Origin of the sequence: Nonomuraea purpurea, assembly GCF_042650645.1 — a bacterium.
Classification (GTDB): Bacteria; Actinomycetota; Actinomycetes; order Streptosporangiales; family Streptosporangiaceae; genus Nonomuraea; species Nonomuraea purpurea.
In genome coordinates this window covers 57,672-157,992 of the sequence record NZ_JBHSBI010000028.1, presented here as the reverse complement: position 1 = coordinate 157,992, position 100,321 = coordinate 57,672, and the positions used below count along the sequence as shown (strand labels likewise).

General features: G+C 70.3%; 97 protein-coding genes (1 of these 97 running past the window's edge). 52 read left to right on the top strand and 45 right to left on the bottom strand.

Annotation, left to right across the window (positions count from 1 at the left end):
* Nucleotides 1-212: 212 nt before the first annotated feature.
* The 4 genes from ACFOY2_RS40745 to ACFOY2_RS40730 form a co-directional block, all read right to left on the bottom strand.
* Entirely contained in the window at nucleotides 213-815 is a 603-nt protein-coding gene (locus ACFOY2_RS40745) for a GNAT family N-acetyltransferase (protein WP_379533467.1), read from the bottom strand.
* A 203-nt stretch (nucleotides 816-1,018) separates the two neighbouring features.
* Entirely contained in the window at nucleotides 1,019-1,768 is a 750-nt protein-coding gene (locus ACFOY2_RS40740; protein ID WP_357811023.1) for a GntR family transcriptional regulator, read from the bottom strand.
* Nucleotides 1,769-2,994: 1,226 nt separating this feature from the next.
* Nucleotides 2,995-3,468 carry a Zn-ribbon domain-containing OB-fold protein gene (locus tag ACFOY2_RS40735; protein WP_379533466.1) on the bottom strand — a complete coding sequence of 158 codons (474 nt, stop codon included), beginning with the start codon at nucleotides 3,466-3,468 and terminating at the stop codon, nucleotides 2,995-2,997.
* The gene (locus tag ACFOY2_RS40730) at nucleotides 3,468-4,640 is read right to left on the bottom strand and encodes a thiolase C-terminal domain-containing protein (protein ID WP_379533465.1); all 1,173 of its coding nucleotides are present in this window, start codon (nucleotides 4,638-4,640) and stop codon (nucleotides 3,468-3,470) included. The genes ACFOY2_RS40735 and ACFOY2_RS40730 overlap by 1 nt, the downstream gene beginning before the upstream one ends.
* A 367-nt stretch (nucleotides 4,641-5,007) precedes the next feature.
* Here ACFOY2_RS40730 and ACFOY2_RS40725 point away from each other — a divergent pair, with 367 nt between their 5' ends.
* The 5 genes from ACFOY2_RS40725 (at nucleotide 5,008) to ACFOY2_RS40705 (ending at nucleotide 9,612) form a co-directional block, all read left to right on the top strand.
* A complete protein-coding gene (locus ACFOY2_RS40725) occupies nucleotides 5,008-5,529 on the top strand; it encodes a flavin reductase family protein (protein WP_379533464.1) in 522 nt (173 codons plus the stop codon).
* The gene (locus tag ACFOY2_RS40720) at nucleotides 5,516-6,667 is read left to right on the top strand and encodes an acyl-CoA dehydrogenase family protein (protein WP_379533463.1); all 1,152 of its coding nucleotides are present in this window, start codon (nucleotides 5,516-5,518) and stop codon (nucleotides 6,665-6,667) included. Before ACFOY2_RS40725 ends, ACFOY2_RS40720 begins: the two co-directional genes overlap by 14 nt.
* Nucleotides 6,668-6,681: 14 nt before the next feature.
* A complete protein-coding gene (locus ACFOY2_RS40715; RefSeq protein ID WP_379533462.1) occupies nucleotides 6,682-7,455 on the top strand; it encodes an SDR family oxidoreductase in 774 nt (257 codons plus the stop codon).
* Nucleotides 7,456-7,518: 63 nt separating this feature from the next.
* The gene (locus ACFOY2_RS40710; protein ID WP_379533461.1) at nucleotides 7,519-8,814 is read left to right on the top strand and encodes a DUF2252 domain-containing protein; all 1,296 of its coding nucleotides are present in this window, start codon (nucleotides 7,519-7,521) and stop codon (nucleotides 8,812-8,814) included.
* A 51-nt stretch (nucleotides 8,815-8,865) separates the two neighbouring features.
* Nucleotides 8,866-9,612 carry an SDR family oxidoreductase gene (locus ACFOY2_RS40705; RefSeq protein ID WP_379533460.1) on the top strand — a complete coding sequence of 249 codons (747 nt, stop codon included), beginning with the start codon at nucleotides 8,866-8,868 and terminating at the stop codon, nucleotides 9,610-9,612.
* On the opposite strand, the gene ACFOY2_RS40700 is transcribed toward ACFOY2_RS40705, so the two are convergent.
* The 3 genes from ACFOY2_RS40700 to ACFOY2_RS40690 form a co-directional block, all read right to left on the bottom strand.
* Nucleotides 9,602-10,423: an ATP-grasp domain-containing protein gene (locus ACFOY2_RS40700; RefSeq protein WP_379533459.1), complete on the bottom strand. Its 822-nt coding sequence runs from the start codon at nucleotides 10,421-10,423 to the stop codon at nucleotides 9,602-9,604. The genes ACFOY2_RS40705 and ACFOY2_RS40700 overlap by 11 nt on opposite strands.
* A 107-nt stretch (nucleotides 10,424-10,530) precedes the next feature.
* The gene (locus tag ACFOY2_RS40695; RefSeq protein ID WP_379533458.1) at nucleotides 10,531-10,794 is read right to left on the bottom strand and encodes a hypothetical protein; all 264 of its coding nucleotides are present in this window, start codon (nucleotides 10,792-10,794) and stop codon (nucleotides 10,531-10,533) included.
* A 42-nt stretch (nucleotides 10,795-10,836) separates the two neighbouring features.
* Nucleotides 10,837-11,124 carry a hypothetical protein gene (locus ACFOY2_RS40690; RefSeq protein ID WP_379533457.1) on the bottom strand — a complete coding sequence of 96 codons (288 nt, stop codon included), beginning with the start codon at nucleotides 11,122-11,124 and terminating at the stop codon, nucleotides 10,837-10,839.
* A 205-nt stretch (nucleotides 11,125-11,329) separates the two neighbouring features.
* Here ACFOY2_RS40690 and ACFOY2_RS40685 point away from each other — a divergent pair, with 205 nt between their 5' ends.
* Nucleotides 11,330-11,980 carry an NIPSNAP family protein gene (locus tag ACFOY2_RS40685; RefSeq protein ID WP_379533456.1) on the top strand — a complete coding sequence of 217 codons (651 nt, stop codon included), beginning with the start codon at nucleotides 11,330-11,332 and terminating at the stop codon, nucleotides 11,978-11,980.
* Here ACFOY2_RS40685 and ACFOY2_RS40680 read toward each other — a convergent pair.
* Complete coding sequence (locus tag ACFOY2_RS40680; protein WP_379533455.1) at nucleotides 11,922-12,737, bottom strand: SDR family oxidoreductase; 816 nt, start codon at nucleotides 12,735-12,737, stop codon at nucleotides 11,922-11,924. The two genes, ACFOY2_RS40685 and ACFOY2_RS40680, sit on opposite strands and share 59 nt — an antisense overlap.
* A gap of 46 nt (nucleotides 12,738-12,783) precedes the next feature.
* On the opposite strand from ACFOY2_RS40680, the gene ACFOY2_RS40675 reads away from it, so the two are divergent.
* Genes ACFOY2_RS40675 through ACFOY2_RS40660 form a run of 4 tightly spaced genes read left to right on the top strand, consistent with a single transcriptional unit; the run spans nucleotide 12,784 to nucleotide 16,087 of the window.
* Nucleotides 12,784-13,512, top strand: coding sequence for an enoyl-CoA hydratase family protein (locus tag ACFOY2_RS40675; RefSeq protein ID WP_379533454.1), 729 nt, complete (start codon nucleotides 12,784-12,786; stop codon nucleotides 13,510-13,512).
* Complete coding sequence (locus ACFOY2_RS40670) at nucleotides 13,509-14,309, top strand: CoA transferase subunit A (protein WP_379533453.1); 801 nt, start codon at nucleotides 13,509-13,511, stop codon at nucleotides 14,307-14,309. Before ACFOY2_RS40675 ends, ACFOY2_RS40670 begins: the two co-directional genes overlap by 4 nt.
* Before the next feature lie 33 nt (nucleotides 14,310-14,342).
* Nucleotides 14,343-15,062 carry a CoA-transferase subunit beta gene (locus ACFOY2_RS40665; RefSeq protein WP_379533452.1) on the top strand — a complete coding sequence of 240 codons (720 nt, stop codon included), beginning with the start codon at nucleotides 14,343-14,345 and terminating at the stop codon, nucleotides 15,060-15,062.
* Entirely contained in the window at nucleotides 15,059-16,087 is a 1,029-nt protein-coding gene (locus tag ACFOY2_RS40660; RefSeq protein ID WP_379533451.1) for an NAD(P)H-dependent flavin oxidoreductase, read from the top strand. The genes ACFOY2_RS40665 and ACFOY2_RS40660 overlap by 4 nt, the downstream gene beginning before the upstream one ends.
* Here the strand turns inward: ACFOY2_RS40660 and ACFOY2_RS40655 are convergent.
* The 3 genes from ACFOY2_RS40655 to ACFOY2_RS40645 all read right to left on the bottom strand — a co-directional run bounded on the left by ACFOY2_RS40655 (nucleotide 16,074) and on the right by ACFOY2_RS40645 (nucleotide 19,458).
* Nucleotides 16,074-16,745 (bottom strand): pentapeptide repeat-containing protein, encoded by a 672-nt coding sequence (locus ACFOY2_RS40655; RefSeq protein ID WP_379533450.1) that lies wholly within the window; start codon nucleotides 16,743-16,745, stop codon nucleotides 16,074-16,076. The genes ACFOY2_RS40660 and ACFOY2_RS40655 overlap by 14 nt on opposite strands.
* A complete protein-coding gene (locus tag ACFOY2_RS40650) occupies nucleotides 16,742-18,226 on the bottom strand; it encodes a glycoside hydrolase family 3 protein (protein WP_379533449.1) in 1,485 nt (494 codons plus the stop codon). Before ACFOY2_RS40650 ends, ACFOY2_RS40655 begins: the two co-directional genes overlap by 4 nt.
* A 65-nt stretch (nucleotides 18,227-18,291) precedes the next feature.
* Nucleotides 18,292-19,458, bottom strand: coding sequence for an acetyl-CoA C-acetyltransferase (locus ACFOY2_RS40645; protein ID WP_379533448.1), 1,167 nt, complete (start codon nucleotides 19,456-19,458; stop codon nucleotides 18,292-18,294).
* Nucleotides 19,459-19,556: 98 nt separating this feature from the next.
* Here ACFOY2_RS40645 and ACFOY2_RS40640 point away from each other — a divergent pair, with 98 nt between their 5' ends.
* The gene (locus tag ACFOY2_RS40640; RefSeq protein WP_379533447.1) at nucleotides 19,557-20,222 is read left to right on the top strand and encodes a TetR/AcrR family transcriptional regulator; all 666 of its coding nucleotides are present in this window, start codon (nucleotides 19,557-19,559) and stop codon (nucleotides 20,220-20,222) included.
* Entirely contained in the window at nucleotides 20,219-20,899 is a 681-nt protein-coding gene (locus tag ACFOY2_RS40635; RefSeq protein WP_379533446.1) for a DNA alkylation repair protein, read from the top strand. The genes ACFOY2_RS40640 and ACFOY2_RS40635 overlap by 4 nt, the downstream gene beginning before the upstream one ends.
* Here ACFOY2_RS40635 and ACFOY2_RS40630 read toward each other — a convergent pair.
* Complete coding sequence (locus ACFOY2_RS40630) at nucleotides 20,892-21,755, bottom strand: LysR family transcriptional regulator (protein WP_379533445.1); 864 nt, start codon at nucleotides 21,753-21,755, stop codon at nucleotides 20,892-20,894. The two genes, ACFOY2_RS40635 and ACFOY2_RS40630, sit on opposite strands and share 8 nt — an antisense overlap.
* Before the next feature lie 62 nt (nucleotides 21,756-21,817).
* Between ACFOY2_RS40630 and metE the strand changes: the two genes are divergently transcribed.
* Nucleotides 21,818-23,974, top strand: coding sequence for a 5-methyltetrahydropteroyltriglutamate--homocysteine S-methyltransferase (metE, locus tag ACFOY2_RS40625; protein WP_379533444.1), 2,157 nt, complete (start codon nucleotides 21,818-21,820; stop codon nucleotides 23,972-23,974).
* On the opposite strand, the gene ACFOY2_RS40620 is transcribed toward metE, so the two are convergent.
* From ACFOY2_RS40620 to ACFOY2_RS40590, 7 genes are read right to left on the bottom strand one after another with little or no spacing between them, the layout of a single operon-like run.
* Nucleotides 23,955-24,506 carry a GNAT family N-acetyltransferase gene (locus ACFOY2_RS40620; RefSeq protein WP_379533443.1) on the bottom strand — a complete coding sequence of 184 codons (552 nt, stop codon included), beginning with the start codon at nucleotides 24,504-24,506 and terminating at the stop codon, nucleotides 23,955-23,957. The two genes, metE and ACFOY2_RS40620, sit on opposite strands and share 20 nt — an antisense overlap.
* Nucleotides 24,507-24,549: 43 nt before the next feature.
* The gene (locus ACFOY2_RS40615; RefSeq protein WP_379533442.1) at nucleotides 24,550-25,395 is read right to left on the bottom strand and encodes a phosphotransferase family protein; all 846 of its coding nucleotides are present in this window, start codon (nucleotides 25,393-25,395) and stop codon (nucleotides 24,550-24,552) included.
* 37 nt (nucleotides 25,396-25,432) lie between these two features.
* Entirely contained in the window at nucleotides 25,433-26,353 is a 921-nt protein-coding gene (locus ACFOY2_RS40610) for a carbohydrate ABC transporter permease (RefSeq protein WP_379533441.1), read from the bottom strand.
* Nucleotides 26,353-27,264, bottom strand: coding sequence for a carbohydrate ABC transporter permease (locus ACFOY2_RS40605; protein WP_379533440.1), 912 nt, complete (start codon nucleotides 27,262-27,264; stop codon nucleotides 26,353-26,355). Before ACFOY2_RS40605 ends, ACFOY2_RS40610 begins: the two co-directional genes overlap by 1 nt.
* Nucleotides 27,264-28,676, bottom strand: coding sequence for an N-acetylglucosamine/diacetylchitobiose ABC transporter substrate-binding protein (gene ngcE / locus ACFOY2_RS40600; protein WP_379533439.1), 1,413 nt, complete (start codon nucleotides 28,674-28,676; stop codon nucleotides 27,264-27,266). The genes ACFOY2_RS40605 and ngcE overlap by 1 nt, the downstream gene beginning before the upstream one ends.
* Nucleotides 28,677-28,695: 19 nt before the next feature.
* Complete coding sequence (locus ACFOY2_RS40595) at nucleotides 28,696-29,430, bottom strand: sugar isomerase domain-containing protein (protein ID WP_379533438.1); 735 nt, start codon at nucleotides 29,428-29,430, stop codon at nucleotides 28,696-28,698.
* The gene (locus ACFOY2_RS40590) at nucleotides 29,431-30,300 is read right to left on the bottom strand and encodes a MurR/RpiR family transcriptional regulator (RefSeq protein WP_379533437.1); all 870 of its coding nucleotides are present in this window, start codon (nucleotides 30,298-30,300) and stop codon (nucleotides 29,431-29,433) included. It abuts the gene before it with no gap.
* Between the two features lie 79 nt (nucleotides 30,301-30,379).
* Between ACFOY2_RS40590 and ACFOY2_RS40585 the strand changes: the two genes are divergently transcribed.
* On the top strand, nucleotides 30,380-31,423 hold the full coding sequence (locus ACFOY2_RS40585) for an N-acetylglucosamine kinase (RefSeq protein ID WP_379533436.1): 1,044 nt from the start codon (nucleotides 30,380-30,382) through the stop codon (nucleotides 31,421-31,423).
* A 31-nt stretch (nucleotides 31,424-31,454) separates the two neighbouring features.
* On the opposite strand, the gene ACFOY2_RS40580 is transcribed toward ACFOY2_RS40585, so the two are convergent.
* Nucleotides 31,455-32,747, bottom strand: coding sequence for an inositol monophosphatase family protein (locus tag ACFOY2_RS40580; RefSeq protein WP_379533435.1), 1,293 nt, complete (start codon nucleotides 32,745-32,747; stop codon nucleotides 31,455-31,457).
* Nucleotides 32,748-32,834: 87 nt separating this feature from the next.
* Nucleotides 32,835-33,905 (bottom strand): thiolase C-terminal domain-containing protein, encoded by a 1,071-nt coding sequence (locus ACFOY2_RS40575; RefSeq protein ID WP_379533434.1) that lies wholly within the window; start codon nucleotides 33,903-33,905, stop codon nucleotides 32,835-32,837.
* A 216-nt stretch (nucleotides 33,906-34,121) separates the two neighbouring features.
* Between ACFOY2_RS40575 and ACFOY2_RS40570 the strand changes: the two genes are divergently transcribed.
* The gene (locus tag ACFOY2_RS40570; RefSeq protein WP_379533433.1) at nucleotides 34,122-34,970 is read left to right on the top strand and encodes a LysR family transcriptional regulator; all 849 of its coding nucleotides are present in this window, start codon (nucleotides 34,122-34,124) and stop codon (nucleotides 34,968-34,970) included.
* A gap of 15 nt (nucleotides 34,971-34,985) precedes the next feature.
* Complete coding sequence (locus ACFOY2_RS40565; protein WP_379533432.1) at nucleotides 34,986-35,606, top strand: MerR family transcriptional regulator; 621 nt, start codon at nucleotides 34,986-34,988, stop codon at nucleotides 35,604-35,606.
* Here the strand turns inward: ACFOY2_RS40565 and ACFOY2_RS40560 are convergent.
* Complete coding sequence (locus tag ACFOY2_RS40560) at nucleotides 35,603-36,490, bottom strand: hypothetical protein (RefSeq protein ID WP_379533431.1); 888 nt, start codon at nucleotides 36,488-36,490, stop codon at nucleotides 35,603-35,605. The genes ACFOY2_RS40565 and ACFOY2_RS40560 overlap by 4 nt on opposite strands.
* A gap of 63 nt (nucleotides 36,491-36,553) precedes the next feature.
* Here ACFOY2_RS40560 and ACFOY2_RS40555 point away from each other — a divergent pair, with 63 nt between their 5' ends.
* The gene (locus tag ACFOY2_RS40555; RefSeq protein WP_379533430.1) at nucleotides 36,554-36,967 is read left to right on the top strand and encodes a TIGR03668 family PPOX class F420-dependent oxidoreductase; all 414 of its coding nucleotides are present in this window, start codon (nucleotides 36,554-36,556) and stop codon (nucleotides 36,965-36,967) included.
* Here ACFOY2_RS40555 and ACFOY2_RS40550 read toward each other — a convergent pair.
* Nucleotides 36,957-37,631 carry a ThuA domain-containing protein gene (locus ACFOY2_RS40550; protein WP_379533429.1) on the bottom strand — a complete coding sequence of 225 codons (675 nt, stop codon included), beginning with the start codon at nucleotides 37,629-37,631 and terminating at the stop codon, nucleotides 36,957-36,959. The genes ACFOY2_RS40555 and ACFOY2_RS40550 overlap by 11 nt on opposite strands.
* A 23-nt stretch (nucleotides 37,632-37,654) precedes the next feature.
* Here ACFOY2_RS40550 and ACFOY2_RS40545 point away from each other — a divergent pair, with 23 nt between their 5' ends.
* From ACFOY2_RS40545 to ACFOY2_RS40510, 8 genes are all read left to right on the top strand, one after another.
* Entirely contained in the window at nucleotides 37,655-38,590 is a 936-nt protein-coding gene (locus tag ACFOY2_RS40545) for an RNA polymerase sigma-70 factor (protein ID WP_379533428.1), read from the top strand.
* Nucleotides 38,591-38,598: 8 nt separating this feature from the next.
* The gene (locus ACFOY2_RS40540; protein WP_379533427.1) at nucleotides 38,599-39,357 is read left to right on the top strand and encodes an SDR family oxidoreductase; all 759 of its coding nucleotides are present in this window, start codon (nucleotides 38,599-38,601) and stop codon (nucleotides 39,355-39,357) included.
* Between the two features lie 91 nt (nucleotides 39,358-39,448).
* A complete protein-coding gene (locus ACFOY2_RS40535; protein ID WP_379533426.1) occupies nucleotides 39,449-41,098 on the top strand; it encodes an FAD-dependent oxidoreductase in 1,650 nt (549 codons plus the stop codon).
* Nucleotides 41,095-42,528, top strand: coding sequence for an ATP-binding protein (locus ACFOY2_RS40530; protein ID WP_379533425.1), 1,434 nt, complete (start codon nucleotides 41,095-41,097; stop codon nucleotides 42,526-42,528). The genes ACFOY2_RS40535 and ACFOY2_RS40530 overlap by 4 nt, the downstream gene beginning before the upstream one ends.
* An 83-nt stretch (nucleotides 42,529-42,611) precedes the next feature.
* Complete coding sequence (locus ACFOY2_RS40525) at nucleotides 42,612-44,156, top strand: AbgT family transporter (protein ID WP_379533424.1); 1,545 nt, start codon at nucleotides 42,612-42,614, stop codon at nucleotides 44,154-44,156.
* An 11-nt stretch (nucleotides 44,157-44,167) separates the two neighbouring features.
* Nucleotides 44,168-45,301, top strand: coding sequence for a M20 family metallopeptidase (locus ACFOY2_RS40520; protein ID WP_379533423.1), 1,134 nt, complete (start codon nucleotides 44,168-44,170; stop codon nucleotides 45,299-45,301).
* Between the two features lie 112 nt (nucleotides 45,302-45,413).
* On the top strand, nucleotides 45,414-46,487 hold the full coding sequence (locus ACFOY2_RS40515) for an LLM class flavin-dependent oxidoreductase (protein ID WP_379533422.1): 1,074 nt from the start codon (nucleotides 45,414-45,416) through the stop codon (nucleotides 46,485-46,487).
* The gene (locus ACFOY2_RS40510; RefSeq protein ID WP_379533421.1) at nucleotides 46,484-47,980 is read left to right on the top strand and encodes an AMP-binding protein; all 1,497 of its coding nucleotides are present in this window, start codon (nucleotides 46,484-46,486) and stop codon (nucleotides 47,978-47,980) included. Before ACFOY2_RS40515 ends, ACFOY2_RS40510 begins: the two co-directional genes overlap by 4 nt.
* Nucleotides 47,981-48,167: 187 nt before the next feature.
* On the opposite strand, the gene ACFOY2_RS40505 is transcribed toward ACFOY2_RS40510, so the two are convergent.
* The gene (locus ACFOY2_RS40505; RefSeq protein WP_379533420.1) at nucleotides 48,168-49,442 is read right to left on the bottom strand and encodes an AAA family ATPase; all 1,275 of its coding nucleotides are present in this window, start codon (nucleotides 49,440-49,442) and stop codon (nucleotides 48,168-48,170) included.
* 274 nt (nucleotides 49,443-49,716) lie between these two features.
* On the bottom strand, nucleotides 49,717-51,081 hold the full coding sequence (locus ACFOY2_RS40500) for a cellulase family glycosylhydrolase (RefSeq protein WP_379533419.1): 1,365 nt from the start codon (nucleotides 51,079-51,081) through the stop codon (nucleotides 49,717-49,719).
* Nucleotides 51,082-51,460: 379 nt separating this feature from the next.
* Between ACFOY2_RS40500 and ACFOY2_RS40495 the strand changes: the two genes are divergently transcribed.
* Genes ACFOY2_RS40495 through ACFOY2_RS40465 form a run of 7 tightly spaced genes read left to right on the top strand, consistent with a single transcriptional unit; the run spans nucleotide 51,461 to nucleotide 57,192 of the window.
* Nucleotides 51,461-51,907 carry a CU044_2847 family protein gene (locus ACFOY2_RS40495; protein WP_379533418.1) on the top strand — a complete coding sequence of 149 codons (447 nt, stop codon included), beginning with the start codon at nucleotides 51,461-51,463 and terminating at the stop codon, nucleotides 51,905-51,907.
* Nucleotides 51,900-52,250 carry a trypsin-like peptidase domain-containing protein gene (locus tag ACFOY2_RS40490; RefSeq protein WP_379533417.1) on the top strand — a complete coding sequence of 117 codons (351 nt, stop codon included), beginning with the start codon at nucleotides 51,900-51,902 and terminating at the stop codon, nucleotides 52,248-52,250. The genes ACFOY2_RS40495 and ACFOY2_RS40490 overlap by 8 nt, the downstream gene beginning before the upstream one ends.
* A gap of 5 nt (nucleotides 52,251-52,255) precedes the next feature.
* Nucleotides 52,256-54,526 carry an NACHT domain-containing protein gene (locus ACFOY2_RS40485; RefSeq protein WP_379533416.1) on the top strand — a complete coding sequence of 757 codons (2,271 nt, stop codon included), beginning with the start codon at nucleotides 52,256-52,258 and terminating at the stop codon, nucleotides 54,524-54,526.
* Nucleotides 54,523-55,314, top strand: coding sequence for a class I SAM-dependent methyltransferase (locus ACFOY2_RS40480; RefSeq protein ID WP_379533415.1), 792 nt, complete (start codon nucleotides 54,523-54,525; stop codon nucleotides 55,312-55,314). Before ACFOY2_RS40485 ends, ACFOY2_RS40480 begins: the two co-directional genes overlap by 4 nt.
* A gap of 30 nt (nucleotides 55,315-55,344) precedes the next feature.
* Nucleotides 55,345-56,046 carry a hypothetical protein gene (locus ACFOY2_RS40475; RefSeq protein ID WP_379533414.1) on the top strand — a complete coding sequence of 234 codons (702 nt, stop codon included), beginning with the start codon at nucleotides 55,345-55,347 and terminating at the stop codon, nucleotides 56,044-56,046.
* Nucleotides 56,047-56,057: 11 nt separating this feature from the next.
* A complete protein-coding gene (locus ACFOY2_RS40470) occupies nucleotides 56,058-56,399 on the top strand; it encodes a hypothetical protein (RefSeq protein ID WP_379533413.1) in 342 nt (113 codons plus the stop codon).
* A 46-nt stretch (nucleotides 56,400-56,445) separates the two neighbouring features.
* Nucleotides 56,446-57,192, top strand: coding sequence for an SDR family NAD(P)-dependent oxidoreductase (locus ACFOY2_RS40465; RefSeq protein WP_379533412.1), 747 nt, complete (start codon nucleotides 56,446-56,448; stop codon nucleotides 57,190-57,192).
* Between the two features lie 7 nt (nucleotides 57,193-57,199).
* Here the strand turns inward: ACFOY2_RS40465 and ACFOY2_RS40460 are convergent, their stop codons facing one another.
* The 3 genes from ACFOY2_RS40460 to ACFOY2_RS40450 form a co-directional block, all read right to left on the bottom strand.
* The gene (locus tag ACFOY2_RS40460; RefSeq protein ID WP_379533411.1) at nucleotides 57,200-57,619 is read right to left on the bottom strand and encodes a DoxX family protein; all 420 of its coding nucleotides are present in this window, start codon (nucleotides 57,617-57,619) and stop codon (nucleotides 57,200-57,202) included.
* A gap of 440 nt (nucleotides 57,620-58,059) precedes the next feature.
* Nucleotides 58,060-58,455, bottom strand: coding sequence for a sensor histidine kinase (locus ACFOY2_RS40455; protein ID WP_379533410.1), 396 nt, complete (start codon nucleotides 58,453-58,455; stop codon nucleotides 58,060-58,062).
* A gap of 136 nt (nucleotides 58,456-58,591) precedes the next feature.
* On the bottom strand, nucleotides 58,592-59,176 hold the full coding sequence (locus tag ACFOY2_RS40450; RefSeq protein ID WP_379533409.1) for a TetR/AcrR family transcriptional regulator: 585 nt from the start codon (nucleotides 59,174-59,176) through the stop codon (nucleotides 58,592-58,594).
* Between the two features lie 99 nt (nucleotides 59,177-59,275).
* Between ACFOY2_RS40450 and ACFOY2_RS40445 the strand changes: the two genes are divergently transcribed.
* Nucleotides 59,276-60,418 carry a cytochrome P450 gene (locus ACFOY2_RS40445; RefSeq protein WP_379533408.1) on the top strand — a complete coding sequence of 381 codons (1,143 nt, stop codon included), beginning with the start codon at nucleotides 59,276-59,278 and terminating at the stop codon, nucleotides 60,416-60,418.
* Here the strand turns inward: ACFOY2_RS40445 and ACFOY2_RS40440 are convergent.
* Together ACFOY2_RS40440 and ACFOY2_RS40435 are read right to left on the bottom strand one after the other, a co-directional pair.
* On the bottom strand, nucleotides 60,408-61,547 hold the full coding sequence (locus ACFOY2_RS40440; RefSeq protein ID WP_379533407.1) for a phosphatidylinositol-specific phospholipase C1-like protein: 1,140 nt from the start codon (nucleotides 61,545-61,547) through the stop codon (nucleotides 60,408-60,410). The genes ACFOY2_RS40445 and ACFOY2_RS40440 overlap by 11 nt on opposite strands.
* An 86-nt stretch (nucleotides 61,548-61,633) precedes the next feature.
* Nucleotides 61,634-62,542: a cyclase family protein gene (locus tag ACFOY2_RS40435; RefSeq protein WP_379533406.1), complete on the bottom strand. Its 909-nt coding sequence runs from the start codon at nucleotides 62,540-62,542 to the stop codon at nucleotides 61,634-61,636.
* Between the two features lie 29 nt (nucleotides 62,543-62,571).
* Here ACFOY2_RS40435 and ACFOY2_RS40430 point away from each other — a divergent pair, with 29 nt between their 5' ends.
* Nucleotides 62,572-63,720 carry a serine hydrolase domain-containing protein gene (locus ACFOY2_RS40430; protein WP_379533405.1) on the top strand — a complete coding sequence of 383 codons (1,149 nt, stop codon included), beginning with the start codon at nucleotides 62,572-62,574 and terminating at the stop codon, nucleotides 63,718-63,720.
* A 5-nt stretch (nucleotides 63,721-63,725) separates the two neighbouring features.
* Here the strand turns inward: ACFOY2_RS40430 and ACFOY2_RS40425 are convergent, their stop codons facing one another.
* The 3 genes from ACFOY2_RS40425 to ACFOY2_RS40415 form a co-directional block, all read right to left on the bottom strand.
* Entirely contained in the window at nucleotides 63,726-64,463 is a 738-nt protein-coding gene (locus tag ACFOY2_RS40425) for an SDR family NAD(P)-dependent oxidoreductase (protein ID WP_379533471.1), read from the bottom strand.
* Nucleotides 64,463-65,053 (bottom strand): isochorismatase family cysteine hydrolase, encoded by a 591-nt coding sequence (locus ACFOY2_RS40420; protein ID WP_379533404.1) that lies wholly within the window; start codon nucleotides 65,051-65,053, stop codon nucleotides 64,463-64,465. The genes ACFOY2_RS40425 and ACFOY2_RS40420 overlap by 1 nt, the downstream gene beginning before the upstream one ends.
* Nucleotides 65,054-65,131: 78 nt before the next feature.
* Nucleotides 65,132-65,569 carry a glutaredoxin domain-containing protein gene (locus tag ACFOY2_RS40415; protein ID WP_379533403.1) on the bottom strand — a complete coding sequence of 146 codons (438 nt, stop codon included), beginning with the start codon at nucleotides 65,567-65,569 and terminating at the stop codon, nucleotides 65,132-65,134.
* A 204-nt stretch (nucleotides 65,570-65,773) separates the two neighbouring features.
* On the opposite strand from ACFOY2_RS40415, the gene ACFOY2_RS40410 reads away from it, so the two are divergent.
* From ACFOY2_RS40410 to ACFOY2_RS40375, 8 genes are all read left to right on the top strand, one after another.
* Nucleotides 65,774-67,534 carry a serine/threonine-protein kinase gene (locus tag ACFOY2_RS40410; protein WP_379533402.1) on the top strand — a complete coding sequence of 587 codons (1,761 nt, stop codon included), beginning with the start codon at nucleotides 65,774-65,776 and terminating at the stop codon, nucleotides 67,532-67,534.
* A gap of 43 nt (nucleotides 67,535-67,577) precedes the next feature.
* Nucleotides 67,578-67,940, top strand: a complete 363-nt coding sequence (locus ACFOY2_RS40405) for a Zn-ribbon domain-containing OB-fold protein (RefSeq protein WP_379533401.1) — start codon at nucleotides 67,578-67,580, stop codon at nucleotides 67,938-67,940.
* Nucleotides 67,937-68,260, top strand: coding sequence for a VOC family protein (locus tag ACFOY2_RS40400; protein WP_379533400.1), 324 nt, complete (start codon nucleotides 67,937-67,939; stop codon nucleotides 68,258-68,260). The genes ACFOY2_RS40405 and ACFOY2_RS40400 overlap by 4 nt, the downstream gene beginning before the upstream one ends.
* A 13-nt stretch (nucleotides 68,261-68,273) precedes the next feature.
* A complete protein-coding gene (locus ACFOY2_RS40395; RefSeq protein WP_379533399.1) occupies nucleotides 68,274-69,782 on the top strand; it encodes a class I adenylate-forming enzyme family protein in 1,509 nt (502 codons plus the stop codon).
* Nucleotides 69,779-71,887 (top strand): acetate--CoA ligase family protein, encoded by a 2,109-nt coding sequence (locus ACFOY2_RS40390; RefSeq protein ID WP_379533398.1) that lies wholly within the window; start codon nucleotides 69,779-69,781, stop codon nucleotides 71,885-71,887. Before ACFOY2_RS40395 ends, ACFOY2_RS40390 begins: the two co-directional genes overlap by 4 nt.
* On the top strand, nucleotides 71,874-72,623 hold the full coding sequence (locus ACFOY2_RS40385; protein WP_379533397.1) for a glucose 1-dehydrogenase: 750 nt from the start codon (nucleotides 71,874-71,876) through the stop codon (nucleotides 72,621-72,623). The genes ACFOY2_RS40390 and ACFOY2_RS40385 overlap by 14 nt, the downstream gene beginning before the upstream one ends.
* A 264-nt stretch (nucleotides 72,624-72,887) precedes the next feature.
* Nucleotides 72,888-75,236 carry a CHAP domain-containing protein gene (locus ACFOY2_RS40380; RefSeq protein WP_379533396.1) on the top strand — a complete coding sequence of 783 codons (2,349 nt, stop codon included), beginning with the start codon at nucleotides 72,888-72,890 and terminating at the stop codon, nucleotides 75,234-75,236.
* A 340-nt stretch (nucleotides 75,237-75,576) separates the two neighbouring features.
* Nucleotides 75,577-76,044, top strand: coding sequence for a hypothetical protein (locus tag ACFOY2_RS40375; protein ID WP_379533395.1), 468 nt, complete (start codon nucleotides 75,577-75,579; stop codon nucleotides 76,042-76,044).
* Here the strand turns inward: ACFOY2_RS40375 and ACFOY2_RS40370 are convergent.
* Genes ACFOY2_RS40370 through ACFOY2_RS40360 form a run of 3 tightly spaced genes read right to left on the bottom strand, consistent with a single transcriptional unit; the run spans nucleotide 76,022 to nucleotide 79,015 of the window.
* Nucleotides 76,022-76,846, bottom strand: coding sequence for a TIGR03619 family F420-dependent LLM class oxidoreductase (locus ACFOY2_RS40370; protein WP_379533394.1), 825 nt, complete (start codon nucleotides 76,844-76,846; stop codon nucleotides 76,022-76,024). The two genes, ACFOY2_RS40375 and ACFOY2_RS40370, sit on opposite strands and share 23 nt — an antisense overlap.
* Nucleotides 76,843-77,874: an acyl-CoA dehydrogenase family protein gene (locus tag ACFOY2_RS40365; RefSeq protein ID WP_379533393.1), complete on the bottom strand. Its 1,032-nt coding sequence runs from the start codon at nucleotides 77,872-77,874 to the stop codon at nucleotides 76,843-76,845. Before ACFOY2_RS40365 ends, ACFOY2_RS40370 begins: the two co-directional genes overlap by 4 nt.
* Before the next feature lie 37 nt (nucleotides 77,875-77,911).
* Nucleotides 77,912-79,015: an acyl-CoA dehydrogenase family protein gene (locus ACFOY2_RS40360; RefSeq protein WP_379533470.1), complete on the bottom strand. Its 1,104-nt coding sequence runs from the start codon at nucleotides 79,013-79,015 to the stop codon at nucleotides 77,912-77,914.
* Nucleotides 79,016-79,082: 67 nt separating this feature from the next.
* Between ACFOY2_RS40360 and ACFOY2_RS40355 the strand changes: the two genes are divergently transcribed.
* Nucleotides 79,083-80,129 (top strand): helix-turn-helix domain-containing protein, encoded by a 1,047-nt coding sequence (locus tag ACFOY2_RS40355; protein ID WP_379533392.1) that lies wholly within the window; start codon nucleotides 79,083-79,085, stop codon nucleotides 80,127-80,129.
* Here the strand turns inward: ACFOY2_RS40355 and ACFOY2_RS40350 are convergent.
* Together ACFOY2_RS40350 and ACFOY2_RS40345 are read right to left on the bottom strand one after the other, a co-directional pair.
* Nucleotides 80,107-81,072 carry an alpha/beta hydrolase gene (locus ACFOY2_RS40350; RefSeq protein ID WP_379533391.1) on the bottom strand — a complete coding sequence of 322 codons (966 nt, stop codon included), beginning with the start codon at nucleotides 81,070-81,072 and terminating at the stop codon, nucleotides 80,107-80,109. The two genes, ACFOY2_RS40355 and ACFOY2_RS40350, sit on opposite strands and share 23 nt — an antisense overlap.
* 93 nt (nucleotides 81,073-81,165) lie before the next feature.
* Nucleotides 81,166-81,834 (bottom strand): type 1 glutamine amidotransferase domain-containing protein, encoded by a 669-nt coding sequence (locus ACFOY2_RS40345; protein WP_379533390.1) that lies wholly within the window; start codon nucleotides 81,832-81,834, stop codon nucleotides 81,166-81,168.
* 71 nt (nucleotides 81,835-81,905) lie between these two features.
* Between ACFOY2_RS40345 and ACFOY2_RS40340 the strand changes: the two genes are divergently transcribed.
* Together ACFOY2_RS40340 and ACFOY2_RS40335 are read left to right on the top strand one after the other, a co-directional pair.
* Nucleotides 81,906-82,784 (top strand): LysR family transcriptional regulator, encoded by an 879-nt coding sequence (locus ACFOY2_RS40340; RefSeq protein ID WP_379533389.1) that lies wholly within the window; start codon nucleotides 81,906-81,908, stop codon nucleotides 82,782-82,784.
* Between the two features lie 224 nt (nucleotides 82,785-83,008).
* A complete protein-coding gene (locus ACFOY2_RS40335; RefSeq protein ID WP_379533388.1) occupies nucleotides 83,009-83,728 on the top strand; it encodes a dienelactone hydrolase family protein in 720 nt (239 codons plus the stop codon).
* On the opposite strand, the gene ACFOY2_RS40330 is transcribed toward ACFOY2_RS40335, so the two are convergent.
* The 3 genes from ACFOY2_RS40330 to ACFOY2_RS40320 are packed head-to-tail and all read right to left on the bottom strand — an operon-like array spanning nucleotide 83,725 to nucleotide 88,360.
* Complete coding sequence (locus ACFOY2_RS40330) at nucleotides 83,725-84,504, bottom strand: ABC transporter ATP-binding protein (RefSeq protein WP_379533387.1); 780 nt, start codon at nucleotides 84,502-84,504, stop codon at nucleotides 83,725-83,727. The two genes, ACFOY2_RS40335 and ACFOY2_RS40330, sit on opposite strands and share 4 nt — an antisense overlap.
* Nucleotides 84,505-84,506: 2 nt before the next feature.
* Nucleotides 84,507-87,128 carry an ABC transporter permease subunit gene (locus tag ACFOY2_RS40325; protein ID WP_379533386.1) on the bottom strand — a complete coding sequence of 874 codons (2,622 nt, stop codon included), beginning with the start codon at nucleotides 87,126-87,128 and terminating at the stop codon, nucleotides 84,507-84,509.
* Nucleotides 87,125-88,360: an ABC transporter substrate-binding protein gene (locus tag ACFOY2_RS40320; RefSeq protein WP_379533385.1), complete on the bottom strand. Its 1,236-nt coding sequence runs from the start codon at nucleotides 88,358-88,360 to the stop codon at nucleotides 87,125-87,127. The genes ACFOY2_RS40325 and ACFOY2_RS40320 overlap by 4 nt, the downstream gene beginning before the upstream one ends.
* A 130-nt stretch (nucleotides 88,361-88,490) precedes the next feature.
* Here ACFOY2_RS40320 and ACFOY2_RS40315 point away from each other — a divergent pair, with 130 nt between their 5' ends.
* The 3 genes from ACFOY2_RS40315 to ACFOY2_RS40305 all read left to right on the top strand — a co-directional run bounded on the left by ACFOY2_RS40315 (nucleotide 88,491) and on the right by ACFOY2_RS40305 (nucleotide 90,469).
* A complete protein-coding gene (locus ACFOY2_RS40315; RefSeq protein ID WP_379533384.1) occupies nucleotides 88,491-89,579 on the top strand; it encodes an alcohol dehydrogenase catalytic domain-containing protein in 1,089 nt (362 codons plus the stop codon).
* 13 nt (nucleotides 89,580-89,592) lie between these two features.
* A complete protein-coding gene (locus ACFOY2_RS40310; RefSeq protein WP_379533383.1) occupies nucleotides 89,593-90,081 on the top strand; it encodes a cupin domain-containing protein in 489 nt (162 codons plus the stop codon).
* A gap of 73 nt (nucleotides 90,082-90,154) precedes the next feature.
* Nucleotides 90,155-90,469, top strand: coding sequence for a hypothetical protein (locus ACFOY2_RS40305; RefSeq protein WP_379533382.1), 315 nt, complete (start codon nucleotides 90,155-90,157; stop codon nucleotides 90,467-90,469).
* Here ACFOY2_RS40305 and ACFOY2_RS40300 read toward each other — a convergent pair.
* Nucleotides 90,466-92,688, bottom strand: coding sequence for an MMPL family transporter (locus ACFOY2_RS40300; RefSeq protein WP_379533381.1), 2,223 nt, complete (start codon nucleotides 92,686-92,688; stop codon nucleotides 90,466-90,468). The genes ACFOY2_RS40305 and ACFOY2_RS40300 overlap by 4 nt on opposite strands.
* A 97-nt stretch (nucleotides 92,689-92,785) precedes the next feature.
* Between ACFOY2_RS40300 and ACFOY2_RS40295 the strand changes: the two genes are divergently transcribed.
* Nucleotides 92,786-93,310: a TetR/AcrR family transcriptional regulator gene (locus ACFOY2_RS40295; RefSeq protein ID WP_379533380.1), complete on the top strand. Its 525-nt coding sequence runs from the start codon at nucleotides 92,786-92,788 to the stop codon at nucleotides 93,308-93,310.
* A 42-nt stretch (nucleotides 93,311-93,352) separates the two neighbouring features.
* Nucleotides 93,353-94,570, top strand: coding sequence for a Gfo/Idh/MocA family protein (locus ACFOY2_RS40290; protein ID WP_379533379.1), 1,218 nt, complete (start codon nucleotides 93,353-93,355; stop codon nucleotides 94,568-94,570).
* A 21-nt stretch (nucleotides 94,571-94,591) separates the two neighbouring features.
* Here the strand turns inward: ACFOY2_RS40290 and ACFOY2_RS40285 are convergent, their stop codons facing one another.
* The 3 genes from ACFOY2_RS40285 to ACFOY2_RS40275 all read right to left on the bottom strand — a co-directional run bounded on the left by ACFOY2_RS40285 (nucleotide 94,592) and on the right by ACFOY2_RS40275 (nucleotide 98,976).
* Complete coding sequence (locus ACFOY2_RS40285) at nucleotides 94,592-96,583, bottom strand: protein kinase domain-containing protein (RefSeq protein ID WP_379533378.1); 1,992 nt, start codon at nucleotides 96,581-96,583, stop codon at nucleotides 94,592-94,594.
* 108 nt (nucleotides 96,584-96,691) lie between these two features.
* Nucleotides 96,692-98,125 carry a serine/threonine-protein kinase gene (locus ACFOY2_RS40280; protein WP_379533377.1) on the bottom strand — a complete coding sequence of 478 codons (1,434 nt, stop codon included), beginning with the start codon at nucleotides 98,123-98,125 and terminating at the stop codon, nucleotides 96,692-96,694.
* A 38-nt stretch (nucleotides 98,126-98,163) separates the two neighbouring features.
* Nucleotides 98,164-98,976 (bottom strand): TIGR03619 family F420-dependent LLM class oxidoreductase, encoded by an 813-nt coding sequence (locus tag ACFOY2_RS40275; RefSeq protein ID WP_379533376.1) that lies wholly within the window; start codon nucleotides 98,974-98,976, stop codon nucleotides 98,164-98,166.
* An 89-nt stretch (nucleotides 98,977-99,065) separates the two neighbouring features.
* Here ACFOY2_RS40275 and ACFOY2_RS40270 point away from each other — a divergent pair, with 89 nt between their 5' ends.
* Nucleotides 99,066-100,313 carry an LLM class flavin-dependent oxidoreductase gene (locus ACFOY2_RS40270; protein WP_379533375.1) on the top strand — a complete coding sequence of 416 codons (1,248 nt, stop codon included), beginning with the start codon at nucleotides 99,066-99,068 and terminating at the stop codon, nucleotides 100,311-100,313.
* Nucleotides 100,310-100,321, top strand: the beginning of a protein-coding gene (locus ACFOY2_RS40265) for a TIGR03619 family F420-dependent LLM class oxidoreductase (RefSeq protein ID WP_379533374.1). Its footprint extends 858 nt past the window's final position; only the first 12 of its 870 coding nucleotides appear in the window; the start codon lies at nucleotides 100,310-100,312; the stop codon falls past the right edge of the window. The genes ACFOY2_RS40270 and ACFOY2_RS40265 overlap by 4 nt, the downstream gene beginning before the upstream one ends.

Genomic DNA, 100,321 nt, shown 5'->3' with positions numbered 1-100,321 from the left:
CGCACGCTGTCTCACCAGCCAGGTCATACCGCGATGACGATCACCACAGCAACCTGGCGATCTTCAAACAACCGCACGTGCGGAAAACGGGGCTAGCAGGTCCCTGACACGCCCGGCGGGGCGCGGCCGGATCAGAGCGGCCGAGCCCGGGCGGACGGCTGTGCCCGGCCCCGGAGTACCCGGGGCCGGGCGATCGGGGGGTGCGGGGCCTTCTAGACGCTGATCAGCTCGGCGATCGTGAGATCGCGGAAGGCCGTGGTGGGCACGTCCTCGGACAGGCGCTGGAACAGGGCCCCGGAGGAGCGGTGGGGAAGATCCACCGTACGAACGTGCCTGAAGCCGCGCCGGCGGTAGTAGTCCTGCAGGCGCAGATTGAGCTTGGCGCAGTCGAGGCGCAGCAAGGGCAGCCCGGCGGCGTGGGCCGCGGCGCCGGCCCAGTCGAGCAGGGCGTCCCCGAGACCGCTGCCCGCCCAGGGGCGGGCGACGGCCAGCTTGTGGATGTAGAGGGCGGCGCCCGGGTCGTCGGCCGGTGTCCAGAACTCCGGGTCGGCGTGGTCGTCGAGGGCGATCGTGGCGACCGGCGGCGCGGCCTCGTCGGGGTCGAGGTATCTGAGCTCGTCGTCCAGCAGGTAGAGCACGCGCTCTTCGATGAGCGGCTCGATGCGCTCGGGACCGAAGCCGCCGCGGGGCCACTGGCGCACGCCCTGCGTGTAGAGCCATTCGGCGGTGTCAGCGAGCAGCCGCAGGACGCCGGGGAGATCCGAGGGTTCCGCTCTCCGGAGTGCGAGCGGGTGAAGGAGGGTGTTTGTGTGCATAATACAGCCCTTCGTTGCGTTGGGTGCCCGCGATCGGACAGAGCGTGATCACGCCATGTCGCGCAGGGGCGAAATGGGGCCTTAACCCGATATAGATGGATAAATGGCGATTTGGGGGAGTATGCACGACTCCCCGAGGCCAGCGAGGCGGCTTATTTCTCGCTGCGCCCGGCCGGCGGGATCACCCCTTCATCCCGAGCTCTTTAGCGGCGATCGAGCTCGTACCTGATCAGATGTTTGTCGGCGGGCAGCACCGACACCGCGACACGCACTGGCATGTCCGCCCCGTCGAATCCGACTCGGACGTAGACCATGACCGGCGTGCCGAGCTCTAGCTGGAGGCGCTCGGCCTCCTCCTGGTTGGGCATGCGGGCCGAGATGTCGTCGACGACGCGCACCTGCGCATGACCCAGCTCTTCCAGCACCCGGTTCGCCCCTCGTGCGATGTCTCCGGGCCTGGCGATCTCGGAATCGGCCACAAGATCACGAGGGAAGTAGGAATCGTTGGTGTTGTACGGCTGGCCGTCCACGAAACGCAGACGGCGTCTGACCACCGCCAATTCCCCGTCCGCCAGTTCGAGCCTGCTGGCGATCTCCTCGACGGGAGACACGGTCAGCACCTCGATGTACTGGCTGGGCTCGCGACCTTCCTGCGCCACGGCGTAGGCGAACGCCTCCCGTGTCTCTCCCCTGGGTTGTGGCTCCAGCTCCCGCTGCGGATAGATCAGCAGCGGTCTGCGGTCTCTGACCACCGTTCCACGCCGCGGCGTGCGCGTGACGAGCCCTTCGTTGACGAGCTCTCCGAGGGCCAGCCTTACGGTGTTCCTGCTCACCCCATGGTCTTCCATGAGCTGCGCCTCGGTCGGCAGCTGCGCCCCGGGGCCGAGGACACCCGAGTAGATGGCTCGACGCAACTCCGAAGCCACCTGTTGATACAGCACCGACCTTGCCACTTTCACCCCTTTTGTTCCAACAATTTAGACGATCTGGTTCTAGCAGGCCACAACCCCTTGACCAAACCCCCATGACCGGCCCATCATCCATTCGTTGGTACAAATCCATCTAAAGGCCGGTGAGGGGGTGAAGGCCAGTGTTGCCGGTCCGCACGGGTACGCCATACCTGCCCTGGCATGACCCTCGCGAAGCAACGTGTTTACTGCGTTACGCGTTGCCCCGCCACGGGTTCACCCACACCTACCAGAGCCATGGCATGTCCGTGCAATCGGAGTTGACTGAACTGACCGTGCGGTGCAATGACGGATCCTTTGTCTGGAACGAGGAGGGTGGCGCCCCCGTCACACACCCCACTGATGACCCGGTCGGTGCAGCTCAACGCATGCCGCACGTAACCGACAACAGGAGCTTTCACACTCCCCATCGACTCCGTGGGCGGACCACGGTCTAGGACTCCATCCCTCGCCGGAGTCCTCGCGCCGCCGCACACGGGGCAGGAAGCGCGTCCTGGCGGGTCCCCCACGCCCGCCAGGGCGCGTTTTCCTCCACGCCGGCGAGACCTCCGGGACCCGGCCCTCCGTGAGGGGGCTTTCCCGTCTTCGGGGGGGCGCACGAGCAGCCGAACGGCCCCTCACGCCCCACATCACACCCAAGCCGTCCCGACGGGCGTTCTGGATCTCGTACGGGCCGTTCTGCTCGGGGTTCCGGATCGCGTGCGGGCCGGTTTGCTTGGGGTTCCGGATCGCGTGCGGGCCAGTCTGTTCGGGGTTTCGGATCGCGTGCGGGACGTTCCAGGACGGCGCGGTGCGCCGTTCAGAGGCCCATCCTTTACGGCCGGCCAACGGCACCCCACCCACCGGCCATGGCCGGGCTCCGTCCAGGGGAACGCTCCTGCGGTGTGCGGGGCAGGGCGCCGTGACGACCGGGTTCGGCCGTCTGGGTGGTGGCGACGACTGACGGGCAGGCATGATCGCCACCCGGGTCCTCACGGCCACGCCCTTCACCAAGTCCGTACCGTTCACGCCTGCCCGCCAAGTTCGAGCCGTCCGCATTGACGTCTACGCATCATCATCAACCCTCAGGGGCGAGCCTGGGGGCACCTTCGCGATGGTGGGACTGCTGGGGTTTTTCGGTACCAATCCAATTTATGGACCAAGATTAAGAATCTGGAGGATTTACGCAAGAGCGGATGAGTACCCTTTTTCCCCGCATACCGCTCATCCGGTCACCGGCTCTCCGCCCGTTCCCGCCCCGGCCCGCCACCCTCCTGAGCGTCGTCTCCGGCGCTTCCTCCCAGGTCATCCGTGGCTCCCGGCTTCCAGTCGACCAGCGTCAACCGGTCGTCGACCGGCCGGAAGGAGGCCCGCACCCGCTCCCCGTACCGCGGGGGACGGTCGCCGTTCCAGTTGCCGAAGACCAGGCAACCGGGCACCGCGGCCAACCGGACCATAACGACCAGGTATGGTTCGCGAAGGTCCGGCATGAAGGGCTGGTGGTTGACGATCCAGCTCTCGATCACGCCCTCGGGCTCCACCTCCTCCCAGTGCCAGGCCTCAGTACGGCAGGCCGGGCAGAACGCTCTCGCGGGGAAGCGCGCGGCGCCGCAAGTGTCGCAGCGCTGGACGGCGAACTCCCGCCTGGCGACCCGTTCCCACCACTGCCCCGAGTCGCGATCCGGCTCGGGCCGGTAGCCCGCCATCACGCCCTCCTCAGGATCAGCGCCGAGGTCGCGGGCAGGACGTAACCGGGCTGGGCCGTGGACAGCGCCACCTCGGCGCCGTGCACCTGCCGGTCGCCGGCGTCGCCTCTGAGCTGGGACACCGCCTCCGCGATGTGGTTGATGCCGTGCACGTAGCCCTCCGAGAGGAACCCTCCGTGGGTGTTCACCGGCAGCGGTCCGTCCAGAGCGGTGGCGCCCGAGGCCACGTAAGGGCCGCCCTCGCCCTTGGCGCAGAAGCCGTAGTCCTCGAGCTGGACGATCACCGAGTACGTGAAGCAGTCATACAGCTCGGCCACGTCGACCTCCTCCGGCCCGATCCCCGCCTGCGCGTAGAGCCTCGGGGCCAGGGCGGCGGCCGCGGTCACGGTCGGGTCGGCGGCGGGGCCCGACAGGTGCGACGTGCCGCCGCCCCAGGCCGCGGCGGAGATGAGGACGGGCGGGCGGCGCAACGAGCGGGCGCGTTCGGCGGTGGTGACGACCACGGCGCACGCGCCGTCCGTCTCCAGGCAGCAGTCCAGGAGGCGGAACGGCTCGGCGATCCAGCGGGCGGACAGGTAGTCGTCCATGGTGATGGGGGTGCGCATCAGGGCGCGGGAGTTCTTGGCGGCGTTCGCGCGCTGGGTGACCGCCACGCCCCCGAAGTGCTCGGGCCTGGTGCCGTACTTGAGCATGTGGGCGCGGGCGTACATGGCGAACTGCTGCGGGGGCGCAACGTAACCGTACGGGGCCTGGTACTGCACCTCCGGGCTCACCGGCACGCCCCGGCCCGTGCCGCCCATGCGGAACTCGGAACGGGCGTTGATGGCCCGGTAACAGACGACCGTCTCGGCCATGCCCGCCGCCACGGCCAGCGCGGCCTGACCGACCACCGCGTGGGAGACGCTGCCGCCGCCGAACTGGTCCAGGTGCCAGCTCAGGTCCGTCAGGCCGAGCGCGGGGCCCACCAGGGTGGGCGCGGCGGAGTCACCCACCCGATGCGTGGCCAGGCCGTCGACGTCGTCGGCGGTGAGGCCGGCGTCGGACAGGGCGGCCAGGACGGCGCGGCAGGCCAGGGTCAAGGTGCTGACGCCGGAGTCCTTGCTGAAGGGGGTGTAACCGACCCCGGCCACCGCCGTCTTGTCCCGGAACTCAAGCAAGCGCTTGGCCACCATCCAATAACCCTATTTCGGAATTTTCCCCCATGTCAACGCACCCACCCCAGCCACAGCAAGCTCCGGCAAGACAACCCGGCAGCGACGGCAGGCGACGATAGACCCGCGCCAACCGACGACCAGCGACAGGAGCAACAGGGGTGCGACCAGGGGCGACAGGGATGACAGCCGCGAAAGGGCGGCGCCGGGTGAGCTTGACAGGGATTTTGGGTTGGTCGTACCGTCCAAGCAAGCGCTTGTTATAATAGCGCGGTCGGTGGACTAGGAGGCGGACCCCATGAGCACACCCGCTGGCCGGCTCGTCGCGCCGGACGGCTGTCGCGGCCTTCCGACGCCCCATCAGCGCAGGATTCGCAACGGAGCCACCATGCCGACGGGCCCAAATCACCCAAGCGCGAACGGACATCTCGACAGCCTCAGGTTCCGCCAGGTGCTCGGGCGGTTCGCGACCGGTGTGGTGGCGATCACGGCGCTCGACCCGGTGGACGGCCGGCCGTGCGGGCTGGCGGCCAACTCCTTCACCTCCGTCTCGCTCAACCCCCCGCTGGTGGCGTTCTGCGTGGCGCACACCAGCACGAGCTGGCCCAAGGTGCGCGGGGCCAAGGTCATCACCGTGAACGTGCTGGCCGAGCACCAGCAGCCCGTGTGCGCCCAGATGGCGGCCAGGGGCGGCGACAAGTTCGCGGGGCTGGAGTGGACGGGCTCCCCCGGCGGGAACCCCGTTCTCGAAGGCGCCCTCGCCTGGATCGACTGCGCGGTCGAGGCCGAGCATCCGGCGGGCGATCACAAGATCGTGGTGGCCAGGGTGCTGCAGCTCGACACGCATGCCGAAGGCGGCCCGCTGGTGTTCTTCCGCGGCGGCTACGGAGGGTTCGTTGAACCTGCCTGAGCCTGTCCCCGCGGCCGGTGAGACGCCGGGGTTTCGGGAGCAGGCGCGGGTGTGGCTGGAGGAGGCCCTCAGCGGTGAGTTCGCCGCCGCTCGCGGCCTGGGCGGCCCTGGACGCGAGCACGAGGGGCACGAGCTGCGCCTGGCCTGGGAACGGCATCTCGGCAAGCACGGCTGGACCTGTCTCGGCTGGCCCGAGCGCTACGGCGGACGCGCCGCCCCCTTGGCAGACCAGGTGGCCTTCTACGAGGAGTACGCCAGAGCGGACGCCCCCGCCCGGGTGGGCCTGATCGGCGAAGGGCTGGTCGGCCCGACCATCCTGGAGTTCGGCACCGAGGAGCAGAAAAGCCGTTTCCTCCCCCCGATCCAGCGGGGTGAGGAGCTGTGGTGCCAGGGCTACTCCGAGCCGGAGGCCGGGTCCGACCTCGCCAACGTCCAGACCAGGGCGAGCCTGGAGGATGGCGAATGGGTGGTTCACGGGCAGAAGGTGTGGACGTCGCTCGCGCACGTCGCCGACTGGTGTTTCGTCCTGTGCAGGACCGACCCGGACGAGCGGCGGCACCGGGGGCTGTCGTACCTGCTCGTCCCCATGCGGCGGCCGGGCGTCGTCGTGCGGCCGATCGTGCAGCTCACGGGGACCTCGGAGTTCAACGAGGTGTTCTTCGACGGCGCGCGCACGGCGGCGGGGAACCTGCTCGGCGCGCCAGGTGACGGCTGGCGGGTGGCGATGGCCACCCTGGGGTATGAGCGCGGCGCCTCGACGCTGGGCCAGCAGATCGGGTTCCGGCGGGAGCTGGCCAAGGTGATCGAGACGGCGAAGAGGACCGGTGCGGCGGACGACCCCGTGCTGCGTGACAGGCTCGTCCAGTCCTGGCTGGAGCTGGAGATCATGCGGCTCAACGCCCTCAGGCTGCGGGGTCCCGAGGCGTCGATCGCCAAGCTGTACTGGTCGGAGTGGCACCGCAGGCTGGGCGAGCTGGCGCAGGCCGTCCAGGGCAGGGCGGGGCTCGTCGAGGAGGCGGGGCAGCTGAACGAGTTGCAGCGGCTCTATCTCTTCAGCCGCGCCGACACGATCTATGCCGGTTCCAGCGAAATCCAGCGCAACATCATCGCCGAGCGCACTCTGGGACTCCCCCGCTGATTGGAGGCGCACCGATGTCCCCGCCCTATCCGAAAGCGCATGGCCTGCTCAACGGCAAGGTGACGCTGGTCACGGCGGCCGCGGGGGCAGGCATCGGCTACGCCACGGCCAGGCGCTGCGCCGAGGAGGGCGCCACGATCGTGCTGTCGGACAGGCACGAGCGCCGCCTGAGCGCCGCCGCCGAGTCGCTGGCCGAGCTCACCGGCGTCAAGCCGCTGGCGGTGCCGTGCGACGTGACGTCGCAGGCGCAGGTGCTGGCGCTGTTCGACGCGGTGGCGCAGGCGCACGGCAGGCTGGACGTCGTGGTCAACAACGCCGGGCTGGGCGGTACGGCGCCGCTGGCGGAGATGTCCGACGAGCAGTGGCACACGGTCATCGACGTGACCCTCAACGGCACGATGCGCTGCACGAGGGCCGCGCTCAGGCAGATGATCCCCCAGGGCTCCGGCGTCATCGTCAACAACGCCTCGGTGATCGGCTGGCGGGCCCAGCGGGGGCAGGCGCACTATGCCGCCGCCAAGGCCGGGGTGATGGCGTTGACCAGGTGTGTCGCGTTGGAGGCCGCCGAGCACGGGGTGCGGGTCAACGCCGTGGCGCCCTCGCTGGCGGTGCATCCGTTCCTGGCGAAGGTGACCAGCGAGGAGCTGCTGGCGGAGCTGGCGGCCAAGGAGGCGTTCGGGCGCTCGGCAGAGCCCTGGGAGGTGGCGAACGTGATCGTCTTCCTGGCCAGCGACTACTCGTCCTATATGACTGGGGAGGTGGTCTCCGTCTCCTCGCAGCATCCCTGACCCGTTCATGTCAGGGAAAGATCGGGGTAGGCGGCGGCGGGATCCTTATCTAATGTCCCAGGCATGGGCACACGCTCTTCCTTTCTGCTCGATGTCCTCATGACGGAGTTCGGCGAGTCGATCAAGCGAGAACCCGCCGCTTTCAGGCGGAAATTTCGGAAAATGGCGTCTTCTCCCTTCGCCTTCTACCGGGGCAGCGCCTGCCTGTTCTACGCGGACATGGCAGGCGGGTTCGCCGACCAGTCCTACCTCGACGAACCGACCGGCAGGGTGTGGATCCACGGCGACCTGCACGCCGAGAACTTCGGCACCTACATGAACGCCTCCGGCGTGCTCGTCTTCAACGCCAACGACTTCGACGAGGCGTACGTGGGCCCGTACGTCTGGGACCTCAAGCGTTTCGCCGCCAGCGTGGCCCTCATCGGCTACGCCAAGGCGCTGTCCGACGACTCGATCAGCGTGCTCGTGACCGACTTCGCCGGCGCGTACCTGGTCGAGCTGACCGGCATCGCGGCCGGCGGGGACGACACGATCGGCTCGCTCACCCTCGACACCACCACCGGCGTGCTGCACCGCGTGCTGCAGACGGCCAGGCTGAGCACGCGGGTGGCGCTGCTGGACGTCGAGACCGTGATCGACGACTACGACCGGCGCTTCGCGCTCATGGACGGCCGCGAGAGCGTGGACGCGGCGACCAGGCGGGCGGTGGTGGCCGCGTTCGAGGAGTACCTGACGACGCTGCCCGTGCCCGCCAACCCGGTCGAGCACGTGATCAAGGACGTGGCGCTGCGCAAGGGCGTGGGCATCGGCTCCGCGGGGCTGCCGTCGTACAACCTGCTGCTCGAAGGGCGCTCGCAGGCGCTGGAGAACGACGTCATCCTGTACATGAAGCAGGCCGGCGTGCCGGCGGTGGCGCGGCACGTCACCGACGAGAAGGTGGTCTCCTACTTCCTGCACCAGGGGCATCGCACGGCCGAGTCGCAGCGGGCGCTGCAGGCCTACGCCGACCCCTGGCTCGGCTACACCACGCTCAACGGGATCGGGCAGCTCGTGGCCGAGGTCTCGCCGTACTCGGCCGACCTGAACTGGGACGAGGTGAACGAGCCGGACGAGCTGCGCTCGATCGTGCAGGATCTCGGGCGGGCGGTGGCGCGCATGCACGCCGTGGCCGACGACGAGTCCAGCCATGACCTCGTCGACTTCTCGACGGAGGAGGCGATCGTGGGCGTGATCGGTGACGACAGGTCCGGATTTATTGGGATGCTGGTGGATTTTGCCCACCGTTATGGGGCGCAGGCCAGAGAAGACCACCAACGGTTCGTCGACCTGTTCCGCAACGGCCGCCTGCCCGGCGTGTGAGCCACCGGGGACGGCTCGCAACCGACCGGTCGGTATGGCATGCTCCCGAACATGACTCTGTTCTCAGTCGAAGGCAAGACCGTCGTCGTCACCGGCGGCTCGCGCGGGATCGGGCGCATGATCGCCACGGGGTTCGCCGAGGCGGGAGCGCGCGTCTACATATCCGCCCGCAAGACGGCCGAGGTCGACAAGACGGCCGCCGAACTGGGCTGCGTCGCCGTCCCCGCCGACCTGTCCACGCCCGAAGGGCTGCAGACGCTGGTGTCGGCGGTGGACGGACCCCTGCACGTGCTCGTCAACAACGCTGGGGCGACCTGGGGCGCGCCGCTGGAGGAGTTCCCCGAGCACGCCTTCGACAAGCTCTGGAACATCAACGTCAAGGGCGTCTTTTACCTGACCCAGAAGTTCCTGCCCCAGCTCAGGGCGGCGGCGAGCGCGGACGACCCCGCGCGCGTGATCAACGTGGGCTCCGTGGACGGCATCAGGGTCCCCGAGCTGCCGAACTACGCCTACTCCGCGACGAAGTCGGGCGTCCACATGCTGACCAGGCACCTGGCCAGACATCTGGCGAAGGAGCACATCACGGTCAACGCCATCGCGCCGGGGCCGTTCGAGTCGAAGATGATGGCCTTCGCGCTGGACGACCCCACTACCAGGGAACTCGTCGCCTCGAACGTCCCGCTGGGCCGCATCGGCCGCCCCGACGACATGGCGGGCGCGGCGATCTACCTGGCCTCGCGGGCGGGCGCGTACCTGACCGGGACGGTCATCCCGGTCGACGGCGGCATCACCGCCTGACCAGCTCGCCCAGCGCCCGCGCCAGGTTGGCCGCCGCGCGCGGCTCGTGGCTCAGATAGAGGTACGGCTCCGTCAGCTCCACCTCCATGACCGCCGGCGTGCCGTCGAAGAGCCGGACCAGGTCGATCCTGGCGTAGAGAAGGGGCGTGGGAACGGCGGCGAGCACCTTCTCGGCAAGTTCGACCTGGTCCGGGGCTGGTGAGCGGAGCTGGGCCCGCGCGTTGTCCTCGTGGTTCATCCCGTGGGCGAGCATCGGGTTGCGGCGGACGGCGTGGCTGAAGCGGCGGTTGAAGTACAGCAGCGAGATCTCGCCCTCCGACTCGACCATGTCGAGATACGGCTGGATCATCGGCGTGCGCCCCGCGGCCTCCAGGGAGGCGGCGAGGGTGCGGGCCTCGCCGCGGTCCGACGTCCTGGAGGTGTCGCGGGCGCCCCCGGAGATCGCGGGCTTGACGACGTATTCGGGCCAGTCGGGCAGATCCTGCGACGACCAGTGGGTCGGGACGACCGGAACGTCCAGATCCCGGAGGTACGTCTTGTCGGTATTGGTCTCAAGCACGGAGTACGGATTGAGCAGTCTCGTCACGGACTCCACAGCGCGCGCCCACGCCAGGAACTCCTCCCGCCTGAGGATGTAGTCCCAGACGGACCGGACGACCACGGCGTCGTAGCCGCTCCAGTCGACCGCCGGATCGTCCCAGCGCTCGACGCGGCCCACGATGCCGGCTTCACGCCAGGCCTCCAGGGCCAGGTCACGCTCGTCGTCGTCGCCGTTGCGATCGTCAAAAGTAGCGTAGGCGCAGATAGTCACACAGGGATGCTAATACGGCGCGAGCCGGGCCATATCAGACCCGGCTCGCACGTACGTGCGGACGCGCTCACGACTATGGCGGATCGCGGCGCGACCTGGTCTTCCGGCTAGTCGACCACGTCGTCGATGCTCACGCCGCTACCACCGGTGGCGGTCACGGCGTTGCCGTTGACGTTGTTGACCGCGGTGGAGCGGGAGCCGTTCCTGTTGGCGTTGTAGACGTTGCCGAAGTTGTTGCCCGACTGCGAGGAGCCGTAGTTGGAGCTGGTGTTGCCGGCGTTCGTGTCGGCGAAGGCGGGGGCGGACAGCAGGGTCACGCCTGCCGCGGCGGCGGCGACGACGAGGCCGGTCGCGCTCAGCTTCTTCATCATCTAGATGTCCTTTCCTTTCCAGGTTTTCCCACGTCAGCGAGGTCAGTCGAAGACGTAGGTCACCACGAGGCTGCCGTTGGTAGCGGTCGAGGCGATGCCGTTGACGTTGTTGACGTTGGTGGAGCCGTGTCCGCCACGGATGGCGTTCACGACGTCACCGAAGTTGTTTCCTGACTGGGATGAGTCGCTGTTGCCGCTCGCGTTGCCGGACCAGACATTGCCGACCCATGGACCAGACCAGCCGTCATCAGCGTGAGCGGGGACAGCAAGTAGTGCGCCGCCGATGGCCGCTGCCATCACGACCGCGGTGGCGCACATCCTTTTGATCACTTGTGCTCCTTCGCCAGTGGGGGTGGCGGGCACCGTGGGCCCAAGGCACACCACCAACCCCTTTGACCTTCCTTGACCCCAGGAGATCAAGGTCAGTGCGAGCCTATAACTCTAGGTTGCCAATTGATAGCTCTAAGTGATCAGAATATTATTCGGCGAATACGCTGACAGGAGGTGGCAGCGACCCGCGCCTAACCTCCGCGACATGATCTACGAGCTGCGGCGGTACACGATGCGTCCAGGACGGCGCGACGAGCTGATCGAGCTGTTCGAGCGCGAGTTCGTCGAACCCCAGGAGGCGGCGGGAATGCGCGTCACCGGCACCTTCCGCGACCCGGACGCGCCCGACACCTTCCCCTGGGTCCGGGCCTTTCCCGACATGCCCGCCCGTCGTGCGGCCTTGGAGTCCTTCTACGGCGGGCCGGTGTGGCGGGCGAACGGCGACGCGGCCAACGCGACCATGAGCGACTCCGATGACGTGCTGCTCCTGCGGGCGCTCACCGAGCCGCCCTCATGGGAACGTCCGCCCGCCGGGGACTCCGAACCGCCGTCGTCCCTGTACGTCGCCACGATGTACCACGTCACGGACGGCTTCGCCGCGTTCTTCTCCCGCGAGGTCGCCCCGGCTCTGGCCGAGGCGGGGGTGGAGCCGGTCGCGTGCTTCGAGAGCGAGCACGCGGAGAACACCTTTCCGCGACTGCCCGTTCGGAGCGGGGTTCAGGTTTTCGTGTGGTTCGCCAGGTTCGACAAGGCCGAGGACGAGCGGGAGGTGGAGTTGCCGATGCTGACGTCCCGGCTCACCGCCGCCCCCGAACGGCTCCGGCTGCGCCCGACCGCCCGCTCGGCCATGCGCTGACGCGCCAGGCGGGGGTTTCGCCGCCGCCGTCCACGCGTACTTCCGCGCCCGTGACGTAGCCGGGGGCCGCCAGCCAGAGGCAGGCCTGTGCCACGTCGGCGGGGGTCGCCATCCGGCCCGCGGGGATGGTCGCGCCGAGTCGGGCCTGGTCGCCGTAGTGCTCGGCGGCGGTTTCCGTGGCGACCAGGCCGACGACGACCGTGTTGACCCTTACCTCGGGGGCCCACTCGGCGGCCAGGCAGCGGGCCAGGTGGTGCAGGCCGGCTTTGGCGGCGCCGTACGCGGTGGTGCCAGGAGAGGGGCGGGCGCCGCTGGAGCTGCCGATCATCACGATCGATCCGCGGGCGGCGGCCAGCAGTGGGTGGGCGCATTGGGACAGCAGCAGGGGGGCCGTCAGGTTGAGCTCGATGATCCGGGCGTGCAGGCGGGGCGATGTGCCGTCGAGCGGCGCGTGCGGTGTGCCGCCCGCGTTGTTGACGAGGACGTCGAGCCGGTCGAGGCCCGAGACGAGGCGTTCGACGTCCTCCGGGACCCGCACGTCGGCCCGCACGAAGCGGATCCCCGGCGTTCCGGGTGTTTCAGGCATTCCAGGGACCGCGAGGACCGGGTCTGGGCCGGGGTCGGGGGGCGCTGTGCGGGCGCAGACGATTACGGTGGCGCCCGCCGCGTGGAAAGCCGCCGCGATCCCTGCGCCGATGCCCTTGGTGCCGCCCGTCACCAGGACGACCTTGCCCGTGTAGTCGTAAGTTACCGTCACGGGTGCTACCGTACCAAGCAAGCGTTAGGTGCAACCAGGGAGCGCGATGGGGATCACGCTGCGGGACGGGCCGATCGCCGAGGTGGTCATGGACGTGCCCCCGGTCAACGCGTTGACCGTGCGGGCCTGGGAGGAGCTGGCGGAGGCCGTACGGTCGGCCGGGCAGCGGCCCGAGACCAGGGTGGTGGTGCTGCGGGCCGAGGGCCGCGGGTTCAACGCCGGGGTCGACATCAAGGAGTTGCGGGCCGCGCAGGGGTACGAGGCGCTGGTCGGGGTCAACAGGGCGTGCTATGCGGCGTTCGCGGCCGTCTACGAGTGCGCGGTGCCGGTGATCGCGGCGGTGCACGGGCACTGCCTCGGCGCCGGCGTCGGGCTCTGCGGGAACGCCGACGTCGTGGTGGCCTCCGACGACGCCTACTTCGGGCTGCCCGAGGTGGACAGGGGCGCGCTGGGGGCGGCCACGCACCTGTCCAGGCTGGTGCCGCAGCACCTCATGCGGGCCATGGTCTACACGTGCAGGAACGTGACGGCGTCCGAGCTGCACGCGTTCGGGTCGGTGCTGGAGGTGGTGGCGCGCGACAAGCTGCGCGAGGCGGCCATGGAGGTGGCGGGCCAGATCGCCGCCAAGGACCCGTACGTGATCCGCCGCGCCAAGGAGTCGCTCAACGGCATCGATCCGGTGGACGTCAACCGCAGCTACCGCTTCGAGCAGGGCTTCACCTTCGAGCTGAACCTGATGGGCGTGGGCGACCGGCACAGGGAGCGGTTCACATGAGCAAGGTGATGTCGGCCGGGCAGGTCGCGGGCTCGCTGGAGAGCGGGATGACGGTCGGGATCGGCGGCTGGGGGTCGCGGCGAAAGCCGATGGCGCTGGTGGGGGCCATTCTGCGCTCCCCCGTCGAGGACCTGACGATCATCTCCTACGGCGGCCCCGACGTCGGCATGCTGTGCGCCGCGGGAAAGGTGCGCAAGGTCGTGGCCCCGTTCGTCACGCTCGACTCCATCCCCCTGGAGCCGCATTTCCGCAGGGCGCGACAGGCGGGGGCGATCGAGTTCGCGGAGTACGACGAGGGGATGTTCATGTTCGGGCTGCTGGCGGGGGCGCACGGGCTGCCGTTCCTGCCGACGCGGGCGGGGCTGGGCTCGGACGTCATGCGGGTCAATCCCGGGCTGCGGACGGTGCGGTCCCCGTACGGGGACGGGGAGGAACTGGTGGCGGTGCCGGCGCTGACCATGGACGTCGCGCTGGTGCACCTCAACAGGGCCGACGCCCGGGGGAACGCGCAGTACCTGGGCCCCGACCCGTACTTCGACGACCTCTACGCCAAGGCGGCGCGGCGCTGTTACGTCTCGTGCGAGCGGGTGGTGGACACCGCCGACCTGCTGAAGGAGGGGCCGGTGCAGTCGTTGCTGATCAGCCGGTCCATGGTGGCGGGCGTGGTGGAGGCGCCGGGCGGGGCGGGGTTCACCTCGTGCGAGCCCGACTACGGACGCGACGAGGCCGAGCAGCGGCGTTACGCGCAGACCCCCTGGGAGGACTTCCATGACCGAGCTTGTCGAGGTCATCAATAAGCAGGCAATCATGAGGCCGACGAAGGAGGCCGCATGACCAGGGCTGATGTGTGTGTGCTGGCGTGCGCGGAGGCGTTCAGGGGCGACGGGGAGATCCTCGCGGCGGGGATCGGCGGGGCGGTCACGGTGCTGGCGGCGCGGCTGGCGCGGCTGACGTTCGAGCCGGAGCTGCTCACGCATGACGGCGTCTGCCTGCTCACCGGCGACGTGCCCGCGCTGGGCCGGGCGCCGGAGGTGGTCGAGGGGTGGTTGCCGTTCCGCGACCACCTGTGGCTGGTGCTGAACGGGCGCCGCCACGTCATGCTCGGCGCGAGCCAGATCGACCGGTTCGGCAACAGCAACATCTCCTGCGTCGGCGACTGGGCCCGGCCCAAGGCGCAGTTGCTGGGCGTGCGGGGCGCTCCGGGCAACACCCGCTGCGACCCGACGAGCTACTGGATCCCGCGCCACTCCCCCAGGGTGTTCGTGCCCGCTGTGGACATGGTCAGCGGGCTCGGCACCGACAGGGGCGCGTTCGAGCTGCGCCGCGTGGTGACGAACCTGGCCGTGCTGGACTTCGGCGCCCCCGGCGGCTCGATGCGGCTGGTGTCGGTGCATCCGGGCGTGAGCGTGGACGAGGTGGTGGCAGCAACCAGCTTCGATCTCCATATTTCCGGCGATGTCGCCGAGACCCGCGTGCCCGACGCCGGCGAACTCCGCGTCCTCGACCTCCTCGACCCCGAACGCGCCCGCGACCGGGAAGTGGCCGCGTGAACACCGCGTTGACCGCCCTCGTCGGCTGCCGCCACCCGATCGTGCAGACCGGCATGGGGTACGTCGCCGGCGCCCGGCTGGCGGCGGCCACCTCGCAGGCGGGCGGGCTCGGCGTGATCGGTGCGGCGACCATGTCGGTGGCCGAGATGACCGAGGCGATCAGACGGGTCAAATCCCGGACCTCCGCCCCTTTCGGGGTGAACCTCCGCTCCGACGCCGACGACGCCGCCGAACGGGTGGGCGTGCTGATCAGCGAGGGCGTGCGGGTGGCGTCGTTCGCCATGGCGCCCCGGCGGGAGCTGATCGCCCGGCTCAAGGACGCGGGGGTGGTGACGATCCCGTCGGTGGGGGCGCGGCGGCACGCGGAGAAGGTGGCGTCCTGGGGCGTGGACGCCGTGATCGTGCAGGGCGGCGAGGGCGGCGGGCACACCGGGCCGCTGGCCACGACGCTGCTGCTGCCGCAGGTGGTGGACGCGGTGGACATCCCGGTGATCGCGGCGGGCGGCTTCTTCGACGGGCGCGGGCTGGTGGCGGCGCTGGCGTACGGGGCGTGCGGGATCGCCATGGGCACCCGGTTCCTGCTGACCAGCGACTCCCCCGTGCCGGACGAGGTCAAGAAGGTCTACCTGGCGGCGCGCGAGACCGTGGTGACGACCAAGGTGGACGGCGTGCCGCACCGGGTGCTGAGCACGCCGTTCGTGACCTCGCTCGAACGCTCCCGCCTGGCGCGCGCCGTGGTGAACGGGGCCAGGTTCAAACGGCTGTCGGGGTTGTCGTGGGCCGGGATGCTGCGCGAGGGGCGGCGGATGCGGCGGGGCAGGGAGCTGAGCTGGGCGCAGGTGCTGCAGGCCGCCAACACCCCCGTGCTGCTGCGGGCCGCGATGGTGGACGGGCGGGCCGACCTGGGGGTGATGGCCTCGGGGCAGGCCGTGGGGTCGATCGACGACCTGCCGTCGTGCGGGGAGCTGATCGAGCGCGTCATGGCCGAGGCCGAGGCGGCGCTGGAGCGGCTCAGAGCACGGTGATGCCGCGCGCGGCGAGGATGGCGTTGGCCTGGGTCTGGTTGATGATCGCGCCCGTGAACGCCCGCAGCTTGGTGTCGTCGGGCTGACCCAGGTCGGCCCCGCGCAGGTCGGCCTTGGCGAACTTGGTCTGCAGCAGCCGGGTGCCGATCAGCCGGCAGTCGCTGAACACGGCCTCGGTGAAGTCGCAGCCCGCCAGGTCGGCGTCGTCGAAGCGCACGCCCTCGATGTGCCGCCCGCGCAGCGAGCAGCCGCCGAGGTTGGCCAGCGTCAGGTTGGAGCGGGTGACCGAGAAGCCGGTGCCGCGCGAGCCGGTGAGCGCGGCACCGATCATGCGGCAGCCGGTGAACGACACGTCGGTCAGCAGCGACCCGCCGAACTGCGCCGAGGACAGGTCGACGTCGGTGAAGGTGACGTCGATGAGGTCGGCGTCGTTGAAGCGGGCGCGCATGCCGCCCCCGCCGGTGAACGCGGCCCCGTCGAGGTCGCACTTGCGGAAGTCGGTCTGGTCGAGCACGCACGACTCGAACCTGGCCCCGGCCAGCGCGGCGCCCCGCAGGTCTGTCTCGGTGAGATCGCACTCGCGGAACACATGGGGCTCATCCGCCGGGAGCCGGTCCGCCAGCGCCTTGTGTGAAAGGTCCTCGCCGTCGAAGTTCACGTGTAGAGACTACCGGTGAGGATCTCCGCGGCGGCCTGCCCGCAGACCCGGGCGGAGCCGTACGTGGCGATGTGCACGGCCCCGAGATCCGAGCGGACGGGCAGGCCCATCTCGACCACCACGGCGTCCTGGCGGGCGCTGAGCAGGTGCCGCAGCGCCTCGGCCTGCCAGGCGTGGCGGTGCGCGTCGCGGACCACGACCACGAGCGGCCGGCCGGCCGCCGCGCCGATCAGCCGCTCCAACTCGGCCCCCGTCGCCTCGCCCGCCGCCAGCCGGGTGACCTCGGTGCCGGGCAACAGCCGGGCCAGCGGCTCCCCGAGGCCCCACGGGGTGTTCCTGTCGATGGCCAGGTTCATCTCGGGGGCCAGCTCCACCACGTGCGGGGCGGCGGCGAGCGGCAGCACCGGCGCGGTCGACCTGCGGGTCGTCCTGATCGCCCGGCGGGCGGCGGCGAGGCCGAGGTTCCCGTCCCGTGAGCCGTCGCTGCCCGAGGAGGCGGCCCATGAGGCCAGCTCGCGGACCCTACGAGCGGCGTCGGCCAGCCGCTCCTCGGGCAGCAGTCCCTGGGTCACCGCCGTCGCGATGGCGTCGCGGATCCCGGCGGCGGTCGCCTCGTCGGCGTGCTCGCCCCCGACGCAGATCGCGTCGGCTCCGGCAGCGATGGCGCGGGCGGAGGCGCCCCCGATCCCGTACTCGCCGGCGACCGCGGCCATCTCGATCCCGTCGGTGATGATCAGCCCCTGGAAGCCGAGTTCCTCGCGCAGCAGTCCCGTGAGCACCTTGGGGCTGAGCGTGGCGGGCCGCTCGGCGTCGTAGGAGGGCACCAGGAGGTGGCCGGTCATCACGGCCTTGACCCCCTCCTTGATCGCCTCACGGAAAGGGAGCAGCGCGTCCTCGATGCCGTCCTGCGCCACGACGGGCACGCCGTGGTGGGAGTCGATCGAGGTGTCCCCGTGGCCGGGGAAGTGCTTGGCGCAGGCGGCCACCCCGGCCGACTGCAGACCGCGCACGAACGCCCTGGTGTGCCGGGCGACCAGCTCCGGGTCGGCGCCGAAGGCCCGCAGGCCGATGACCGGGTTGTCGGGGTTGGAGTTCACGTCGGCCGAGGGGGCGAAGTCGATCGTGATGCCGACCTCGGCCAGGTCGCCGCCGAGGTCCGCGGCCAGGGCCTCGGTCAGTGCCACGTCGTCCACAACGCCGAGCGCGTACCCGCCGGGACGGCTGCTGCCCCTGGCCACCTCCAGCCTGGTGACCTCGCCTGACTCCTCGTCGGTGCCGATGAGCACCGAGGGGTTCTCGGCGCGCAGCGCGGCGGTCAGCCGGGCCACCTGGCCGGGGTCGGCGATGTTGCGGGAGAACAGCACGACGCCGGCCAGCCCCCGGCCGAGCCGGCGGCGCAGCCAGTCGGGGGGTGTGTGCCCGGTGAAACCGGGGAAGAGGACGTCGTCGGCAAGGCGAAGCAGGTCACCGCTCAAGGGCATGACCCGAAATCTAATAGGAAAGTTTCCTATTTGCTAGGGGTATTTTCTGATGTCAACCCATCCCCTCACGTGACGAACCCGTCGAGGCGTTCGATGATGGTCACGTTCGCCTGTCCCCCGCCTTCGCACATCGTCTGCAGGCCGTACCTGCCGCCCGTGCGCTCCAGTTCGTGCAGCAGCTTGACGGCCAGCACGGCGCCGGTCGCGCCGAGCGGGTGGCCGAGCGCGATGGCGCCGCCGTTCGGGTTGACGCGGGCGGGGTCGGCGCCGGTCTCCGCGATCCAGGCCAGCGCCACGGACGCGAACGCCTCGTTGATCTCGACGGCGTCGAAGTCGTCGATCGACATGCCGGTCATGCCCAGGGCGCGCACGGTCGCGGGGATCGGCGCACTGAGCATCATGATCGGGTCGGCGCCGCGGGCCGACAGGTGGTGCACGCGGGCGCGCGGGGTCAGGCCGTGCTCGCGTACGGCCCTGGGCGAGGCGACAAGCAGGGCGGCGGCGCCGTCGGAGATCTGCGAGGCCAGCGCGGCGGTGAGCCTGCCGCCTTCGGCCAGGGGTTTGAGCGCGGCCATGCGCTCGGCGCTGGTGTCCCTGCGCGGGCCCTCGTCGGTGGCGACGCCCTCGTAGGGGGCGATCTCGCGGGCGAAGTATCCGGCGTCGATCGCGTGCAGCGCCCTGCGGTGCGACTCGTAGGCGTAGCGCTCCATCTCCTCGCGGGAGATCTTCCACGCGGCGGCGATCTGCTCGGCGCCGGCGAACTGGGAGACCTCCCGCGTGCCGTACCGCTCCGCCCAGCCCTTGGAGCCCTCGAAGGGGGTCTCGTGCCCGAGCGGGCGCCCCGCCAGCATGGCCGAGGAGATGGGGACCATGCTCATGTTCTGCACGCCGCCCGCCACCACCAGATCGTTCGTGCCCGACAGCACGGCCTGGGCGGCGAAGTGCAGCGCCTGCTGCGACGAGCCGCACTGGCGGTCGACCGTGACGCCGGGCACCTGCTCCGGCAGCCCTGCGGCCAGCCAGCACGTACGGGCGACGTCTCCCGCCTGCGGACCGATGGTGTCGACACAGCCGAAGATCACGTCCTCGACGGCCGAGGGATCGGCGTCGGCGCGGATCATCAGCTCCTTGAGCACGTGCGCGCCGAGGTCGGCGGGGTGGGCTCGGGCCAGGCCGCCGTTCCTGCGCCCGACGGGCGTGCGGACGGCGCCGACGATGTACGCCTCGCTCATCCCGACATCGTAGCAAGCGCTTGGTTAATCACGGAACGCCGTACGAGCAGGGGTCGGTTACGTGAACAAGCGATTGTCTGAGGGCTCATAATGGTGAGGTGACCACGCGTAAGAACTCCGGCACCGCCACCCCGGCGAAGCGCCAGCGGGCGACCTCTTCCGGGCCGGCCTCCGAGCGCCGCGACCATCTCGTCAAGCTCGCCGCGGAGCTCTTCGCGCGCAAGGGCTTCCAGGCCACGACAGTACGTGAAATCGCCGATGAGGCCGGCATCCTTTCCGGAAGTCTCTACCACCACTTCGACTCCAAGGAGACGATCGTCGACGAGGTGCTGTCCACCTTCCTCGACGACCTCATCGCCCGCTACCGCGCCGCGCTCGACACGAGCGCCGACGCCCGCACCGTGCTGTCGGAGATGGTCCGCATCGGGTTCGGCACGCTCGAACCCCACCGCGCCGCGATCACGGTGATGCAGAACGACTGGAACTACCTGCGGCAGTTCGAGCGCTTCAACTACCTGGTCAAGGCCGAGGACGAGGTCGAGCAGATCTGGGTGACGCAGATCAAGGCGGGGCAGGCGGCCGGGCTGTTCAGGCCCGACGTCGACCCCAAGCTGACCTACCGCATGATCCGCGACACGATCTGGGTGGCGGTGCGCTGGTTCCGTCCTGGCGGCAGGCTCAACACCGCGGGGCTGGCCGAGCACTACATCACCGTGCTCTTCGACGGAATCGCCACCGGCGAGCGCACCACCCAAAAGGGATGAGTCTCGGCAAGGCGGTGCGACTGGCACTGCAAGAGGCGGCCGAGCCTGCAAAGGCCGAGACCATGCGCGTTTACATGAAGTCGGACATGCCGTTCCTGGGAGTTCAGGCGGTGCCCAGGCGGGCGGCGCTGCGGCGGGTCTTCTCCGGCCACCGGCTCGAAACGGCCCCCGAGTGGCGGCGGGCCGTGCTGGCGCTGTGGCGCGAGGCCGAGTACCGCGAGGAGCGCTACGCCGCCATCGAGCTGTCCGGTCACCACTACTACCGTGAGTTCCAGACCCTCTACACCGTGCCGATGTACGAGGAGATGATCGTCACGGGGGCGTGGTGGGACCTGGTCGACGAGCTGGCGACCCACCGCATGGGCGGGCTGCTGGCCGCCTTCCCCGACACCATGCGCTCGATGATGCTGGAGTGGGCCCACGACGCCGACCTGTGGAAGCGGCGCACCGCGATCCTGTGCCAGAACCGCTTCAAGCGGCGCACGGACACGGCCCTGCTGTACGCGTGCATCGAGCCGAGCCTGTCGGACAACGACTTCTTCGCGCGCAAGGCGATCGGGTGGGCGTTACGCGAATACGCCAAGACCAACCCCAACGAGGTCATCCGCTACGTACGCGCGAAGGGCATCTCGGGGCTGAGCCGGCGCGAGGCGCTGAAGAACCTGCCCGTCACCTAGTCCACAGAGCATCCTGCACCGCCTGCACCAGGGCCATCAGCTCCGGCGTGACGCGCTCCCTCGACCAGGCCAGGGCGTAGGTGATGCGCAGGTCGCCGGCCTCCAACGGCACGAAGCGCACGTCGTCCCGCCTGATGGCCCTGACCAGGAGCTGCGGGATCGGCAGCAGCCCCGCCCCGGCCGCCACCAGGTCGAGGGCGGCGGCGAAGTCGTCGTCGGCCACCAGGCGCGGGCGTCCCGGCAGCCCCGCCCACGGGCGGCTGCCGGGTGTGATCAGCACCTGACCGCCCAGTTCGTCCGGGGTGAGCCTGGGCCTGGCCGCCAGGCGGTGCCCGACGGGGACGGCCACGTGGTCGACCGTGACGTGGAAGCGGGCCGCCGTGACGAACCGCGCGGGCGCCGGGGTGGCCAGGATCGCGGCCGAGACCTCCCCGTCCTCCAGCGCCCGCGCCGCCGCGCTCCGGCCGGCCGCCCGCAGTTCCACGCCGATGGCCGGGCTGCGTCCCGCGAGCCGTCTGGCGATCCGCGCGGCGAGCGCGCCGACCAGTGGTGGATAAGCGAGGTGAATGATCGGCCGGGCCAGCCTGGCCGCTTCCGCGCTGAACGCCCGGACCGATTCGAGCGCCTGCTCCGCGTACGGCAGCAGCGCCTTGCCCTCCGCCGTGAGCCGCACGTCGCGGGCGGTGCGCTCGAAGAGCCTGACCCCGGCCGCGCGTTCGAGCCTGGTGATGGCCTGGCTCATGGCGGGCTGCGACATGCCCAGGTCGGCCGCCGCCTTGGAGAAGCTGAGCAGGGCGGCGACCTTCGTGAAGCAGTGGAGCTCCTTGAGCATAAGCAGCATCAATACATAGTGCATGACGGCGACGGTGGTCGGCAGGATGCCCAGCGATCCACTCGACGTCGAAGGAGCCAGGAGATATGTCCCCATTCCCGAAGTCCACCGTGCTCGGGTACCCGCGGATCGGGCCGCGAAGGGAGCTGAAGCAGGCGCTGGAGTCGTACTGGGACGGGCGCTCGACCCGTGACGAGCTCGACAGGACGGGCGCCGAGCTCAGGGAGCGAACCTGGCGGCGACTGGCCGAGCTCGGGCTTGAGGGGCTGCCGTCCAACACGTTCTCGCTCTACGACCAGGTGCTGGACACCTCCGTGCTGCTCGGGGCGGTGCCCGCGCGCTACCGTTCCGCCGCCGACCCCTACTTCGCCATGGCCAGGGGCACCGAAGGGCTCGCGCCGCTGCGGATGACGAAGTGGTTCGACACGAACTACCACTACATCGTCCCGGAGATCGGGCCGGAGACCGTGTTCAAGCTGGAGGCGGGCAAGCCGCTCGGCGAGGTGCGCGAGGCGCGGGCGCTGGGGTACGAGACGCGGCCCGTGGTGCTGGGCCCGGTGACGTTCCTGCTGCTGGGGTCGGCGCTGGACCGGCTGGACGACGTGCTCGGCTGCTACGAGGAGCTGCTGGCGGCGCTGGCCGCGGAAGGGGTCGCCTGGGTCCAGCTCGACGAGCCCGCGCTGGTGGGCGACAGGACGCCGGACGAGCTGGCCGCCGTCAGGACCGCCTACGACCGGCTGGGGGCGCTCGGCTCGCGTCCCGGGCTGTTCGTGGCCTCCTACTTCGGCGACCTCGGCGAGGCGCTGCCCGTACTGGCGGCCACGCCGGTCGAGGCCATCGGGCTCGACCTGGTGCGGGGCGGCGCGCCCGTCGCCGACCTGACCGGCAAGACCGTCGTGGCGGGCGTGGTGTCCGGGCGCGAGGTGTGGCGGACCGCGCCGAAGCGGGCGCTCGCCTCGCTGGCCGCGCTGCGGGCCTCGCGGGTGACGGTGAGCACCTCGTGCTCGCTGCTGCACGTGCCCTACGACGTGGACGCCGAGCCCGGCCTGGACCCGGCGCTGAAGGGGCGGCTGGCGTTCGCGGAGCAGAAGGTGGCCGAGGTCGTGGCGCTGGCGCGGGCCGAGTTCCACGGCGCGGCGCCCCAAGGACCGTCCGTCGCCCTGCCGGGGCCCGTGGTTCCGGAGGAGCGCAGCCCGTACGCGGTGCGCGCCGCCGCCCAGGCCGAGCACCTGTCGCTGCCCGCGCTGCCGATCACCACGATCGGGTCGTTCCCGCAGACCGGCGAGCTGCGCGCGGCCAGAGCCGCCGTGACGGCGGGCACGCTCTCCCAGGCCGACTACGAGCGGCGGGTCGAGGCCGAGATCGAGCGGGTCATCCGGGTGCAGGAGCGGCTCGGGCTCGACGTCCTGGTGCACGGGGAGCCGGAACGCAACGACATGGTGCAGTACTTCGCCGAGCACCTCGACGGGTTCGCCGTGACCAGCAACGGGTGGGTCCAGTCATACGGGTCGCGCTGCACCCGGCCGCCGATCCTGCACGGGGACGTCGGCCGCCCATCGCCGATCACCGTGCGGTGGGCCGCCCACGCGCAGTCGCTGACGGCCAAACCCGTCAAGGGCATGCTCACCGGGCCCGTCACGATCGTGGCCTGGTCGTTCGTCCGCGACGACCTGCCGCTGCGGGACGTCGTCTTCCAGGTGGCGGACGCCGTGCGGGAGGAGGTGCGCGACCTGGAGGCGGCCGGGGTGTCGATCATCCAGGTGGACGAGCCGGCGCTGCGCGAGCTGCTGCCGCTGCGGCGGGCGGCCCAGACCGACTACCTGGAGTGGGCGGTGGCCGCCTACCGGCGGGCCACGTCGGGGGCGAGCGACCGCACCCAGATCCACACACACCTGTGCTATTCGGACGCCGACCAGATCCTGACCGCCATCGACGGTCTGGACGCCGACGTCACCACGATCGAGTCCGCCCGGTCGGGGGCGCGCATCCTCGACACCGTGGGGTCCTTCGGGCGCGGGCTGGGGCCCGGCGTCTACGACATCCACTCGCCGCGGGTGCCCTCCGACGCCGAGGTCGAGGAGCTGCTGCGCCGCACCATGCGGGCCCTGCCGGCCGAGCGGGTGTGGGTCAACCCGGACTGCGGGCTGAAGACGCGGACGTACGCGGAGGTCGAGGCCTCGCTGGCCAACGTCGTGGCCGCCACCCGGCGGCTGCGCGCCGAGCTCACGCGTACCGCTCGGTGAACTCCTCGATCGTCATGCCGAACAGCACCTCGTCGTCATAGCGGCCCGCGGCGTAGTGGCACCTGCGCCGGCGGCCCTCCTCGACGAACCCCAGCCGCCGGTGCAGCGCCAGCGACGCTTCGTTGACGCCGTAGACCCCCGCCTCGGCCTTCTGGAAACGGCGGTCGAAGAACATGTAGCGCAGGAGGATGACGATGGCCTCGCTGGCGTACCCCTTGCGGTGGTGCGGCGTGCCGACGCCGATCCCGTAGGCGAAGGTGCCATGGTGGCGGTCGACCTGATGGGTGTTGATCGCCCCGACGGGAAGGTTGCCGTCCCTGGTCGCGATCACCAGTCTGAACTCGTCGAGGTCCAGCTCCCGCTCGGCCTGCTCGGTGGCCTGCTTCTTGGCCAGGGCCGCCGAGGTGGGCGGCGTGAGGCGCCAGCCGTTCCTGACCGCGTCCGAGTATTCGTCGAAGGCCAGGAACGCCTCCCAGTCCTCGGGTTCCGTGGCGCGCAGCCGCACCCGTTCTCCCACCCATGCCGACGTCATAGCGGCAGGAAAGCAGACCCCGGCCCGGTGCCGCCAACCGTTTTCACCCGAACGTCCGAGTGAGGTGGGCCAGGGCGGCGTCGGCGTAGTGGGCCGGGCCGGTGCTGAGGCCGTAGGCCAGGTCCTCGATCAGCGCGCACCTGGCCAGGAAGAGCACCCTGGCTCGGCCTGCGGCGTCGAGGTCGAACTCGTAGTGGGAGAGCGTCAGCTCGAAGACCTCCGGGCCGAGGTCGCGGTAGATGAGGGCGAAGTCGTGGGCCGGGTCGGCGATGGCCGCGTCGGTCCAGTCGATGACGCCGGTGATCGTGCTGGAGGCCGCGTCCACCAGGAGGTGCTCCGCGCCCAGGTCGTTGTGGCAGAAGCGCAGGGAACGGGGCTCGTCCGGCGGGTCCTCGCGCAGGAATCGCTCCACCAGGTGGCGGTGGCCGGCCGGGACGTGCGCCTCGACGTCCCGGTAGTCCAGCTCGGCGTCCTCCAGGAGCCGGGGCGCCGGGTAGCGGTCGACAGGGGCCAGGTCGTGCATGCGGCCCGGCGAGGTGCCGTGCAGGGCGCTGAGGAAGTCCGCCAGGGGCCGTGCCAGGCTCCGGGGGTCGGCGACCGGGTTGGTCGACAGGGGCCCGCCGGGGAGCCGCCGGTAGGCGATCGCGCCCCACTCCTCGTCGGAGAAGACCACCTCGGGGACCGGCAGGGGCGACAGCTCCCGCACGGCCGCCAGGCGGGCGACCTCCTGGCGCAGCGTCTCGGGGTTCGCCGCCTTGTTCCGCCGGACGAGCAGCTCGTCGTTGACCTCGTACACCAGATTGTCCAGGCCCTGGCCGAGGCGGCGGACGGTACGCACCCGGTAGCCCGGCAGGTGGCGGGACAACAACGTGCGGATGTCGCCAGTCACACCCGGCACCCTAAGTCCGGCGTGCCGGGTGTGCGAGCTATTTGAGCGCTCCTGACGTCAGTCCCGACTGGATCTGGCGTTGGAAGATCGTGTAGACGATCAGCATCGGCAGGATGGCCAGGGTCAGGGCGGCGAACAGGGCCGACCAGTCCTGGTCGTATCCGGCGGCGGTGGAGATGTCGGCGATGCCCATCGGCAGCACCCACTTGGTGCGGTCCTGCAGCAACACCAGCGGGAGCTGGTACTGGTTCCACTGGCCCAGGATGTTGAAGATCGTGATGCTGATGATGCCCGGCTTGGCCATCGGCAACATGATCTGGAAGAAGACCCGTGTATGGGACGCGCCGTCCACCATGGCCGCCTCCCCCACCGCCGTCGGCAGCGTGCGGAAGAAGGCCGACAGGAAGAAGACCGTGAAGGGCATCGAGTAGGCGATGTAGACCAGGATCAACCCGGCGTGCGTGTTCAGGCCGATGAACGGGCCGATCAGCGGCAGGCGGCCCATGTTCTGCACGACGAAGAAGAGCGGCGTCAACGCCAGGTAGACGGGGAAGGCCAGGCCCGAGACGAACAGCAGGTAGATGGCGCGGTTGCCCCGGAAGGGGTAGCGGGCCAGCACGTAGGCGGCCATCGAACCGACGAGCATCGTCCCGAACGTGCTGATCGACACGACGATGACGCTGTTGAGCATGTACTGCCCGATGCTCGCCTGCTCCCACGCCCTGGCGAAGTTGTCCCAGCGCAGGGTCGCGGGCAGCGACCAGGCGTCGCCGAAGATCTCGTCCTCGCTCTTCACCGAGGCCAGGAACGTCCACAGGATCGGGACCATCACCAGCAGGGTCCAGATGACCAGCGCGAGGTGCGTCAGGACGCCGAGCGGGCCCAGCCGCCGTTTGCGTTCCCTGCGGGCGAGCTTGCGTGAGTTCGCCGCCGTCCACGACGTCGTCGTTGTCGTCATCAGTACTCGATTCGTTCGCGCCGCGACAGCCGCAGCGACAGAATCGCGAAGCCGACGGTGAAGAAGAACATCACGACCCCCAGGGCGGAGGCGTAGCCGAAGCGGAAGTAGGCGAAGGCGTTGCGGTAGATCTCGGTGGCCATGACCGCGGTCGACCAGTCGGGGCCGCCGTGCTGGTAGGTCATCACCCAGACGATCGCGAACACGTCCAGCGCCAGGATGCCGAGGTAGACCCAGGCCACCTGGACGGTGTCCCACAGCAGCGGGAGCGTGACGCGGAAGAACAGGCTGAGCCGGCCCGCGCCGTCGATCTGCGCGGCCTCGAACATGTCCCTCGGGATCGAGGCCAGCCCGGCCGAGAAGAGCACGACGTAGAAGCCCACGGCCTGCCAGACCATGACCCCGAGCACCGACCAGAACGCGACGCCCGGGTCGGACAGGAAGCCGATGGGCTTGACCCCGAGGGCCATCAGCGGGCCGTTCAGCATGCCGCTGCCGTCCGGCCTGAACACCTGCTGGAACAGCACCGCCACCACCGTGACGGCCAGGACCTGCGGGAAGAAGAACACCACCCGGTAGAACTTCGACCCGCGGATCCCCGACGTGCCCTGCGCGCCGCCCACGTTGAGCAGGAAGGCGAAGAACAGGGCGATGACGATGGTGATCAGCGGCAGCAGCACGAGCAGCGCCGCGTTGTGCGTGACCGCCTTCCAGAAGACGCTGTCGCCGAACAGCCGCACGAAGTTGTCCAGGCCGATGAACGTCGGCGTGGCCGTCACACCGCGCCAATCGGTCATCGCGATGTAGAAGGCCTGGAGGTACGGCGAGATCACATAGACCAGGTAGAGGATCACCGGGGCTGCCAGGAACGAGGTGATGAACAGCCCTCGGCGATACCTGTTGAAGATCATCAACGCTTGTACTTCTTGATCGAGGAGTCGTTCTTGATCTCGTCGGCCTTCTTCTGCAGGCGTTCGAGGTACTTGTCGGGGGTCAGGCCGCCGGACATGAGTTCGCCGGTGGCGGCGATGGCCTCGTCCTTGAGCGGGCCGTACCAGTTGAACCAGCGGTAGTAGACGGTGTTCGCGCCCGCGTCGGCCAGCGCCTTGGAGGCGCTCTCGACGCCGGGCGAGTTCTTGCGGCCCTCGCTGGCGCCCTTGACCACGGTCACGGTACGGACGAGTTCGCTGAAGTCGCCGGCTGCCTTCTTCGACAGCATGGCCCTCAGGTACTCCATGCCCGCCTGCGGGTTGGCGCTCCTGGAGGAGACGACGAAGTTCTCGCCCGGCTGGGTGTGCAGGGTGCCGTACGGCATCTTGTCGGAGCCGGTGACGTCGGGGATCGGGAACATGCCGTACTCGAAGTCGGCCGGTGTGGTGGTCTTCTGCTCGTTCTCCAGCCAGGAGCCGGAGGGCAGCATGGCCACCTTGTACTTGTTCTGGGAGGTCTGGGTCTGGACGTGGTCGAGCCCCGTCGTGCCCTCCATGAGGTACTTGGCGCCGACCTCGGCCCAGGCCGTGGCCGCGGTCTTCATGGCCTCGGCGGTCCAGGCGCCGTCCTCGAGGTTGTCGATGTTGATCAGGACCTCGTTGCCGCCGATCTTCGCGGCCATGGTGAGCAGCGGCTCATACAGATATTGAGGGAATTTTCCGGCGTAGGTGAAAGGTGCCATCTTGCCGGACTTTTTGATTGTTTCGCAGAGCTTGATGAACTCGTCCCAGGTCTTCGGCGGCTGCCAGCCGTTGTCCCTGAACGCCTTCTGCGAGTACCAGATGCCGTGGATGTAGTTGACGTAGCCCAGAACGCTGAACTTGCCGTCGTACATGCCGATGTCGATCACCGACGGGTCGATGGTGTCGCGGACCTTGGTGTTCGGGTCGTCCCACGAGGGCGCGTCGAGCAGGGGCGTCAGGTCCTGCATCTGCCCGTCCTGGGACAGCGCGCCGAAGTCCATGAAGTTGGCGCCGGAGTTGTCGATCACCTCGGGCGGGTTGCCGCCGGCGAACCTCGGCTGCAGGACCTTGGTGATCTCCTTGGTCGCGTTGTGCTTGATCTCGACGTTCGGGTACTTGGTCTTGAACAACGGCTGGTGGATGTTCTTGGCGTAGTCCTGGCCGAAGCCGCCGTCGAAGATCCAGACCTCCAGCGGCTTGTTGTCCGGCACCCCGAACGGGTTGGCGGCGCTGGTGGCGACCGGCGCGGACGAGCTCGTGGCGGCCGGCGGCGCGGCCGGTGTGGCGCAGGCGGCCAGCGCCCCCGCCACGGGCACGAGCGCGGCGCCGCGAAGAAGCTCACGCCTGCTGATCTGGGGGGTGTTGGGCATTATCGGTCACTCCTGACTTTCATGATCCACGCCGGATTCGTCCTGCGTAGCGGTTCTCCAGGGCCTTGTTGTGCTCGTCGCCGCCCGTCACGTTGACCGACATGTAGACGGGCGGCGCCTCGCCGAGCGCCACCAGTTCGTCCACCGCCTCGGTGACCACCATCTGCGCCAGCAGCGCCGAGGTGACCGTGGAGACCGCACCGTAGGTGCCGCCGCCCGGCAGGTCGAGGATCGCGTCGCCGTACGGCGCGCCGTTGTCGATCACGACGTCGGCCAGGTCGAGCAGCTTGGCCCCCGACGGGTGGCGCGAGGTCATCCGGGTGCTGTGCTCGACCGAGGTGAGCGCGATCAGCGGGTGGCCGCGTTCCTTGACGATCGAGGCCAGTTCGACGACCGTGCCGTTCACGCCCGAGCTGGAGATCAGCACGAACACGTCCTGCGGCCGGACCGGCGCCAAATCGTAGATCTCGTGCGCGACCGCGGGGTCCCGCTCCAGCTCCGGGGTCAGCACGCTGGCCGGCTTGCCGCCGTACAGGACCAGGTCCCTGGGGGTGAGGCGGTTGCTGGGGACGAGCCCGCCGGCCCGTCCGGCGATCTCCATGGCGATGGCCTCCGAGTGCCCCGACCCGAACGCGTTCACCACGCCGTCCGCCCTGATCGAGGCCACGACCAGCGCGGCGGCCCGCCGTACCGGCTCCGCCTGGCTCTCCGCGACCCGTCGTGCCAGGTCCAGGGCCTTGGTTGCGTACGTCATTCAGCCTCTCTCCACCCGATGGCTCTCAACAGCGCTGATCGTGCGCTCGAACGCCTCGTTCGTCCGTTCGTAGGTGCGTTGCGCGACCGCCACGTAGACGGCGTCCAGCACGAACAACTGGGAATGCACCGCGGCCAGCCCGCCGAGCCTGAACGTGGTCTCCCTGCTGGCCGTGGTCAGCACCAGGTCGGCCAGTTCGGCCAGCGGCGAGCGGGCGAAGGAGGTGACGGCGACCGTGAGCGCGCCGTGGCTGCCCGCCTCGGCCAGCGACTCCATGACCTCGCGCGTACGGCCCCTGTGGCTGATGCCGATGGCCACGTCGCCGTCCTTGAGCAGCGCCGCCTCCGACAGGGCCACGTGCGCGTCGCCCGCGCTCCAGCCGGGGATGCCGATGCGGCGCAGCCGGCCCTCGAACATGGTCGCGACGTTCCCGCTGGTGGAGACCCCGACCAGGAGCACCCTCGGTGCCGCCACGATCGCGTCGGCCACCCGCGCGACCATGTCGAGGCGGAGCTGCGCGGCGGTGTCCTGAATGAGCCTGGCGTCGGCGGCGGCCATCACCTCGATAGCCGCGTCGAGCGGGTCATCGGGGCCGATCTCGTGGCCGACGCCCGCACCCCAGCCCGCCTGGGCCGCTCTGCCGGTCTCCGTGGCCAGCGCGACACGCAGTTCGGCGTAGCCGGAGAAGCCGAACGCCCGGCAGAACCGGGTCACGGTCGCGGGCGACGAGCCCGCGCGTTCGGCCAGCGCGATGATGGTCGAGCGCGCAGCCTCGGCAGGATCGCCGAGAATCACCTCGCCGACTCTGCGCAAAGCCTCCGGCAAACCGGGTAGTTCTGTTTCTACGCGCCCAAGCGCCCCTGAAGTCACGAATATTCCTTCCGAATACCCGGTCTTCTGGCGAAAATTATTCTTGCTTCCTGGTCACGTCAAGCCCCAGACTCGGACCGTGACTGAATCGCTAGTCGTCGGGGTCGACGCCGGAGCCACCTCCACGCGGGTGGCCGTGCACACCCTCGACGGGACGCGGGTGGGGTACGCGCGGGCGGGAGCGGGCAACCCGAGCGCCCACGGCCTGGCCAAGGCGGTGGCCAACATCGGCGAGGCGCTGGCGGAGGCGCTGGGGGCCCATGACGGCGCCCGGGTGGTCGCGTCGCTGGCCGGGGTCGCCGGGCACGTGCAGGAGATGGTGCCAGAACTGGCGAAGGTCTGGGCCCGCCACCGGATCCCCGACGGGCCGCAGTACCGGGGGGACGTGACGATCGGCTACGCCGCAGGAACCGCGGAGCCCGACGGGTCCCTGCTGCTGTCCGGCACGGGGGCGGTGGCGGCCCGGCTCAAGGGCTACGACCTCGACGCGCTCGCCGACGGGCTGGGCTGGCTGCTCGGCGACGCGGGCTCGGGCTTCTGGATCGGCCGCCAGGCCGCCAAGGCGACGGTGGCGGCCTTCGACCGCGGCCTGCCGGTCGAGGCGGTCGAAGCCGGCCTACCAGTCGAGGACGGCGGCCTGCCGGTCGAGGCGGTCGAAGACGGCCCCAGGGAGGCCGGGAGCGCGTCTCACGGCGGGGTGCTGGTCTCGCTCGTGGCCCAGGACTTCCTCGGCGACGAGCGGCCCGTCTCGCCGCGTGCCGTCGCCGACCGCATCGTCCGGCTCGCGCAGGCCGACCACATGCGGCTCGCGTCCCTGTCCGCGCTGGTCAGCCGGGCCGCCTCGGCGGGCGACCCGGCTGCGGTGAAGATCGTCCACGAGGCGGCCGGGCACCTGGCCGCCACGCTGGAGCGGGTACACGTGTCCGGTCCCGTGGTACTCGCCGGCAGCGTGCTGACCAGCGAAGGGCCGGTACGCCGGGCCGTGATGGAGTTGCTGACCGACCACACCGTCACGACGGCCGGGGACGCGGCAGGCGCGGCAGCCTGGCTGGCAGCCCGCACCGTCCTCCCCGAGGCCCAGGCGAGGGCGGCACACGCCGCGTTCACCACCTCCGGCCCTTGACCGCGCCGTTCCGACATGGCGCTGCAGGAGTTCAGAGGGTCATGGCGGAGAGGATGTGGTCGGCGAGGGGCAAGGTGGAGGCGGCGACGAACTTTTGTCGGCGTTCCATGGCTTTCGTGATGTCGGCCAACGTGTCGAACCCGTAATCCAGCGGGATGGGTTGGCCCTGGAGGTCGAGAACCACTCCTCCTGCCGCCTGGAGGATGTAGTGCCCTGGAGCAAGGTCCCAGGTCGCGAATCCCTTCGCAAATTCGATCATGGCATCGCTGAAGCCGGCGGCGACGTGGCAGAGCCCGATCGAACCGAAGTCCACACCGACCCGGCCCCGGCTTGCGCCGTCCGCCGAGGGACGGCTCAACTCTCCGATGAGCCCGGTTTGCTGGGCGAGCGGCACGAAGCGCTCGCCGGGCTTCATGAAGAAGTTGGTGATCAGGGCCTCTGCCAGCGGAGCTGATCGACTTATCCGCAGGGCATGAGGAGTGCCGTCCTGGGTGAAGACGAAGGCCCGATCGTGCCCATCCCCGTCACGAGCCGCAGCATAGATCTGAAGGTGATGGAAGATGTCGCCCACCACAGCCGCGATCGGCCGCGCGAGCCTCCGCGAGTAGACCAGCACATGCGTGTAGCCGTACAGCGCTCGAACTGCCATCTCGCTCGTGTCGAGCGGATCGACCAGGACGCAAAAGGTCTGGGTCAGGATCGTCTCCGACGACTCGCGGATCAGCTTCTTCGGAGGCGTAGACGTGCGACGGGATGATCTTTGCCAGCAACTCCTGATAGCGCTCATGCGCCCACAAGTCGTACTCAGACAGGAAGTTGCCGGCGTGCCGAACGTTGCGGCTCTCTGAGCGGTCACCCGACAACGCCGCCTCAATGAGCCGAGGACGGCGTTGCGCGAGCAGCCGAGCACCTTGGCTACCTCGCCGTGGTCGAGGCCCTCCCAGGCGATGAGCGAGATCAGTTCGCGGTCGTCGTCGGACAGTTCGCGGAAGGCGCGCGCGATGGCGCTCATTTCGAGGCTGCCCTCGGGCGAACGGCTGTAGAGGTCGGCGATGTCGTCGTCGAGCGCCACGTTCCTCGACCGCTGCCTGGCCTGGCCACGTCGGTGGTTGGCCAGCACGTTCCTGGCCACGCCGTACAGCCAGAGCCGGGCCGAGCGGCCCTCCGGCAGCGCTTCCATGCGCCGCCAGGCGATGGCGAACGTCTCCGCCACCACGTCGGCCGCGTCCTCGGGCGAGTCGCAGCGGCGCATGGCGTAGCCGAGTATGTGCTCGTACGTTTGTGCGTAGACGGCCTCGAACCGGTGCTTCCGGTCGTCATCCACGGGCGACCCCCATGGTCGGCCTCCTCGGTGTCGGTGGTGGGACACCTCGTACGTGTCGGAGGCACCGTCAGCATTTCAGCCCATTTTTCAAGAAATCAGCAGCGCCGCGCTCCCATAACTCCCGCCGAACCCCGTCACCAGCGCCACCTCACGCCCCGCCCGTAGTTCCCGGACGGCCTGGGCCGCGTTGTTCAGCCCGTGCACGTAGCCCTCCGACAGCAGGCCGCCGTGCGGGTTCACCCAGGCGTGGCGGCGCTCCAGCAGGTACGCGCCCAGGTCCCCCCGCTCGGCCAGGCCGAAGTCCTCCAACTGGCGGGGCACCAGCCACGAATAGGCGTCGTACAGCAGCGCCACGTCCACGTCCGAGGGTCGCAGGCCGGAGGCGTCCCAGAGCATCGGGGCCACGTACGCCGAGAAGATCGCGGTCACGTCGGGCGAGCGGTCCATCGACGAGCAGCCGGGGCCGCCGCCGCGTACCACGGCGCGGACGCGCGGCCCCTCCAGCGCGCCGCTGATCACCAGGGCGCACGCGCCGTCGGTCTCCTGGCAGCAGTCCACGGTACGCAGTGGGGTGCTGACGTACGGGCTGTCCAGGTAGTCGCCGAGCTCGATGGGCCGGCGGCGCAGGGCGCGGGGGTTGGTCTTGGCGTTGTCCCTGGACTGGGCCACGACGGCGTGCAGGTGCTCGGAGGTGAGGCCGGTGTCGTGGAGGTAGCGGGTGGCGGCCAGGGCGAACAGCGGGATCGGCCCCGCCAGGCCGTAGGTGAAGCGTTCTTGGGGGCCGGTGGAGACGGTGTTCATGCGGCGGCCTGAGCGGCCGTTGAGCGCCCGATAAACCACGATATTTCGCGCCAAACCAGCGTCTATCAGCATTGCGGCGTCACCCAGGATCGACGCCGCCTGCGTCCCGCCGCCCGCAAGGTCGTTGTGCCAGCCGAGCCGCTCGATCCCGAGCGCCCTGGCGACCTGGACGACCGGCACGGAGTCGTTCATGTGGTAGCTGAGCAGGGCGTCCACGTCGCGCGGCCCGATCCCGGCATCCGCGCACGCGGCCCTGCACGCCTCCACGGCCAGGTCCAGCTCGCTGCGCCCGGACTCCCGGCTGAGCGCCGTCATCCCGACCCCGGCCACGGCCGCCCGCCCGGAGAACGGCTGCATGCCCCTCCCCCTTCGCCCGCCCGCACCTGCCGGGTCACGCTAACCCGTGCGACGATTTCTAGGCAAGCGCTTGCTCGGACTTCGGCATTTTGGGGCAATAAATCCAGAAATATGGCGCATGGGTCATTAACTGGACATCTTCACGGAAGCTATCCGCTCTTGTAATACAGAGGTGCGATCTACCGATAGCCCATCATCATCACGCCGAGGTGAGCGATGGATCTACGATACGTCCGGTACGCGATGGCGATCGCGCGTGCGGGAAGTCTGCGCCGGGCCGCAGCCGCCCTGCATATCGCCCAGCCCACGCTGTCCGAGCAGCTCAGGGCCCTGGAGAAAGAGATCGGTGTCGAGTTGTTCAGCCGCTCGTCGAGCGGCGTGCAGCTCACCGAGGCGGGCGAGGCGTTCCTGGCGCAGGCCACGGTCGCGGTCGACGCCTTCGAACGCGCCGTGGTCGCGGCCAGGAGCAGGGGCCAGGCCGTCCGTCTGGGGGTGGCCGACGGGCTGGCGGACGTGGTCGCCCGCCTGCTCTCCCAGCTCCACACCCCGCACCTGCGCGTGGCCCCCATGGGCACGGCCGAGCAGATCGTCTCCATCGTGGACGGCACCCTGCAGGCGGGCCTCGGGTACGCGCCCGGCTCCCTGCCCAGGGGCGTGGCCCGCATGCTGATCCACCGTTTCCCGGTGCGCGCGCTGCTCCACCGAGACCACCACCTGGCCGCGTACGAGGCCGTGTCGCTGTCGGATCTGGCGGGCGAGCCGCTGATCATGCCGGAGTCCGATGCCGTGGCCGGGGCCCGGCGTTTTCTGGAGGGTTTCGTCCGCCACCGCCTGCATCCGCGCCTGGGCCCTGCGGCGGCCACTCACGATCTGGCCATCAACATGGTGGGGGAAGGCGCCGGTTATACGCTTTGTGTCCGTGAAGGCACGATAATTCCGGACTCGCTGATGTTCGTCCCCATCAAGGAGGACGTCCCCCCACTGGAAGTCGTCTTCCTCTGGAACCGCCAGGCGGAAGTGCAGGAACTCGTCAGCGCCGCCCGGCACCTGGCCCGTTCTGGATAGCGTTATTATCTACCGATGCGCATGTCCGAACTGAGCGCCAAGTCCGGCGTGGCCATCCCGACCATCAAGTACTACCTGCGCGAAGGGCTGCTCCCCCAAGGCGCGCAGATAGCCGCGACCAGAGCCGAGTACGACGAGTCCCACCTGCGCAGACTCCGCCTGATCAGGGCCCTGCTCGAAGTGGGCAGACTCCCCGTCGCCGCCATCAAGCAGGTCATCGAGGCCGTCGAGGACGAGACACTGCCCACGCACATCATGCTGGGCATCGCCCATTACGCCCTGAGCCCCAAGGTCGAGCCGGAGTCCGGCGAGGAATGGCAGCTCGCCCGCGCCCAGGTGGACGGCCTCATCGACGACCTCGGCTGGCAGATCCACCCCGAGGCCCCCACCCGCGACGAACTCGCCCAGACCCTCGTCAGGATGCGCCAGCTCGGCCTGCCGATCAACCTGTCGCCGTACGTGGAGACGGCCAGGAAACTCGTCTCGGAGATCGAGATCGACACCATCCCCTTCGACGGCCCGCGTGATGCGGCCGTGGAGGCCCTCGTGCTCGGCACGGTCCTGTATGGCAGGGCGTTCGACGTCCTGCGCCGCCTGGCCCACGAGTCGGAGTCGGCCCGGCGGATGGGCTCCTAGACCACGCCGTTGGCGCGCAGGATCGCGACGGCGTTCACCGTGGTGGCCCCCCGCCATTCGAGCGACCCGGCCGGCGAGATCTTGGCGAAGTCCACGACCCATCCGCCGTCGTCCTGCTGCTCCCCCGCCAGCCGCACGAGGTCCGCGGCGATCACCTCGGGCGCGAACAGCTCGCGGGCGGGCCGTCCCGGGCGGGGCGCGAAGTCGAGCGGCCGCAGGGCCTCGTCCTCGGTGCCGCCCTCCACCCGGACCCGCCCGTCAGCGGGGATGTAGGCGCCGAGCCGCTTGAGCAGGTCGGCCGCGCGCGGCTGGGTGTCGTACACGGCGTCGAGGAAGCGCACGGCGAACGCCAGCACGTACGCGTGCGGCTGCTTGTCCAGCGCCTGGATGGCGTCGAGGCAGTAGCGGGTGGCCCGCTCCAGCCACGGATGGGCGGCCACGGCAGGGTCGTGCGCGGCCACGTGGTGGGCCGCCGCCGCGGAGATGGAGGTGATCTGCAGGGACGACGTCGTGTGGTCGCCGCCCGCCCACCAGGGCGCCGTGGCGGCGGAGACGGTGAGCGGCAGCGAGAACGGCAGCCCGCCGTCGGGCAGCGTGACCGTCTCCAGCCAGTCGCACAGCGCTACGGCCTGCGGCGCCGTCGCGGGGGCGACGGCCTCGAACACCTCGAAGGCGTGCAGCGCCGCACCGGGCTGGCTCTCCGGGGAGCGCAGGTCGGCTTCCAGGCCCCAGCCGTAGCCGCCGTCGGCGTTGCGGTAGCCCTCCAGGGCCGCCAGCACGGAGGCGGCGTCGCCGTCGCCCACGAGCAGGTCGTAACGGCGCCAGTCGAGGAGCCGGGCGTGTCCGGCCATGAAGCCGGGAATCGCGGAAAGGTTCACGTTCATGAGACCATCCTGCCCAGGTCGCGGCGGGGTGGTCTTGTAAGTTCCGGACGTACGATGAGCGTGATGATCCAGCAGCGCGACGTCGAGGCGTTCGCCGGGCGGCGGGTGGCCAGGCTCGGCACGGCCGGCGGCGACGGCACTCCGCACGTCGTGCCCGTCACCTTCGCCGTCGTCGGCGGGCGGGTGGTGACCGCGATCGACCACAAGCCCAAGACCACCGCCGACCTGCGCCGCCTGCGCGACCTGCGGGCGAACCCGAAGGCCAGCGTGCTGGCCGACCACTACGACGACGACTGGGCGCTGCTGTGGTGGGTCCGCGCCGACGGCCCTGCCCGCATCCTCACGGACGGCCCGGAGCGCGAGTCGGCGCTGGACGCGCTGACGGCCAAGTACCCGCAGTACGCCGGCCGCCGCCCGGCGGGCCCCGTGATCGTCGTCGACGTGGCCCGCTGGACGGCCTGGTCGGCTACTCCCTGATGGCCACCGGCCGCTTCAGCAGCCACAGGGCGGCCCGCCGCAGCATCGTGCGGTGCACCTCGTTGTCGTAGGAGCGGGTGTCGTGCCCCAGAGCGTCGTAGAACACCCGGCCCCGCCGTACGGGCCTGGCCCAGACCAGCGGCTGGCCGTTGGACGAGGCCAGCGGTTCGACGTCGGGCAGCACGTCGAGGTCGCTGTAGACCTCGTCGACCACGTCGAAGTCGCGCAGCCCCTCCACCACCGGATGCGTGCCGTGCACGCGCACGCCGGTCCAGCCGAGCGGCGGGTGGTGGGATTTGGGCCAGGTCCAGGAGGCGCCGAGCACGCGCGACCAGCCCTGCCAGTCGTCGAAGCAGATCGACGACGAGTGCATGCAGAGCAGCCCGCCACCCCGGTCGAGATGGTCGAGGAGGGTGGTGCGGGCCTCGGCCGGTAAGCCGAAGCTCCACTCGGCGCGCAGGTCGGCGAAGCGGTCCTGGGTCATCTGCCAGCGCAGTGCGTTGACGGTGATGAGCTGGACCTCCGACGGCTCGCTCAAGGCGCCGGCGATGTCGTTGGTGATCTCCGACTCGACCCCCACCTCGGCGAGCGCGTCCGCGAGCGCGGCCGACGTGGCATCGAAGTCGTGGAACAGTCCTCCTGACAGGATCAGATTTCTCGCCACCTGCCAAGCTCATCATGCTTGCCGTGGCATTTCCACCCATGATCTGTCATCTGGCGGCCCCGCCACGCCTGGCGCCGCGGCGCGGCGGCATGATGCGGGGCATGGACTTCGAGGAGTATCGCCCGATGCTGCTCGGGCTGGCCTACCGGCTGCTCGGCAGCGTCTGGGACGCGGAGGACGTCGTGCAGGAGGCGTGGCTGCGCTGGGAGGGGGCCGACAGGAGCGCGGTCAGGGAGCCGAGGGCGTTCCTGCTGACCGTGGTCTCGCGGCTGGCGCTCGACCAGCTCCGCTCCGCGCGGGTCAGGCGCGAGGCGTACACGGGGCCGTGGCTGCCTGAGCCGGTGATGACGGCGCAGGCGGGCCCGCTGGACACGGCCGAGCTGCGCGACACCGTCGCCTACGCGACCCTGTTCCTGATGGAGCGGCTCTCGCCGCCGGAGCGGGCGGTGTTCGTGTTGCGGGAGGCGTTCGAGCTCCCGTACGACGAGATCGCCGAGATCGTCGGCGTCTCCGTCGTCAACGCCAGGCAGCTGCACCACCGGGCCTCCGTGCGGCTGGCCCGGGGCCGTGACAGGTTCCAGCCGTCCGGCGAGGAGCACGCGAAGCTGCTGAGGCGGTTCATGGAGGCGGCCTCGGGGGGCGACCTGGGCGCGCTCACCGAGCTGCTCCACGAGGACGTCGTGGCCTACAACGACGGCGGCGGCCGGGTCAAGGCGGCGCTGCGGCCCATCGAGGGCAGGCGCAAGGTGTCGGCGTTCGTGGGCGCGATGCTGGCCCGCCATCAGTTCTCGGAGGTGCGCCTGGTCGACGTCAACGGCGGGTCCGCGATCATGACGCACGCGGGCGGCCACGACCAGCTCGTCGTGATCGACATCCGTGACGGGCTTGTCGCCGGGATCTACGCCGTGCTCAACCCCGACAAGCTGACGCGCGTGATCGGCGTGCCGGACGATCTATAGTCACCCCTATGGATCTCGGCATCTCGGGCAAGGTCGCCCTCGTCACCGGAGGCAGCGCGGGCCTCGGCCTGGCCTCGGCCAAGAGCCTCGCGCGGGAGGGCTGCGACGTGTGCGTCTGCGCCCGCGACCCGGAGAAGCTCGCGGACGCGGTGGTGGAGCTGCAGGAGTTCGGCAAGGTGGTGCACGCCGTGCTGGCCGACGTGGAGGACCCCGGCGCGGCCCGGCGGGTGGTCGAGGAGACGCGCGACGTGCTCGGCCCGATCGACATCCTGGTGGCCAACGCGGGCGGGCCGCCGGCCGGGCGGTTCGAGGACATGGGCCTGGCCGACTGGGACGTGGCCGTCCAGCGCAACCTGCTCGGCACCGTACGCCTGATCCACGCCGTCCTGCCCGAGATGCGCTCGCGCGGCTGGGGCCGGGTCGTCACGATCACCAGCAGGTCGGCCCGTGAGGCGCTCGACGGCCTGGCGCTGTCGAACGCCATGCGTCCCGCCGTGGCCGGCGTCGTGCGCACGCTGGCGCGCGAGGTCGCCCGCGACGGCGTGCTGGTCAACAACGTGTTGCCGGGCCCGATCGAGACTGACAGGCTGCGCGAACTGGCGGGCGAGGAGGGCCTGGCCCGGCGGGGCGAGGGCGTGCCCGTCGAGCGCGTCGGGCGGCCCGAGGAGGTGGGCGACGTGGTGGCGTTCCTGGCCAGTGAGCGGGCCTCGTTCGTGAACGGGATCTCGATGCTGGTCGACGGCGGGGAGTCCCGCGTTATCGCCTGATCGGAATGTCCGCCCACGATATGGGCGAATGCTCACCAAACTTTGCCCGCATGACATCCTTCCCTTAGACATCAGTGGGGAAGGTAGGGGCATGGACAAGCCGGTCATCGTGACGGTGGACGACGACCCTGGCGTCTCGCGGGCGGTCGCCCGTGACTTGAGGCGCCGCTATGGCCAGGAATACCGGATTGTCCGCGCTGAGACGGCCCTGGCCGGCATCGACGCGGTCCGGGAGATGCGCCTGCGCGGTGACGAGATCGCGGCGATCCTGGCCGACTACCGCATGCCGCAGATGAACGGCGTGCAGTTCCTCGAAGCCGCCATGGACATGTATCCGTACGCGCGCCGCGTGCTGCTGACGGCCTACGCCGACACCGACGCCGCGATCCAGGCGATCAACGTCGTCGACCTCGACCATTACCTGCTCAAGCCGTGGGATCCGCCGGAGGAGAAGTTCTATCCGGTGATCGACGGGCAGCTCGACGCGTGGCTGCGTACCGAGCGGATCGAGCGCAGCGAGCTGCGGGTCGTGGGCGACCGGTGGTCGGCGCAGTCGTACGCGGTGCGCGACTTCCTGGCCCGCAACCACGTGCCGTACCTGTGGATGTTGTCGGAGGACCCGGAGGGCGCGCAGCTCGTCAAGGCCGCCGGGGAGGGTTGTCACCTGCCGCTGGTCGTGACGTCCGACGGCACCACGATGGAGTCGCCCGACCAGGCCGCGCTGGCCACGGCGGTGGGGCTGTCGACGACCCCGGCGATGGACTTCTACGACCTGATCGTGATCGGCGGCGGTCCGGCCGGGCTCGGCGCGGCCGTCTACGGCGCCTCGGAGGGCCTGAACACGGTGCTGGTCGAGGCGCACGCCTCGGGCGGCCAGGCGGGGCAGAGCTCCAGGATCGAGAACTACCTGGGCTTCCCCGACGGCGTCTCCGGGCAGCAGCTCGCGGACCGGGCGCGCAGGCAGGCGCTGAAGTTCGGGGCGGAGCTGCTGACCGCACGCAAGGTGACCGCGCTGGAGCCGCGCGGGCAGGCACGGGTGATCGGGTTCGAGGACGGCGGGGAGATCGCGGCGCACGCGGTGATTCTGGCGACCGGCGTCACCTATCGCCGGCTGAACGCGCCCGGCCTGGACGAGTTCGTGGGCCGGGGCGTCTTCTACGGCGCGGCCCTGACCGAGGCGCCGGCCTGCCAGGACACCGAGGTCTACATCGTGGGCGCGGCCAACTCGGCGGGACAGGCGGCCGTCTATCTATCGGGATTCGCGAGCAAGGTTCATTTGTTGGTGAGAAGTGATGGTTTGGAGAAGTCCATGTCTCACTACCTCATCGAGCAGATCGCCGCGCTCCCCAACATCGAGGTGCACCTCCAGACGGAGGTCGCAAGCGGCGGGGGCAACGGCCACCTGGAGCGCCTGACGCTGACGACCAAGGGCCAGGAGCGCACGGTGGACGCGCAGTTTCTGTTCGTGTTCATCGGGGCCGAGCCGTTCACCTCCTGGCTGGGCGAGACGATCGAGCGGGACGAGAAGGGGTTCGTGCTGACCGGGCCCGACCTGGTGCAGGGCGGACAGCGGCCGCGCAACTGGCCGTTGCGGCGCGAGCCGTACTACCTGGAGACCAACGTGCCCGGGGTGCTGGCCGCGGGCGACGTACGCGCCGACTCGATCAAGAGAGTGGCCTCCGCCGTCGGCGAGGGCGCGATGGCCGTCGCGCTCGTGCATCGCTACCTGGAGAAGCAATGATCGACATAGACGAGTTGCGCAAACTCTTCCTCTTCGAGCGCCTGAACGACGAGCAGCTCACCAAGCTGGCGAGCAGCGGCAGGGTGGAGACGTATCCGGCCGACACCGACATCGTCCGGCAGGGCGATCCGGCCGAGTGCTTCGTGGTGCTGATCGAGGGCGAGATCCAGATGGTCAACGAGACGGTCAGCGCCGGGATCGTCGCCATGCCCCGCGCCTCGCAGCCCGGCGTCTACGGCGGCGCCACCAGCGCCTACCTGGGCGAGCGCGCGCCGCAGACCTACCAGCACACGCTGCGCGCCACGGCCCCCTCGCGGGTGTTCATGCTGCCGGCCAAGAAGTTCGGCTACATCGTGACCGAGTGGTTCCCGATGGCCATGCACCTGCTCGACGGCCTGCTGTCCGGTGGGCGCATGCAGCGGGAGATCATCGACCGGCGGCAGCGGCTGACCGCGCTCGGCACGATCACCGCCGGGCTCACCCACGAGCTGAACAACCCGGCGGCGGCGGCCGTGCGCGCGGTGAGCGAGCTGCGTTCGCTGATCAGGACCTCGCGCCTGCAGCTCGCCGGGCTGGCGGAGGCCGGCATCCCGCCGGAGAAGCTGCGCACGCTGATCGAGGCGCAGGAGGCCTGCACCGGCAATCTGGGCAAGCTGCCCCAGCGCACCCCGCTGGAGATCTCCGACGCCGAGGACGAACTGGGCGACGCGCTCGACGAGATAGGCGTCGGCGACGCATGGGACCTGGCGCCCGCGCTGGTCAACGCCGGATTCTCGACCAAGGACCTGGAGAAGATCCGCGGCAAGGTGGGCGATGAGCACACGCCGGCAGCGCTGCGCTGGCTGGCCGAGGCGATCGAGATCTCACAGATGCTGAGCGAGGTGACCGAGGCGACCGAGCGCATCACGTCGCTGATCGGCTCGGCCAAGCAGTACTCCCAGATGGACCGGGCGCCGTTCCAGCAGGTCGACGTACACGACCTGCTCGACAGCACGATCGCGATCTTCCGCGGCAAGATCCCGCCGGGCATCAGCGTCGTCACCGACTACGACCGCACGCTGCCGCTCATCCCCTGCTACGCCGGCGAGCTCAACCAGGTGTGGACCAACCTCATGCACAACGCGCTGGACGCGATGGGCGAGGAGGGCACGCTGACCATCCGCACGGCCCACGACGAGGACGAGGCCATCGTCGAGATCGGCGACACCGGCCCCGGCGTGCCCGACGCGATCAAGGACCGGATCTTCGAGCCGTTCTTCACCACCAAGACCGTGGGCCAGGGCACGGGCCTGGGGCTCGACATCTCCTACCGGATCGTGGCCGGACGGCACGGCGGCGAGATCAAGGTGCGCTCGGTGCCGGGCGCGACCTGGTTCGAGGTACGCCTGCCGCTGCGCGAGCCCGCCGCGGTGCCGGAGCCCGCCGTCTGATCATCCGCCTCCGCCCCGACTTGTCAGGACGCTTCATTACCGCATGTAATGGTTGACCGTAATGCGGGAAGGAGACGGACCCGGTGACCCCCACGGAATCCGCGACGAGTTCGGGCACGCTCAACGTGCTGCTGCGGACCCTGGGCGGCATCGAGCGCCTGGGCAACAAGCTCCCCCATCCCTTCTGGCTGTTCGTCATCCTGAGCGCGCTGCTGGCCCTGACGAGCTGGGGCCTGGCGGCGGCCGGGGTGTCGGCGGTGAACCCGGCGACCGGCAGGACCGTCGCGGCCCAGAGCCTGCTGTCGGCCGACGGCGTGCGGATGATGGTCGGCGACGCGATCAAGAACTACACCTCGTTCCCGCCGCTCGGCACGATCCTGGTCGTCATGCTGGGCGTCGCCGTCGCCGAACGATCAGGGCTGCTGGCCGCCGTGCTGCGCTCCGGGGTGTCGAAGGTGTCGCCGAAGTGGGTGACGTTCGCGCTGGCGTTCACCGGCATGGTGGCGCACGTGGCCTCCGACGCCGCCTACGTCGTGCTCATCCCCCTGGGCGCGCTGGCCTTCCGCGCGGTCGGCCGCAGCCCGATCCTGGGCATCGTGGTGGCGTTCGTGTCGATCTCGGCGGGCTACGACGCCAGCCCGCTGATCACGCCCGTGGACGCCATCCTGTCCGGGCTGACCACGGCCGCCGCGCACACCATCGACCCCTCCTACGTGGTCACACCGCTGGCCAACTACTTCTTCTCGCTGGCCTCCTCCCTGGTGCTCGCCGCCGCCATCACGCTGGTGACCGAGCGGCTGCTGGCACGCCGCGTCGAGTCGATGCCCGTCGACCCCGACGCCCCCGCCGACGACCTGGGCTCGCTCACGCTCGGCGCCGAGGAGCGGCGCGGGCTGCGGGCCGCGCTGATCGCGCTCGTCGTCTTCCTGGTCGCGATGGTGGCGGCCGTGCTGCCCTCCGGATCCCCGCTGCGCGGCGAGGGCGGCAGCATCGTGCAGTCGCCGCTGCTCACCTCGATCGCGATCTTCCTCGCGCTGGCCTTCCTCGCGGCCGGCTGGGCGTACGGCAGGGCCGCCGGCACCGTCACGACCAGCCGGGACATCCCCGCTTTCATGGCCCACGGGTTCAGGGAGATGGCGCCGATCCTGGTGCTGTTCTTCGCGATCTCGCAGTTCCTGGCCTCCTTCAAGTGGACCGGCATCGGCGAGATCATCGCCATCGACGGGGCCGGCCTGCTGAAGTCGGCCGGGGTCAACGGGCCTGTGGTGTTCCTGGGCGTCCTGCTCGTGGTGACCCTGATCAACCTGGTGGTGACCAGCGGCTCTGCCCAATGGGCGCTGGTCGAGCCGGTGTTCGTGCCGATGCTGATGCTGCTGGACATCCCACCCGAATACACCCAGGCCGTCTACCGCATCGCCGACTCCTGCACCAACGCGATCACACCGATGAGCCCGTACTTCGTGATGGCGCTCGGCTTCCTGCAGCGCTACCGCCGCTCGGCCGGGATCGGCACCCTGGCCTCGATGACCATCCCGCTGGCCCTCACCCTCCTCGTCGTCTGGACGCTGCTGTTCTACGCGTTCTGGTGGCTCGGCATCCCGCTCGGCCCCGGAGCGCCCGTCGCCTAGAAAGGACCCTCGTGTTGATCACCGACTGGACCCGGCAGGCCCTCCCGGCCATGCTCGGCGACCTGAAGGCCGTGGTCGAGCTGGAGACCCACAGCTACGACAAGGCCATGCTGGTCAAAGGGCTGCGGACGATCCGCGGCCGGGCCGTCGAACTGCTCGGGACGCCGGATGAGGAGGTCCTGCACGACGGCGGCCAGTACGGCGACATCTGCGAGCTCACCTACCAGGGCACCGCGCCGGGAACCGTGCTCATGCTCAGCCACTACGACACCGTCTGGCCCACCGGGACGCTGGCCGGCTGGCCGTTCACCGTGGTCGAGGGCAAAGCCACGGGGCCCGGCGTGTTCGACATGAAGACCGGGCTGGTGCAGGCGATCTGGGCGCTGCGCGGGCTGCGGGAGCTGGAGTTGCCGCACCCCAGCGTGCGTTTCCTGTTCAACGGCGACGAGGAGATCGGCAGCCCGGCCTCGCGCGAGCACATCGAGGCGGCCAGCGAGGGCGCCCTGGCCACGCTGGTGTTCGAGGCGTCCATGGACGGCGCGCTGAAGACCGCGCGCAAGGGCGTGGGGCTGTTCAACGTGAGCGTGACCGGGGTCGAGGCGCACGCGGGGCTCGACCCGTACGCGGGGGCCAGCGCGATCCACGCCCTGGCCGAGATCGTCACGACACTCGCGGGCGCCGGGTCCCGCGAGCGCGGCACCACCCTGAACGTGGGGCTGATCAGCGGCGGCACCGGACGCAACGTCGCCGCCGGGCGGGCGAGCTGCGGCGTCGACGTGCGCGTGACGGACCCCGCCGAAATGGGACGCATCGACGACATCTTCGCCGAGCTGCGGGTCTCCGACCCCCGGGTGTCGATCTCGGCGACCGGCGAGTGGAACCGGCCGCCCATGATCCCGAACCCGCCGTCCCAGCGGCTGTTCAAGGAGGCGCAGGAGGTGGCGGCCGAGTTCGGGTGGCTGGTCGACGAGGTCGCCGTCGGGGGCGCCAGCGACGGGAACTTCGTCTCCGCGCTCGGGCGGCCCGTGCTGGACGGCATGGGGGCGGTGGGGGACGGGGCGCACGCTCGGCACGAACACGTGCTGGTCGAGCACATCCCGGAGCGTACGGCCCTGACGATCGGCCTGATCAACGCCCTGGCGTGATCGGCGCCTACGTCGGCATGCCGTGACCCCGAGGTCCGGCCCTGACCTCTCCTCGGCCGGGCTGTGGTACGCTCCCAAGCGAGCGCTTGGTTTACCTCTGAGGGGCCGCCGCATGAAGTTCTCGACCTTCCACCTCTTCCACCGCTTCGACGGCCAGAGCTTCAAGGACGTCTACGACTACCACCTGGAGCTCATCGAACTGGCCGAGGAACTGGGCTTCGACGGGGTACGGCTGGCCGAGCACCACTTCCGCGACTACGGCGTCGTCCCCAACCTGTTCACCATGCTCGCCCACGCCGCCGCCCGCACCTCCCGCATCAGGCTCGGCACCGGCATCGTGGTGCTGCCGCTGCACAACCCCGTCCACGTGGCCGAGGAGGCCGCGCAGGTGGACGTGCTCTCCGGCGGACGGCTGGACCTGGGGATCGGGCGGGGGTACCAGAGCGTCGAGTTCGAGGGGTTCGGGATCGACCTGGCGGAGGCCCGCGACCGGTTCAACGAGGCGCTTGAGGTGATCGTCGGGCTCTGGACGCAGGAGGCGTACCAGCACGAGGGGAAGTTCTACAAGACCGGCGCCGAGGTCTGCCTCGTCCCCCGGCCCGTCCAGAGGCCCCACCCGCCCCTCCACGTGGCCGCCGTCTCCCCCGAAACCGTGACCATGTACGCCGAACGCGGCCTGCCCATCCTGGCCGATCCCGCGGCGCCCTTCCGCAAGGTCGTCAGGGCCGCCGAGACGTGGCGCGAGACAGCCGAACGGGCGGGCCACGACGTGACGGCCGCCGAACTCGTCGTGGCCCGCAGCGTCTACGCGGCCCCGACCCTGGAGCAGGCGCGCGCGGACCAGGCCAGGTTCGAGGCGTCCTTCGACCGCTCGCGCATCTTCAACGAACGCAGCGCCCCCATCGACCCGAAAACGGGACAGGCCGCGCAGGGCTTCGAGTACTACCAGGACCGCTACCTCAAGGGCGCCTCGCTGTCGACCGACTTCCGCTGGGAGCAACTCGACGTGATCGGCGACCCGGGGCGCGTCATCGAGCAGATCACACTGCTGCGGGACGCCGGCTTCACCAACCTCCTGTGCGACTTCGGCAGCACCCGGCCGATGCCTCTGGACGACATGAAACGCGTCATGCGTTTCTTCGCCGCCGAAGTCATCCCCGCCTTTGCCCCTGGAGGCCGACGATGATCCACAGCCTGTCGCTGTCCGACGTCCTCGCCGACCACGCCCGCAGCCGGCCACAGGTCACGGCGGTGGTGGATGGGGCGGTGCGGCTCACGTACCCGGAGCTCGACGAACGTGTCACCCGCCTCGCCTGCGCCCTGTCCGCCCGCGGGGTCGCCGGCGGGGACCGGGTGGTGTGGCTGGGGCAGAACGCTCACGCGGTGCTCGAACTCCTGCTGGCCTGCTCCCGCCTGGGCGCCGTCTTCTGCCCGGCCAACTGGCGGCAGTCGGAGGACGAGCTCCGCTTCGTCCTCACCGACCTGCGGCCGGCGGCGGTCATCTGGCAACCCTCCGACACCACCACCTCCCTCCACGCCTCCGATGCGGCGACGACGTGGGTGCAGGCCGGGACGGAGTACCAGGAGCTGGTGGCGAGCGGGGAACGGACGGAGTTCGCACCGGTAGGGGACGACGAACCAACGCTGGCCCTTTACACGGCAGCCTTCGACGGCCGCCCGAACGCCGCCCTGCTCAGCAGCGCCGCGCTCATCGCCCACGCCACCACCCTCCTGGTGGTCCGCCAGATGGAGCCGGGCTTCACCTTCCTCAACAACGGCCCGCTGTTCCACGTGGGCACGATGATGTTCTGCCTGGCCACCCTCCAGATAGGCGGCACCAACGTCTTCACCCCCGCCTTCGACGCCGAGGAGGTTTGCCGCCTGATCGAGGCGGAGAAGGTCACCCAGGCGTTCCTCTTCGGCCAGATGATCGACGCGGTAGCGAAAGCCAACGAGTCGGGCAAGTACGACCTGTCCTCACTCAGGTTCGTCTCCCATTCCCCGGAGTGGGACGACATGATCACCATCGACGACTCCCCCTGGTGCCGATCCAAGATGGGCGGTTACGGGCAGACCGAAGTGGGCGGCATGCTGACGTTCCTGGGTCTGGCACAGGGCGGTTCGGGTTTCGCGGGCCGGCCGTCACCATTGGTCCAGGTACGGATCCTGGGCCCCGACGGAACCGAGGTGCCGGCAGGCGAGGTGGGCGAGATCTGCGCACGAGGCAAGACCCTCTTTTCCGGATATTTCGCCCGGCCCGACTTAAACACCGCAAAATCCACCCACGGCTGGCACCACACCGGCGACCTGGGCCGCCGCGAACCCGACGGCACCATCACCTTCATCGGCCCCAAACTCCGCATGATCAAGTCCGGCGCCGAAAACATCTACCCCGCCGAGGTCGAACGCGCCCTCAAATCCCACCCCGCCGTAGCGGACGCCGCCGTCATCGGCACCCCCGACCCCACCTGGCACCAGACGGTAAAGGCCATCGTCGCCCTCGAACCGGATGCCACCACCACCGAGACCGACCTCATCGACCACGTCACCACACTGCTCGCGTCATACAAGAAACCCAGAAAAATCGCATTCGTCGACGCGATCCCCAAACGCGGCTTCACCCCCGACTACGACACCCTCGACACCACCCACGGCGGCGGCAACTACCCAGGCTCCTGAACGAGGCCACAAGATTCGGATCGGCTTCTGCCCGTTCAGGCTCAACCTTTGTAAATACCCAGCGCGACCAGTAGTTGCCATACGTCGGTGGACGTCGTTTCGTTTGTCGTAGTTCTTGAACGCGTCGGTGCCCTTCGCCGGAAGGCGTCAATCCGTTCCGGCGATAGACCGACTGGATCCTTCCTGTTCACGCCGTGTCCTTCGCTTCCTGCCAGGACAGTTCGCGGACGATCTCTCCTGCGGTCACTCGTGGCACACCGCCATATCGACCTCGCAGATAACCTCGTTCGAAGTTCTCCTCTTTTCGGGGCTTGGCCGCTGTCAGCGGGTAGAGCTCCGTTTCTCCCGAGCGCCGCTTTGTCGTGATCCACACCTGGTCACGTTTGAGGGGGCGATCAAGCACCTCACTGCCCAGCAAGGTCGCGTCGTGGGTGGTGAAAACAAGTTGCGCACCTCGTGGATTGGATGCGGGATCTTGGAAGACACGTACGACCTCGGCCGCGAGCGCGGGGTGCAGGCTCGAATCCAATTCGTCCACGAACAGGACCGAGCCTTGGTCCAGCACGATGAGCATGGGCCCCAGAAAGGCGAACCAAGCGTGAGTGCCGAGAGACTCTTCCGTGCGGAAGTCCAAAGGCGTCTCTCCACCGTCCGGTGTTCGGTGCCAAAGCCTGATCTCGCCGGTCTCGGGGTCCGTGTCGAGTCGCGTGACTCCCAAATCAGCCGATTGCAGCAACCGCACGATCCGCCGCCGATAGGGCTCCGCACGGTCTGAACTTTTCAGGAGCCGCGTCGTATAGTCCACCCGAGCATGCAGATCTCGCTCCGGTGTCATCAGCCGCAGGTTTTCGAGGAACCACCTGTGTATCGCCGACAATTGGGGATCGTTGAGAGTCGCGCCGACGGACAGGAACAGAGCGTTCGGACGGGTCAGCCTCACCAGGGAATCCCGTTCTCCTTTGAAGCCCTCCCCCCGGAAAACGAATTCCCCGCCTTCGGAATCCGGACGATCCGCCTCTCGATCGAACCAAACGTTACGCCGGCCATGCGGGTATGCATGCAGCCACTCCGCCTCGACCCGTTCGTCAGACAACTCGAAGCCGTAGGTGTAGCGAACCGGATCTCGTCCCAACACGAGATCCACTTCGAACAAGCTCGTCTCGTCTCGCGATACGGAATCAAGCTTGAACGGCTGACGAGGAACGACCTCCGGCACCTTGGCCCAATCCGCGAAGGAGTCACGCACCGCGTCACGCATGAGCTGGAACGCGCTGAGCACGTTGGACTTTCCTGAGGCGTTGGCACCGAACAGGCCGAGTACGGGTTGCGCCAGAACATCCCGCCCTCGATGCCGCAGACCCGTCCCGCGTGCCGTGCCCTCATCGAACTCAGTCGCGATCAGAGACAGCTCGTGCTCATCACGGATGGACCGATGATTGGCCACCCGGAAACGGATCAGCACCGTCGACCTCCTACTGAGACAGGTCTCTTACACCCGTCATCTGCGTCTAGGCGCATAGAGCCTGCACGAAACAGCCTATGACCTCCCCGCAGTGGATGCCAGTAGCGGCTCCCCTCCTGTCTCCGGCGTACCCGGCTCTTGAACCACGGAGATCTGCGTGGGGCTGTTCATTCTGCCGATGAACATTGCCGGGCCGGCGCCTCGTCCGGGTCGTACAGCCCTTTCAGGGGTGGCCGCGGGCCGGGTTCCGCTTCATCCAGGAGAACAGCGCGGATCAGGTCACCTGGCAGGTGGAGCCGTTGAGGGCGAAGGAAGAGGGCTTGGCGGTGTTTCCGGTGTGGGTGGCCTGGAAGCCGATGCCGGTGGAGCCGCCCGGCGGCAGGGTGCCGTTCCAGGTGGCGTTGGTGGCGGTGATCTGGCCGCTGGTCGGCGCATACGATGCGCTCCAGCCTCCGGTGATGGTCTGGCCGCTGGGCAGGGTGAACGTCAGCCGCCAGCCGTTGATCGCCGAGTTGCCGGTGTTGGTGATCGTGATGTTGGTGGTGAAGCCGGTGTTCCAGGTGTTCATCTCGTACGTCACGCGGCACGAGCCCGATGACGTGGGCGTGGGCGTCGGGGTCACCGTGGGGGTGACGGTCGGGGTGGCGCCGCCGTAGATGGTGGCTTCCTTGGCCGTGGCCTTGATGCCGTTGGCGCCGTTGAAGATCCGCTGGCCCCAGGTGGTGAGCTGGGTGGGGTCGAAACCGGTTGCCATGTCCAGGATCGGGTCGGTGTTGCCGCTCCAGGACCAGCCGAGGTACCCGAGGCCGCGGGAGGCCGCCTCGGACAGCAGTGTCTCGTGATCGACCTCGTTGGCGCCGAAGCGCCAGCCGAACTCGCCTATGACCAGCGGCCAGCCGTTGGCCTGGAATCGGTTGAGGTAGTCGGTGATCGCCGTGGCGGTGTTGAAGACGGCGTACATGTGGATGGACAGCACCGTGTTGCGGCGGCTGTCGGCGTTCAGGATCGTCTGCGCGCTGTCTCGCATGACGTACTGCCAGTCCTGGCCCCAGTTCGGCCCGTCGACCATGAGCAGGTGCTCGAAGCCATTGGCGCGCATCTTCTGGATGGCGGCGGCGGTCGCGCTGGTCCACTGGGCGGCGTTGGTGTTGCCGATCGGCTCGTTGCCGATGTTGATGACGACGTAGTTCTCCTGGCCGACGAGCGCGCTCTTCTGGCTGATCCAGTAGTTGACCGCTTCGTCGAGTGACGCGGCCGCGCCCTCCTCGCCGTATCCGGTGGTGTCGTGCACCTCCAGAACGCAGATCAGCCGGTTCTGCTTGCACAGGGAGATCACGTTGGCGACGTCCGTGGACGGGCCCCACCGTTTGCCGCTGCCCAGGACCACGCGCACGGTGTTGGCCCCGAGTGCCTTGACGTCGGCGAACGACCTGGTCTGGTTGGTGAACCAGACGTGCGGGTGGTTGACCCCGCGCATGGTGAATCTCTGGCCGTTGGCTTCGACGATGTTCGTGCCGCTGACGTGGAGTCCCACGGCCGCGTGGGCGGGCGGCATGGCCGCGAACACGGCGGCGGACGTCGTCACGACGACGGCCACGAGCGCCGCGCCGACGGCGGCGAGCCACGGCATCGATCGCATCTCGAATCTCCTCGCTGACTTCCGCAACAGGCGCGCCCGCGATCAGGGGCCTCGCTGGAACGCATCCCAGAATGTATGCAGAGCCGCCAAAGCTGTACAGCCGCCGCCACTATCCCCTACAAGGCTCATAAACTCCTATTGACCGTTAAATAGCTGCCAAGCTGGCCAAATCCGCTCAAAGCGCAGTAAAAACGATCTTTCACGGGCCCTGGTGGCCATGAAAATTTCACACGTCCCGCGCCCGGACCCTGCCCACGCGTTTGCACCGGACCATTTTCCACACGGCCGGCTACCCGAAATCCGCTGGGATCACCTCACCTGCCGATAATTCATTGTAGGCGCATGTGCACGCGGGTATGATGACGGAAATCTTCCGCACATGATGGCGCCCCAGGCCGATATGGCGTTTTCGCCGCTCGCCCGGACGAGTCCGCTGGGAGGAAATTTGCACGACCGATCTTATGCCATCCCCGTGACATTGGGCGATGGCAGCGTCGTGCACGTCGAAGCGGTGGCCGGAGAGGAACTGGTGGCGAGCCGGCTGTTCAGCTTCAGTGACGTCGCCGGAAAAATCGCCGGGATAACGGAGGAAGTAGGGGACATAATCAGGGCCGCGGCCCCCGATGTGGCGACGGTTGAACTGGGGTTCGAGATAGGGGTCGAGTCGGGCGGGCTCACCGCCATCCTGGCGAAAGGCACGGGAAAGGCCAATCTCAAGGTGACGCTCGAGTGGCGTCGCGCCGAGCGTCCGTCCGGGACCGAGCCGCTTGCGCCCGGCGGCACGGAGAGCGTCGGCGGAGATTCGCGGCCTGGTCGCGATGGATGACGCACAGTTGCGCGTGGCCACCGTCAAGGTCGTGACCGGGCCCCAGCAGTTCGGAACCGGCCTTTTCGTGAGCCCCGGGCTCATCCTCACCTGCGCGCACGTGGTCGACGGAGCCCCCAATGACGGCATCACCGTCGTCTGGCAGCACAAAGAGTATTCGGCCAGAATCGTCAGCGTCCGCGACCTGCCCTATCCCGATCTCGCCCTGCTGAGCATCGGCCTCCGCAACCATCCCATCATCGAGCTTCACCATGAGGTCGAGCTGGGCGATCGCACGTATGCCTACGGCTACACCGAGTCTATGGCGAGGGCGACTCGCTCACCACCGCGTACGAGGGCTTGACGCGCGTGGACCAGCCATTGCTGAAACTCAAGGAGGGCCAGGTAAGACCCGGCATGAGCGGCGCGGGAGTGCTCAACCTCCGCACCGGCGCCGTGTGCGGCATTCTCGTGGCGACCAGAGACAGGAACAGCGATCTCGGCGGCAGGGCCATCCCCGTCCGGACGGTCCTGTCGGAGTTCCCAGGGCTCGTGCCCCAGTCGAGCGCTCTGGGTCCAGACGGAATCACCCTTGAGTCGAGGGCGCTGTCCTTCCAGTCCACACCGGCGTGGGAGGCCGTCTGGGAGCGGAAACTGCAGGAGCAGCGCAGGCTGCTTTCACGCGGCGTCCCCGGATCATCGCGGATAACGGTCGGCGATCTCCTCACCCGCCCCGAACTTCTCGTGCCCGCTCCGTGGCGTGTCGGCGGCCGGGAGGCGGCGCGCGGGGGGCTGGTCACCGAACTCGTCGACAGGGTGCGCGCGGACGTCACGGACGGCATAGATCCGCAACGTCGGGTGCTCCTTCTCGCCGACCCCGGCATCGGCAAGACCACGTTGACGTACTGCCTGTACTCGGAGCTGCTGCGGATCTGGTCCGCGGGGGTGCGTAAGAACATATTCCCGGTGCGCATCGATCTGCGCACGGTCGGCACGCAGTCCATCGACGCCGAATTCGGGTCGGCGGAATGGCTGGCCCGCTATCTGGACAACTCCGTCCGGGGGTGCGGTCAGGTCTCCTGGATGGGGGTCGAGGAGCGCGACGGAATCCCGCTGCGACCGGTCCTGATCCTCGATTCGCTGGACGAACACCTGTCCCGGCTCGCCTACCCGCACATGCTGACCGAGCTGGACAAGTTCATCTTCGGGTACGCGGCCCTCGCCTGCTGCCGGACACAGTATTTCAACAGGTTCCTCGCGCATTCCCCCTTCGCTGACGACCTCGAGCAGGTCGAACTGGTCCCCTGGAGCGAAGAGGAACGCCGGAGATACGTGGGCGCGTACGTCGACTACTGTTTCCCCGATTATCAGGAGCAGGAGACGCAGAAGATCCGGCTCCGCATCGAATCCCGGCCGGTGCGCGACCTGTGCCAGACCCCCCTTCGCATCAACATGGCGCTGGATCTGATGTTCCGGGGCGATCTTGAGAACCCGGTGGTGAACGACACTCTGGGCCTCTACCACGCCTACGTCGCGCAGTTGCTGCGCATCGAGTCGGCGAAGATGGGCAGCACGCTGAACATCGAGCAGAAGCTCGACCTCCTGACCAGGATCGCCTGGCACTTCTACGACGAAGGAGAGGCCGGCGGCCAGGGGCCGCGCATGTTCACGCTGCGCGAGCTGCACGAATTCATCTGCACCGATCTGAGAACGCCGGAGGAGGACGCGCACGCGATCGTCGAGGATCTCGTCTCCCGTTCCCTCCTGGCCATCGACAGCGACCAGTTCGACCTCTTCGAGCCCACCGTCGTCCGCTTCGCGCACAAGTCGTTCCATGAGTACTTCGTGGCCCGCCATCTTTTCGGATGCATGCACACGGACGCCGTCGCGACCACCGCCGCGTTCCGCAGATTCATCTCCGCCGAGGTCTCGGAGTTCGTCAAGGAATATCTCGAGCGGGCCAACGCCAACAGCCGGATCCTGACGCGGGTCTGCGACGTGTGTTTCGACGCCTTCCAGGCCAACGGCGACGTCGGCGGCGACTCGGCCGACGCCGCCAGGGCGCGCGTGGCCAGACAGCAGCTCGCTTATTACCTGGGTAATCTCCGGTCGGCGCGTATCGTCCAGTTCCTGCGGCAGACGCTGCTGAACGAGCCGGACCTGTGGATTCAACGCGGAATCATCCTCGGCCTGGCATTCGGCGGAACCGCCCAGCCCCTGGCGGAGTACGTCGACCGGTTGCGCGCCAACCGTGCCACCGGACGGAACGTGGCGGAGAACGACGTCAACCTCGGTTACACCCTGACGTTCTTCGGCGACCAACCCACCGATCACTTCCATCCGGAGGTCGACCAGGGCCTGGAGAACTGCGAGGGCACGATCCGCAGGATCACCTATCTGGTCGGCACGGAAACGGACCAGGAATGCTGGCGGCTCGACCTTTTCACTCTGGTGGAGTTGTGGCAGCACCGCCCGGTGTCGAGGGAGCGCTACGTCGTCGCGATGCTGGAATGCGCGCCTGAACTGTCGGTGATCCTGGATGCGTTCGCGCACAATCCCGAGTCCGCCGGCTGGCCCGAGATCGAAGAACTCCGCGAGATCCTCCGCATCATCGACAGTGACAAGGACGGCAGGCGATGAATCAGCGTGAACAGCGGCTCAAGACGAGCGCGGAACGCGACGGCCGGCGCGCCAATCTGGCGCTGTACTCCGGCGGCGAGGAGGTCCGCGGCTACTTCAGCGAGCGTTATCACGCGGTGCGCGTGCTGCTGGCCCGTAAACAGCTGGGAAAGGCGCTGGAGAACGCCGCCCTGCACGCCGGCCTGCCCGTCATCGAGCTCGGCGCCGGCGGCGGACGGATCGTGGAGGGCGGCAGGCTCCTGGGCGTTCTGGGATCGAGGAACGTGGTCTATGTGGACTTCGATCCGGGGGCTCTCGGCTCGGTCGAGTTCCGCGGCCATCGTCGCCTCTGCTCGGACGCCGCGACCACCCTGCCCTTCCGCGACGCCACCGTCTGCGCCGTCGTGCTGGGAGAGCTGATCGAGCACATCTACGACACCCGGCGGCTGCTGGAGGAGTGTCACCGGATTCTGGCCCCTGGCGGGGTGGTCGTCGTCACGACTCCCAATCTCGCGGCCCTGCAGGATCGTATCCGTTTCTTCGCGGGCCGCTCGCCCCGGCATGTGAATCCCCTGCACCGGTATCTGTGGCTCCACATCAGGCCGTTCACCGCGAGTTCGTTGACAGAGGTCTTCGGGGCCGCGGGCTTCGACGTGACCGAGCTGGAGTCGAACTTCGTCATCTGGCGGAAGAAGTCCGGTGGCCGGTTCCAGTCGAGATCACTGGCCCGGCTGTTTCCCGGGCTCGGCAGCATCCTCATCGTCTGCGCTCGTAAAGCCGAACGCTCACCGTTACGTCCCTTGACATAATGGAGCGATCACATGGAAACGATGCGGGAGTTGGCCGGCCGTCTCGACTCTTCCTTCGACGCGCTGGCGCCGGACGCGGGAATCCAGGCACGACTGCTGCTCCGCGAGATCGTTTCGAGTGGCGAACTCCCGGCTCTGCTTCGATCGGTCCTTGAGGATCGTTCCTATCTGGCGCGCGTGGCCGCCGCCTCGTACGGACACAACAACGGATTCGACAAGATCGTCCTGGCCGCGGGTCCTGATAACCGTTACAAACTGCGCCTGCACATCTGGTGGCCGGAAAGGGATCCGCACAGCGAGCACGTCCACAACCATCGGTGGACTTTCGCATCCGTCGTCCTGGCCGGGGAGATGGAGATGGAGTTCTTCGCGCTGACCTCGGGCGGCGAGCCGATGCAGCGCTACCGCTATTCTCACCCACCAGGTGAGCCGCATTTCGTCCGGGACTGGAAGGACAGCGTGGAGGTCCGCACGGTGTTCGCCGAGACCGTCGGCCCGGGGTCGAGTTACTGGCTGGGAGAAAGCGTGTTGCATCGCATCGTCGTCCATGGCCGGCGGTTGACCGCGACTCTCGTTCTGCAGGGCGCGGGGCTCAGCCCGGACTGCGATCTGCTGAGCAGTGTCCCGCTCGGGGAACTGCCGATGGTCAAGGTGCGGCAGTTCACCGTCGGCGAGCTGTCGGAGAAGATATCTTCTCTGCTCGTAGCACCTACTGCCCTGAAAGGATGGTAAGGGATATGGGAGTGAGGATCGTCACGAGGGACGATGCCGAGGTTGTCCCGGTAGATGATGCAATGACCATTTATCAGTATTTTTCCGAGGCCGAGAGCCCGCAAGCCAGCCTGGTGACGGCCGATCTCGATGGGCTGCATTCCCGCCGGATGAACCGCCGCAGCGTCAAGCTCTATTTCGTGCTCAGCGGAAAACTCCTGGTCAAATCCGATGAAATGGAGCGCGAGGTCGGGCCGCTGGCCGGAGTGCTGATCGAACCGGGCACCTGGGTTGAGCTGGTCGGCGAGGCGGCGCAGATCGCCATCGTGTACAGCCCGGCTTTCGACCCCGCCGACGAGACGGTCGACGAGTGAGCTTTTCCGACGAATCCCCCTCGCCCAGAGGACGACAGGAGCACTGATGAAGCTCGCAGGGAGAACCGCCCTGGTCACCGGGGGATCCCGTGGAATCGGGCGCGCGACGGCCCGCCACCTGGCCCAGCAGGGGGCAGACGTCGTGATCACCTATTACGAGAACTCGGCGGCGGCGGAAGACTCGTTGCGGGAGCTGAAAGACCTCGAAGCGACGGCGCGGGCGCTGCGGTACGACGCCTCCTCCCCCGAGCAGGTCCGCGCAGCACGAGCCGAGATCGAGCGCGACCTGGGGCCGGTCGACATCCTCATCAACAACGCCGGAGCCATATCGAGGCCGGCCGACTGGGCGCAGCAGAGCGACGAAGAGCTACAGCGTACGATCCACGTCAACCTGCTGTCCGTCATCCACGGCATCCGCACCTTCGCGCCCTCGATGGTCGAGCGCGGGTGGGGCCGCATCGTCAACCTCACCTCGACGTACTCCTTCAACGGCGGCGCCGCGGTGCTCGCCTACACCGCCGCCAAGGCGGGGGTGAACGCCGTGACCACCGCCATGGCGGCGGAGCTGGGCTCCAAGGGAGTCCTGGTCAATGCCGTGGCCCCCGGCAACATCGACACCGACATGACCCGCGCGGCCGGGCCGGAGGTCGTCGACTGGGCCGTGCAGACCACGCCGGTCGGCCGTCTCGGCACAGTCGACGAGACCGCCGAGGCCATCGTGCACCTCGTGCTCAGCGATTTCGTGTGCGGGCAGACGTACGTGCTGGACGGCGGGCAGATTCTGCGGATCTGAGCCGCCGTCACCTTCTTTCGTGGGCGAGTGGGCGCGAGGGGGCCAGCAGTGTGGACAGTGCCCAGCGGCCGGGCCCGAGGACGGCGACGAGCAGGAAGCCCCAGCAGAAGAGCGCGGCCTTCTCGCCGCCGTTCTCGATCGGGAACAGCGCTTGGGGTTGGTGGACGACGAAGTAGGCGTAGGCCATGGTGCCCGAGCAGATGACGGCCGCGGCGCGGGCGGCCAGACCGAGCAGGACGAGGACGCCACCGAGCAGTTGGATGACCGCGGCCCACCATTGGGGCCACTCTCCGATGCCGGGCACCTGGCCCTGCGGCCCGCCCAGCACGTCGAAGAGCGTCGCCGCGCCGTGGCAGGCGAACAGCAGTCCGATCACGAGCCGGTACAGGGCCAGGAACAGCCCTTGGTTCTTGTTCAACAGATCCACGACAATGTCCTTTCTCAGGAAGAAGTGCCGGGGCCGATGGTCGTGGCGCCGTGAATCCGGGCACGCGGCATTGACCATCTTTGGGGTGAAGGGCGGCGGTGATGGCCGGTCACGGTCGGCCGCGAGGGCTCTTGTTTGAGGAATTTTTACGCCGCCGGTGCCGTCCGCACCGTGACCGCGAAGAAAGGCGAAACCGTTATTTGCGCCGTTGTTGCATTGCCGTTCAAGCCTGGTTTCCTCATGAAAGGGAAACCGTGGATCACCTCCGTCGGCAAAGTTTTGGGAGCGCTCCCAAATAATTCTGGAGTCCGGCTGACAAATGTCAACGCCGCGCCGTCAAGCGGCTCTATCCCGAACGTGCGGCACACGCGCCACGTGGCTTTATGCCTCGGCTGTGAAGGTTCACGTTCCTGAAATTTTCATCGCGGCGGGCCCAAGACCTAAGCGGGCAGCGGAACCACGCCCGTGACGGTCGTGCCCTCGCCGGGCACTCCGTTGACGGACAGCACGCCCCCGACCTCGGCGAACGCCGAGCGCATGCGGGCCTCCGCCCCCGGCGCGGCCAGGCCGCGGCCGTGGTCGCAGATCGTCAGGCGCAGATCCGCCTCACCGGCCGTCACCGCGACGGAGACCACGCGGGCGCCGCTGTACGACGCCACGCCCTCCAGAGCCTCGCGCAGGACCGCGAGCACCGCCTCCCCGATGGCGGCGGGCACGTCCTCCGACGGCAGCGCCCAAACCTCGACGGTGATCCCGCACCCCTGGGACCACTCGCGCAGTTGCCGCTCCAGCGCACCCGCGAGCCCCGACTCCGCGACCACGACGTGGAGCCCCACCGGCTCATCCCCCTGTCCGATCACAACCGGGCGTCTGGCGCGTCCAGGCATGGACGAATGAGCACACATGGCATCCCCCGCTCAAATTTCGGTCGTACGGAAACCATGATGTACCCGGACGATTACCCCCCGCACACTAAGTCCGCAATCCGTCCTCCAAATGCCCCAATGCCCGGTCGAACTCCGCTGGTGCGTCCATGTCCGGATCCTTCACCCAGTCGAACCACACCGCCATGATCACCCCCACGATCGCCCCCGTGACGTTGCGGATCTCGGGATCGCCTGGGTCTCGCCCCGCGCGCGCCGCCAGCAGGCCCCGCATCGTCCCGATGAGCCCGGTGACGTTCTCCAGGGTCGCCGCCCACAACTCGGGCACCGTGAACATGAGCTTCTCCCGCTCCATGCTCTCGGCGAACTCCTCCGGCGCCTGCGCGTCGAACACGACCCTGAGCGTGGCCCGCACCGCCTGGACGGGGCCGAGCTCCGGCGGCACCTCCTGGAGGGCTCGCATGAAGAGCGGGAACTGGTCGACGAGCACCAGATCCTCTTTTGTGGCGAAGTAGCGGAAGACGGTGCTGGGGGCCACCTCCGCCGCCTCCGCGATCTGCTCGACCGTCGTCGCGGCGTAGCCCTGCTCGCGGAAGAGCCGCAGGGCCTCCTTCTGGATCAACGCCCTGGTCTTGGCCTTCTTCCGCTCACGCAGGCCCGGTCGCTCGCCCATGCCTCCGTATTCTCCGGGGTTCGGCCGCCACGCGTCCACTCATGAGAGTCGACTCCCAATAGCTATACAACAATCAAATAGGAGTCTACTCTCAAAATCATGCGACTTCCCATCGACCGCACGCCCGGATGCCCCTTCGACCCGCCCGCCGGCCTGCGTGATCTGCCGCCGATGAGCCGGCTGGAGTTCGCCGACGGGCATCTGGGCTGGCTGGCCACCACGAGCGCGGCCGCCCGCGCCGTTCTGGGCGATCAGAGGTTCAGCGCCAGACGGGAGCTGAAGCACCTGCCGCTGCACGGCATGCCCGCCGACGGCCCCGCCGCGCCCGGCTCGTTCGTCTCCATGGACCCGCCCGATCACACCCGCTACCGCCGCCTGCTCACCGGCCAGTTCACGCTGCGCAGGATGCGCCTGCTGGAGCCGCGCATCGAGCGCATCGCCGCCGACCACCTCGACGCCATGGCTCAGGCGGGGCCGCCGGCCGACCTGGTCACGGCCTACGCGCTGCCGATCCCGTCATTGGTGATCTGCGAGCTGCTCGGCGTCCCGTACGAAGATCATGATTTCTTCCAGGAACGGACCGGACAGCTCGTCACCCCGGACGGCGACGGCGCCGGCGCGATGAAGGACCTCACCGCCTACATGGGCGACCTCGTCGCAAGAAAGCGGAAGGAGCCGGGCGACGACCTGATCAGCGGGCTGACGGGCGAGCTGACCGACGAGGAGCTGACGAACATCGCCGTGATCCTGCTCGTCGCGGGCCACGAGACCACCGCGAACATGCTGGCGCTCGGCGTCTTCGCACTGCTGGAGCACGGGACGACGCACATCGGTGAAGAGGCGGTCGACGAACTGCTGCGGTGGTTGTCGATCCTGCACCTGGGAGCGCCGTCCCGTGCCGCGCTGGAGGACGTGGAGGTGGCGGGCGAGCTGGTCAGGAAGGGCGAGACCGTCGCCCTGTCCCTGCCGGTGATCAACCGCGATCAGGCCGTGTTCGACGACCCGGACGCGCTCAGACTCGACCGCCAGGACGCGCGGCGGCACCTGGCCTTCGGTTACGGAGTGCACCAGTGCCTCGGGCAGCAGCTCGCCAGGGCCGAACTGCGCATCGGCCTGCGTGCGCTGTTCGAGCGCCTGCCCGGCCTGCGGCTGGCCGTCCCCGCCACCGAGGTGCCCATGAAGGAGGACGCCTCGGTGTACGGGGTCAGGTGCCTGCCGGTGACCTGGGGAGCTATCGGTTGAGGCGCTCCAGGGTGTGCTCCCGGCAGCCGGAGGGCGCGTTCACCGGGTTGCACCGGACAGTCGCGCCCCCGGGCAGTTCGGCGGTGTAGTCGCTGCCGTTCCTGGCGGACAGCCCGATCACCGGGAAGTCGGTGCTGATCATCTGCGCGCCGCTCGTCAGCGCCGCCTCCAGCCTGCCCGTGTCGCCCGACCTGGCCTCGGTGAACGGCACGTCCGACCGGGTACGCACGTAGTAGCCCTTGCGCACGAGGTCGCGGATCTGGGCGGTGTTGCCGCCCTCCGGCTCGTTCCAGCCGACGAAGGCGGCGTCGGGCCGGCCGGGACGCGCGTTCGTGAACAGCACCCGCCCCTCCAGGCTCGGCCTGCCCTCCAGGTAGGGCGCCTGGAGGGCGCTCGCCTGGTTGTCCATGAAGAACATCACCTTGCCGCGCGAGGCGTTCAGCTCGGGCCAGCCGTGCTTGAGCACCGACTGCTCCAGGGTCAGGCCGGGCTTGCGGACGTCGTCGGGCGTGATGAGACGTTCGTCAGGGAAGACCGAGCGGATCTCGGCGTCGAGGGCGTCCATCAGCGCCTTGTCCCAGGCCGGGCTCTTGGCGCCGCCCATCGCCTCCTTGGCGGGGTCGGTGCTCTTGAGCTCGGTGAGCACGGTCAGCGGCACGTGGCCGGGGTTCCTGTCCGACCACTCGCGCACCTGGCGCAGGCAGGTGACCAGGGCCGAGCAGGTGGTGCCGTAGTCGTGGTCGGCCCAGTGCAGCACCTTGAAGCCGGGACGGGCGAGCGCGGGATCGTTCAGCGGCGGCAGTCCGGCGTCCTTGCGGACCAGCGGGCCCGCGTAGAGGCCGCCCTGCGGGTCGGGGAAGACGTCGAGTTCGATGCCGCGGACCCGCTGGGCGACGAACTGGTTGGGCAGGGCGGTGTGCGAGTACTGCAGGTTCCACCAGTTGGCATCGGTTCTGCGCTGCACGTCCTTCTCGGCGTCCGTCAGCTCGCGGTGGTAGCTGTTGTGGGTGGCCATGGTCTGGACGTGGTTGATCCGCAGGGTGCCGCGTCCGGCCGTGGCGGCGTCGGCGGCGGGCACGGCCGCGAGCGCGGTCACGAGGGTGGCTGCGAGCAGGGCGAGGCGGCGCATGGGTCTCCTAGCACGGGGGGTTCACATGGTGCGGGGCAGGAGTTAACGGCTGCGCACTAAATACCCAAACGCGTACGAACGTCGTCCTACAGGATTGCCAGTGGGGTGATCGGGCTGCCGGTGCCGCCCTCGATCCTGAGCGGGGCCGCCACGAACACGAACTCCGCCCGCGCCTCCGCCCCCAACTCCTCCAGCCAGAGCATCTCGACGAGGTGCACGCCGTGCCGGTGCAGCAGGATGAGGTGCAGGTCGTCGGCCAGGTCCTCGTCGGCCAGCCCGCGCGGGTTGAGGCCGCCGACCGCGGCGTTGTCGCAGGCCACGACCGACACGTCGTGGGCGGCCAGCCAGCGGCCCGCGTCGGCCGACAGTCCTGGCTGGCCTGACCAGTACTCCTCGGGCGAGCGCTGCCACACCAGCGGCCATCCCGTGCGGATCACCGCCACGTCCCCGGGCCTCGGAGTGGCGATCTCCTCCAGCAGCTCCGCCGGGATCCGGAAGCCGGCCAGCAGGTGGTCGAGCCCGAGGTGGCGCGGCACGTCGAAGAGCAGCCCCCGTGCCACCACGCCGCCCACCTGCTCGATGCCGCACCTGGTGGCGCCGTAGGAGCGGACGCGGGCGGCCGGGTGGCCGTTGTAGAGCTCGTCGCCCGACCACATGTGGCACAGCGCGTCCATGTGGGTCGTGGTGCCGTGGCAGGTGACGATCAGCGCGTCGTCGGCCACGCGCAGCCCCGCTCCGACGGGCCGGGCCCCGGCCGCGTAGTCGCCGCCGTCCACGGACATGAAGTGTTGCGGCAGCGGGCGGCCCCGCAGGTGCGGGACCGTCGTGGGGGCCGGCGAGGAGGTGGCGCCCCTGATCGGCATGGCCAGGCTCAGCACCTGGCCGGTACGCGCGCCGCGCAGGGCGTCGAGGACCACGTCCGGCGTGAGGAGGTTCAGTGTCCCCCGCTGATCATCTGGGCCGAATCGTCCCCAGTTGTTAGGCTCGTGAACCACGTAAGCGCTCCCTTCCCTGCGGAGGTCTGATGCACTGCGATCCTCGGTTCTCCCGCGTCCGTGAGGTCTTCGAGCGGCATTTCGCCGATGGCGAGGAGTTGGGCGCCGCCTTCTCCGTCTACCTGAACGGGGAACTGGTCGTGGACCTGTGGGGCGGCGTCGCCGACCGGCACACCGGACGGCCGTGGCAGGCCGACACGCCCGCCTTCGCCTACTCCTGCACCAAGGCGATCACCGCCACCGTGCTGCACCAGCTCGCCGAGCGCGGGCTGGTGTCGGTGTCGGCGCCGGTGGCCGAGGTGTGGCCGGAGTTCGCGGCCATGGGCAAGGGCGCGATCACCGTCGAGCAGCTCCTCACCCACAGCAGCGGGCTGCCGATGGTGGCGGAGCCTGTGCCGGTGGAGGAGTTCGAGGACCAGGCTGCCATCGCGGCCAGGCTCGCCGGTCAGGCACCGCTCTGGGATCCGGGGTCGGCGCACGGGTACCACGCGCTGACGTACGGGTTCCTGGTCGGCGAGGTGATCAGGCGGGTGACGGGCAAGTCCGTGGGCGAGCTGGTGGCGGCGGAGATCGCCGGGCCGCTGAGCCTGGAGTTGTGGGTAGGGGCGCCGGACACCGTCATCGCGCGCACGGCCCGGCTCAAGGCGGGCGAACGCACCCAGCCAGGGAGCCCCCCGGAGGGACGCTCGGACGACCGGCTGGCCGAGGTGGCGCGGGCCGCGCTCGACCCGAGGAGCCTGATGAACCGGGCGCTCGGCAACCCCGGCATACACCTGCTGGCCGGCGGCGCGAACAACCCGGTCATCCTGCGCGCGGGCTGGCCGGCGGCCGGCGTCGTCACCACGGCCAGGGGGCTGGCCGGGTTCTACCGGGCGCTGGTCGCCGGTGAGCTGCTGAGCCCGCGGACGCTCCAGGACGCCGTGCGCCCCCGCGTGAGCGGCCCCGACCGCGTCCTGTTCCTGGACACCGCGTTCGGCCTCGGTTACATGCGGCCGTCGACCACGTTCATGATGCCGTCGGCGACCGCGTTCGGGCACACGGGCATGGGCGGCTCCATCGGCATGGGCGACGTCGAACGCGGCCTGGCCATCGGCTACGTGATGAACAAGATGGCCGGTGGGGTGTCGGGCAACCTGCGCGGCATCCGCCTGGTGCGGGCGGTCTACGACGCGCTCTGAGCCGTTCACTGCATGGTCACGCCGCCGCTCACCGACAGCGTCTGGCCGGTGATGTAGGCGGCGCGGTCCGTGCACAGGTACGCGACCAGGCCCGCCACGTCGGCGGGGGTGCCGAGGCGGCGCAGTGGGATGCCCCGCGCGATCTTGTCGACCAGGCCGGGCTCGGCCTCGGACACGCGCCGCAACATGGGCGTGTCGGTGGGGCCGGGGCAGACCACGTTGGAGGTGACGTGCGCTCTGGCCGCCTCCCTGGCGAGCGTCTTGGCCAGGCCGAACAGCCCCGCCTTGGTCGCCGCGTACGCCCCTTCGCCGCCGGACCCGGCCCTGGCGCCGTCGGAGGAGACGAACACCAGCCGCCCCCATCCCCTGGCCGTCATGCCGGGCAGGAGGAGCTTGGTCAGCAACATCGGGCCGCGCAGGTTGACCTGCCACATGAGGTCCCAGTGGGCCGGGTCGCTCTCGGTGAACGGCTCCACGATCGACACCCCGGCGTTGTGCACCAGGATGTCCACCGGGCCGACCGCGTCCCCGAACGCCCCGACGGACGCGGGCGCGGCCAGGTCCACCGGCAGCGCCCGCGCGCCGGGCAGCCCGGCCGCCGCCTTCTCGGCGTTCGGCAGGTCCACGTCGGCGATCACCACGTGCGCGCCGAGCGCCGCCAGGTCGGCGGCGATGGCCGCGCCGATCGCGCCCGCTCCCCCGGTGACCACCGCCACGCGGCCGTCGAGCCGCAGCCCGTCCATCATTTCCACTCCTCGACCAGGGTGGCGGCGGTGGCGCGGGTGGCCAGCAGGCCGATCGTGTGCTTCAGCACGGCCCGCGCGTACTCCTCGGGGAAGCCCGCCACCGCGTCGGTCACGACCGTCACGCGGTAACCCAGGTTCACCGCCTCCAGGGTCAGCCCTGGAATGCCCAGGTTGAGCGAGACCCCGAGCGCGACCACGGCGGAGACGCCCAGCGAGCGCAGCGTCATGTCGAGCGAGGTGCCGGTGAACGGCGAGAACCCGTGGTGGCGGCGGCTCTCCAGGTCGCCGCCGTCCCATAACTCGGGGATGACCTCGGCGGCCGGTGTGCCCTCCTGCATGTGGGCGGGGTCCTTGAGCAGGGAGACGATGAACGGGCAGTTGCCCGTGTGGGAGCCCGCGCGGTCGGGGCGGAAGGCGGCCGTACAGTGGATCACGGGGATCCCGGCCGATCGGGCCGTGCCGAGCAGGCGGGCGGCGTTGGGGACGACGTCGTGGCGCGTACAGGCCGCCACCAGATCTGGAAATTTCGTGAGATCGCCGACGACGCCCCTCTGCATCTCCATCACCAGCACGGCCACGCGCTCCACCGGCGACCTCCGATTTAGCCGAGCGCTTGCTTGGGAAGATGTCAGCGTATCACCCCCTGCCGCGCACGCCGCTCCCGATCACGCCGGCGGGAGGAGCTGCGCGCGTACCCATTCGGGATCGGGGTTGACGTGCGGCCGACCCGCCACCACGACGGTCGGCACGGTCTCGTCACCGCCGTTGACCGCCCGCACCACCGCCGCACCGGCCGGGTCACGCCAGATGTCGACCCAGTGCACCCGACGGGCACTGCGGCCCAATCGCATCCGCAGCCGCAGGCAGTACTTGCAGCCCGGCCGCCAGTAGACGATGGGCCGGCCGTCGGCCTCGCTGCGACTTCGTGCCTGCGCCGCACCGATGGACCTCGGGAACACCAGCGGCGAGTTCACCCCTGCGAGCAGCACGAACGCCAGCAGCAGTGCCGCGGCCGCGCCGGGAATCCCCTTGACGGCCAGCGCAGTCGCAGCGGCTGAGCCGCAGACCGCCAACAGCACCGGCAGGATCCAGGCGCGCGTCATGATGACGCGGGCTCTCGGTGGAGCGAACCGGCCCGGGCGTGGCGAAGGGATGAGGACATAAGGCAATTGTCAACCTTTCACGCGCAGGAAGCCGAGGGCAACCACGCGAATCCCATTAACGTCTGACGAAATCTCTCCAGTCGTGACAACCCGAACCCCGGGTGAGACCGTCAAATCGACGAGGCCGTTTCATGGGGGTTCGACTTGGTCCCTGGTTACCGCGAAGTTCGCCAGCTCGGCACCGGCCGCACCGGCCGCGTGTTCCTCGCCACCTATCAGCAGACCGGCGCCTACGTGGCGATCAAGTACCTGAACGCCACGCTGCGCAGGGACACCGAGTTCATGGACCGCTTCCGGTCCGACACCCACGAACTCGTCGAGATCGACGACCAGAACGTGGTCAGGCTCTACGAGTACGTGGAGACCCCTACCAGAGCCGCCGTCGTCATGGAGCTGGTGGACGGCGTGTCGCTGCGCACGCTGCTGGCCGAGCACGGCCGGACCAGCCCGGAGGCCGCGCTGGCGGTGCTCAAGAGCACGCTGCTCGCCCTGGCCGCCGCGCACGACAGGGGCGTGGCGCACCGCGACGTCAAGCCGGAGAACATCCTGGTCCAGGCGGACGGCCTCAGCAAGCTGGGCGACTTCGGGGTCGTCGTGCACGCCGAGGAGCCGGGGGTGCCGGCGGGCAGTCCCGCGTACATGGCGCCCGAGTTGTGGACGCGGCACGAGGCGGGCCCTGCCGCGGATCTGTACGCGGCGGCGTGCGTGTTGTTCGAGACGGTCAGGGGACGGCCGCCGTACCTGACGTACAAGGAGGGGGAGAGCGAGGAGCAGGACGTCCCCGCGCTGCGCGACAGGCACCTGGTGGAGCCCGTGCCGCTGGAGGTCGCGCCCGACACGTTGCGCGACCTGCTCAGGCGGGGGCTGGCCAAGGATCCCGCGCTGCGCTACGCCTCGGCCCGGCAGTTCGCCGCCGAACTGGAGCAGGACGCGGTCGCCGGGTACGGCCCGGACTGGGAGCAGCGCGGACGCCGGCACCTGGCCGAGCTGGCCACCCTGCTCGCCCTCCGCTTCCCGCTGGCCAGGACCGACCGGCCGGAGAAGGCGCCGAGGGCGCTGCGGCTGCCGAAGCTGCCGCCGCGGTTGTGGATCGCGGCCGCGGCGGTGGCCGCGGTGGCGATCGCACTGGTGGTCTCAGGCGGGCGGATACCGCCGGGTGCGATCCTGATGCCGCCGGCCCAGGACGAGAGCGAGCCCACCAGGGCCGCCCCGACTCGACCCGCCCCCACGAAATCGGCTCCGACGAAGCCGGCCCCCACGCCGGTTCCGACGAGGGCCGCACCGACCTCGGCTCCCACCCGGACGGGCGCGAACCCGGCGGCCACCGCCCCGCCGATGCCGCCGACCGCCGTCCAGTCCGCCGCCGTCCTGCGGTGGAGCGGCACGGCGGGCTCGATCAGGGTCGCGGCGAGCGGCACGGGGGCGGTGCGGCTGCGGATCACGTACACGCGGCGGGACGACGACGAGGGGTCGGCCAGGACGGTCCGGCGGGAGAGCCGCACCCTGCGCGGCCGTACGGCCTACACCAGCGCCGTCGCCCACGATCCAGGGGACGTCGCCTGCGGCGTCCGGGCGTACGTCGGGATCCTCGTCATGACGGAGCCGGCCGCCGCCAACGGGCCGCAGGTGAACGAGGCGGTGGTGGACGGGCCCGCCTGCCCTTCGCCGACCGCGACCCCCTCTCAGACCCACTCACCGACGCCCACGCAGCGGCCCAGCACGTCGGCCGTCGGCACGCCGGCACCGTCGGGGCCGGAGTCGGAGGAGCCGCTGGCGCGCTCCACAGAAGGGCCGCCGGGAGCCCCCACCGACCGGCCCTCGATCGGCTCCGTCGACCGGCTGTCGGACGGCTCCTCGGGCGAGCCGCCGTCATGGCCGCTTCCGAGCCCGTCGCCGGCCCCCTGACGCCCCTTGCCGGGCAACCAAGCGTGCGCTAGCTTGGCAAACGATGAGCGGTGACACCTCTGCCTACTGGGCCGCCTGCGGGCGCGGCGAACTGGTCATCCAGCGCTGTACGTCCTGCGACAGACGCGTCCACCTGCCCGAGGCGGCCTGCCCCTGGTGCGGCGGCGACGCGCTCGTCTTCGAGCCGGTCTCCGGCGCGGGCGTGGTGCACACGTTCACCGTCGCGCACCGCTCCTTCGCGCCCGCCTACCGGGGACGCGAGCCGTACGTGATGGCCTGGGTGGACCTGCCGGAAGGCGTTCGGGCCTTCGGGCACGTCGTGGGGTGCCGGCCGGAAGAGGTGCGCATCGGGATGCCGGTACGCGTGACGTTCGTGGACGACCTGCCGCATTGGAGGCCCGAGTGAAACTCGGCAACGTGCTGATCCCCGTCACCGACCTGGACGAGGCGATCGCCTTCTACGGGCTGCCGGTGAAGTTCCGCGACGGCGACAGGTTCGCGGCGCTGGACGGCGGCGGCGTCACCGTGGCGCTGGCCGGGCCCGCCGAGCACGTCACCGCGTCGGCCGCGCCGTCGTACAAGGTGGACGACCTCGCCTCGGCCGTACAGGAGTTGTCGGCGCGCGGCGCAGAGGTGGTGCGGGCGCCCGAGGACGGGCCGCACGAGAGGCGGGCCGTGCTGCGCGATCCCTCAGGAAACGTCTTCGTGCTCTATCAGCCCCTCTGACTGGAGGCACCCCATGGCGCGATCACCCTACGGCAACTACGGCCACGCGATCTTGACTGCCGCGGCGCTGCGCGCGCCCGACCGGGTGGCGCTGACGTACTGCGGCGAGCAGAGCTTCACCTACGACGAGCTCAACAGGAACGTCAACCGCACCGCCAACGCCCTGATCGCCGCCGGGATCGTGCCGGGCAGGCGGGTGGCGGCGCTGCTCAACCAGACGCTGCGGGTGGCCGAGGTCTATCTGGCGCAGGCCAAGATCGGGGCGGTGACGGCGGCGCTGAACCCGTTCTGGCCGGTGGAGACGCTGCGGGACGTGGTGGCGGCCTCGGGGTGCACGGCGTTCGTGTACGACGCGACGGTCGAGGACGTGGTCGAGCGGATCAGGCCGACGCTGCCGGACGTGACGGCCTGGATCGACGTACGGGAGTTGTCGCACGCCTCCGACGCCGAGCCGCCGCTGGGCGCCTGGTACCGCGACCCGCTGGCCCTCTACTTCACCTCGGGGACGACGGGTCTGCCCAAGGCGGTCGTGCACACGCACGCCTCGTCGCTGGCCACGGCGCAGATCTGGCTGGACGTGCCGCGCGGGTCCGACTCGGTGTTCGGGACCGGCGCGATCATCTGGGGCATCGGCTTTCCCGCCATCGTCGGCCCCGCGCTCTACGCCGGGATGCGGCTGGTCCTGGAGCAGGACTGGGGCCCGGCGAACTTCCTGCGCGTCGTCCCCCGCGAACGCGTCACGCATTTATCGCAGATCCCCTCGTTCTACTCGGCCCTGCTGGGCTCGCCCGACCACGAGGGCGTGGACCTGTCGTCGATCCAGGTGATCATGCTGGGCGGGGAGCCGCTGACCGCCACCATGCTCGACCGGATCAAGGCCCGGCTGCCGCAGGCGGGCGTGTACTCCTACTACGGCCAGACCGAGGCCCCCTACACGTGCATGGGCCGGGTGGACGACGGCTCGATCCCGCTGGGCTCCTCGGGACGCGCCCGCACCGGCAACGCGGTCCGCGTCACCGGCCCGTCGGGGCGGCCGGTGACCGACGAGGTCGGCGAGATCAACCTGACCGGGCCGCACCGCATGGCCGGATACGACGGCCTGCCCGACCGGACGGCGGAGGTGCTGCGCGGCGAGTGGTACGTGGGCGGCGACCTCGGCACGCTCTCCGCCGACGGCGTGCTGCGCGTGCTCGGCAGGCGGGAGGACTCGATACTCAAAGGCGGCATCTGGACGCAGCCGTCCGTGATCGAGGAGGCCGCCATGGCGCTCGACGGGGTCGCGGAGGCGGGCGCGGTGGGCGTCCCCGAGGGGGCGGCGGACCAGGAGGTGCTGCTGGCGGTCGTGCCTCGGGCCGGGCAGAGCCTGGACGCGTCCAAGCTGGCGCTCGCGCTGACCGACACGCTGCCCGGCCACCAGCGGCCCGACCACATCGTGGTGACCGAGGAGCTGCCGCACTCGCAGGACGCCTCCGGCGGCCCCGGCAAGCTGCTGCGCAGGCAGATCCGCGGGTTGCTCGGGTGAGCGCGCCCGCCGGATTCAACGAGCACGCCCGGTCTCCTGAGCACGCCGGGGCTGATGAGCGCTCCGGGCTTTACGAGCACGACGTCAAGGCGTTGCTGCGCGAGGCCGGGGTGCCGGTGCCGCGCGGCGTGGTCGTGGACGGAACCGACTTCTCCGCGGCCGACGCTCTGACCGAGCCGCTGGTGCTGAAGGCGTTCGGCCCCGGGCTGGTGCACAAGAGCGACGCGGGCGCCGTGGTGCTCGGGCTGCGGCACGCGGACCTCGCCACGGCGGCGGCCGAGATGCGCTCCCGGCTGCGGGTGGCGGGGTTCCTGGTCGAGGAGCAGGCCGAGGCCGGAGTCGAGCTGATCGTCGGACTGGTACGGGATCCGGGGTTCGGGCCGGTGCTGCTGGCCGGACTCGGCGGGGTGTGGACGGAGGTGCTGCGGGACACGGCGCTGCGGCTCTGCCCGATCTCGGAGAGCGACGCGCGGGTCATGCTGGGGTCGTTGCGCGGGGCCGCGCTGCTGCACGGGGCACGCGGCGGCCCGGCCGTGGACGTGGACGCGGTGGTCAAGCTGCTCATGACGGTCGGCGGGCCCGGCGGGCTGTGGGAGCGGCTGGAGCTGGGCGAGTTCGAGCTGAACCCGGTCATCGCGACGCCCTCGGGGGTGACGGCGGTCGACGCCCGCTACCTGCCCGCCTCGGCCCCGGTACAGAGCCGCCAGGCGGACTTCCTGCCCGCTTCGGCCCCGGCGCCCGGCCGTCAGGCGGACTTCCAGCCGCTGTTCGAGCCCAGGGCGGTGGCCGTCGTCGGCGCCTCCACGACCCGGCCGAACTTCGGGAACATGTTCCTCGGCTTCTACCGGGCCGCAGGCGTCCCGCTGGTGGCGGTGCATCCGTCGGCGGGCGAGGTGTCGGGGGTGCCCGCGGTGCCTGCTCTGGCCGAGGCGGACGTGGACTACGCCCTGGTGGCCGTGCCCGCCGAGCGCTGCGCCGAGGTCGTGCGGGAGGCGGGCGGGGTGCCGTTCGTACAGGTGATGAGCGGCGGGTTCGGCGAGGCCGGACGTCCCGAGCTGGAGGCGGAGCTGGTCGAGGCCGCGCGGGCGGCCGGGACGCGGCTGCTCGGGCCCAACTGCATGGGCGTGTACTGCCCCAGGGGGCGGCAGACGTTCGTCGGAGGCGGGATGGGGCCGGCCGGATCGGTGGCGCTGATCTCGCAGAGCGGCGGGCTCGCGGGCGAGGTGATCAAGGTCGGGGAGGGGCGCGGGCTGGCGTTCAGCCGGGTCGTCACCGTCGGGAACGCGGCCGACGTGTCCCCGGCCGAGCTGCTCGGCTGGCTGTCCCGCGACCCCGAGACGCGGGCCGTCGGGCTGTACCTGGAGGATCCGCGCAACGGGCGGGAGCTGTACGAGGCGCTGCGGGCCTGCGAGCTGCCCGTGGTGCTGCTGGTGGGCGGGCGCAGCGGGCAGGGCCAGGAGGCGGCCGCCTCCCACACGGGCGGCATGGTGAGCGACCGGCGGATCTGGGACGCGGTGGCCGCGCAGACCGGCGCGGCCCTGGTGACCAGCCAGGACGATCTGATCGGCGCGCTGGCCTACGTCCAGGCGCACGGCGCGCGCGTCCCCGAGGGCGAGGGCGTGCTGGTGGTCGGGCCGAGCGGGGGCGCGAGCGTGCTGGCGGCCGACGCGTTCGACGCGGCCGGGCTGCGGCTCGACCCCTTCCCCGCGCAGGCGCTGGACGGGCTCGGCCTGGCGGCGTCCGGCAACCCGCTGGAAGTGCCCGTCGGGCCGCTTGGCCGGGCCGGGCTCGTGCCCGAGGTGATCGAGGCGATCCTGCGGCGACGGCCGTACGCGGACGTGGTCGCGCACGTGAACGTGCAGGCGTTCTTCACCTACGGCGACGCCGCCGAGCCCCTGTACGCCTACGCCAGGGCCGTCGCGGGGGCCCAGGCGGCCAGGCCCGGCGTCAGGATCACGCTCGTCACCAGGAACGGCGAGTGCGCGCCCCCGGGCGTCGAGGACGAGGTACGGCGGATCGCGGCGGAGGCGGGCATCCCCGTCTACCGCTCCATGGAGGCGGCGGCGACCGCCGTGGCGGCAGGAGGACGTAATGGGACTGCTTGACGGCAAGGTCGCGTTGATCACCGGTGGGGCGCGTGGCATGGGGGCGGCGCACGTGCGGCTGTTCCTGCAGGAGGGCGCCCGGGTCGTCTTCGGCGACGTGCTGGAGGAGGAGGGCAAGGCGCTGGCGGAGGAGAGCGGCGCCACGTTCGTCCGTCACGACGTGACGAGCACCGAGGAGTGGGCGCGGGCGGTGGGGACGGCGACGGAGGCGTACGGCAAGCTGGACGTGCTCGTCAACAACGCCGGGATCCTGAAATTTCGACGTATCCACGACATGTCGCCCGAGGACTTCGACCGGGTGATCGACGTGAACCTCAAGGGCACCTGGCTCGGCATCAAGTCCGTGATCGCCCCCATGAAGGCGGCCGGCCGGGGCGCCATCGTGAACATCTCCTCGGTCGAGGGCTTCATCGGGGCCGAGGGGCTGTCGGCGTACGCGGCCTCGAAGTTCGGGGTGCGCGGGATCACCAAGTCGGCGGCGCGGGAGCTGGCGAGGTTCAAGATCCGGGTGAACTCGGTGCATCCGGGGGCGATCAACACCTCGATGGTGATGAACCCGGACCTGATGGCCGAGGTCGACGGCGATGCGTTCCTGAGCTCGATGGTCATCAAGCGCTTCGCCAAGCCCGTCGAGGTCTCGCACGTGGTGGCCTTCCTGGCCTCGGACAGGTCCAGCTACTGCACGGGCAGCGAGTTCACGGTGGACGGGGGGCTGCTGACGGGCGCGGGTTACTGAGACCTACCCCCCAAGATAGATCTTTTCATGCCAAAACACCTTCGCTCGGACATTTCCGGCTGTACGGTCGACCTGCAGTTTCACCCTCGGCAAAGCCTTGACCCGCTCATGGGAGATGCTTGACCTCGGATTACGACACGGTAACCTTCCTGATCACGGAAGACGACAAGCCTCCGGTTTTGTCACACCAGTCCCGGGTTCCTCCCGTACCCAGGGCTGCGCGGATAAACCCGGTCTTGCCTGGAAGGTTCCCCGATTACCTCCATGACGCCCGAGATGCAGAAGTACATCGACCTGCTCGAAAGCCAGTTGGGCTACGCCGAGAAGGCCGACGCGTACACCAAGTTCGGTGCTTGGTACGGCAAGAACGTCGAGTTCGACGCCGACTACTCCTCCGCTCCGTGGTGCGACATGTTCCTGTCCTGGGCAGGGCACAAGCTCGGCTACGAGGAGTGGATCGGGCAGTTCGCCTGGACCGTGGAGCACGCGAAGTGGTTCAAGAAGCAGGGGGCCTGGGGCAAGAAGCCCGAGCCGGGAGCGTTCGTCTTCTACGACTGGAGCGGGTCCAAGTCGATCGACAAGATCGACCACGTCGGCATCGTGACCAGGGTCGAAGGCGACACGATCTTCACCATCGAGGCGAACATCGACGGCGGCGTCGCCAAGCGCAAGGAACGCGACACCAGCAAGGTCGTCGGATACGGCTACCCGGAACGCGTCAAGGCCCGGCTGGAGAAGGAAGCGGCGAAGAAGGAAGCCGAGAACCAGGTCATCGAGGTCCCCGACCAATCGCTCGCCTCGCTGATCCCCCGGACCGGAACACAGCCGCCCGGCCAGGGCTCCCTGGTCCTCAACCTCGACCCCGGCGCCCAGCCCCAGGACCGGCTCCAGTCCCAGGACCCGGCTTCCTCCAAGAGTGAAACCAGGCAGGAGCCCAAGGGCCAGACCAAGAAGCCGACGTCCAAGTCCGGCTCCCCCGCCACCTCTTCCACCGCGAAGAAGGTCCCGCAGAGCACGGCCACGTCCTCGTCCGGCGCCGACGCGACGGCCAAGAAGGGCAAGCACGCCAAACCGACGACGGCAGACACCACGTCGGCGACCGCCGAACCGCTCCCGACGCACGTGGACGCCTCCGCCGGCAACCCGCTGCCGAGCCTCAACACGCCGACGCTGATCGGCTCGACCCTGGTGGCCGCGCTGGCGCTGCTGGCCGTGGTCAAGACCCGTCGCGTCCGCGCCGCCTCGGCCGCGGCGAAGCCGGCCCCGCGTCCGGCCCGCCCGCAGCCCGGCCGCCGTCGCCGCCGCGGCACCCCGCTCCGCACCAGCCCGCTCCTGGTCACGACCGAGCCCACCGCCGACCTGATCACCACGGGGGCCGGGGAACTCGTCACCACATCCGCCGCAGACCTGGTCACCGCCGGAACCGGTGACCTCTTCACCACCGCCGCTGGGGAGCTCGTCACCACGGGGCCCGGCGAGCTCGTCACCGCCGGAACCGGAGACCTCTTCACCGCCGCCAGAGAGCTCACCGACATCACGGCCGGAGAGCTGGTCGCCGCGACCGCGCATTTGTCCACCCCCGACATCCTCTCGACCGTGCGGGACACCCTGGGGCGCCTCGCCGCCGCGCACGCCTCGCCGGGCCGCACGAGCCACCTCACCGAGGCCGGCTCGGGCGAAACCACCTGGGGCGCCTTCGAGGCCACCTCGGGCGCTTTCGGCGGCGTCGGCACCGGGGGCGGGCGCGCGACCATGGCGGGCGGGCCGGACGACGTCACGCCCGCGCGGGGTCGCCGCGCGCTGCCGTTCGACACCAGGCCCTTCGACCTCACCACCGACGCCACACCCCGCCGCATCGACACGGGCCACGCCGCCGGCACGGACCTCAACGGCACGGGCCACGACTACGGGACCGCGCCCTTCAGCAGCGCCTTCGACAACGTCCCCTACGAGCCCGACTTCGACCGGGACCGGTTCGACTTCACCGACCAGACCGGCCCGATGGAGCGCATCGTGGACACGGACCCGGCGGAGGTCGTCGTCGACACGGGCCCGATGGAGCGCGTCGTCGGCACCGGAACGTTCGAGCGCATCGTCATCCCCGGGGCGACGAGCAAGTTCGACGCCTTCACCCCGACCGGACGCACCAGCACCCCGGCCGCAGGCGCCCAAACCCCGACCGGGCGCACGGGCACCCCGTCCAGGGGCACCCTGGCCGGCGCCGGGGGCACCCCGTCCAGGAACAACCCGACCCGGCACCCGAGCACCCCTGCCGAACACTCGGGCATCGCGGCCGGGCGCCCGGGCAGCCCGGCCACGGGCATCGCAGCCGGACGCAGGGGCATGGGCGGCTCGGCCAGGGCGACGGGCGCCCAGACCAGGGCCACCAGCATCAGCGCCACCTACCAGGGACGGCGGCGAGCCACCGAGGCCGTCGACGAGCTCACCACGTACGCGACCGCGCTTCCCCGAGGCCGCCGCCACCGCCGCGCGACGTCCGACCCGGTCGAGGAGTTCTTCCAGGAGGCCCCGCTGAGGGGCCGCCGCCACCGCGAACTGGTAGGCGCGGGCAGCGCCCCCCAAACCGGCAGAAGGGGCCGCCACCGCGCGTAAACTCCGGGAACCGGAATCGCGCGACTGTCGTTACCCCATTTGCCAATACACCGAAATTTCGGGAAAGCGGGGTCCGTTGTCGCCATCCGTCTTACGCACCGTCCCATTAGGCCTGACCACACTTCTCATCACCACGGGATGCGCCTCCACCCCACCGCAGGAGCCACCCCGGCAATCACCGGCCTATGACTACGGGAACACGTCGGACGACAGCAGCGATCTCGACACTGACATCGACAACGCATACGTCGAGATCTGTCTCAGGAAGAACACGCTGACCAGAACCCGAGAGCAGCCCTGCGACAACGAGGAGCGGGGCTACGCCTGGTGGTTCACCCCTGTGAACAAGACGGTCCCCGCCATCGGGAAGAGGCCGAAGTACGGCAACTTCGACGAACCTTCCGGCGAAATCTACAGAGCCCCCGCAAAAGGCGGCAGAGGCAAACACGTCATGACTCCCGATGACCAGGACAGCGTCGAGATCTGCGTGCGCAAACGCACGCGTATCCGCGTCCGGGACACCCGCTGCGACGACGAAGACAGCGGCTATGTCTGGTACTACATCCCGCTTTCCCGTAAGGTTCCCGCCGTGGGAAAGAAAGCCGCCACCGGCTCTTTCCGCGAATCCATGTACGGCGAGACGTTCAGGGCGGACCCCGGCGGCGGCAAGGGCAGAAAGATCAAAACCGAGGCCCCGGACACCGACACGGACGACCCGGACGTCGCCCTCCCAACGCCCACGCAGACCAGGGCCAGGCAGTGCACCACGGTCTGGGTGGGCAAGGTCATGACTCAGCGCTGTTCGTGACGCCGTATTCGGCGGCGAAGGCGGCCAGGCGTGACACCGCCTCCCGCCCCCGCCGCCACGGGCGCACGATCAGCCGCTCCACCCCCAGCGCCGCCCAGGCGGCCACCTCGTCCGGGGAGCTCAACTCGTACGCGTGCGCCGTCACCGGCACCCCCGCCTCCAGGAGATCGAGCCGCGGCTTGATCGACTCGATCGTGTGCGGCATGCTGATCCACCCGTCGCAGCGGGCGGCCCGGCGCAGCGCGGCGGCCGACTCGCCGCCCGCGAGCACCGGCAGTCGCCGGTGCACGGGTTTGGGTTCGAAGGCGACCTCGGGAAAGGTGTAGAACGCCCCGGCATGGGCGACCAAGGGCTCGCTCCAGAGCCGCCTGACCACCTCGATGGCCTCGTCCAGCCGCGCTCCCCTGTCGTCGAACGGCACCCCGGCCGCCTGCCACTCCCCCCGGTACCAGCCGGCGCCGACCCCGCAGATCGCCCGTCCCGCCGAGAGCACGTCCAGCGTGGCGAACGCGCGGGCCGACACGAACGGATGGCGCAGCCCCAGCAGGTACACCGCAGTGCCGAGCTTGACGCGGGAGGTGAGCGCGGCCAGCCAGCACAGGCACGCGGGGGCGTCGAACAGCGGCGTCGTCGGCTTGATCCCCGGATCGGCCCCACCGGGGTAGGCGGCGAGCGACAGGTCGGTGGCGAAGACGAGGTGCTCGGGCAGCCACACCGACTCGAACCCGAGCTCGTCGGCCGCCACCGCCACGTCCTTCCACGCCGCCGGGTGCAGCAGCCCGAGCGGGACGCCGAACTTCACGGGTACCTCCTCAGGTCGCCGCCGGAGATCGCGGTGCGCAGGCGTTCGCGGTGGACGGCCGTCGTGCCGTACGCGGCCGACAGCGACCACGCCCGCGCGAGCCAGAAGCGCAGGTCGAGCTCCTCGGTGTAGCCGATCGCCCCGTGCACCTGCAGCACCGCCCGCGCTGCCAGCACGGCGGCCTCCCCCGCAGCGGCCTTGGCGGCGCTCACGTCCCGCTCGACCGTGACGGCGGGCCCGCCCACCGAAGCGGCCCGCCCGGCAGCGGCCGCGCGCCCGTCCACGGCCAAGGCGGCCGCGGAACCGTCCACGGCCAGGGCGGCCCGCCACACCAGTGGCGCGGCGAACTCGACGGCCACGGCCACGTCGGCGAGCTGGTGCTTGACCGCCTGGAACGACCCGATCGCCGCCCCGAACTGCGTGCGCGCCTTCGCGTAGGCCACGCTGACGGCCAGCAGTTCCCTGGCGACCCCGATGAGCTGCGCGGCGGTCGCGACAGTGGCCCGCCGCAGCGCCGGCGCGACGCGGACGTCGAGCGGCTCGGACTCGTCGAAGTCCACCGCGAACAGCGGCCTGCACGGGTCCGCCCCCGGCTTGGGCACCAAACGAACGGACTCCCTGGCGACCAGCCGGGGCCCGTCGGCCCGAGCCACCACCAGCAGGTCGGCGAGGTCGGCGTCCGGCGCGTACGTCTGCCCGGGCAGCAGCACGCTGACGCTCACGGCCCCGGAGGCCAGCTTGGGGGTGCCGGGCACCAGGAATGGGGCGGCCACGGCGGTCTCCACGACCGGCCCCGGAAGGCACGCGCGCCCGGTCTCCTCCAGCGCGGGCAGGACGTCGGTCAGCGTCAGCCCCAGCCCGTCGGCCTCGGCAGGCAGCAGCAGTCCGAAGAAGCCCAGCCCGGCCAGCCGGTCCCAGGCGGGCCGGCGTTCGGCGCGCAGGGCGGCCGGCGGGCAGTGCTCACGCAGCACGTCGCGTACGGTCGCCGCGAGGGCGAGCTGGTCGTCGGTGAACCCGAAGTCCGTCATCGCGGCAACCCCAAGACACGGTCGTCGGTGAAGGCCGTCATCGTGGCAGCCCCAGGACGCGTTCGGCGATGATGTTGCGCTGGATCTCGTTCGTGCCCGCGTAGATGGGCCCGGCCAGCGAGAACAGGAACCCGTCCAGCCACGGCGTCTCGCCCGCCCGCTCCCCCAGCAGTTCCATGGCCAGCGCGTGCATCCGCAGGTCCAGCTCGGACCAGAAGACCTTGCTCATGCTGGCCGCCGCCCCGATCTCGGCCCCGGCCGTGATCCGGCGGGCGGTGGCGAAGGTGTGCAGCCGGTACGCCTCCGCCTCCACCCAGCACCTGGCCGCCCGATCGATCAGGACGGGGTCGCCCGATGAGCGGGCCAGCGCGACGAGCCGGTCGGCGGTGGCCAGGAAGCGGCCGGGGCTGCGCAGGGTGAGGCCGCGTTCGGACGAGGTGGTGGCCATGGCGATGCGCCAGCCGTCGCCGATCTCCCCGAGCACCATCGACTGGTCCGCGAACACCCCGTCGAAGTGCAGCTCGGCGAATCCCGGCAGCCCGTCGAGCTGCGCGATGGGCCGGACGGCGACGTCGTCCATGGGGAACATCAGGTATGTCAGCCCTTTGTGCCGCGCCCCCGAGGTGCGGAAGAGGCCGAACCCGTGCGTGGCGTGGGTGGCGCGTGAGCTCCACGTCTTGTGCCCGTACAGGCGCCAGCCGCCGGGCGCGGGCTCGGCCCGGGAGGTGAGCGCGGCCAGGTCGCTGCCGGCCTCGGGTTCCGACCAGGCCTGGGCCCACACGTCGTCGCCTCTGGCCATCCGGGGCAGCCACCGCTCGCACTGCTCGGGCGTGCCGAACCGCATGAGGGACGGCGCCAGCAGGAAGATCCCGTTCTGGGTGACGCGGGCGGGCGCGCCGGCGGCCCAGTACTCCTCCTCGAAGATCAGCCACTCGACGAGGGACGCGCTCCGCCCGCCGTACTCGACGGGCCAGGAGACGACGGACAGCCGCTCGGAGGCCAGCAGCGCCTCCCATTCGCGATGCGCCGCGAACCCCTCAAAGGTGTCCATGGACGGGAGCGATCGCGGGACGTGCGTGCTCAGCCAGTCGCGAACCTCGGCGCGGAAGTCCCGCTCGGCCGGGGAGAAGTCGAGATCCACACTCACCAACCTAGCGCATGCTTGGCATGCTCGCCAGGCCGCCGCCCACGGACATAGTCTGGTGATCGTGCAGGGACTTCTGCTGCGGCTGTCCACGCTCGACGCCGACGCGGAGAGCGCGGTGCGGGTCATCGCCTACTTCGACTCGCTCGTTCGCGACCACGTGAGCGTGCCCGTGCTGCTCACGGCCACGGCCCGCCTGGCGCAGTGCCCGGCCGGCCTGTTCGACGCCGCCACGGGCAGGCGCAGCCGCGGCTCGCAGGACGGCACGATCGACACGCCCTCGGCCTGCCCCGAACCGGTCAGAGAGCTCGGCTCCGGGCTCGGGGCCGTCTGGATGGAACGCGCGGGGCCCGCCCACGGGCTCGACGAGATCGTGCTCGAACGCTTCGCCGCCGCCGCGGAGGTCACCCTCGAACGCGCCGCCGCGCTGGCTCGGGCCGGCCGTGATCCCGCGCTGGTCGAGCTGGCGCTGTCGGCGCGGACCAGCGAGACGGAGCGGGCCAGGGCGCTGCGACTGCTCGGGTTCGGCCCGTCCAGGCCGCTCCAGGCGCTGGCGATCGCACTGCCCGACACGGGGCTGGTCTCGGGGCTGCGCGCGATGGGCCACCACGTACGCGAGGCCAGGATCGGCGACACCGAGGCCGTGCTGGCCACCACGCTGCCCGCCCACCCCGAGCTGCCCCAGGGCTCACGGGTGGGCATCGGTCCAGAGCTGCCCGGCGCGCGGGCGGCCGAGTCATGGGCCGGGGCGCGCACGGCGCTGCGCTTCACCGGCCCGCACGACCGGGTGATGCGCTGGTCGGAGCTGGGCGCACTGGCCCTGTTCGCCGACCTGCCCGAGGCCGCGCTCGCCGAGCTGGCCGACGTCAGGGCGATGGAGCGGCTGGGCGAGGAGGCCCTGCTCGCGGTGCGGGCGCTGTGCCACGCGGGCTCGATCCGCGGCGCGGCGAGCGCCATGCACCTGCACCACAGCTCGATGGCCGCGCGCATCGCCCGCGCCGAGTCGGCGCTCGGTTTCTCGCTCGCCGACTCCGACGGCCGCCTGCGCGCCCACCTCGCCCTCGCCCTACTGCGCCTGCGCGCCAACGTCAGAGACGGTACGCCCGTCTGAGCGCGGCCAGCCTGGCGGTCCTGGCCCGCTTGCTGAGCTCGGCCCCCGGCACCATGCCGTCGAAGCCGTGGAAGGCGCCCGGGTAGAGGTGGAGTTCCGTGGACACCCCCGCCTGCGACAACCGCAGCGCGTAGTCGACGTCCTCGTCCCTGAACACCTCCAGCTCGCCGACGTCGATGAAGGCCGGCGGCAGCCCGGCCAGGTCGCTCGCGCGGGCCGGGGCCGCGTACGGGGGCACGTCGTCGGCGCCGACCCGGTCGCCGAGCAGCGCGGTCCAGCCGAAGAGGTTCGCGGCCCTGTCCCAGACGACGGCCTCGGCGAACTCGTGGCTGGACGGCGTGATGTTGCGGTCGTCCAGCATGGGGCACACGAGAAGCTGGAAGGCGATGTCGGGTCCGCCCCTGTCGCGGGCCAGCAGCACGGTCGCCGCGGCCAGCCCGCCGCCCGCGCTGGCGCCGCCGACGACCAGCCTGGCGGGGTCGATGCCCAGCTCGTCCGCCGACTTGGCGGTCCACACCAGCCCCGCGTAGCAGTCCTCGACCGGCGCGGGATGCGGGTGGTCCGGCGCCAGGCGGTAGTCGACCGAGACGACGACGACCCCGAGCTCCTCGACGTAGCCGATCACCATCTGGTCGTCCATCTCGGGCGAGCCCACGATCATTCCGCCGCCGTGGATCCAGTAGAGCGCGGGGCGGCCCTCGTCGTCACCGGCCGGGCGGTAGATCCGCACGCGGACGTCAGGAGCGCCGTCGGGCCCCGGAACCTGCCTGTCCTCGATCACCACCCCCGTCTCGTTGGCGGGCGCGGCGGCCAGGAACGCGCTGACCTGGGCCCGGTGCCCCGCCAGTTCCTCGAAGGTCAGGGCCGACAGGTCGAACGACGGCAGCGGCGACGCCTCAAGCGCGGCGCGGAGCTCCGGGTCGAGATTGGAGTGGAATGCCATGTGGGTGTCCTTCCACGGTGGACGAACCGTACCCCTAGATCGTCGAATTCGGCCCCGTGCGGCTCAACCGCCATCCGGCGGGGATTGCCCTCCTCACGCCCGCCGTTCGGCGAGGACCTCCAGGACGCCTTCCGCGAGAGGGCCGGCGCTGGCCGGGTTCTGGCCGGTGACCAGGCGGCCGTCCACCACGACCTGGGGCTGCCAGTTGGGTCCCGGCTCGTGCTTGGCGCCCCGCTCCACCAGCGCGTCAGCCAGCAGGAACGGCACGATGTGGGCCACGCCCCGCAGTTCCTCCTCCTCGTTGGTGAAGGCGGCCACCCGCTTGCCCGCCACCAGGTGCGTCCCGTCCGACAGGGTGAGGTTCACCAGCGCGGAGGGGCCGTGGCAGACGGCCGAGACGACGCCGCCCCGCTCGTAGACCTCCCTGCCGACGCGGGCGACGTCCGGGTCGCCGGGGAAGTCCCACACGGTGCCGTGGCCTCCGGCGTAGAGCACGGCATCGTAGCGGGAGGGGTCGACGTCGGCCAGGCGGGCGGTGTCGCGGGCGGCGGGCAGCGCGACGAAGGCGGCCTGGACGGGGTCGGCCGGGTCGTACCCGTCCTGCGGCGGCTCGCCTCCGCGCACGCTGGCCAGGTCCACCTCGTAGCCGGCCCGCTGGAAGAGGTCCCAGGGGTGGGCGGCCTCGGGCACGTAGTATCCGGTGCTCTCCACGCCGCCGAGGTCGTCGTGGCTGGTCAGAACGATCAGGATGCGCTTGGTCATGCCCTCATCATGGCTCGGCCGGTCATCAGCAACAAATCACGAAGTGACCTCTAAGCCATCAGAATAGTGATATGTCGCCCATCTCGCTCGACCTGCTGCGGACCTTCCTCGCCGTGCACAGGACCGGCTCCATCACGGCCGCCGCACAAACGCTCGGCCTGTCGCAGCCCGCGGTGACGGCCCAGGTCAAGACGCTGGAGTCGGCGCTGGACCGGCCGCTGTTCGACCGGCTGCCGCGCGGCGTCGCGCCCACGCCCGCCGCCGACGAACTGGCCCGCCGGGTGGCCCCCGCGCTCGACTCGCTGGATGAGGTGGTGGAGTCGGAGCTGCCCTCGGACGAGGCCGTGCACCTGGGCGGTCCCGCCGAGTTCCTGTGCGAGGTGGTGATGCCGATGCTGGCCCCGCTCGTCCACGACGGACTGCGGCTGCGCACGACGCTCGGCCTGGCCGACGACCTGCTGACCGGCCTGGCCGCCGGACGGCTCGACCTGGTGCTGTCCACGATCAGGCCCCGGCTGCGCGGTGTGCGGGCGGAGCCCGTCTACGACGAGGAGTTCGTCCTCGTCGCCGCCCCCTCGCTGGCCGCCGCCCTGGGGACGAGGGAACCGGCCTCGGCGCCCTTCGTGGCCTACGCCGAGGACCTGCCCATCGTGCGCCGCTACTGGCGAACCGTGTTCGGCCGCCGCCCGTCGATGGCGGCCCAGGTCGTCATCCCCGACCTGCGCGGCGTGCTGAGCGCGGTCAGGGCCGGCATGGGAGTCTCGGTCCTGCCCGCCTACCTGTGCCGCCGCGACCTGGCCGACGGCACCCTCGTGGCGCTGGCCGAGCCGGAAGAGCCGCCGATCAACACCGGCTACCTCGCCGTCCGGTCCGGCGCCCAGGCCAGGCCGGCCGTGGCCAGAGTATGGGCCCACCTCATCCGGGAACTGCGCGCCGCGCCGCCGTTCTAGACACTCCATGAGGCCAGCAGCCGCAACGACTCCTCGCTGAGGCTGCCCGGCTCCGGGTGGAGGGTGTAGAGGCGCTGCCCGTCGTCGCCGGACAAGCCGAATCTCGTAGTACAGCTCCAGCTCCCCCACCACGGGATGCGCGAACCGCTTGACGCCATGGGACACGCCGAGCATGACCCTCTCCGTGCCTGGATACCGGGCCCGCCGATGGGAATGCTGGGCTCATGTGCCATTCCACCGACAGCAGACCGCCGGCGCCGCCGATCCAGGGCGAGGTGGCCTCTCATGAGCTGACCGAGCTGACCTCGGCCGACGGCAACCGCTTCCTCGCCTACCGGGCCGAGCCCGCCGAGCCCAACGGGCGCAGCGTGGTGATCCTGCCCGACGTACGCGGTCTGCACCCGTTCTACCGCGACCTGGCGGTGCGCTTCGCCGAGGCGGGCTTCCGTGCGATCGCGATCGACTACTTCGGCCGCACGGCGGGGCTCGGCGACCGAGGCGCGGACTTCGACTTCATGCCCCACGTCAAGCAGGTCACCAGCGACCAGGTCAGGGCCGATGTGAAGGCGGCCACCGACGAGCTGGACGGCCCGGTCTTCACGGTCGGCTTCTGCATGGGCGGCGCGCAGTCGTGGCGGCAGGCCGCCGAGGGCAACGGGCTGGCCGGCGGCATCGGCTTCTACGGCGCGCTGCGCGCCATCGAGGCGCCGACGACCGGTCCTGGCGCGCCGCTGCTCCTGATCAGGGGCGGGGCCGACACGGTGTCGACGCCGGCGCAGTTCGACGCGTACACGGCGGCGCTCGACCGGGTGGGCACCGAGCACGAGACACACATCTACGAGGGCGCGCCGCACTCGTTCTTCGACCGCTCCTATGGCGAGTGGGCGCAGGCCTGCCAGGACGCCTGGCACCGCATCCTGTCCTTCACCGAACGCCATTCCTAACCGAGGTAGGCGGCCCTGACGACCGGGTCCTGCCTGATCTCGGCGGGCGTCCCCGCGGCGATCACCTTGCCGAGGTCGAGGACGACGATCCGGTCGCAGACGCCCATGACGAAGCCCATGTCGTGCTCGACCAGCAGCACGGTCGTCTCCAGCCCGCGCACGACCTCGCCGAGGCGGGCGGTCTGGTCGGCGTCCAGGCCGGAGGTGGGCTCGTCCAGCAGGAGCAGGGCGGGCCGGTCGGCGAGGGCTCTGGCCAGTTCGACGAGCCGGCGCCGGCCGACGGGGAGCGCGGCGGCGTAGGCGTCGCGCAGCGCGGTGAGCCCGCACAGCTCCAGGACCTCGGCCACGCGTTCGCCGCGCTCGCGGTCGAGCCGCCGCCTGGCCGGCAGGCCGGCCAGGTCGGCGGCGAGCCCGCCACCGCCGCCGCGCCAGTCGAGTGCGGCCAGCACGTTCTCGGCCACGGTCAGCCGGCCGAAGACCTGCGTGCGCTGGAACGTGCGGCGCAGCCCCGCCCTGGCCCGCCTGACCGGTGACACGCCGGTCAGGTCGCGGCCGGCCAGGGCGACCCGGCCCGCGCTCGGCCGGCGCAGCCCCGACACCACGTCGAAGAGCGTGGTCTTGCCCGCGCCGTTCGGCCCGATCACGCCGCAGACCTGGCCCGCGCCGACCTCGAACGACACCTGGTCCAGCGCCCTGACGCCACCGAACGCCACCGACACTCCCTCGACCGCCAGCATGCTCAGCTCACCACCCCGCACGTTCTCGTCCACCAGCATGCTCAGCTCACCCCCAGGTAGGCGGCGGTCAGCCGGTCGCTGTCCACCTCTGACCGCGGGCCGCTCCAGATGACGCGGCCCAGCCGCATGAACGCCACCCGGTCGGCGATCGCCAGCGCCTCGGTGGCCTTCTCCTCGACCAGCAGCAGCGCCACCCCGCGCGCCCGCAACTCGGCGAAGACCTCGAACACCTGCCGCACGACCAGCGGCGCCAGCCCGAGTGACGGCTCGTCGGCGATCAGCACCCGCGGCGGGCGCACCAGCGCGGGGGCCAGGGTGAGGAGCTGCTGCTCACCGCCGGACAGGGCCCCGGCGAGCACGGTGCGGCGCGCGGCGAGGTGCGGCAGCCGTTCGTAGACGGGGGCCGGGTCGGGCAGCCAGGTCCTCAGGTTCTCCTCCACGGTGAGGCCGGGGAAGACGCCGCGTCCCTCCGGCGCGAGCAGGATGCCCGCCCGCGCCCTGCGGTGGGCCGGCCAGGCGGTGACGTCCGCGCCGTCCAGCAGCACCCTGCCGCGGGTGACGGGCAGGTCTCCGGCAGCGACCGCGCAGGTGGTGGACTTGCCCGCGCCGTTCGCGCCGAGCAGCGCGACGACCTCGCCGGGGCGGACGGTCAGGTCTACGCCGCGCAGCACGGTGCTGTCCGCGTACCCGGCCACGACGCCCTCCAGGGTGAACAGCGCGGGGGCCGCGCGCTCCCCCGTGGGCGCCGCCTCCGCTACGGACGCCGCCTCCGCTTCGGGCTCGGCGCGGCGCCGCGACCGGCGGAGCTCGGCGAACTGGGTGAGCACCCCGTCCGGATGCTTGGCCAGGATCATCCCGCCGGCCCCGAACAGGATGGCCCCCACGTGCGCGGAGACGTCCCAGTCGGCCAGCAGTTCGGGGACGACGACCGCGATGAGCCCGCCGAGCACCGCGCCGCCGATCCGCCGGACACCCTGCAGCACCACCACGGCCAGCCACACGAACCCGGAGAACGCCGGCAGGTCGGTCGCGGTGATCGAGCCCTTGGAGATCGCGAACAGCACCCCGCCGAGCCCCGCGATCGCCGACGCCAGCACGAACAGCATGATCTTGGTGCGGGGTCCCGAGAGCCCCGACGTCGTGGCCGCGGCGGGGGCCGAGCGCACGGCCAGGATCGCCCTGCCGGAGGCCGACCTTTCGAGGTTGCGCACCAGCCAGGCGACGACCCCGATCAGCACGAGCAGTACCACCACCCGCACCCGGGGGTCGGAGGTGTCGGCGAAGCCGAACCCGAGCGCGGGCAGCGACCAGCCGATGGTCCCGTTACTGAAGGCGTCCACCTGGAACAGCACCTGGTCGGCCAGCAGCGCCACGGCCAGCGTGGCCAGCGTCAGCACCCGCCCGCCCAGCCGCAGCGCGGGCAGCGCCACCAGCATCCCGACGGCGCCGGCCGCCAGCACCCCGAGCACGATCGCCACGGCGAACGGCAGCCCGGACGCGAACGCCCACCCGCAGGTCAGCGCCGCCATGGAGGCGAAGGCGGCCTGGGCCAGGTTGACCATGCCGCCGATCCCCGTCACCACGACGAACGAGCAGAAGATGAGCGCCAGCACGAGCCCCTGCGCGGCCACGCCCGCGTAGTACTCCGGCGCGGTGAAGGTGAAGACCAGCAGCGCGGCCAGCCCCGCGGCCCATGGGAGCCTGCGCCGCCAGGGCGGCAGCCCCGTTGAATAATCCGACAACAGTGCGTCCTCGGCCGCGCTGCCCGCGACCCGGTCGCGCGCCCTGTTCAGCAGCACGAGGCCGGCGAAGAGCAGGATCGCCGGCACGGCCGTGCGCAGCCCGGTGACCTCTTCGAGGAAGTCGGTGTAGCCGGCGACCAGGTTCTGGACCACGCCGAGCGCGAGCCCGGCCGCGAACGTCCAGGGGATCGAGCGCAGCCGCCCGAACACCGCCGCCGTGGCAGAGGCGAACAGCAGCACCGTGTACGCGGTCGCGTCCAGCCCGAGCACGGACACGGCCAGCACCCCGGCCAGCCCCGCCAGGCCGGAGCCCAGCATCCACGCCAGCGCCGAGGTCGCGTCGGCGTCGATGCCCCGGAGCGTGGCCAGGCGGCGGCGGTCCACGGAGGCCCGCATGCGCAGGCCGTAGGGTGTGTGCCGCATGAACGCCCACAAGCCCGCCGCGGCCAGCGCCGAGAAGGCGAACGTGATGAGCTGGTCGGTGTCGAGCCGCACGCCGAGCACGTCGAAGCCGGCGGCCGGGTGCGGGCCGACGCCGCGCGGCAGCGCGGTCGCGTCCGCGGGCGGCAGCCCGGCCAGGTCCACGACCAGCAGGCCGAGCGCGGGCAGGGCGATCGTGAGCCCGATGGTGGCGACGATCTGCGCGGTCTCCCCCGCCTGGGCCAGGCCCCGGAACATGGCCCTGTGCAGCGCGTAGCCGAGCGCGGGCGCGAACAGCACGACCGCGATCAGCGCCGACAACCACGCCGGCAGCTCGGCGGCCACGTTGAGCTCGTAGAACAGCAGGGCGGACAGGAAGCCGAGCGCGCCGTGGGCGAAGTTGAACACCCCGGTCGCCGCGTACGACAGCGTCAGCCCCGACCCCATGATCGCGAAGACGGCCCCGGTGACCAGGCCGCTGACGACGTATTCGACGATCATTTGAGCGGCACGTTGTCGAAGCACTTCATGTTCTTGGCCACCTGGAAGGCGCCTTTCTCCAGTTTGACCAGCGCGCCGCAGCCGTTCGGCTCGGTGTGGTCCTTGGGGTACTGGATCCTGCCGAAGCCGGCGTTCTCGTAGGCGTAGGAGCCGTTGCCCGTGGCCAGGAACCTCTCCCTGGTGAGGTCCTTGCCGGTCTTGTCCAGCATGTCGAGGAAGATGTCGGCGGCCCAGTAGCCGATGGCCAGGTGCTGGGTCAGCCGCGTGCCCGGGGCGACCTTCTCGACGTCCTGTTTGAGCTGCGCGATCTCGGGGGCGCTCGACTCGAACGGCTCGAACATCGGCGCGGCGATCACGCCCTCCAGGGCCTGTGCGGTGGCCGGGTCCTGCAGGATGGCGACGTCGTAGCTGGTCGCGTCCGTCAGCATGCCCTGGTAGCCGGCCCGCTTGAGCGCCGCGTAGAGGCCGACGTTGAACTTGGTGCCGGCGATCACCGAGACGACGACGTCAGGGGCCCGGCCGCCGTTCGAGGTCATGATCTTGTTGACGTACGGGAGCCAGTCGGGTGGTGGCGCGGCCGCCGGCAGTCCGGAGTTCACGCCGACCAGCTTGAAGCCGGCCGCGGTGAACGACTGCGAGATGGTGGTGCCGCCGTACTTGCTGCCGCTGGAGTCGGAGGTCTGGACGTAGACGCTCTTGCCCTCGGCGCCGCCGAGCAGTTCGGCCACCTGTCTGCCCCACCACGTCTGCGAGCCTGCGCCCTGTTTGGGTGCCAGGCAGCCGTTGTAGCCGAACCCGGTCTTGGTGCCGCACCACTGCGGGCCCGTGGCCCAGCCGAACCACGGCACGCCCTGCTGTTCCAGGAAGGCGGCGCCGCCGAAGTTGGGGGCGTGCACGGGCACGAGGGCGAACACCTGGTCCTTCTGCACGAGTTTCTTGGCCGCGGCGTCGCCCTTGGCCGCGTCCTGGGCGTCGTCCTCTGCGCCGAGGAACTCGATCTTCCGTCCGTGCACGCCGCCCGCCGCGTTGGCCCGTTCGAACCTGGCCTTGGCGCCCACTTCCGCGTCCTTGGTCGAGTAGCCGCTGGCGCTGGTCTTGGTCAGCACCCCGCCGATCTTGATCGTCGTGTCGGTCACGCCTGGAGCGGCCGTGCCGTCTGCGCCCTTCTGCTGGGCCGCGCACCCGGCGACGAGCAGCGCCACCATGAGCACCACCGGGCCCCGCCGTACCATGCCGGCCTCCTTGTGATTTGGCCTAGCGCTCGCTTGGTTTTGCGCCGAGCGTAAATTCGCCGGGAAAGGGTGTCAACGCCCCCCGAGCAATCGCTTGCTCACGATTTCCCGCCGGGTTACCGTGTGGCGCATGCTGATGCGCGCGGCCGTCCTGACCGGTTTCCACGCCCCCATGGAGATCCGCGAGGCCGAGATCGCCGACCCGGGCCCCGGCGAGGTCCGCGTCGCGATCAAGGCGTCGGGCGTGTGCGGCTCCGACCTCAAGGCCATCGACGGCAAGAGCCCGGTGGTCCCGGGGCCGCCGTTCATCCTCGGGCACGAGAGCGCCGGCGTGGTCGAGAGCGTCGGCGCGGGCGTCACCGCCGTCAAGCCCGGCGACCACGTCATCATCGCGATGAACGGCCCATGCGGCCGGTGCCGGCAGTGCGGGGCGGGCCGCTTCCACCTGTGCTCGGGGCCCGTCCGACTGCGGACGATCATGGGCGGTTCCCCCAGGGTCACCGTGGACGGCCAGGAGACCCGCCGTTTCATCGGCATCGGGTCGTTCGCGGAGTACGCGGTCGTCACCGAGCCCATGTGCGTAAAAATCGCGAAAACCGCGCCCTTCGACGTCATGTGCCTTCTGGCCTGCGGCGTCGTCACCGGCGTCGGCGCGGTCACGAACGTCGCCCGCGTCCCGGCCGGAGCGAGCGTCCTGATCGTGGGCTGCGGCGGCGTCGGGCTCAACGTCATCCAGGGCGCCCTGCTCGCGGGCGCCACCACGATCGTCGCCGCGGACGTGGCCGACCAGAAACTCAAGCTGGCCGCGCGATTCGGCGCCACCCACTCGATCCTCGTCGACGACCTCCCGCGCCAGGTGAACGACCTGGTCAAGGGCGGCGTCGACTACGCCTTCGACGCGACGGGCGCCCCCGGCGTGCTGGCGGCCGCGTTCGCCTCCACGCAGCCCGGCGGCACCACGGTCATGGTCGGCAGCCCGCCCGGTGGCCACCCCATGGAACTGGACACGGGCCTGCTGTTCTCCTCCCGCCGCCTCATGGGCACCCAGGGCGGCGACGCCGCGCCCCACCGCGACCTGCCCATGCTCGCCGAGCAGTACCTGCGGGGCCGGCTCGACCTCGACGGCCTGATCTCCGAACGCCTGCCGCTCGACCGGATCAACGAGGCCGTGGAGCACGTCAGACAGGGCACCGTCGCGCACACGGTGATCACCTTCTGACTATTCTGGCCAGATGTCCTACCCCGACCCGCGATACTTCGGCGAAACCGGCGAGCTCAACGGCATCCTGCGCCAGAACTCCGAGCCCGACCTGAAGATCGGCACCGGCACGCAGGTGCACTACCTCGCCACCGGCGCCTCCACCAACGGGGCCTTCGGCCTCTACCGGTGGGAGATGGGCCCGCGCCCGTCGGGCCCCGCCCCGCACTTCCACCGGACGATGACCGAGTCGTTCTACGTGCTGTCGGGCACGATCCGGCTCTACGACGGAGACAGGTGGGCCGACGGCCGTCCGGGCGACTTCCTGTTCCTGCCCGAGGGCGGCATCCACGCCTTCCGCAACGAGTCGGGCGAGCCCGCCACGATGCTGATCCTCTTCACGCCCGGCGCGCCGCGCGAGGGGTACTTCGAGGCGCTGGCCGAGATCGCCGAGACCGGCCGCGAGCTCACCCCGCAGGAGTGGACGGAGCTCTACGCCCGTCACGACCAGTACATGGTGTGAAACCGCTGGAACGAGATGTAGTCATTCCCTTACCGTGAGCGACGGAACGTTCCACGAGGAAGGGAGACGCCCGGTGCGCGTCAGAGGAGTCACCATGGCCGGCCTGCTCACGGCCCTGTCACTGACCGGCCCGCACGCCCAGGCCGCCGAGGCCAGGCGCCTGTACGACTTCGCCGCCCAGGGCGTGATCATCTGGAGCGAGCCCTGGGCCGGCTCCACCCGCGCCGGCCTCGGCTACCCCGGCCAGGGCTTCGTCTCCGACTACTCCGAGGAGCACGACCTCTACCGGTGCGGCGACTTCGACGCCACCCTGTGGTACCACGGCCACAACGCGACCACGGCCGTCGTCGGCTGGGTCCCGGGCTGCAACCTCGCCGACCCCGATTAGACCCCGAGCGTGACCGGCTCCGCGCGACGGGGGGCGTCGGCCTGGTCGTCGTCCTCCTCGTGCCCCTCCACCGACAGGTTGGGCAGGATGCGGTCCAGCCAGCGGGGGCACCACCAGTTCGCCCTGCCGAGCAGCACCATCGTGGCCGGCACCAGAAAGCCGCGGATGATCGTCGCGTCCACCGCGATCGCCACCGCCAGCCCCACCCCGAACGTCTTCACCATCGCGTCCGGATAGGCGATGAACGCCACGAACACGGCCACCATGATCAACGCGGCCGAGGTGATGACCCGCCCGGTCGAGCCGAGACCGTCGGCCACGGCCCTGGCGTTGTCGCCGTGCCGCCCGTACGCCTGCCGCACCGCCGTCAGCAGGAACACCTCGTAGTCCATCGACAGCCCGAACAGCACCGCGAACAGCATCAGCGGCACATAACTCTCGATCGGCACGGAGAAGAACAGCGTCTGCAGGTACGACCCGCTCTGCGGCGGGTCCATGCCCACCAGCCCGCTGCCCAGCCCGATCGAGAACACCATGGCCAGCGCCCCGAACGCGGCCCCGAGCGAGACCAGGTTCATCACCGCGGCCTTGACGGCGACCACGGGCGCGCGGAAGGCCAGCAGGAGCAGGAACGCGCTGAGCAGCACCACCACGGCGATGACCAGCGGGGTCCGCTCCGCCATCCGGTCCCCGGCGTCGGTCAGCCCGGCGACCTTCCCTCCGACGTGCACGTCGATCCCAGGCAGCGCGATGGCCCTGATGTGGCGTACGACATCGGCGGTCCGGCTGTCACTGGGGGCGTAGTCGGGGACGGTCTGGAGAAGAACCGAGCGGCCGGAGGTGTTCACCTTGGGGTCGGCGACGTGCGCGACGCCGTCCACGGCCTTCACCTCGCGGACGAGCTGGTCCACGATCGGGTCCTTCGGCCCTGCCACCTTGGAGGGCAGCTCGGCGACCACGATCAGCGGGCCGTTGCTGCCTGGGCCGAATCCGGTGGCCATCAGCTCGTAGGCCCGGCGCGGCTCCGAGCCCTGCGTGCCGTAGCCCTCGTCGAGCGGCCCCAGCTTCAGCGCCAGGGCGGGCGCGGCGAGCGCGGCCAGGACGATCCCGCTGGCCAGCAGCACCCGCCACGGGCGGCGCGCGACCCAGGACCCCAGGCCCGCCCAGCCGCTGCCCGACGAACCGCCGCCGCGCAGGAACGGCACCTTGAGGGCGTTGACGCGGTGGCCGAGCAGCCCGAGCAGGGCGGGGACGAGGGTGATCGAGGTGAGCACGGCGGCGACGACGGAGATGCCGGTGACCCAGCCCAGTGTCGCCAGCAGCGGGAAGCCGGCCAGCATCAGCGCGCTCAACGCGATGATCACCGTGCCGCCCGCGAAGACGACGGCCCCGCCCGAGCTGGCCACGGTACGGCGTACGGACTCCACGACCGGCACCCCGTCGGCCAGCAGCTTGCGATGGCGCGACAGCAGGAACAGCGCGTAGTCGATGCCCACGCCGAGCCCGATCATCGTGGCCATGATGCCGGCCTGCTTGGGCATGTCCACCACCCAGCCGAGCAGCCCGATCAGGCCGAGCCCCGAGGCGACGCTGATCAGCGCCGCGAAGATCGGGATCATCGCGGCCACCAGCGTCCCGAACGCGATCACCAGGACGAGCAGCGCGCAGATCACGCCGATGATCTCGCTGGGCCCGGTCTTGATCTCCTTGTCGGCGGGGGTGGAGCTGTCGGCGGGCACCACTTCGAGCCCGGCGGCCCGCGCCGGTTGCGCGGCCTTCGACAGGGCCTGGGTGGTTTCGGCGATCTTGTTGCCGTCGTGGCCCTGCATGCGGATGCCGATGAGCCCGATCTGCAGGTTGGAGGAGATGCCGCCCATGCGGAAGGGGGTGTCCACCGCGACGACGTGGGGCATGCCCCGCAGCCGCTCGACGGCCTGCTCGACGGCCCGTTTGCGGGCGTCCTCGATGAGCGGCCCGTCGGGGGAGTACACGAGCAGTTGCACCGTTCCGCCGGTGGCGTAGCCGGGCCCGAAGCCCTCCTTCATGAGGTCGTGCGCGCGCTGCGCGTCGGTGCCGGGGATGCTCGCGTCGTTGCTGGTGGGGCTGGGGAAGGCGAGGTTCGAGCCCATCAGCGCGGCCGCCGCGACCACCCATAAGACCAGGACGATACGTCCATGACGGGCGCACCAGCCGCCCAGCCGTCCCAGCAACCGCGTCATCGTTCGCCCCCACCTCGACGGCCGTCCTGTACGGTCGTACAGAAATACGATAAAACGGGAAATACCGGAAGGCTGTCTCCCGCAGGGAAATGAGACGATGACCACAGCCGACGACACCCGCACCCGGATCCTGGCCGCCGCACGAGAGCTGTTCGCCGAGCGCGGCTACGCGGCCACCTCCCTGGCCGACATCGCCGCCGCGGTCGGCCTGACCAAGACCGCCGTCGCCTACCACTTCCACCCGAAGGACCGCCTGGCCGCCGAGTTACTGTCCCCGGCGGCCGGCGACATGTGCGCGCTCCTCGACACCGACTACGCCGACCGGGCGGCTTTCGTCGAAGCACTGGTCGGCTTCGCGGTGCGCTACCGCTCGGTGATCCGCCTGTTCATGGAGGACCTGGCCGCCGCCGACGACACCACCGCGCCCGGCACCGAACGCGCGACGGTCGGGACGTTCAGGGACGAGATCTACGCCAAGCTCGTCGGCCCCGACCCCGACCCGGAGACCAGGCTCAAGAGCTGGGCCCTGCTCGGCGCGCTGCAGTGGGGCGCGGTCAAGACGACGGACCTGCCGGAGGAACAGGTCAGGGCCGTTCTTCTGGAAGCCGCCCGCACCCTCTAGCATGCTCGACATACGTGAATGGGTTACATAAGTGGAGTCGTAATGGTCACTCTCGCCGTCGTCGGCGCGGGCTCACGGGGCACCTCCTATGCCCGCCACGCTGTCGGAACGGGAAGGGCGCAGGTGGTCGCGGTGGCCGACCCGCTCGACAGCCGCCGCGCCAGGTTCCCCGAAGCCGCCCACTACGCCGACTGGCGCGCCCTGGCCGCACTCCCCCGCCAGGCGGACGCGGTGATCATCGCCACCCAGGACAGAGACCACGTCGAGCCCGCCGTGCGCTTCGCGGAACTGGGCTACGACATCCTGCTGGAGAAGCCGATGGCGGTCTCGGAGGAGGACTCCCGGACGATCGTCGCCGCCGCGGAGCGCTCCGGCGCGATGTTCGCCGTCTGCCACGTGCTGCGCTACACGCCGTACACGCGGACGCTCAAGTCGCTGCTCGACTCCGGCCGGATCGGCGACATCGTCAACGTCCAGCACCTGGAGCCGGTCGGCTGGTGGCACCAGGCGCACTCGTACGTGCGCGGCAACTGGCGGCGCAGCGACGAGTCCACGTTCATGCTGCTGGCCAAGTCCTGCCACGACCTCGACTGGCTGGTCCACCTCACCGGCAAGCAGGTCACCCGGGTCTCGTCGTTCGGCGGCCTCATGCACTTCCGCCCCGAGAACCGCCCGGCGCAGGCCGCCGACCGCTGCCTGGACTGCGTGGTGGAGGCGCGCTGCCCGTACTCGGCCACGCGCATCTACCTGCCGCTGGCCGGCCGCGACTCCTGGCCGCTGTCGGTGCTCACCGACGACGTCTCCGAGCAGGGCGTGATCGAGGCGCTCAGGACCGGCCCGTACGGCAGGTGCGTCTACGACTGCGACAACGACGTGGTCGACCACCAGGTCGTCAACATGGAGTTCGAGGGCGGCACGACCGCGTCCTTCACCATGACCGCGTTCACCCCGGCACAGCACCGGCAGACCCGCGTCTTCGGCACCCGCGGCTCGATCGAGGGCGACGGCGACCGCCTGACCGTCTTCGACTTCGTCACCGGCCGGGCCGAGATCGTCGAGACCCGCCCGACGGGCGACTCGACGGCCGGAGGCGGGCACGGGGGCGGCGACGAAGGGCTGGTCGAGGCGTTCCTGACCGCAGTCGCCACCCGAGACCGCACCTCGATCCTGTCCTCGCCCGGCGAGAGCCTGCACAGCCACCTCATCGCCTGGGCCGCCGAGAGGTCGCGACTGAACGGCGAGACCGTCACCCTGGGATGAACCCAACGGTCGGCGTGGCCGCTACTCGCCGGGGATCGAGGCCGTGGGGGTCTCGGTGGGCTCGTTGGGGTCGGGGTCCGGCTGGCCCGGCGTGCCGACGACGAGCGTCACCGCGGCTCCCGTCGCGGCGCAGCCGGGCGGCAGGCTCTGGCTGAGGATCGTGCCGACCTTCGACTCGTCCTCGACGACCTGCCCGATCGTCCGCACCGTGAAGCCGGCCGCGATCACGGCGGCCCTGCCGTCCGCCCGTGACCGGCCCACGACGGACGGCACGGTGGCGCCCTGGCGCGACACCGTGAGCCCCACCGGGGTTCCGCCTGGGACGCGGCGGCCCGCCTGCGGGTCGGTGGACAGCACCTGGCCGTCGGGCTGCGGCGAGCAGGAGCGGGTGACGGCGCCCACCGCCAGCCCCGCGCCGGTCAGCGCCGCCTCGGCCGCCTTGCGCTGCTGCCCCACGACCGACGGCACGGGCAGGCCCGCCGAGACCTGCAGCGAGACCGTGCTGCCCCGGTTCACGACCGTGCCGGAGGCGGGACTGGTGCCCAGGACCTGGCCGATCTTCCGTGGCGAGTCGAGCTTGGCGACGGCCCCTGGCACGAGCCCGGCCCGCCTGATGGCCTTGGTCGCCGCCCCCTTGTCCAGCCCGGTCAGCATCGGCACCCCCACCGTCACCGGGCGTGCCACGGGCGGGCCGGCGGTGGGCTTGCCTTCGCCCTGCGTCCCCGGGGTGGTCCTGATCGGAGCCGAGGTGGCCGTCGGCGGCGGGGACGACGCCGGATCGGGCTGGGACGGCGACTGTGCGCCCGGCGGCCGGGCCGCCTGCGGGATCTCGCCGCCTCCGCCGTCCTTGTCGGAGATCAGTATGGTGACCAGCACCGTGACCGTGACCAGCAGCGCCGCGCAAACCGCCAGAACCGCTCTGAGCCAGGCGCCTCTGGGTTCGCCCTCGGGCACGCCGGCTTCCGTGCCGGGCACGGACGGCGTCCCCGGTAAGAAACCGGGCAGCCGGTACCCGCCGGACGCCCCCGTGGCCTCCGGCTCGGCCAGGGGCGAGCGGGCCTCTGATGTCGGCGGCCCGTGTTCGGGTGCCGACGGCCGGTGCTCGGGTGCCGACGGCCGAGGACCTGACATCGACGGCCGGGGCTCGGGCACCAGCGGCGGCGTGACCCGCAGGATGTGCGCCGGTGGCGAGCTCAGTACCTCCGGCGGCACCGCGTCCGACTCCCCCAGCAGCTCGAACAGCAACTCCCTGCTCGTCGGACGGTTGCGCGCGTCCTTGTCCAGGCAGGCGTCGACCAGCGTGCGCAGCCGCCCTTCCAGCAGCCCCAGCTCGGGCGGCGCGGTCAGGATGCGGTGCAGCACGGGCGCCACCGAGTCCTGCCCGAACGGCGCCGTGGCGTTGGCCGCGAAGCACATCGTCGCACCCCACGAGAACACGTCGGCCGCGCCCGTGACGAGCGAGGCCGTGATCTGCTCGGGCGCCATGTACGCCGGGGTCCCCACCCCGCGCCCGCTCACCGTGGCCGCCGCGTCCAGCGCCTTGGCCAGGCCGAAGTCGATCACCCGTGGCCCGTCGGAGCCGAGCAGCACGTTCTGCGGCTTGAAGTCGCGGTGCACGATCCCCGCCCGGTGGATGGCGGTCAGCGCGGTGGCGGTGCCGACCGCCAGCCGTTCGAGCGCGCCGCCGCGCCGGGGGCCGGTGAGCGCGACCTCTCGTTGCAGTGAGGGGCCGTCCACGTACTCGCTCACGATGTAGGGCCGGCCCTCGTCGAACCCGGCGTCGACCACCTGGGCCGTGCAGAACCTGGCCACGTGTTTGGCCAGCTCCACCTCACGCAGGAACGCCGCCCGCTCGTCCCCCACGGGGCCGTGCAGGAGCTTGACCGCGTACGTCTGCCCGCTCCTGGAACCGAGGAACACCGCGCCCTGACCGCCCTCGCCCAGCCGCCCGGAGAGCGCGTACTCCCCGAGTCGCTGAGGGTCCCCCGTTCTGAGCGGCTGCGCCGTTGGCACGGGGCGCCTCCCCTCGCCGCCACCCCTTCTTGTTTCCTACTGAAAGCAACAGGCCGCCTACAGTCAACGGTGCTCAGGGCAATCGCTGCCTGACCGTGACACAGCAGGTCAAGAGGCGCGGGCAACCGTGCCCGAATACGTCACTTCGTCCTTACCCTCGCGCGTCACCTTGATGACCATCTGGCTTGAGTCGGGCGTCGGGAACATGCGTAACGTCCCGCGATAGCACTGTTCGCCCTGGACCTGGTCGAGCGTGAAGATTGTGCCGCCTTCCTCGCCGGCCAGCCGCCCGGAACAGTGCAGGTCCGCGCCCCATCGCAGCTCCCCGCCGTCGCCGGCCAGGCGCAGTTCGACGGGGAAGACCCGGCCGGCGGTGAGGTGCTCAACCGAGCCCGTCCAGGTGCCGTCCAGCCCCGGCGTCTGCGCCCCGCGCAGCCACCACACGAACCCGGCCACCGCCATGACCAGCCCGGCCGCCACCGCGGCGAGCCGCCAGGTGCGGATCGGCCGCCGGCTCGGCGTGGCGGCCCTGACGGCGGCCTCCGCCTCCGCCTGCGCCGCCGCGGCGATCTGGGGAGCGGTGATCGCGGGGAAGCTCGTCGTCGGGTCAGGATCCGTGATCACGCCTGGACGGGCTTCTGACGCGCCGAGCCCGGCGATCCCTCCGGGACGTACGGCGACGGGCTGCGTGGCCTTCCTGCCGATGGCGGCCATCGCGCCCGACGACAACACATCGCTCCCCACGCCCTGCCCGAGCAGCCGCCGCAGCACCTCCTCGGCGTCCGGCCGCTCCCCCGGCTCGGGCGCCAGGCAGGTCTCCACGATCTCCCGCAGCCGCCCGCCCAGAACCCCCAGGTCCGGCTTGCCGTACAGGATCCGGGCGAGCACCTCCTGGGGGGTGTCGGCCGTGTACGCGTGCCGCCCGGTGGCGGTGAACGCGACGGTCAGCCCCCAGGCCCACATGTCGGCGGCCGGCCCGGCGGTCTCGCCCTTGAGGCGCTCGGGCGCCATGTAGGCGGGGGTGCCGACGGGCACGAGGCCCGCGGTGGCGGCGGCGTCCGCGAGCCGTGAGACGCCGAAGTCGATCACTCGCGGCCCGTCGATGCCGAGCAGCACGTTGCCCGGCTTGAAGTCCCGGTGCACCACCCCGGCCCGGTGGATCGCGCCAAGGGCGGTGGCGGTGCCGATGGCCAGGCGGTCGAGGGAGCCGCCCTGGCGGGGGCCCTGGTTGTTGACGTGCTCGCGCAGCGAGGGGCCCTCGACGTACTCGCTGACCAGGTAGGGACGGTCACCCTCCAGGTCGGCGTCGAGGAGCTGCGCCGTGCAGAACGCCGCCACCCTGCGCACGGCCTCGACCTCGCCGAGGAACCTGCGGCGCACGTCGGAGTCCGCTGACACGCTGGCGTGCAGCAGTTTGACCGCGACCTGCGCGCCCTGCGGGGAGCGGCCGAGGAAGACGACACCCTGGCCGCCCTGGCCGAGTCTGCGTGACAGCCGGTACGCCCCCAACTGTCGCGGGTCATCGGCGCGAAGCTCGGACATACCCCGCAATTATGCCCGCCAAACGATCACAGGGTGGCTCAGATGAGCGCGGCGTATCGATCGAGAAGCGGAAGAACCACCTCGGCGGGGCCGCTCGGCAGGGTGGCCACCGCCTCCTCGACGCCCAGCCCGGCGAAGTAGTCGAGCTTGTCCTTGGTGGGCCGCGTCCCGAACGGGATCACCTTGGCCATCGGCCTGCCCGTCTTCTCGCACGCCTCGCGCAGCGCGGGCAGCGCCGCCTTGATCCCGTGGCCGCCGATCGGCATCCAGCCCTCGGCGTACTCGGCGACCTGGGCGAACAGCTTCGGCCCCGCCGCGCCGCCCACGTACACGGGCAGGTCGCCGCCTACCGGCTTGGGCCAGGACCAGGACGGCTCGAACCCGTCGAAGGCCGCCACCTCCTCCCGCCACAACGCCCGCATCGCCAGGACGTTCCGCCTGGTCGCCTCGCGCCGCCGGGCGTACGGGACGCCGTGGTTCTCGATCTCCTCGACATTCCAGCCGAAGCCGACCCCGACCACCACCCGCCCGCCCGAGAGGTGGTCGAGGGTCGCGACGGCCTTGGCGGTCACGATGGGGTCGCGCTGGGCGGCGAGCAGGATGCCGGTGCCGAGGCGCAGTCGTTCGGTCGCGGCGGCGGCGAAGGAGAGGGCGACCAGGGGGTCGAGCGTGTGCTTGTACTCCTCGGGCAGTTCGTCCTGCCCGGCCGCGGGGGGCGTGCGGCGTGAGACGGGGATGTGGGTGTGCTCGGGCACGTAGAGGGAGTCGAAGCCGCGTTCCTCCGCCGCTCTGGCCAGGTCCCGGATCGGCATGCCCCGGTCGGTGACGAACATCGTGACGCCGAGCCTCATCCAACCCTCCCGCATCGTCAACCAAGCGATTGCTCGGCTAAGATTTCCAGAGTACCTTGCAGAAGACCGTCCGTGGAAAGAGGTTCCCGGTGAAGTTTTCTATCTTCCTGAATCCGCAGATTCCAGGCTCTGGATACGCGGCCGAGGAGAACGCCAAGGCCAGACGTCCCATCGGGCGCGACACCGAGTCGTACCAGAGGCTGCTGCACGAGGTGCGGGAGATAGCCGTGCACGCCGACCAGGTCGGGTTCGACGCGCTGATGATGACCGAGCACCACTTCCACTCCGAGGGCATGGAGTTCTCGGTCAACCCGCTGATGTTCCTCACCGACCTCGCCGCCAGGACCGAGCGCATCCTGCTCGCGCCGCTCGGGCTGGTCCTGCCCGCCTGGGACCCGATCAGGGCGGCCGAGGACGTGGCGCTGCTCGACCAGTTCTGCAAGGGGCGGCTGCGACTGGGGGTGGCGCGGGGCTACCAGAACCGCTGGATGAACGTCCTCGGCCAGCGCTGGCAGGCGGCCGCCGCCCGTTCGGACGGCTCGGCCAGCGACACCCGCAACTTCGACGTCTTCGGCGAGGTCCTGAAGATCATGAAGCTGGCGTGGACGCAGGAGACACTCCGCTACAAGTCGGACGTGCTGGACTACCAGGTGCCCTTCCCCTACGAGGGCATCGAGGGATGGCCGGCGCAGGAGTGGACCAGGACGTTCGGGGCGCCCGGCGAGCTCTCCGAGGACGGGAAGGTGCAGGCCGTCTCCGTCTGCCCCCGTCCCTACCAGAACCCCCACCCCGAGCTGTGGCAGCCGTTCACGATCTCGGACCGCTCGGTCATCAGGGCCGCCCAGGAGGACATCCTGCCGTGGCTGTTCACCCCCAACCCCGACGACCACGCCGCCAAGGCCAAGCTCTATCAGGAGGAGTCCGCCAAACAGGGCCGCCACTACAAGCTGGGCGAGCACACCGGCATCCTCAAGATCGTCGGCATCGCGGACACCACCGAGCAGGCCATCAACACCTTCGGCCGCAGCATCCCCAAGGACTTCGCCGCCTTCTTCGGCCCCTTCGGCTACCTCGAGGTGCTGCGTAAGAACGAGGACGAGAAGCACAAGCCCATCTCCCCCGAGAAGGGCGACGCCAAGCGGATGAACGACGTGGAGATGGCGTTGTTCGGCACCCCCGACGACGTCAAGCGCGGCATCCAGCGCATGCTCGACCGGATGCCCGACCTGGAGTGGTTCGGCCTGTACATGCAGGGCCAGCAGGGCGTGCTGCCGCTCGACACGGTCAAGCGGAACCTGGAACTGTTCGCCACCAAGGTCGCACCGGAGTTCCGATGAAGATCTGG

Coding starts and splice junctions, on each gene's coding strand:
- ACFOY2_RS40745 (WP_379533467.1), bottom strand. CDS start 815: ATGCACACAAACACCCTCCTTCACCCGCTCGCACTCCGGAGAGCGGAA.
- ACFOY2_RS40735 (WP_379533466.1), bottom strand. CDS start 3,468: ATGGCGGGCTACCGGCCCGAGCCGGATCGCGACTCGGGGCAGTGGTGG.
- ACFOY2_RS40730 (WP_379533465.1), bottom strand. CDS start 4,640: ATGGTGGCCAAGCGCTTGCTTGAGTTCCGGGACAAGACGGCGGTGGCC.
- ACFOY2_RS40725 (WP_379533464.1), top strand. CDS start 5,008: ATGCCGACGGGCCCAAATCACCCAAGCGCGAACGGACATCTCGACAGC.
- ACFOY2_RS40715 (WP_379533462.1), top strand. CDS start 6,682: ATGTCCCCGCCCTATCCGAAAGCGCATGGCCTGCTCAACGGCAAGGTG.
- ACFOY2_RS40710 (WP_379533461.1), top strand. CDS start 7,519: ATGGGCACACGCTCTTCCTTTCTGCTCGATGTCCTCATGACGGAGTTC.
- ACFOY2_RS40705 (WP_379533460.1), top strand. CDS start 8,866: ATGACTCTGTTCTCAGTCGAAGGCAAGACCGTCGTCGTCACCGGCGGC.
- ACFOY2_RS40695 (WP_379533458.1), bottom strand. CDS start 10,794: ATGATGAAGAAGCTGAGCGCGACCGGCCTCGTCGTCGCCGCCGCCGCG.
- ACFOY2_RS40685 (WP_379533456.1), top strand. CDS start 11,330: ATGATCTACGAGCTGCGGCGGTACACGATGCGTCCAGGACGGCGCGAC.
- ACFOY2_RS40675 (WP_379533454.1), top strand. CDS start 12,784: ATGGGGATCACGCTGCGGGACGGGCCGATCGCCGAGGTGGTCATGGAC.
- ACFOY2_RS40670 (WP_379533453.1), top strand. CDS start 13,509: ATGAGCAAGGTGATGTCGGCCGGGCAGGTCGCGGGCTCGCTGGAGAGC.
- ACFOY2_RS40665 (WP_379533452.1), top strand. CDS start 14,343: ATGACCAGGGCTGATGTGTGTGTGCTGGCGTGCGCGGAGGCGTTCAGG.
- ACFOY2_RS40650 (WP_379533449.1), bottom strand. CDS start 18,226: ATGCCCTTGAGCGGTGACCTGCTTCGCCTTGCCGACGACGTCCTCTTC.
- ACFOY2_RS40645 (WP_379533448.1), bottom strand. CDS start 19,458: ATGAGCGAGGCGTACATCGTCGGCGCCGTCCGCACGCCCGTCGGGCGC.
- ACFOY2_RS40635 (WP_379533446.1), top strand. CDS start 20,219: ATGAGTCTCGGCAAGGCGGTGCGACTGGCACTGCAAGAGGCGGCCGAG.
- ACFOY2_RS40630 (WP_379533445.1), bottom strand. CDS start 21,755: ATGCACTATGTATTGATGCTGCTTATGCTCAAGGAGCTCCACTGCTTC.
- metE (WP_379533444.1), top strand. CDS start 21,818: ATGTCCCCATTCCCGAAGTCCACCGTGCTCGGGTACCCGCGGATCGGG.
- ACFOY2_RS40620 (WP_379533443.1), bottom strand. CDS start 24,506: ATGACGTCGGCATGGGTGGGAGAACGGGTGCGGCTGCGCGCCACGGAA.
- ACFOY2_RS40610 (WP_379533441.1), bottom strand. CDS start 26,353: ATGACGACAACGACGACGTCGTGGACGGCGGCGAACTCACGCAAGCTC.
- ACFOY2_RS40605 (WP_379533440.1), bottom strand. CDS start 27,264: ATGATCTTCAACAGGTATCGCCGAGGGCTGTTCATCACCTCGTTCCTG.
- ngcE (WP_379533439.1), bottom strand. CDS start 28,676: ATGCCCAACACCCCCCAGATCAGCAGGCGTGAGCTTCTTCGCGGCGCC.
- ACFOY2_RS40595 (WP_379533438.1), bottom strand. CDS start 29,430: ATGACGTACGCAACCAAGGCCCTGGACCTGGCACGACGGGTCGCGGAG.
- ACFOY2_RS40575 (WP_379533434.1), bottom strand. CDS start 33,905: ATGCAGCCGTTCTCCGGGCGGGCGGCCGTGGCCGGGGTCGGGATGACG.
- ACFOY2_RS40570 (WP_379533433.1), top strand. CDS start 34,122: ATGGATCTACGATACGTCCGGTACGCGATGGCGATCGCGCGTGCGGGA.
- ACFOY2_RS40565 (WP_379533432.1), top strand. CDS start 34,986: ATGCGCATGTCCGAACTGAGCGCCAAGTCCGGCGTGGCCATCCCGACC.
- ACFOY2_RS40560 (WP_379533431.1), bottom strand. CDS start 36,490: ATGAACGTGAACCTTTCCGCGATTCCCGGCTTCATGGCCGGACACGCC.
- ACFOY2_RS40555 (WP_379533430.1), top strand. CDS start 36,554: ATGATCCAGCAGCGCGACGTCGAGGCGTTCGCCGGGCGGCGGGTGGCC.
- ACFOY2_RS40540 (WP_379533427.1), top strand. CDS start 38,599: ATGGATCTCGGCATCTCGGGCAAGGTCGCCCTCGTCACCGGAGGCAGC.
- ACFOY2_RS40535 (WP_379533426.1), top strand. CDS start 39,449: ATGGACAAGCCGGTCATCGTGACGGTGGACGACGACCCTGGCGTCTCG.
- ACFOY2_RS40530 (WP_379533425.1), top strand. CDS start 41,095: ATGATCGACATAGACGAGTTGCGCAAACTCTTCCTCTTCGAGCGCCTG.
- ACFOY2_RS40515 (WP_379533422.1), top strand. CDS start 45,414: ATGAAGTTCTCGACCTTCCACCTCTTCCACCGCTTCGACGGCCAGAGC.
- ACFOY2_RS40510 (WP_379533421.1), top strand. CDS start 46,484: ATGATCCACAGCCTGTCGCTGTCCGACGTCCTCGCCGACCACGCCCGC.
- ACFOY2_RS40500 (WP_379533419.1), bottom strand. CDS start 51,081: ATGCGATCGATGCCGTGGCTCGCCGCCGTCGGCGCGGCGCTCGTGGCC.
- ACFOY2_RS40495 (WP_379533418.1), top strand. CDS start 51,461: ATGATGGCGCCCCAGGCCGATATGGCGTTTTCGCCGCTCGCCCGGACG.
- ACFOY2_RS40490 (WP_379533417.1), top strand. CDS start 51,900: ATGGATGACGCACAGTTGCGCGTGGCCACCGTCAAGGTCGTGACCGGG.
- ACFOY2_RS40480 (WP_379533415.1), top strand. CDS start 54,523: ATGAATCAGCGTGAACAGCGGCTCAAGACGAGCGCGGAACGCGACGGC.
- ACFOY2_RS40465 (WP_379533412.1), top strand. CDS start 56,446: ATGAAGCTCGCAGGGAGAACCGCCCTGGTCACCGGGGGATCCCGTGGA.
- ACFOY2_RS40450 (WP_379533409.1), bottom strand. CDS start 59,176: ATGGGCGAGCGACCGGGCCTGCGTGAGCGGAAGAAGGCCAAGACCAGG.
- ACFOY2_RS40445 (WP_379533408.1), top strand. CDS start 59,276: ATGCGACTTCCCATCGACCGCACGCCCGGATGCCCCTTCGACCCGCCC.
- ACFOY2_RS40440 (WP_379533407.1), bottom strand. CDS start 61,547: ATGCGCCGCCTCGCCCTGCTCGCAGCCACCCTCGTGACCGCGCTCGCG.
- ACFOY2_RS40430 (WP_379533405.1), top strand. CDS start 62,572: ATGCACTGCGATCCTCGGTTCTCCCGCGTCCGTGAGGTCTTCGAGCGG.
- ACFOY2_RS40425 (WP_379533471.1), bottom strand. CDS start 64,463: ATGGACGGGCTGCGGCTCGACGGCCGCGTGGCGGTGGTCACCGGGGGA.
- ACFOY2_RS40415 (WP_379533403.1), bottom strand. CDS start 65,569: ATGACGCGCGCCTGGATCCTGCCGGTGCTGTTGGCGGTCTGCGGCTCA.
- ACFOY2_RS40405 (WP_379533401.1), top strand. CDS start 67,578: ATGAGCGGTGACACCTCTGCCTACTGGGCCGCCTGCGGGCGCGGCGAA.
- ACFOY2_RS40395 (WP_379533399.1), top strand. CDS start 68,274: ATGGCGCGATCACCCTACGGCAACTACGGCCACGCGATCTTGACTGCC.
- ACFOY2_RS40385 (WP_379533397.1), top strand. CDS start 71,874: ATGGGACTGCTTGACGGCAAGGTCGCGTTGATCACCGGTGGGGCGCGT.
- ACFOY2_RS40380 (WP_379533396.1), top strand. CDS start 72,888: ATGACGCCCGAGATGCAGAAGTACATCGACCTGCTCGAAAGCCAGTTG.
- ACFOY2_RS40365 (WP_379533393.1), bottom strand. CDS start 77,874: ATGACGGACTTCGGGTTCACCGACGACCAGCTCGCCCTCGCGGCGACC.
- ACFOY2_RS40350 (WP_379533391.1), bottom strand. CDS start 81,072: ATGGCATTCCACTCCAATCTCGACCCGGAGCTCCGCGCCGCGCTTGAG.
- ACFOY2_RS40345 (WP_379533390.1), bottom strand. CDS start 81,834: ATGACCAAGCGCATCCTGATCGTTCTGACCAGCCACGACGACCTCGGC.
- ACFOY2_RS40340 (WP_379533389.1), top strand. CDS start 81,906: ATGTCGCCCATCTCGCTCGACCTGCTGCGGACCTTCCTCGCCGTGCAC.
- ACFOY2_RS40335 (WP_379533388.1), top strand. CDS start 83,009: ATGTGCCATTCCACCGACAGCAGACCGCCGGCGCCGCCGATCCAGGGC.
- ACFOY2_RS40330 (WP_379533387.1), bottom strand. CDS start 84,504: ATGCTGGTGGACGAGAACGTGCGGGGTGGTGAGCTGAGCATGCTGGCG.
- ACFOY2_RS40325 (WP_379533386.1), bottom strand. CDS start 87,128: ATGATCGTCGAATACGTCGTCAGCGGCCTGGTCACCGGGGCCGTCTTC.
- ACFOY2_RS40320 (WP_379533385.1), bottom strand. CDS start 88,360: ATGGTACGGCGGGGCCCGGTGGTGCTCATGGTGGCGCTGCTCGTCGCC.
- ACFOY2_RS40315 (WP_379533384.1), top strand. CDS start 88,491: ATGCTGATGCGCGCGGCCGTCCTGACCGGTTTCCACGCCCCCATGGAG.
- ACFOY2_RS40310 (WP_379533383.1), top strand. CDS start 89,593: ATGTCCTACCCCGACCCGCGATACTTCGGCGAAACCGGCGAGCTCAAC.
- ACFOY2_RS40300 (WP_379533381.1), bottom strand. CDS start 92,688: ATGACGCGGTTGCTGGGACGGCTGGGCGGCTGGTGCGCCCGTCATGGA.
- ACFOY2_RS40295 (WP_379533380.1), top strand. CDS start 92,786: ATGACCACAGCCGACGACACCCGCACCCGGATCCTGGCCGCCGCACGA.
- ACFOY2_RS40290 (WP_379533379.1), top strand. CDS start 93,353: ATGGTCACTCTCGCCGTCGTCGGCGCGGGCTCACGGGGCACCTCCTAT.
- ACFOY2_RS40280 (WP_379533377.1), bottom strand. CDS start 98,125: ATGTCCGAGCTTCGCGCCGATGACCCGCGACAGTTGGGGGCGTACCGG.
- ACFOY2_RS40275 (WP_379533376.1), bottom strand. CDS start 98,976: ATGAGGCTCGGCGTCACGATGTTCGTCACCGACCGGGGCATGCCGATC.